Raw genomic sequence first — 112,573 nt, 5'->3', positions numbered from 1 at the left:
ATCTTCCAGCGCGGTGCCAGCCCCGGCAGGTCGTACCCGGTCAGCGCGACCCGAGCGCCGTCCGGGTGGCGCAGCACCAGGTGCGCGCCGACGACCTGGGGATTGTCCGGGCCGTAGTCGGCCGGTGGGAGTTGTCCCCGCCCGTGCTCGGTGCCGTCGTGGGCGTCGAGCAGCCGGGCCAGCCCGTCGTCCTGCACCAGCAGCACCCGCCCGGGCAGCGGCCTCAGCACGGCCGTGGAGGGCACCGGAACCGACCACCGGGTCGCGCCGGTGGCCGGGTCGACGCCGTGCACCGTGCCCTCGACCCGCCGCGCCGGCTCGGAGGCACTGCGAACCTCGCTCACCGCCACCATCGCGTCCCCGGCCGCGTACACCCGCCCGGGTCGTTGCCAGAGCGGCTGGCCGGTGCGCAGTGACCGCGCGCTGGTCACCCTCGCACCCCGGATCTGGTCGCGTTCGACGAGCAGCAGCAGGTCACCGGCGATCTCGGCGGACCACCCGGCGGCGGGCGGCACGGTGACCCGCCAACGCGCCGGGCGCTGCGGCGCGGCCACGTCGTAGGCGCTCAACGTCGGAGGGTTCGTGTCGGGGTCGACGACCAGCAGCAGCGGCCCCGCACCGAGCACCGTCGCCCGGGCGGGCACCGCCGGCCCGACCTGCGGCCTCAGGTGCACGGGTGGGGCCGCGCCGCCGAGCAGGGCGCACGCCGCCAGCAACAACGCCACCCGACCCCGGCGGGACACCTTCGGCGGCGGCCCACGGTCGTCCGGGGGCACGCCCCGGTCGTCGTCCAACTCGATCAGCACCGACATGGGCACATCCCACCCGTCCGCTCGCGCCGGTCGCTCAGCAGAGCAGATCGAGGTGCTGGTGGGCGTCCTCGGCGATCTCCTCGTGCCGCAGCCAGCGGCGCGCCCACAGCCGGGCGGCCAGTGCCGCCTGCTCGTCACCCCAGGCGGCGTGCTCGACGAGCAACGCGGTGCTCAGCGCGTACGCCAGGCGCAGCGCCAGACCACGGGCACCGGCGAGCACCGCCGGCGAGCCCGGGTCGACGGTCACCGAGGTGATGGTGTCGCCCAACTGCGCGGCGGTGGTGGCCAACGTGTCGGCCAGCACCGGCGACAACGGTCGGGCCAGGTCGACGGCGGCGGCGAGCCGGGTCAACAGCGGCGCCCCGGCGTCCTCCCGGGTCAGCGCACGCAGCACGTCCAGGGCCAGCACGTTCGTGGTGCCCTCCCAGATCGGCAACACCTGGGCGTCGCGCAGCAGGCGGGGCACGCCGGTGTCCTCCACGTAGCCGGCCCCACCGAAGCTCTCCACGTACTCGCTGGCGGAGCTGACCGCCAGCCGGCCGGTGGCCAGCTTCGCCAACGGTGCCACGATCCGCAGCTCCGCCGCAGCCACCGGGTCGGCGTCGACCTCGACCCGCCCGAGTAGCGCGAACGCGTGCCCGGCCAGGGCGAACGCACCGGCCGCGTCGACCGCGAGGGTGCCCAGGGTGGCCCGGTGCAGCGGCGAGGACACCAACGCGCCGCCCGCGACGTGCCGCACGTCGGCGTACGCCCGGGCGTAGGCGAGACCTCGTCGCATCCCGCCCGCCGCGGCGGCGGCGTTGTGCACCCGGGTCACCACCACCAGGGTCATCGCCCGGACCAGGCCGGGAACCGCCGGATCGCCCAGCGGTACGGCGTACGCGTCGTGCAGACCGATCTCGGCGGTGGGCAGCGCCCGCGTGCCGAGCTTGTCCTTGAGACGGTGCACGGTGACGCCCGGCGCGGGTGCCCCCGGGGCCATGCCGTCGGCCAGCGGGGAGTCGACCGCGTACCGGGGAACGAGGAACGGCGCGAGCACCCGACTGCCGCGCCCGGCACCCTCGGGTCGGGCCAGCGCCACCGCCATCGCCGCGTCGGCGGCCGAGCAGAACCACTTCTCCCCGGTCAGCCGCCAGGAACCATCCGCCGCGGGTCGGCCGACCGTGCTGGAACGGCCCAGGTCGGAGCCGCCCTGCGCCTCGGTCATCCACTGCCCGCTGGTGATCGCCACCGCCGGGTCGGTGGAAATCAGCCGGGGCAGCCACGCGTCCCGGATCCCGGTGTCCACCTCCGGCAGGCTGAGCAGCGCCGCAGCCCCGTCGGCCATCGCCACCGGGCAGGAGAACGTCGCCGACTCCGGCCCGTACAGGTGCAGCAGGGCGTGCTGCACCACCCGCGCGGTGGCACCCCAGGTGCCGCGCGCATCCGGCAGGTAGGGCAGCGCGACCACCGCGTGCCGGGCGGCGGCGGCCCTCTGCGCCTGCCAGCCGGCGGAGGTGTCGATCCGGTCGACCCGAGCGCCCCACGGGTCGTAGCGGACCAGCGTCGGCGGGTGCGCCTCCGCGTCGGCGTGCGCCGCGCGCAGCGGCCCGGCGACGTCGGCGGCCAGGTCGGCGAGGCGGCCCTTCGCGGCGGCGTGCCCGGCCGGGCCGAGGTGACGCTCCAGCCAGGAGCGCAGCAGGCCATCACCGGCGTACGGGTCGACGGGGGGTGGTACCGGCTGCACGAAGCGGCTCATCGATCGGCTCCTGGCACTGCTCGGGGGTGTGCGCCGACGGTAGACGATCCATGGCCGCCTCGAACAGGGTGAGTCCCCGGATCCGATTTTCCGCTTGTCGTACCCCGGTGCGACGGTGTTCTCTACGGTCGGTAGTCGTGGGTGCCGGCCAGTCGTGGAGCCGACCGGCCCGGCGCAGCCGCCCGATGCGCACCGGGTTGGCGTTCGCCGGGTTCGGTGTGGCGCTGTGCTGTGTCGGGGTGGGCGGCCTGGCCGCCTGGAATCTGCAGACCGTCCGGCAGGCCGCCGGCCCGATCCGGGAGACCGCCGACGGGTTCCTCAACGAGGTGACCCTCGGCGACAGCGACCGCGCGTACGAGCGGCTCTGCGAGGATGCCCGCAGCCGGTGGAGCGCGATCGGCTTCACCAGTTGGGTACGTACTCCGCCGATGGTCACCGACTACGAGATCACCGACGTGTCGGTCGCCACCCGCAGCGGCCGACCGCAGGGCACAGTGACGGTGAAGGTGACCCGCGCCGGTGGGCTCAGCGAGGAACGCCGCCTACCGGTGGTCCGCGAGGGCGGCGACTGGCGGGTCTGTGGTGACCCCTTCTGAGTCGCCGGCCGGTGCCCCGGCGCGTCCCGGGTTGCTGCGGGGGCGTCGGGGGGTGCAGCCGACCACCTCGACCGAACTCTTCTTCGACCTGGTCTTCATCTTCACCGTCACCCAGCTGTCGCACTACCTGATCGAACACCCGAACTGGCGTGGCGCCGGCCGTACCGCGCTGCTGCTGGCGCTGGTCTGGTTCGTCTGGGTCTACACCACCTGGCTGACCAACTGGCTGCACCCGGACCGGGGTCCGGTGCGGGCGATGTTGATCGGGGTGGCCCTGGGCAGCCTGTTGCTGTCGGCGGCGATCCCGCAGGCGTTCACCCGGACCGGCCTGCTCTTCGCGGTTGTCTACGTGACCGTGCAGGTGGGCCGGACGATGTTCGCGTTGTGGGCGGTGCAGGGCACCCCGTGGCTGGTCGACGGCTTTCAGAAGTCGCTGCCGTGGATACTCGGGACGTCGCTGCTCATGGTGGTCGGCGGCCTGGTCGACGGGGCCGCCCGGGAGGCGTTGTGGGCAACGGTGATCGTGCTCGAGGTGGTCGGCCTGCTGATCGGCTACCCGGTGCCCAGGCGGGGGCGTAGTCGTCCCGAGCGGTGGATGGTCGAGGGTGGGCATCTGGCCGAACGCTCCTCGGCGTTCGTCCTGATCGCGCTGGGCGAGTCGATCCTGGTCACCGGCACCACCTTCACGTCCCACGTCGACGTGGTGATGTCCGGGGCGTTCCTCATGGCGTTCGCCGGTTCGGTGGCGCTGTGGTGGGTGTACTTCGCCCGCACCGCCCCGGCCGCGACGCAGGTCATCGCCCAGGCCGGTGAGCGCACCGGCGCGTTGAGCCGAGTCGCGTTCAACTACCTGCACCCGGTGATCGTCGCCGGCGTCATCGTCACGTCGGCGGGCGACGAGCGGCTGCTGCGCGAGCCCGGCGCGCCCACCACCACGGTCACCGCGCTGTTCACCCTGGGCGGCCCGGCGCTGTTCCTCGCCGGGCACGCCGCCTACATGGCGGTACTGTGGCGGACCTTTCCGACCAGCCGGATCGCGGCGGTGCTGGTACTGCTGGCGTTGGTGCCGGTCTGCGTGGGGCTGAAGGCCCCCGCCGCGGCGTGCGCCGCGGCGGGCTTGGCGGTGACGGTCGCGGTGATCATGGCCGACCGCTCCCAGGCGCGGCGGGGTGTGCAATGACCCGCTCCGGGCCGGGCGACGGGCCGCTTCACCCGCAGTTGCTGCGACCGCGTCGCGGCGTGGAACGAACCACGTCCACCGAGCTGTTCTTCGACCTGGTCTACGTCTTCACGATCATCCAGCTTTCGCACTACCTCAGCGAGGACCTGAGCTGGCGCGGCGTCCGCCGGGCCGCCGTGCTGCTCGGCCTGGTCTGGCTGGTCTGGATCTACACCGTCTGGATGGGCAATTGGCTGCGTCCGGACCGGGCGCCGGTGCGGGCCACGCTGTTGGTGGTGACGCTGGGCAGCCTGCTGCTCGCCGCAGCGCTGCCCACCGCGTTCGGCGCGAACGGTCTGCTCTTCGCCGGGGCGTACGCGGCGGTGCAGATCGGGCGAACGATCTTCGCCATGTGGGCCATCCGGGGTCAGCGTTGGCTCGGTGAGAGCTTCGTCCAGTGCCTGGTCTGGATCACCGGGACGGGCACGCTGGCGGTGGTCGGCGGGCTGGTGGACGCCCCGGCCCGGGAGGTGATCTGGATCGCGGTGATCGTGGTCGACGCGGTGGGTCTGGCGACCGGCTTTCCGGTGCCGGGGCTGGGGCGAAGCACCCCGGAGCACTGGGAGGTCGAGGGTGGGCACCTGGCCGAACGGTGTCAGGCCTTCATCCTCATCGCCCTGGGTGAGTCGATCCTGATCACCGGGGGGACACTCACGCAGAGACTCGACCGGGTCACGATCGCCGCCTTCCTGCTCGCCTTCGCCGGTTCGGTGGCCCTGTGGTGGGTGTACTTCGACCGGGCGCACGCCGGAACAGCCGCGTTGGCCGCCGCGGGAGAGCGATCCGGCCGGCTCTCCCGGCTGCTGTTCAACTACCTGCACCCGGTGATGGTGGGCGGGATCGTCGTCACCGCCGTCGGTGACGAACGGCTACTCAGCCACCCCGGTCAACCGGTCGACTGGGCCACCGCGCTGGTGCTGCTGGGCGGTCCGGCGCTGTTCCTGGCCGGGCACGCCGCGTACCAGATGGCGCTCGGCCACGCCGGGGTGACCAGCCGGGCCGTGGCGACGCTGCTGCTGCTCGCGCTGACACCGGCGGCCGTCGCGCTGCGGGTGCCACTCGCGGTGGCTGCCTCGGCCGCGCTGCTGATCACCGGCGCGGTGATCGTGGCCGACTGGATAACGGGCCGGCACGTGGCTCAGTCGCGGGGGCCGAGGTCGCCGCTGCGGTAGTGCCGGCGGCACAGCACCTGGTAGCGCACCTCGGCGGTGTCCACGGTGTCGCCGATGACGACCTGCGCGCCCTCGCGGACGACCCGCCCGTCGACGACGCGGGCGTTGAGCAGCCCTTCCCGGCCGCACCAGCAGAGCACCTCGACCTGGATGCGGGCCACCTCGTCGGCCAACTCGAACAGACGTTGCGCGGCGGGGAACAGGCTGGACCGGAAGTCGGTGGCCAGCCCGAACGCGAACACGTCGACGTCGTAGCTGTCGACCAGCTCGGCCATCTGCTCGACGTGTTCGACGGTGTAGAAACACGCCTCGTCACAGATCAGGTAGTCCACGCGTACCCCGTCGGCCCACCGGCCGCGCACGAGCGCCCGCAGGTCCAGGTCGTCGGTGACCTCGATGGCCTCGTGGGCCAGCCCGATGCGGGTGGTGACCTGCGGGCCCAGCGACCGGTCGATGCGGGTGGTGACCAACCCCCGACGGCCCTGCCGGGCGTGGTTGTAGTTCATCTGCAGCGCCATCGTGGACTTGCCGCAGTCCATCGGCCCCCAGAAGAACTTCAACGCCGCCGCGTGCACCGGCCGCCCGTCCAGCCCACGCGCCGCCGCGCACCCGGCCGGCGCGTGCGGCTGGCCGGGGAACGGGTGGGCGAGGCAGGTCGGGGCGGCGGTGGCGGCGTCAGTCACGGTCGGGCAGCCTAGCCGATCGACCGCCCCTGATCTGCCGGGTGCGGGATGCGTGCTCAGAGCACCCGCGGGGGCGTGTTGCCTGCGGCGATGATGGCACGGCGCATCGGTACGGCGGCGAGGAGCAGGAAACCGACCACGAAGAAGATCAGCAGTGAGACCAGGCCCACCCGGTAGGAGGAGGTGAGCTGGAACACCAGGCCGAACGCGAGCGGGCCGAGCCAGCTGGTGCCCTTGTCGCTGATCTCGTAGAAGCCGTAGTACTCGCCTTCCTTCCCGGCGGGGATGAGCTGGCTGAACAGGGATCGGCTCAGCGCCTGACTGCCACCGAGGACCAGGCCGATGGCCGCGCCGAGGACCATGAACGGCACCGGCGCCTCGGCGGGCAGCCGGAACGCGGCGATGATCACACCGGTCCAGAGCACCAGGCTGAGCAGTACGGTCTTCCACGCGCCGATGCGTCTGGCCAGCGCGCCCAGGCTCAACGCGCCACCGAAGGCGAGGAACTGCACCAGCAGGATCGTGATGATCAGGGTGCTCTGTTCCAGGCGCAGCTCCTCGGTGCCGTACTGGCTGGCCAGGGTGATGACGGTCTGGATGCCGTCGTTGTAGACCAGGAAGGCGAGCAGGAAGTACAGCGTCAGCGGGTACGCCTTGATCTCGCGGATGGTGCGGCCGAGTTGGCGGAACCCGTCGGTGAGCACGTTGCCGCCACCGGCCAGTGCCACCGCCGGGGGGCGCTCGCGCAGCCAGCGCAGCGGGACCAGCGTGAACAGCGCCCACCAGACTCCGGCGGACACGATCGACCAGCGGGCCAGGTCCAGAGTGCGTTGCGGGTTGTCACCCTTGTCGAGCAGGGTGATCGCGACCAGGTTGAGCGCCAGCAGCAGACCGCCGCCGAGGTAGCCCAGCGCCCAGCCGCGGCTGGAGATGCCGTCGCGTTCGTCGGGACCGCCGAGCTGTGGCAGGAACGAGTTGTAGACCACGATCGCGGCGCCGAACGAGATGTTGGCGACCAGGAAGAGTGCCCCGCCGAGCAGGTAGCGGTCGCCGGTGACGAAGGCCATCGCGATGGTGGCGCCTGCACCGGTGAACGCGGCGCCACCGAGCAGCCGCTTCTTGTGCGCCGACCGGTCCGCGATCGCTCCGATGACCGGCAGCACGAACACGGTGAGGAACACCGACAGTGAGATCAGGTACGGGTAGTAGGACCCGGCGGCGACCTTGATGCCGAGCGGGTACACGAAGCCGTCGCAGGAGTCCGCGCCCAACTCGCAGCCGGCCGCCACCTCGGCGACGGTGGTCAGGAACGGGCCGAGGAAGACGGTGATGACCGTGGTCTGGAACGCGGAGTTGGCCCAGTCGTAGATGTACCAGCCCCGGCGCTCCCGGCGGGTGCTCGCGGGAGGCAGGGTGTCGCCCACCGTGGGGGTCACGGTCTCGGCCATCGGGGGTCCTCGGAATGGCTCAGGCGGCCCAGTGGCCGCGGCTGCGGTAGACGTCGCGCAGCACGCCGACGTGATCGGTCATGATGCCATCCACGCCACGATCCAGTAAGTCGTGCATCTGGGCGGGTTCGTCGATCGTCCAGACGTGCACCTGAAGGCCGATCCGGTGGCAGTAGTCGAGGAACCGACGGTCCACCACCGGCACCCGACCGTAGTGGGGCGGCACCTGCGCGGCGACCACCGACGGGGGGAGCCGCAGTGGGCGTCCGTGCAGGGAGGCGAGGCGTAGCCGGGCGACGCCGCGCATGCCGAGGCTGGTGGCGACCCGCCCCTCGGTGAGCGCGCGTAGCCGGGTCAGGCGGGCGTCGCTGAACGAGGCGAGCAGCACCCGGTCGGCGGCGCCGGCCCGGGTCACGGTCGCGACCGTCGGCTCGACGCCGCCGTCGGCCTTGACGTCGATGTTGAAGCGGACCCGCGGCCAGGCGGCGAGCACCTCGTCGAGTCGGGGTACGACGGCGGCGCCGCCGACGCGTACCGAGGCGAGGTCGGCCCAGCTCATCTCGGCGATGCGCCCCGGTTCACCGGTGACCCGGCGCAGCGTCGGGTCGTGGAAGATCACCGCGACGCCGTCCGTGGTGGCGTGCACGTCGGTCTCCACGTACCGGTAGCCGAGCCCGATGGCCCGGGCGAACGCCTCGGTGGTGTTCTCGTCGCCGTCGGCGGCACCGCCCCGGTGGGCGAACGCCAGCGGCGCGGGCGCGTCGAGGTAGCCGGGTCGGGTCAGCACGCGACGCAGTATGCCCGCCGCTGGTGGAGCGCGGGTGACCTACCGGCGAAGATCAGGCCCGGGATGCCGGGGACGCGGCACGGGTGGCCGCGGCGCTCTTCCCGGCGGCCGGCGGCCACACGCTCGTGCCCGGACCCGCTCACGACCACCGGACCCCGGACGCCTGTCTCACGGCCTTTGCTCTGCACCCGCCGAGGCGACAGTCACCGTCTGTAGCTGGTGCGCCCGTGGGTGCAGAGCAAAGGACGCGCGGGTGGGGGGTTGGCCGCCGGCGGCGCCTGGCTGAACTCGGCGCTGCAGGCCCCGCCGGCAATCTGGGCACAGGTGCGACCCGACGTCGCGGCCTCAGGCCGAACGGCGGCGGTGGGCGCGGCTGAGGTCGCTCGGGCGACCGGGGTCGACGTGCCGGGGCAGGTCGGGTTCGTCGGGGCGCAGCGGGGCGAGGGTGTCGGTGAGAGCGTCGATGATCCGGTCGGTGGCCCGGCGCGCCGCGCCGGGGCTCGCGGCGGTCGACTCGCCGAGGTCGACGGGGGCGCCGAAGTGCACCCGGACCACCGGGCGACGCCACAGTGAGCGGGCGACGCCGCGCAGCATTCCCCGGGGAGCCTGATAGGGGAGTACCTCGTGGGCGCCCCACTGGGCGACCGGGACGACCGGAGCGCCGCAGGCCAGGGCGAGGCGGGCGGCGCCGGTCTTACCGCGTTCGGGCCACATGCCGGGGTCCAGGCCGATGCGCCCCTCGGGGTAGATGAGGATCACCGAGCCGCGGGCGACAGCGGTGGCGGCGTCGTCGAGAGCCCGGTGGACGGCACCGGTGCCCCGGTCGACGCGGATGTGCCCGGCGTGGCGCATGGCGGCACCGAGCACCGGGGCACGGAACAGTCCGGCGGTCGCCATGATCCGGGGGGCGATGCCCCGGGTCTGGCAGGCGGCGGCCAGCACCACCGGGTCGAACGGGCTGATGTGGTTGGCGGCCAGCACCAGCGGCCCTCGGCGCAGGTGCGCGGGGACGTCGCCGGTGACCTCGAGGCGGGCCAGCAGGCCGACCAGGGCCCGGATCAGGAGCAGTGCGCCGCGCCAGATCAGCGGCGGCTGCCAGGTGGCGTACGTGGTGTCCATCAGCGCGACATCGTCGCACGCTTCGGCCCGGCCGTGCGGGCGGGTCGGCCGGATGCCCCGGGTGATCAGGGTCATTGGTCCCGGGCCGTTCCGGGCCGCCCGGCCCTGCCCATCTCTCTACGACAAGCAGTAGTATTTACTACGTCCCGTAGTACGGCTGGTTGGGGGTTTTCAGGTGGACGCGTTGGACGTTGCCCGCTGGCAGTTCGGTGTCACCACCGTCTACCACTTTCTCTTCGTGCCGCTGACCATCGGCCTGTCCGTGCTGGTGGCCATCCTGCAGACGATGTGGCACCGCACCGGCAACGAGCGCTACCTCAAACTCACCAAGTTCTACGGCAAGCTGTTCCTGATCAACTTTGCCATGGGTGTGGTCACCGGCATCGTGCAGGAGTTCCAGTTCGGCATGAACTGGAGCGACTACTCCCGCTTCGTCGGCGACATCTTCGGCGCGCCGCTGGCCATCGAGGCGCTTGTCGCGTTCTTCCTCGAATCCACCTTCATCGGCCTGTGGATCTTCGGCTGGGACCGGCTGCCCAAGCGGGCGCACCTGGCCAGCATCTGGGCCGCCGCGATCGGCACCAACCTGTCCGCGTACTTCATCCTCGCCGCGAACTCGTTCATGCAGAACCCGGTCGGCTACCGCATCAACCCCGACAGCGGACGCGCCGAGCTGACCGACTTCCCGGCCGTGCTGACCAACAAGGTCGCCCTGATCACGTTCCCGCACACCCTGGCCGGCTCGTTCCTGGTCGCCGGTTCGCTGATCGTCGCGGTCGGCCTGTGGCACGTGATCCGCAACCGCGACTCCGCCGACACCGGCGCGTACCGCTTCGCCACGAAGTTCGGCTCCTGGGTGGTCCTGGTCGCCTCCGCCGCCGTGCTGTTCACCGGCGACATCCAGGGCAAGATCATGACCGAGGTGCAGCCGATGAAGATGGCCGCCGCCGAGGGCCTCTACACCACCGAGAGCCCCGCCTCGTTCTCCGTGCTCACCATCGGCAGCCTCGACGGCAGCCGCGAGGTGTTCGCCCTCAAGATCCCGTACCTGCTGTCGTACCTGGGCACCGGCGACCCGAACGGCACCGTGCACGGCATCAACGACCTACAGGCCCAGTACGCCACCCAGTACGGCGCGGGCAGCTACACCCCGATCATCCCGGTCACCTACTGGAGCTTCCGCTTCATGATCGCCTTCGGGATGGCCGCCGGGGCCATCGCCCTGCTGGTGCTCTGGAGCCAGCGCAAGGGCCGTACACCGAGCAGCAGGTGGCTGCTGCGCGCCGGGCTGGCCATGCCGGTGCTGCCGCTGCTGGCCAACTCGTTCGGCTGGATCTTCACCGAGATGGGTCGCCAGCCGTGGATCGTCTTCGGCGAGATGCTCACCCGTAACGGGGTGTCGCGCAGCGTCTCGCTGGCCGAGGTGCTCACCTCGTTCACCGCGTTCACGCTGATCTACGCCACCCTCGCCGTCATCGAGGTCAAGTTGCTGCTGCGCTACGCCAAGGCCGGCGTACCCGACGTCAGCGAACAACCCCCCACCGACGACACCGACGACGCCGAGCGCCCGCTCGCCTTCGCCTACTGATCCCGGAGCCCATCGTGGAACTGACCACCATCTGGTTTCTCCTCGTCGCCGTGCTGTTCACCGGGTACTTCATCCTGGAGGGCTTCGACTTCGGCGTCGGCATGTTGCTGCCCGTCCTGGGCCGCGACGACCGGGAACGCCGCGTCCTGATCAACACCATCGGGCCGGTCTGGGACGGCAACGAGGTGTGGTTGATCACCGCCGGTGGCGCCATGTTCGCCGCGTTTCCCGAGTGGTACGCCACCCTCTTCTCCGGCTTCTACCTGCCGCTGCTGCTGATCCTGCTGGCCCTGATCGCCCGGGGCGTCGCGTTCGAGTACCGGCACAAGCGCCCCGAGGCGTCCTGGAAACGCCGGTGGGACACCGCGATCGTGGTCGGCTCGCTGCTGCCGGCGATCCTGTGGGGCGTCGCCTTCGCCAACATCCTGCGCGGTGTGCCGCTGGACGCCGACCACGAGTACGTCGGTGGCCTGGTCGACCTGCTGCACCCGTACGCCCTGCTGGGTGGCGCGACCACCCTCGCGCTGTTCCTCACCCACGGCGCGGTGTTCATCGCCCTGAAGACCACCGGTGACATCCGCGAGCGCGCGGGTGCCCTCGCGGTGCGCCTGGGCGTCGGCGCGGCGGTGCTCGCGGTCGGCTTCCTGAGCTGGACGTTGAGCATCCGTTCCAGCACGGCCGCCGTCGTGCTCGCCGTCGGCGCCGCCGTCGCCCTGCTCGGTGGCCTGGCCGCCGCCCGGGTACGCCGGGAGGGCTGGGCGTTCACCGGCACCGCCGTGGCGATCGGCCTGGCCGTGGCGACCCTGTTCGCGGCGCTGTTCCCGAACGTGCTGCCCTCCACCCTGGACGCGGCCGGCACGCTGACGGCCACCAACGCCGCGTCCACCCCGTACACGCTGAAGATCATGACCTGGGTGGCGGTGATCTTCACTCCGGTGGTGCTGGCCTACCAGGGCTGGACGTACTGGGTGTTCCGCAAGCGCATCGGCGTGGCCAACATCCCGCAACACTGACCGACAGGGTGCGCTCCCGGCCGGCTGGGAGGATCGTCGCCATGTGGAACCGGGATCTCGACGTGCTGGTACCGATGTGGCAGGGCGCGGACGACATCCGGGTGCGCGACGGAGCGGCCGCGCTGGGCGCCCTGACCGCGCCGGGGACGCGGCGGATCACCGTGCCGGTCGTGGCCGGCGGGTCGGAGCGGGAGAAGGGTGTCCGCCACCGGGCCGCCGTCGTCGACGCCTACCGCGCCCACCGGGACGTGCTCGCGCGGCACCACCCGAGGCGGCTGCTCACGTTGGGCGGAGACTGCGCGGTCGAGGTCGCGTCGGTGGCCCACCTCGCGGGGCACTACGCGCAACGGCTGTTCGTGCTCTGGATCGACGCACACGGCGACCTCAACACACCCGCGAGTTCGCCGAGTGGGATGGCACACGGCATGCCCCTGCGCCTGCTGCTCGACGGAGACGCGGACGCCGCGCTGCCGGCACCCGGTTGCCTGACGCCGGGCCAGGTCGCGCTGGTCGGGGTCCGAGATCTCGACCCGGCCGAGGTCGAGTACGTGCACCGGCACGACCTGACGGTGCTGGACACCGCCACGCTGGGCGCGCATCCGCCCCGGCTGGCCGAACTGCCCCCACCCGGCGCCGCGGTGTACGTGCACCTCGACCTGGACGTGCTGGACCCGTCCGCGTTGCCGGCCGTGGCCGTGCCCACCCCCGGCGGCCTGACACCCGCCGCGCTGACGCGATCGCTGACGGCGCTGCGCACACGACACCGGGTAGTCGGAGTGGGGATCACCGAGTACGTTCCGCAGGTCGAGCACGACCAGCAGGTGCTCGGCGAGGTGCTGGGCGCGCTCGGCCTGAGGGGCGACCTTCCCACCTGATGCCCGGCGGCATGCGGGCCGAAAATCGGCGGTCGGTTCCGACGCGTCTCGCTACGGTGTGCCGATGCCCGCCACCGTGCACGTACGCGAACTCACCGCTGACGACCTCGACGCCGCCTGGGAGTTGGGCCGGTTCGCGTTCGGCTCCGGCCCGGAGCGTCCCGCTCCCACCACCGTCGCGGTGCCCGGCATGACCCGCTACGGCGCGTTCGACGACGCCGGCCGACTCGTCGGCAAGGCCGTCGACCTGCACCACGACCAGTGGTGGTCGGGCCGGGCGGTGCCCGCTGCCGACGTGGCCGGTGTGGCGGTCGCCCCCGAGGCCCGTGGCCGGGGTGTGGCCCGCGCCATGCTCACCGCCCTGCTGCGCGGGGCCTACGAGCGCGGTGCGGCGGTCAGCGCCCTGTACCCGACCGTCGCCGCGCCGTACCGCGCCTGCGGGTGGGAGGCCGCCGGTGTGCTGCGCACCGTCGACCTGGCCACCGCCGTGCTGCCCCGGCACCGGCCCTCCCCGGACCTGACCGTGCGGGCCGGTACACCGGCCGACCTGCCCGCCGTCGCCGACCTCTACGAGCGCGTCGCCGGGCACCGCAACGGCATGTTGACCCGTCGGGGTGAGCTGTTCGACTTCTTCGCCGCCGACCAGGGCATGCCCGGCGACGGGCTCACCCTCGTCGAAGCCGACGGCGACCTGGTGGGCTACGCCACCTGGCAGCGGGGCCGCGGCTACGGCGCCGACTCGGTGCTCACCGTCGACGAGGCCCTGGCCGTCACGGCCGAGGCCGCCCGGGAACTCGTCGGTGTGCTCGGCAGTTGGGCCAGCGTCGCGCCGACGGTGCGGCTGTGCCCGCTCGACGGTGACGCCGTCAGCACCGTCCTGCCGCTGGAGTCGGCCCGCGACCACGAGCGGGACCTGTGGATGCACCGCCCGGTGGACGTGGCCCGGGCGGTCGCCGCGCGCGGTTGGCCCGCTCACGCCCGGGGCGTCGTCGACTTCAGCCTCACCGACCGGCTCGCCGAGTGGAACACCGGAACGTGGCGATTGGCCGTCTCCGACGGCGCCGCCGAGCTGACCCGCGTCGACGGCGAGGCGGATCTGCGGCTGGACGTACGCGGGTTCGCCCTGCTCTACGCTGGCGCCGCGCACGCCCGGTCGGTCGCGCAGGCCGGGCTGCTGCACCATCCGGCCGGTGTCGACCCGGTCACTCTCGACCTGCTGGGCGCGGGTGGCCCGGCGCAACTGCTCGACTACTTCTGACCGGCGGCGGGATGCCGACTGCCCGGTACGGTGTGCCGATGGAAATTCTGGCGCAGATCCGCTCCGGGGCAACCGTGGAGCGGCTGCTCTGCCACCCCCGCCTGCCGCTGGTGGCCGGTTGGGACGCCGACCGTCCGGCAATCCGGATCTGGGAGTACGGCGACGGGCAGGTGCGCGAGGTCGGGACCGTCGGCGCGGATTCTGCCGACTACGGCGACGACCGGTACCTGCGGACACCCTCCGCCGCCTGGCATCCGAATGAGCCGCTGCTGGTGGTGGCGGACGGTTTCGGGCTGGCCCGCTGGACACTCTCCGGCATTTCCGCGATCGACGGCGTTCCACCGATCGAATACAACCGGGACGTGGCGTTCAGTCCGGACGGCCGGACGCTCTGGTTGTCGCCCGCCGACGCGGAGGAGGGCGCGGAGTGTTCCATGACGCTCGACAACGTCTCCGGTGCGACTTCCATCGAAGCCCGTTGGGACACCGGAGTCGTGGCGCATCCGGCGGGTGGTCTCCTGGCCACCCTCCAAAGCGATCAAGGTGCCACGCTTGTGCTCTTCTCCCGAGATTCCGGGGCGGCGCTGCGGCCGCTGCGCCGAGCGCTGGTCCTCGACTGCGACGGCTACGAGACTCCGACCTTCAGCCCGGATGGGCGGCACTTCGCGGTACGAGGCAACGCCTACGACAACTCGTTGGAGGTGTTCGAATTCCCCTCGCTGCGCCGCGTCCTCGGCGTGACCCTCGGGCGGCCGTGTCCGGAGTACCCGTACCCGCAGGAGTGGCTGGACGAGATGTACTCCTGGTCCCGCCACAACGTGGTGTTCGGGCCGTTGCCCGGTGTCCTCTGGATCGGGACGCCCGAGGGTGTCGTTGTCGAGCTGAAGATTGACGGGGAGCAGTTGACCGAGCATGAGGTGCTGCCAGGGTCCGCGGTGACCGCGCTGACGGCCACCGCCACCGGTGAACTCCTCGTCGCGGGCCGCGACGGTGTGCTTGTGCTGCTGTCGGTGGGCAGTGCCGCCGCGAGCGAGGCGGCCACGGCCGCGGTGACCGAGTTCCTTGCCGGTACCTCCGAGGCCGCCGACCTGGACATGGACCACCTTGACCTCACCGACGGGACACGGACCTGGCAGGCGGGCGATCTGGAAACGGTCACCGAACACTCCACAGGCGACCCGTCCTGGCTGCGGATCCGGGCTGGCATGAACCGGCTCGGCTGAGCGGCTACGGCGAGCCGGCCGTCGGGCCGGGTACCGCGCCGGTCAGGTCGGTGTCGTCGCCAGTTCGGCGTTCGCGCGCTGGGTGATCAGGGTGAGCACCCGGGCGGCGGCGTTCGCGTCGTCGGCCGGGATGTCCCCGTACAGCCGGGCGGTGATGCCCGCGACGGCGTCGGCGATGGCGCGCTGGGTGGCGCGACCGGTGTCGGTGAGACGCAGATGCGGCTCGTCGAGCTGCGCGAGGTCGGCGTCGACGAGGGCGGCGATCACCTCGTGCACGGCCGACTCGTCGACCTTGAGGGTGGTGGTGATCCGGTGCGTGAGGTGTGCGCGTTCGACGGGGCCGTCGGCGAGGACGTTGAGCGTGAGCACCTGGCCGAAGCTGAGCCCGAGCGGGGCGACGGCGCGCTCCAGCAGGGCCCGGGTGGCGTAGTGGGCCTGGCCGATGACCTGACCGTTGAGGGTGGGAGCGGTGGACATGACGCCTCCTTCAAAACATTGGCCGCGCCAACGTTGGTTCTGCCAACGTAACACGGATCGTGGGTCGCGCCAACAATTCCTGTTAGGCTGCTGCCATGGAGTCCACCGCCCCACAGTCACCCGCCGGGCTCCGCACCACCCCGACCTGGCTGCTCAACCAGACCGCTGCCCACGCCGCCCGGCTCATCAGCGAGGGCTTCGCCGCGCACGATCTGCGCGGCTACCACTACCGGCTGCTCGCCGCGCTCACCGAGGACGGCCCCGCCAGCCAGGCCGACCTGGGCCGACGATGCGGCATCGACCGCAGCGACGTCGTCGCGGCCGTCAACGACCTGGCCGGTCGGGGACTCGTCGTACGCGCCCCCGACCCGGCCGACCGCCGCCGCAACGTCATCAGCCTCACCGACACCGGCGCCGACGAGGCCCGCCGGATGACCGACACCGTCGGCCGGGTCCAGGACGACCTGCTCGCCCCGCTGTCCACCGCCGAACGCGAGCAGCTGACCCGCCTGCTCACCCGGCTGCTGGACCACCACGCGCGGCGCTGAGCACCCTCAGCGCGCCTCGCGCAGCTCCGCCAGGCGGGCCTCGATCTCGGCCAACTCGGCGCGCAGCTTCTCGGCCTGCTGCTCCGCCTCGGCCCGCTCGGTGCCGAGGATCTGCTCCACCGCCTCCTGCACCCCGGGCACGTCGACCAGGGCCACCATCTTCAACGCCTCCGCCGGCTTCACCACGTACGGCTTGGCCAGGGCCTTGGTGCCCTGCTGCGCGGCGACGGTCCACTCACCGTCGGCGTACGCCAAGGTCACCGTGAGGCCCGCGGGGCCCTTCGGCTTGACGGCCTTGACCGCCCGCCGCGCCGGCGGCTTCTCCGTCTGCTCCACCTTCGGCTCCTCCTGTCGCTGCGCGGGCACCCGCGGCGTGTCCAACACGAACTCCGGCGCCACCACCGGCGACTCCGGCTCGGGCTCCGGCTTCGGCTCCACCACCCGACGAGTGACGCCCTTGGGCGCCACCGCCAGGTCGGCGGGGGAGAACGGCAACTCGTCGCGGCCGAAACGCACCACCACGAACTCGTCGGACACCTCCGGGTCGGTCAGCTCGATCACCTGACCGACCTGCCCGGCGATCTGCCCCGCCGACGCGGTGAACACCACCCGCGGTTTACGCCCCGCCGCCAACGCCTCCCGGATGCTCTGCACCTCGTCAGTGGACAAACCCTGGCCGGCATCCATCACAACCCTCTTCCGTACACCTGTTTGATTTCTGTCTTGATACCAGCCGGCTGCGACACCCGCCGCACAGGGCCCACGCCCACTCAGCCGCCCAACGCCCGCAGCGCCCGATCCGCGTGGTCGTTCATGCTGACCTCGCTGTGGATCACCTCGATGATCCGCCGATCGGCGCCGATCACGAAGGTCATCCGCTTCGTGCTCAACGGCCCCAACGGCACCCGCCGCTTCACCCCGAACTGCTGCGCCACCGTGCCGTCCGCATCGGACAACAACGGGTAGTCGAACCCGTGCAGCTTCGAGAACTCCGCCTGCTTCGCCACCGGGTCCCGGCTGATGCCCACCCGCGACGCGCCCAGCGCCGTGAACTCCGCCGCGAGGTCCCGGAAGTGGCAGCTCTCCGCGGTGCAGCCCCGCGTCATCGCACCCGGGTAGAAGAACAGCACCACCGGCCCGGTTGCCAGGAACTCCGACAGCCGCCGCGGCGTGCCCGTCTCATCGGGCAGCTCGAAATCCTGCACCACGTCCCCGACACCCACACCCGCCACCGCGCACCTCCGTTGTCCGATCGACCGAACGCGCGGTGAGCGTAAGCGATCACTCCCAGAGCGCCGCCACCTCGTCGGCCACCGCATCGGCGCGCCGCACCCGCCCGCCGCGCCGGGGTCCAGCACGTTACGACCGATCGCCGTCCGCGTCGCCGCGTCCGGCGTCACCACCACCCTCGACGACCGAACCGCGCCGGTCACGGTAGCGTCGGCGCGTCCTGATCCGACAGCCCTGGAGGCACCGTGGCACCGGTCACCGTCATCACCGGCGGCGGTCGCGGCATCGGCGCGGCCACCGCCCGCCGCCTCGCCTCCGCCGGTCACCACATCGCGCTGTGCTACCGCCGCGACGAGGCCGCCGCCGCCACCGTCCTGGCCGACCTGCACGCGACCGGCGCACAGGCCATCGCGGTACGCGCCGACACCACCGACCCCGACCAGGTCGCCGAACTGTTCGACGCCGCCGCCCGCCTCGGTCCGCTCACCGGCCTGGTCAACAACGCCGGCGTCACCAGCCCCATCGGGCCCTTCACCGAGCTGCGCGTCGAGGACCTGCGCCGGGTCGTCGACGTCAACCTCGTCGGTTACGTCCTCTGCGCCCAGCAGGCCGCTCGCCGGCTCACCGAGGGCGGCGCGATCGTCAACGTGTCCTCGGCCGCCGCGACCCTCGGCAGCCCGGGGGAGTACGTGCACTACGCCGCGGTGAAGGCCGCCACCGACACCCTCACCGTGGGCCTGGCCAAGGAACTCGCCCCGCAGGGCGTCCGGGTCAACGCCGTCGCCCCCGGCATCGTGCGCACCGACATCCACGCCGACTCCGGGGTGCCCGACCGCGCCGACTCCGCCGTCGGCCGCATCCCGCTGGGCCGCGCCGGCGAACCCGACGAGATCGCCGCCGCGATCGCCTGGCTGCTCGGCCCGGACGCCTCCTACGCCACCGGCACGGTCCTACGGGTGTCCGGTGGCCTGTGAGCCGGGGCGCGCAGCGCGCCCCGGCTCACCGCTCAGTGGGTGAACAGCTTCGCCGCCGTGATGACGGTCTGCGCCACCCCGTAGCCGAGCAGCACCGCCACCACCAACCAGGAGATCCACAACCGGGCCTGCTGCCCGTTACGGCTGTCGTCACTCATCGCGTCCCACTCCTCTGCGCCGTCGTGTCCTCGTCCACGTCCTGTGGTGCCGACGGCTCGTGGTAACGCTGCGGCACCGGCCGCACCAACAGGTTCGCCACGAAGCCCACCGCGAGGACCCCCACCATGGTGAACAGCGCCGGCCGGTACGCCGCCGCCGTCAACGTGCCCGGCTTGCCCTGCGCGTCGAGGAACCCGTTGACGATCAGCGGACCCGCGATCCCCGCCGCCGACCACGCGGTCAGCAACCGGCCGTGGATCGCACCGACCTGGAACGTGCCGAACAGGTCCCGCAGGTACGCCGGCACGGTCGCGAACCCACCGCCGTAGAACGACAGGATCACGCAGGCCAACAACACGAACACACCCGTCGCGGTCTGCCCCACGAGGGCCAGCAGCGCGTACAGCACCATGCCGACACCCAGGTACACCAGGTAGATCGGCTTACGGCCGATGACGTCCGACGTGGACGACCAGACGAACCGGCCCGCCATGTTGAACAGCGACAGCAGTCCCACGAACCCACCGGCCGCCGCGACGGTCACCGCCGAGGTGCCGTTGTCCCGGAAGAAGTCCTGGATCATCGGGCTGGCCTGCTCCAGGATGCCGATACCAGCGGTCACGTTGCAGAACAGCACCACCCACAGCAGCCAGAACGAGCGGGTCTTCAGCGCGTTGGCCGCCGACACGTTCGCCGTGGTGACAAGCGGTTTCGCCGCCACACTCGCGGGGTCGAAACCGGCCGGCCGCCAACCCTCGGCCGGCACCCGCACGTTCGCCACTCCGAACATCATGACCACGAAGTAGCCCAGGCCCAGCGTCACGAACAACCACACCAGGGCGCTACCCGACGCCGTCGAGCCCGCGTTGGCCGGGTCGTAGCCGGGGTCGTAGAACGACAGGAGCTGCCGGGACAGGGGAGAGGCGACCATCGCCCCACCACCGAACCCCATGATCGCCAAACCGGTGGCCAGCCCCGGCCGGTCCGGGAACCACTTGATCAAGGTGGAGACGGGGGAGATGTAGCCGATGCCCAGACCGATACCGCCGAGCAACCCGTAGCCCAGATACAGCAACCACAGTTGCTTCGTGGCGATGCCCAACGACCCCACCAGGAAACCCGCCGCCCAGAAGCAGGCCGAGACGAACATCGCCTTACGCGGCCCGTTCGCCTCCACCCAGGTCCCGGCGACCGCGGCGGACAACCCCAGCATCACGATCGCGATACTGAAGATCACCCCGATCGCGGTCTGACTGGTGTCGAAGTGGGCGATCAGCGAGTTCTTGTAGACGCTTGTCGCGTAGACCTGGCCGATGCAGAGGTGGATGGCCAACGCCGCCGGGGGAATGAGCCACCGGCTGTAGCCGGGCGGCGCGACAGTGTGCCGACGATCGAGTGCGGAAAGCATGCGCTGCTTCCTCTCCGGTGAGGACGAGACGTCCCCACAACGTGCCCCCCGCACACACAAGCGGCAAACCTCGGCAGCGCCGGGTGGTCGATACCGTGAGCTGAGCGGTCACTCAGCAACCCGGGCGGCGGCTACCGGGCGGCCGGCTGCGCCTGCCACACCCAGTTACGCCGCTCGTACAGCGGGCTCATACCCAACCGACGCATGTTGTCCAGCGACGGATTCGACGAACCCGGCGCGGGTCGGCCCGTCTCGGCGGCGACCCACCGGCAACCGGCCGCCCCGGCGGCGGCCACCCGGGCCGCCAACAGGCCCGACTGCGCGCCCCGACCCCGATGTGTCGGCAGGGTGGCACCCGTGTTGAGCGAGCCGACCTCGCCGTGCACGAACAGGTTCGCGGCCGCCACCATCTGCGCACCGTCCCACGCGGCGAACGGGCGGAAACCGGGATCACGCACGCTCGCGGCCAGCATCGGCCCCAGGTGTTCCTCGGGCATCCCGAAGCAGCGCAGCACCACCGACGCCCACTCGCGCACCGACTCGTCCGGGACCGGACCCACCCGCAGGTCGGTGCCACCCGGGTGCAGGGCGTCGATCTCACCGGCGAGCTTGACCCACACACCGCCCGCCGTGATGTTCTCCCGCACGCAGATCTCGTCCCAGTCCGCCGGCAACCGGTCCGGCGCGATCTGGATGACCGCACCCGGCGTGCCCTCGGCGCGGTAGAAGTCGCACACCTGGGCGATCAACTCGCCCGTCACCGGCTCGTCGACGCCGAACCCGAGCGCCTTGGACCAGTAGCCGGTCGGGTCGTGGCGCATCGACAGCACCACCCCGCCGCCCATCCTGGCGGTCCGAATCCCGAGCGCGTCCCGCACGTCGGCCGGCGCACCCGACTCGTACCGGAACATGAACTCGGCCTCGACCAGCTCGGCGAGCGCGCCTACCGTCTCAACAGGTGCCATTCGGCACAGCCTGCCAGGGTGCGACGCGCTCCGGCGCCGGCGACGCCGGCGCCGTGAGCAGCGCCACTACCGCAGGTCCGGGGCGTGCCAGCCGCCGGCGAGGGCCTCGGCGTCCGCCGGACCCCAACTGCCCTTGTCGTACGACCGCACCGGCGCCGGCAGGTCCAGGATCGGCTCGACGATGCGCCACTCCTGCTCGATCGTCTCCGCACGGGCAAACCGCAGGTGCTGCCCGTCCATCGCGTCGTCGAGCAACCGCTCGTACGCCTCCTGGCGACGACCGAAAACCGACCCGAAGTCGACGGACAGATCCACCGGACGGCTCGCCACCTCGGCGCCCGGGCTCTTCGCCTGGATCGACATCGTGATGCCATCACCGCGCCCGAGGCGGAACCGCAACAGGTTCGCGGCGGTCGCCGTGCCCCGCTCCGCCGGGATCAGCGAGCGCTGCGGCTGCTTGAACTCGACCACGACCTCCGTCGCCGTCCCCGGCAGAGACTTACCGGTACGCAGGTGGAACGGCACGCCCGCCCAACGGGGGGAGTCGACCGTCAACCGGGTCGCCACGAACGTCTCCGTGTTGGAATCGGCGGCGACGCCCGGCTCGTCGCGGTAGCCGGCGTACTGCCCCCGCACCGTGGACTCCGGCGACAACGGGGCGATCTGCCGCAACACCGCGGCCTCCGCCTCCCGGAACGCCTCCGTGTCCTCACTGGCGGGCGCCTCCATCGCGATCAACGCGACGACCTGCAGGATGTGGTTCTGCAGCACGTCCCGGGTGGCGCCCACCGTGTCGTAGAACCCGGCCCGACCCTGCGTGCCGAAACCCTCCGCGAGGGTCACCTGGACGTTGTCGATGTGCTCGTTGTTCCACAGCGGCTCGAACAACCGGTTGGCGAACCGGAAGGCGTAGAGACCCTCGACGGCCTCCTTGCCCAGATAATGGTCGATGCGGAACACCCGCTCGGGGTCGAACGCGGCGCGCAGGGTGCGATCCAGCTCACGGGACGACGCCAGGTCACGCCCGAACGGCTTCTCCACGATCACCCGGCCCCGGTCGGCCAGCCCGACCGCCGCGAGGCCCTCGACGACGGACCCGAACACCGCCGGAGGAATCGCCAGGTAGAAGACCGGCCGTTCGGCGTCGCCCAGGCGCTCGGCCAGCCGCTGGTACGTCGTCGGGTCGGCGTAGTCGCCGGAGATCATCGAAAGGTTGGCCGCCAGCCCGTCGAAGGTCTCGTCGTCGATCTGGTCGCTGGCCTCCAGCACCGACTTGCGGGCCATGGTGACGAGCTGCTGGTCGTCCCAGGGGGAGCGGGCCACGCCGATCACCGGGACGCCGAGGCGGTCGCGCCGGGTCAACTCGTACAGCGCCGGGAACAGCTTCTTCGAGACGAGGTCGCCGGTGACGCCGAACAGCACCACCGCGTCTGAGCGCATGTGCATGGCACTTCCATTCGATCATCTGATTCTGATCTTCCGAACGGAGAACGGCGCGACCCACCTCGGGAATTCCCTGGCAGGCGACGCACGTGAGGTCAGCGACAGCGACGGCGCTCACCGTGCGCAGGGGTGTATGGGCACCCCCGCGCTGCACCACCCGGTGCAGAATTCGACCATGCGCCTCACCTTCGACCGATCACCCGGAACCGGGCCGGAGGTCGTCTGCCTGCCCATGTTCAGCACGACCCGCGTCGCCACGGCCGCCGCCCTGGCACCCGCCCTCTCCGGCGCCGACCTGCGCGAGACGTACCTCGACCTGCCCGGGCACGGAGACACCCCGGCGAACTGCCCGGCCACGTCCCAGGCGGTGCTGGACAGCGTGTGCGCGTGGCTCGACCAGCACGTCGACGCGCCCGTCCTGCTGGCCGGCGTCTCCTACGGCGCGTACCTCGCCGCGGGGGTCGCCCGCCAACGACCGGACCTGACCCGCGGGCTGCTCCTCGTCTGCCCGGGCGTCACCATCGCGCCGAGCAGCCGCACCCTGCCCGAGCACCGCCCGCCGCCGGGACCCACCGGCTGGCTCGACGAGGCCCCCACCGACCTTCGCGCGCACCTCGACGCCGCCCTGGGCCACCGCACCCCGGCCGTCGTCGGCACGGTGCTCGCCGCCCTCGCCGCCGGTGGCCCCGGCGACGAGACCTTCCAACGGGCCCTTCGGACCGGCCCCGGATACGCGCTGCCCGACGAGGACGTCGACACCCCCTTCCACGGCCCGGTCAGCGTGCTCACCGGCCGGCAGGACGGCGTCGTCGGCTACACCGACCAGTTCCACGCCATGCGCCGCTACCCCCGTGGCACCTACACGAGCATCGACGAGGCCGGCCACTACCTGCCCTTCGAACAACCGGCCCTGCTGCGCGCGCAGACCCAGGACTGGCTGCGGCGAACCCGCGCCTGACCGACCGATCCGGCAGCACACCCTGACTTTTGTCATGAGCACCCTGTGCACCACACATCGAAGCTCATGACTAACTGCACTGTGGCGCGTCCCGTCCCGTCCACGAGACTCGATCCAGCGCGCCGGCACGACAGCCGGCCGGGTTCGAGACGGGAGGCAGGACAGTGGACGAGCGCTACGACAGCTACTGCGCCGCGGATCGACTGTTCTACGACTCGCTCGGCACCGCCGTCGCACAGCCCCTCTTCCCGGCCGCCGACCGGCCGGTGCCACCCGGATGGCGCCGCGAGCCGCTCGACGACTGGTTGATCTACGGCCCGGACGGCGGCTCGCTACCCCAGCAGGGCTGGAAGATCCACATCTCGGCCACGCTGACGAACGCCGACCGGATACTGGACACCGTCTGGGACTACTGCGTACCCCGTGGCCTGTCCTTCAAGTTCCTCCGCGGACCCCGCACCCTGCTGCTGCGCAACTCCAAGTACGCCGCCCGAGCCGCCAGCGGCAAGTTCGTCACGGTCTACCCACGCGACGACGCGGAGCTGGAGCTGACCTGCAAGGAACTCGACGAACTGCTGGCCGGAGAGCCCGGACCGTACGTCCTCAGCGACCTGCGCTACGGAACCGGGCCGGTCCACGTGCGCTACGGGGGCTTCGCCGCCCGCTACTGCCACTCCCCGGACGGCCAGGTGGTCCCGGCGATCGAGGACGACTCCGGCACCCTCGTGCCCGACCGCCGCGAACCCGTCTTCCACCTGCCGTCCTGGATCACCCTGCCCGACTTCCTCGGCCCACACCTGGCCGCCCGCAACGAGACCAACACCAACGAGGTGCCCTACCGCATCGAGCGGGTCATCCACTTCTCCAACGGCGGCGGACTGTACGTGGGCCGGGACCTGCGTACCGACACCCAGGTGGTACTCAAGGAGGCCCGACCGCACGCCGGCCTGGACGCCGATGGCACCGACGCGGTCGCCCGGCTGGCCCGCGAGGCCACGGCCCTGCGGCAACTCGCCGACCTACCGCAGGTCCCGCACGTGCACGACGAGTTCACCCTCGGCGAGCACCACTTCCTCGCGCTCGAATTCATCGAGGGTCGACCGCTGAACAAGGCCCTTGTCGACCGGTACCCACTGATCGACGCCGACGCGACGCACGACGACCGCGAGGCGTACACCCGCTGGGCCCGACACGTCTACGAACAGGTCGACTCCCTCATCACGGCGATCCACGAACGCGGCCTGGTCTACGGTGACCTGCACCTGTTCAACATCATGATCCGCCCCGACGACCAGGTCGCCCTGGTCGACTTCGAGGTCGCCGCCCCGATCGCCGGACACCGCCGACCCGGGCTGCGCAACCAGGGCTTCGCCGCACCACGCGACCGCACCGGACCGGCGGTCGACCGCTACGCCCTGGCCTGCCTGCGACTGGCGCTGTTCCTGCCACTGACCCAACTGGTCCGCCTCGCCCCCGCCAAAGTGGCACATCTCGCCGACATCATCGCCACGAACCTCCCGGTGCCCCGGTCCTTCCTCGACCCGGCCGTCCGAGAGATCACCGGGGAGGCCCCGCCCACCACCGGCCTCGACGCGCACCTCGGCCACTGGCCGACCCCCCGGAACCGGCTCACCACAGCGATCCTGGCCAGCGCCACCCCCGAACGCGACGACCGGCTCTATCCCGGTGACATCGAACAGTTCCGCACCGGCGGCCTCAACCTCGCCCACGGCGCCGCAGGCGTCCTGTACGCCCTGCACACCAGCGGCGCCGACCGCCAACCCGAACACGAACAGTGGCTGGTACGGCGAGCAACGGCACCCCCCTCCGGCACCCGCTGCGGCTTCTACGACGGGCTGCACGGCGTGGCCTACGCCCTGGAACACCTCGGCCGCCGACAGGACGCCCTCGACGTCCTCGACATCTGCCTGCGCCAACCCCTCGACGGCCTCGACCACAGCCTCGCCAGCGGACTGTCCGGAATCGCCCTCAACCTGGCCGAACTCGCCGCCCGCACCGGCGAGACGACACTCCGCGACGCCGCCTGGCAGGCCGCCGAACGCGTCATCGACCAACTCGACGACGACCCGGGCCCGGACATCAGCGGCGGACGCCACCCGTACGCCGGGCTGCTGCGCGGCCGCACCGGCGCCGCGCTGATGGCCCTGCGACTACACGAACTCACCAACGACGACACCCTGCTCCGACACGCCGCCACGGCCCTACGGCAGGACCTGCGCCGCTGCGTACTACGCCCGGACGGCGCACTGGAGGTCAACGAAGGCTGGCGGACCATGCCCTACCTGGCCAACGGCAGCGTCGGTATCGGACTGGTCATCGACCAGTACCTACGCCACCGCGCCGACGACCAGTTCACCGAGGCGAGCGCGGGAATCCGCCGCGCGACACGCTCACCGTTCTACGCCCAGTCCGGGCTCTTCGCCGGCCGCGCCGGCATCATCACCTACCTCGCCGCCTCCACCGACGACACCGACCGCCGCCAACTCACCGCGCAGCTGGACCGGCTGGCCTGGCACGCGCTGCCGTACTCCGACGGCACCGCCTTCCCCGGCGAGCAGCTGCTGCGCCTGTCCATGGACCTCGGCACCGGCACCGCCGGCGTGCTCTTCGCGCTGGCCTGCGCCCAGCACGACACGCCACCGACGCTGCCGTTCCTCACGCCCCTCCCGGGCACACAGACCCCCTCGCCACACGAGGGAGACCTACACCACCGACGAAACGAAGGGAGGTGACACGACATGGCGCTTCTCGACCTCCAGGGCCTGGAGATGGCTCCGGCCGACCGCACGGGTGGCGGTAGCCGGGCGAGCCTGCTGCTCTGCGGCGACAGCTCGCTCTCCGTCACGACCTGCAACTGATCCAACCGCACACGGGGCCCTGGGCGGGTAGACGTACCCGCCCAGGGCAACCGCGCACCACCGGGAGGGACCGATGTCGGCGTTCGCCACAGGCGACCGGTTGCTCCGGCGCACCTGCCTGGCCGGCGGCGGCTGGACCGCCACACTCGCGGCCGTCGCCCTGCTCGGCGCGACCGCCGAACTCCTGCTCCCCGCAGCCCTCGGCCACGCCGTCGACACCGCCCTCACCGGCGGCTCCGGCTGGTGGACAGCCCGCGCCTGCGCACTCGTGCTCGTCCTCATCTGCGTCGACACCCTCAGCGACCTCGCCACCGGACTCGGCGCGGCACGCGCCACCGCAGGGCTACGCCGCCACCTGCTGCGCCACCTCTTCGCCCTCGACGTCCGCGCCACCCGCCGCCACCCGGTGGGCGACCTCGTCAGCCGGCTGGTCAGCCAAGCCGCCGACGCCGGCCAGGCCGGCAACGCCCTCGTACTGGCGACGGTGGCGATCCTCCCACCACTGGGCAGCGTCGTCGCGCTCACCATCATCCACCCGGCCCTCGGGATCACCCTCCTCGCCGGTCTCGCCGTCCTCACCGTCCTCATGCGAGCCTTCGTCACCGACGCCTCAACCGCGACCGCCAGCTACCAACGGGAACTGGGCGCCATCGCCGGCCGGCTACTGGAATCACTCAACGGCGCCCGCACCATCGCCGCGGCCGCCACCACGCACCGCGAACAGGAACGTGTCCTCGCCACCCTGCCGACACTGAACCAGTACGGCCAACGCGGATGGACCCTGCTCGCCCAGGCAAGCACCCGCACCGCCGCCGTCGCGCCGCTGCTGAACCTCAGCGTCGTCGCCGTCGGCGGATACGCCCTGACCGCCGGCTGGCTCACGCCGGGACAACTGGTCGCCGCCATCCGCTACGCGGCCCTCGGCACCGGACTCGGCGGCGTACTCGCCACACTGAACCACCTGGTCCGCAGCCGCGCCGGCGCGCACCGCATCGCCGAAGTCCTCACCCAGCCCGCCGCACCGACCGGCACCCGACCCCTACCACCTGGCGGCGGCACGCTACGACTCCGCGCGGTCAGCGTGCACACCGACGACGGCCAACCCATCCTGGACCGAATCGACCTCGACGTACCCGCCGGCTGCACCGTCGCCGTCGTCGGCACGTCCGGCGCCGGCAAGTCGACCCTCGCCGCGGTCGCCGGACGACTACACGACCCCGACGCCGGCGACGTACGCCTCGACGGAGTGCCCCTGCGCCACCTCGACCCGGCGGCGCTACGCCGCGCCGTGGGCTACGCCTTCGACCAACCCGTACTGATCGGCGCAACCATCCACGACGCCATCGGGTTGGCGCTACCAACCGAGTCAGCGACACCACCAACCGCCCCGACCCCGGCGGTCCTCGCCGCCACCCGCGCCGCAGCCGTCGACGACGTCGTCGAACGACTCCCCGACGGCTACCACACCCCGCTGGCCCACACACCACTGTCCGGCGGCGAAACCCAACGACTCGGCCTGGCCCGCGCCTTCACCGCCGAACGACTACTCATCCTGGACGACGCCACCTCCAACCTGGACACCGCCACCGAACACCGCATCACCCAGGCGACGACCACACAGACCGACCACCGCACCCGACTCCTGATCACCCACCGGGCCTCGACCGCAGCAGCAGCCGACCTGGTCGCCTGGCTACACACCGGCAGGCTGCGCGGCCTCGCACCACACCACCAACTCTGGACCGACCCGGACTACCGGGCCGTCTTCCAACCGGCAGGCAGCGCGCCGTGACCCACCCCGGCGTACGCCAGGTGACCTGGCGAGCCGTACTGGCCCGCCGACGGGACCTGACCCACCTCGGCGGCTGGTCACTCGTCGAGTCGATACCCGCACTGCTCTCCGGCTACCTGGTCGCCCGCGCCGTGGACGACGGATTCCTGGCCGGGCATCCCGAAACCGGTCTGACCTGGCTCGGAGCCCTCGCCGTCGCCGTGCTGATCGGCGCGGCGGCCACCGGCCGGACATACCGGTGCCTCGGCGCCGTGGTCGAGCCGTTCCGCGACCACCTGGCCACCCGCATGGTCCAGGGGGCGCTCACCGACGCCACCCGAACCGGCGCACACCCGGACAACGCCGCCCTGGCCCGCCTCACCCACCAACTGGAGATCGTCCGCGACACCTTCGCCGGCCTGCTCATGGTCACCCGCGGCTTCCTCTTCTCCGCCGGCGCAGCCCTCCTCGGCCTCCTCGCCCTGGCACCCGTCATGGCAGCACTGGCCGCCGCACCACTGGCCGCCGGCCTGGCCGTGTTCCTCGCCGCACTACCAGCCATGATCGCGCACCAACGCGCCTACGTCCGCACCGGCGAACACCTCAGCCACTCGGCCGCCACCGCACTGACCGCGCACCGCGACGTGCTGGCCTGCGGCGCCCAGACACGCGTGACAACCGACGTCGAACATCAGGTGTCCGCCCAGGCCACCGCGGAACGCACCCTCGCCCGGATGGCCGCGATCCGCAGCCTCAGCCTCGGCATCGGCGGCTGGCTCCCACTGATCGTCCTCCTGATCGCCACACCGTGGCTGGTCGAGCAGGGCCTGACCGCCGGCGCGGTGCTCGGCGCGCTGATCTACATCTCCACCGGCCTGCAACCAGCCCTGCACACCCTGCTGCAAGGCATCGGCGGCGGAGGACTGCGCTACCTGGTCACCCTGGAGAACATCCTGCGCACCTACCCGGAACCCGACGCCCCCCGCCCGACCAGATCCCACCCCCAACCCCGGTCGGCCACCGACCCCACCCCAGCCGTCGAGATCCGTAACCTGACCTTCCGCTACGGCCCACACGCCCGACCCGTCCTGGAAAACCTCTCACTGACCCTGAACCACGGGGACCACCTCGCCGTGGTAGGCCCCAGCGGCGCCGGAAAATCCACCCTGGCCGCCCTGCTCGCCGGCCTGCTACCACCACAGACCGGCACAGTCCACCTGGCCGGCGACCCGGTCACCGGTACCGACCCCGCCGTCCTCGCCCGCAAGCGGGTACTCGTGCCGCAGGAGGCGTACGTCTTCACCGGCCCACTCGCCGACAACCTGCGCTACCTACGGCCCGACGCCGACGACCACACCCTGGAAACCGCCCTCGACGCGCTCGGCGCACGCCCCCTGGCGACCCGCCTCGGCGGCCTCGCCGCGCCGATCACGCCAGCCCTGCTCTCCAGCGGCGAGCGACAACTCATCGCAGCGGTCCGAGCCTGGCTCGCACCCGCCCCACTGGTCATCCTCGACGAAGCCACCTGCCACCTGGACCCGGCACTGGAGGCAACCGTCGAAGACGCCTTCACCCAGCGACCCGGCAGCCTCGTCGTCATCGCCCACCGGATCAGCTCCGCGATCCGCGCCCACCGACTGCTGGTCCTCGACGGCACCGAACCCGTCGCCGGCACCCACGAGCACCTGCTGGAACACTCCACGGCCTACCGGCTGCTCGTCAACCACTGGCAGGAGCACACCACGCCACCCCTGCCCACACCGACACCACCCGGCTGAACCGCCCACCCACACCGGTCAGATCCAGCCCGCCTCACGCGCCACCCGCACCGCCTCCACCCGGGTACGCGCACCAACCTTGCGCACGATCCGACCAAGATGATTGCGGACCGTCCCACTGGTCAACCCCAGCGACACCGCAACCTCCGACACCGGCGCCCCCTCCGCGGTCAACGCCAGCACCTGCGCCTCACGACCGGTCAACGGACCATGCGCGCGCAGCGCCGCGACGACAAGGTCCGCGTCGAGCACCGGCTCCCGTCGAGCGAGCCGGCGAATCCCCTCGACCACCTGCTGCGGAGCGACATCACTGCGCAGGAACCCGACCATCCGTGTCCCGCAGCGCATCGCGCGCAGCCGCCCCGCCCGGCGCGGATGAGCCAACACCAGCATCGGGCAGCGGCCAAGACGGCTGGCATCGACCGCCTCGACGAAATCCAGGTCAGCCACCACCACGTCGGGACGTTCGTCCCGCACGGCCTCGGGAACCGCGTCACCCCGGTCCACCTCCGCCACCACCCGGATGTCGTCCTCGGCGGCAAGGACAAACGACAGCGCGCCCAACACCAGGGCACTCTCCAACGCGAGCAGGGTACGGATCATCACGAACCTTTCCGTGCACCCCATGGCAATCACTCATCGTCAGCATTCAAACACGCATCCGGCGTACCCGCACGGCGGGGGAGCGGGCCCGGTCGAACCACCGGACCCACCCCGTCAACAGCTACAACCAACCGTCACGCCGTGCCCGCCACACCGCCTCCAACCGGTTACGCGCACCGGTCTTGGCGAGAATCGCCGACAGATGGTTACGCACCGTCCCATGCGCCAGATGCAGGCGGACGGCGATCTCCTTCGAAGGCAGACCCTCGGCGGCCAGCCGCAGCACGTCCAACTCCCGGGGCGTCAACGGACTCTCCGCGGGCCACAACACCGCCGCCGCCGCGCTCGGGTCGAGCGCCCGCTCCCCGGCGGCGACCGTCCGGATCGCCCGCACCAACTCCGGCAGCGAACCATCCTTGCCGACCAGACCCCGAGCACCGGCCGCCAACGCCGCCTCCACCAGCGTCGGACTCCACCGAGGGCTCATCGCCAACACAGCAACCTCCGGCGCCTCCACACCGATGCGGGTCACCACCTCCACCGGATCGGGCAGATCCGGCGTCAACGCGAGCACCACCACCTGCGGACGGCACCGCAGCACCACCTTCACCACATCGCCGACACCCTCGACATCGGCGACAACCCTCATGTCCTCCTCACCCGACAGCGCGGCGCTCAGCGCCCCGCGCAGCAAACCCATGTCCTCGGCGACAACAACGTGGATCACCACGTCTCTCCGATCTCAGGTGCGCGTCAGACGGCCACCCACCCCGGACAACCCACAGGGCACAGCGCAGCCGGCCACGCGCGACGGACGGACAGGCATCGACCCGAAGCGCCGTCACCTACCGACGGGCACGGGCACCAATCGGCCCAACGGTCGGCCTACCGAAGCAGACAAACCCCACGACCGATCCAGCCCACGTCACCCAGGGCGCGCATTCACCGACGAGAAACCGACCCCCACCACGAGAGGCGCCACATCGAAGACCTGTTCAGAGCACGTGGCCGACGGCCGGGCCGTCGGCAACACCGCTCCCGACCCAGGCGCCGACCTGTCGCTCGCGCCGGCGGCATCCTGGTCGGGCGGCGCGACCGGCCACACCGGAGTGCCCGCCGGGGCGGGCACCGAACCTGACCACCCGGCACCGCGCCCGACCGACACCACGCCGCTCACCGCCTCCACAGCGGACACCGACATCGGCGTGGCCGGCGGCACCACGGCGCGTACCGGGACGAACGTCGGATGCACCGGCATCATCCCCACCAGGGCCGGCACGACCCCACCCGGCGCGTCGGACACCGTGACCGGAGCCCACCCCGGCGTCAGCGGCACCGGCGCGGGCCGCCGCGGTGACGCCGGAACGACCACGTCGCCGAGACCGGCATCGACGACCCGGCCGAGCACGGCGACGACAGGCCCGACGGTCGCCCTGAGCACGACGCGGACGGCGTGCGACGACCGATCGACGACCATCCCCACCGTCGAGGACACGACGGGAAGCGCAGCCGACAGCAAATGCCGGACGGAACCCACGCCCACCGCAGTGTGGTCGGGGCTTCCAGCCGCGGGGGGCAATGCACCGGTCGACGGTGGTGCCGGGATGGTGGCCGGACGGTGACGGGTGCCAGCGGCCGTCTCCGATCGGGAACGCGGCAGGCGTTCTCGACGCTGCGCCACGTCCGGGTCGACGCCGCGCGCCACGTCCGGGTCGACCCGGGGGAGCGCCGCCGACCGGGACGAGCGCCCGACGCCCACCGACCCCGCCGACGGTGTCGGTGGGCGGACGCCGGCAGGGGAGACGACCTTGCTGATGCGGGTTGGCGCGTCGAGGCGAACGTCGCCGACGGTCACGACCTGCTGACGGCGGCGCTCGGGAGCCTCACCCTGCGCGAATCGGACGACGCGCTCGACCAGGACGCCGGCCTGCTGATGACGCTCGCCGCCGGCAGCGTCGCGACGCCCGTCGGCGGCGGCCGGCTCCTGCAACAGGAGGGCCACCACGAAGCCGGCCCCGACGGCAGCCAGGACCAGTGCCCACCGTCGGGCGAGCATGCGAACGCGGTTGGTTGCGAGCAGGACGATGTGCCTCGGCGCGGGCGTGGACGCGGTTCCACTGGCGGGACATCGCACGCGGACACGACCCCTTCGCATCGGATTGCTGACTCATCGTAGCGAGATGGACGCAGGAACGCATCCCGCGATCCTTCGATCACCGTCCGTCTCCGGTGGCCGGTTGGCCCACACGCTTGCTCCGCAACCACGCCGTCCGATCAGGCCCAATCCGACGTGGAGCGCGATTCGATAATGCACATTATGTAAAGTAACGCGATCTGGTGGTCCCCTCGACCGCGGTCATTCGCGTGTCAGTCCGGGCGGGAGCGCGTCCTCGTCCGGGCCGACGAGGCGGGCGTTGACCAGCGGATTGCGCCGCAGACGTGCGACCACAGCGGCGCTGCCACCGACGTCGGTCCAGGTGTCGTCCCACAGCGCGGAGACGAGCCAGGTGCGATCCGTCGGGAAGAACAGATCCGGCAGCGGACCGTCGCCGCGCATGTGACCGGTCCGCCAGGCCAGGGCCTGCTCGGGGCCGGCCTCGACCAGGACGTAGGGATAGTCCCAGTAGAGCGAGACCCTCGGCGCGTGTGGAAAGACGACGTCGTGAGCGCCGGTGTCGAGATAGCCCAGCCACCAGGGCTGGTCCGGGGTGCACGCGACCAACTCGTCCACCACGGCACGTTCGTGGGCGGCGAAACCGACGCCGTCGGGCGGATAGAAGGTGGCGTACGCGTCGAACACCGGCGGGATCGCGGCGGTGATCGAGAGGCCCGGTGTGGTCTGCCCGGCGAACCAGGCGACGTCGCCGGCGGTGCCGATCCGCCAACTGCGCCCGTCCTTGTCGACCTCTTTGAGTGGCGTCACGGTCGATGCGTCCGCGCCGGGCTGCCTGATGAGGCCCGGCGACGCGTAGCGAGCCCACCCGGGTCGTCCGGCGGCCCGCCACTGGTGCCCTTCGGGGCAGATCAGATCCGTCGGGCCGCCCGGCTCCCGGTAGACGGTGGCCGTGCCGGGCCGACCACAGCGCGGGCAGGTCGTGACGGGCGACGTCATGCCGCGCAGGATACGTGTTCCCGATCGACGCCAGCCGTTGTCACGCGAACCGGCCGACACGTCGAGGCTGGTGGACGCCGACGGTCCGTCGTGTTGACCGTTGTCGCGGACACCCGAGCGGCGGTGCGTGTCGGCCGGCATCTGGGCGCCTTGCGCCTGTAAAGGTGCCCCATGGATGGGGCACGCGAACGTCCGGTGCGGGATCGCCAGCTCGACACCTTCGACGCAGTGCGCGGGCGACAACCCAGGTGCGGTGCCGACGACAACCCAGCTGCGGTGCGGACGACACTTTCGGTGCGGTGCGGAAAGGCCACCGCTGGAGGACGTCGACAGCGTCGGGGCCAGAATCGTCGTCGGGTACGCCGATACGTTCAGGTGGTCAACGTCTGCCCCACATCCGGGGCAGGTCTACAGGTGCCCACGGGCAGGGTCGATGCCTCCCTCGTCAGGTGGGTCTGCTCCCCCTCGCCTGACGCCTGCCACCGGCGCCTTCCGGAAACCTGAAAATGCTGCATAATATCCCTTATGCATGACAAACAGGACGAATCGCTCGTGGTGTTGATCGAGGAGTTCCTGACCGCCCGGGCCACTCGCAAGCCCTCCCCCCACACCCTGGCGGCGTACCGGCGGGACCTGCTCGCGGTGGCGGCCCTGGTCGCCGAGGATGCCGCCACTCCCCTCCCCCTGGGCGCGCTGTCGATCACCGAGCTCTCCCCCAGGGTGATGCGGGCGGCCTTCGCCCGGTTCGCCGCGCCCCGGGCGCCCGCGTCGGTGCACCGGGCCTGGTCCACCTGGAACAGTTTCTTCACGTTCCTGGTGGCCGACGGGGTCGTGGCCGGTAACCCGATGCCGGCGGTCGGGCGACCTCGGGCGCTACTCCCCCAGCCGAAGCCGCTGCGGGGCGCGGACACCCCCGAGGTGCTGCTCGCGTCCGCCGCGCGCGACGAGGGTCGGCAGCGCGACCCGTGGCCGGAGCGGGACGTCGCGGTGTTGGCGGTGGCGCTCTGCGCGGGGCTGCGCCTGTCGGAGTTGCTGGCGTTGCGGGTCGGCTCGCTGGGTGGTCGGCCTGGTGAGCGGCGGATCGAGGTGCTCGGGAAGGGTGGCCGGCCCCGGGTGGTGCCGATCGAGGCGGATCTGGACCGGGTGCTCGTGGACTACCTGGACAGTCGGGCGCGGCGCTTCGGTTCGCGGTCGGTACGCCCCGACTCGGCGTTGCTGGTGGATCGGCGTGGTGAGCCGTTGCGTCGGGGTGGGCTGCAGTATCTCGTCGAGTCGTGTTTTCGGCGGGCGGGTATCGGTGACCGGGTGCCGCGGGGCGCGCGGTTGCACGCGTTGCGGCACACGTTCGCGACGCGGTTGGCCGAGGACGGGGCGAGCGCGGCGGAGATCATGCGGTTGTTGGGGCATGCGTCGTTGGCGTCGTCGCAGACGTACATCGAGGTGACGGCCGGGCAGCAGCGCGACGCGGTGCGCGCGAACCGGACCAACCGCGCGCTGGCGGCTCTGGTGCCGGTGAACCAGGAGTGAGCGCGGTCAGTGTGCTGGGTGGTCGCTGTCGTTGGCGGTGGTGGGCAGTGGGCCGAGGACCGCGTTGATGATGTGGATGCGCGTGTCGGTGGCCTGGTAGTCGGCGCAGACGGCGTCGGCGCGGTCGGCCAGACGGACGGTGGGGCCGTTGCGGGTGATGGTGACGGTGGTGCCGTCGACGGTGGTGGCGGTGCCGGTGTTCGCCAGTTCGCCGATTGCGTGCGTTCCCTCGATCAGGTGTGCCTTCAGCAGGGTGCGCACCTGGTCGGTGTGGCGGGCCATCAGGTCGTCCCAGTTGTCCTCGGAGAACTTGGCGGCGAAGGCGTCGTCGGAGGGGGCGAGGATGGTGACGCCGGTGCCGGCGGGCAGGTCGGTGAGGACTCCGCTGATGCGCAGGGCCGCTTCGAAGGTGGTGAGGGTGGGGATCCACCGCAGCGCCTGGTCGGCGGGTTGGCTGGCGAGGAAGGTGGGGTTTCCGGGGTCGGTGCCGGTCGGTAGGGCGGCGCAGAGCGGCCCGGTGACCTGGGGTGTGTCGGCCGGTGCTGCGGCGTCGGTGTGGGGTGTCGCGGGGCTGCTGGTGCAGGCGGCGAGCAGCAGTGTCGGCGCGAGGAGCCCGAGGGTACGCAGTCGGGGGCGTCGTGGTGGGGTGGCGGGTTGCGACACGGCGGCCTCCACGGTTTCGGGTTGGTGGGTGGGGATGTGCCGGCGGCGCGGGTCTCGAACCCGCGCCGCCGGCAGTTCGGTTCGGTCAGGTGGCCGTCACAGTGCCGCGCACTGGGTGGTGCGGGGGCCGTGCACGGTGTTGGCGACGCCCAGGTTGGTCGGGGCGGGGCTGTTGGCCGTGCAGTTGAGCGGGCCGCGGATGGTGTTGCCGGCCAGCAGGGGTACGTCGGTGCCGGTGGTGTTGCCGGTCAGGCTGACCGGGCCGGCGATGGTGACGTCGATGACGGAGACCGCGTTGGTGGTGTTCGCGATCTGGACCGGGCCGTTGATGGTGCTGTCGGCGAGGAGGATGCCGGCGGCGCCGGTGGCGGTGACCGGGCCGCTGATGGTCGTTCCGGTCGCGACGAGTGCCGCGCCGGCCCGGACGGTGACCGGGCCGTTGATGGTGGCGTCGGCGGCGCAGGTGAGGCCGGAGACGGTCAGTGGGCCGTTGCGTCGGCCGGTGAGGGTTGGGTAGACGCGTTCGCCGTCGGTCAGCTTCTCCACGCCCTTGGTGTCGAGCAGGAGCGGGATGAGGCCGCGTTCGGGTTGGTTGAGGGGGACGTAGTAGCCGTCCGCGGTCTTGATGACCTTCCAGCCGTGTGCGGCGATGCGCTGTGCGACGGTGGTGCCCACGCCGCCGGGTCCGTCGGTGCGGGTGCCGTTGTACTGCTCGTCGGTGAGTTTGTAGGCGCATGGGGCGTTGTCGAGGATGAGGTCGGCGTGGGGCGCGTCCAGCGGTGGCGGGTTGTCACCGGGGTGCGGGGCGGGGTGGGCCGGGATGGGTCGGGAGCCGCGGAAGACGAGGCGGCCGGTGTTGGCGGCCTGGATCTGGATGGACTGGGCGCGGGAGTTGAGGATGTCGCCGCGGTCGGCGCGGTGGTAGTCGAGGAACTGGTGGAAGGTCCACAGCGCGGAGTAGGTCTTGCGGCGCCGGTTGTTGGCGGTGTTGCCCTCGTCGGGTCGGGTCTGGCCGCCGGAGCTGCGCAGTTCCAGGAGGGAGTTGGTGACGTTCTTGAGGCCGAGGGTGTTGCGCAGGATGGTTTCCTCGCTGAGGCCGACGTTGCCGCCGCCTTCGCAGCCGTAGGGGCAGGCCCACCAGCCGGCTTCGGCGCCGTTGGCGTACATGTGGTCTTCGATCATGTCCTGGGACTGGTCGAAGATGGGTTGGGCGACGTTCTGGTGCCGTGGTGGCAGCATCGGCAGGTCTCCGGCGCGGGAGTTGCCGTACTCGTGGCCGTCGTAGCCGGCGACGGGTCGGTAGTCGCGGACCATTTTGATGTACGCGGCGGTCTCGGGCTGGCGGATGAGCGAGTAGTCGCGGTTGAGGTCCTGGCCGGTGGAGTTGCCGCGGGTGTTGTTGGCCCGGCCGTCGCCGTTGATGGTGGGGACGATCAGGACGGTGGTGTGGCTGAGCAGGTCGGTGATCCGGGGGTCGGTGCTGAAGGCGAGTTGCCGGGCCATGATGAGGCAGGCTTCGCGGTCGCCGGGTTCGTTGCCGTGCACGTTGCAGTTGATGGCCACGGGTGCGGTGGCGGCGACGGCTGCGGGGGTGGCGGCCGGGGTGGGGTGGCCGATGACCATCATGTTGATGGGTCGGTTCTGGACGGTGCGGCCGAGTTCGACGACGCGGACGCGGTCGCTGAGGGCGTCGATGGCGGCGGTGTAGGCGTACTCGTCGGTGTCGCTGGTGTATTGCGCGGCCTGGGTGGTTTCCCAGCCGGTGCGCAGTTGTTGGCCGGGGGTCGTGGGGTTGCCCCAGGGTGCGGTGGTGGTGGCGACGACCGGGTCGGAGTAGGGCTGTTCGGTGGTGCCGACGCGGGCGCGCACGCGCCATTGGAAGGTGTCGCCGGGGTTGAAGCCTGCGTCGGCGAAGGTGGGTGCCTGTTGGTTGATCTGGCGGTTGGGTCGCCAGACGCCGACGATGGTGGGTGCGCCGGTGGGGGTGCCGTTGGCGTCGACGGCGGTGCGTTCGATCTGGTAGTCGGTGGCGTCCTGGACGGGTTGCCAGGCGAGGGTGGCGTATCCGTCGGCTTGGCGGACGGTGAGGGTGGTGACCTGGTGGGGTTCCGCGGCGGCGCGTTGGGCGTTGGCGGGGGTGGGTGCGGTGGTGAGGGTGAGGGTGAGGGCGATGAGGGTTGACACGGCGATGAGGGTGGGTCGCTGACGTCTCATGTGGCCTCCGACGAGGTGATCGTGGCGCGTGTCGACCAACATGATCGTCGAGATCCGTCGATGCAATGATCTTGAGGGAATCTTGCGACTCGGTGGTGCGCTCCCCCGGCCTCGTCAGGCGGTGACGGTGGTGGGTTCGCCGGGGGTCAGCCAGCGGATGCTGTCGCGTACGGCGGGTGGCGCGTCGTGAAATGCCCGTTCGACGGCCTCGCGGGGTTCCTGGAAGTGCTGCCAGCCCTCGTAGTGCACGGGGATCGCGGTGTGGGGTCGGAGTGCGGCGCACAGTTGTGCGGCCTGGCGGGCGGTCATCGAGTAGCGCAGTGGTCCGGTGACGGGGAACCGTACGCCGCCTAGGTGCAGGAGCACGGTGCCGATCGGGATGCGGGTGGCGGCGGCGCGTACGCGGCGGGTGAGCACGGTGTCGCCGGTGATCCAGAGCGCGCCGTGTTGTTGCCCGGCCCAGCGCAGGGTGAAGCCGATGACGTCGCCGACGAGGGGGCGGCTCAGCGGTGGGCCGTGCCGGCAGGGGGTGGCGGTCACCTCGATCGTCGGGCGTTCGGGGTGTGTGAGTCGGGTGGTCTGCCCGGGGTGCAGGCCGTGGGTGCCGTTGCCGAGCCGGTGCGCGCCGGACGTGGTGGTGAGCACGGTGTCCACGCTGGTCAGCAGCGCGCGGCCGGTGTCGTCGAGGTTGTCGCCGTGGTGGTCGTGGCTGAGCAGGACCGCGTGGATCGGCCCGAGGTCCGTGGTGCGGACGGCCGGGCCGGTGACCTTACGCGACGAGGTGCCCCAGCCGAACGTGTAGCGCGCACCGGGTGGGTCGAACGTCGGGTCGGTGAGCAGCCGCCACCCGCCGACCTCGATGAGGGTGGTGGGGCCGCCGATGTGGGTGATCCGCAGCGGGGCGGTGTTCATCGTGCGTGGCGCAGGGCCCAGTCGAGGGCGACGTCGGCGATGCGCTGCCAGCCTTGCTGGGCGGGCAGCAGGTGGGCGTACCCCTCGAAGAGCTCGACCTCGGTGATGGTGTCGCCCTTGTAGTGCGCGGCGTTGGAGCGTTGCACGCTGGGCGGCATGATGTGGTCCTCCGAGCCGGAGATGAACAGCAGCGGCGCGCGTTGGTCGTTGTGGTAGTCGACGGCGATGTCCTGGGGGCCGGGTAGCAGGTTGGCCAGGACGCTGTCCCAGAGGATGCCGCCGGCGGCGGGGATGGCGTAGCGCTCGTACAGGGCGCGGGCGGTGGGTTCGTCGAAGGTGTTGGTGAACGCGTAGTTCCACTGGTCGAAGGTGAACCCGACGGCGCGGTGCCGGTTGGCCGGGTTCTTCAGCACCGGGAAGGTGGAGCGCAGTTGGGAGAAGGGGATGTTCCTGACGCCTTCGGTGGGTGCCGAGTTGAGGGCGACGGCGCTGGTGCCGTACCCGCGGTCGAGCAGCACCTGGGTGAACGCCCCGCCGGCGGAGTGGCCCATGATGATCGGCGGCTTGGGTAGCGCGGCGACCACCGCGGACAGGTGCGCGATGATCTGCGGCGCGGTCAGCGTCTCCAGGGGGCTGGGGTCGGCGTTGATCGCCTCGACCTCGCCTTCCAGCCCGGGGTAGGTGGGGGTGAGCACCTGGAAGCCCTTGGCCTGGTAGTGGGTGACCCAGTGTTCCCAACTGCGGGGGGTGACCCAGAACCCGTGGATGAGGACGATCGTGTCCGGCGTGTCGCTCATGTCAGCTCCGTGGATGTCGGGGGTGGCGATGGCGCAACGGCGGTGGTGTCGGTGAGCCCACCCTAGACATTCGTGAGTCGCGATGGTGGGGTTCCGCGACGATTGTCAGCTGAGATCGACCAGTAGGGGGCGGTGGTCGGAGATCGTGGACGGCGGCGCGGTGACGGCGCGTACCGGTGGGAGCTGGTCGAGGGCGTGCCGGTCGGCGAGGATGTGGTCGAGTTGGACGCGGGGTTGCCCGGCGGGGTAGGTGGGGCGGCGGCCCAGAGGGTGCCAGCCGGAGACGAGCCGGGCCGCGCCGGCGGGCAGGTTGAGGTCGCCGAGCAGGACGCGGGGGGCGGGTAGCTCGCGCAGGGCGCGGACGGTCTGGCGGAGTTGCCGGGCGTTCCAGCCGGGCACGAAGGACAGGTGGGTCGCGGCGACGGTGAGTGGGCCGTGTGGGGTGTCCAGGATCGCGGCGAGGACGACGCGGGGTTCGTCGTGCAGCAGGATCAGGCCGCCGCGGGGGCCGGGTACGTAGACCGGTGAGCGGACGGGGGCGGGTTTGAGTCGGGTGACGTGCCAGCTGCGGACGGGGTGTCGGCTGATGAGCCCGATGCCGTAACAGGGTTCGCCGTGCCCGTCGTCGTCGTGGCGCAGGGGGCGGAAGTGTTCGCCGGGGGTGCCGACGACGGCGGCGGCGAAGCGGTGGTGTGGTGCGTCCAGGGCGCGGGCGGCGATGGCGGTGAGGTCGAGGTTGCCGCTGCGGTGTTGGTCGCGGTCGACCTCCTGCAGGGCGAGCACGTCGGCGTCGAGGGCGCCGACGGCGGCGGCGAGTCGGTCGGAGTCGACGAGCCCGTCGGTGAGGGATCGTCCGTGCAGCAGGTTGAAGGTGGCCAGGCGCACTCCTGCACCTTACGTGTCCGTGGCATGGTTGCCGGGTGGTGAAGGTGTTGCTGTGTTCGATGGTGGTGTTCGTGGCGGTGGGCGCGTTGGGGGTGTGGTTGCGGCGTACGCGGGGCCGGTGACCGGTGAGTTCTCCCACTCGGCGGGCCGGTCGGGCGCGTCGGCTGGGCAGAATTGCCGCCCATGGACGCCGTGACGCTGAGTACTCTGCTGGCCGCAGCCGCGATGGCCGGGTGGGTCGACGCCGTGGTCGGTGGTGGTGGGTTGTTGTTGCTGCCGGCGTTGTTGGTGGCTGCCCCGGGGTTGCCGGTGGCTACCGCGTTGGGCACGAACAAGCTGGCTGCGATCTTCGGTACGGCCACGGCGGCGGCGACGTACGCCCGGAGGACGAAGGTCGACTGGCGGGTGGCGGGGCCGGCGGCCGGGTTGGCGGTGCTCAGCGCGGGTGTGGGTGCGGCGTTGGCCGGGGCGGTGCCGGCGTCGGCGTACCGGCCGGTCGTGCTGGTGGTGCTGGTGGCGGTGGCGGTGTTCGTGTTGCTGCGTCCCCGGATGGGGGTGGTGGCGGTGCCGGCGAAGCGGACCCCGGTGCGGGTGGGCGTGGTGGTCGCGATGGCCGGGGTGGGGATCGCCCTGTACGACGGGTTGATCGGTCCGGGGACCGGCACGTTCCTGGTGTTGGCGTTCACCGCGCTGGTGGGCGCGGACTTCGTGCACGGTTCGGCGATGGCGAAGGTCGTCAACGCGGGCACGAACCTGGGTGCGTTGGTGGTGTTCGGGGTGACCGGGCACGTGTGGTGGTTGCTGGGCGCGGGGATGGCGGTGTGCAACATCGCCGGTGCGGTGCTGGGGGCGCGGATGGCGTTGCGCCGTGGGTCGGGGTTCGTGCGGGTGGTCCTGCTGGTGGTGGTGGTGGCGTTGGTGGCCAAGCTCGGGTACGACCAGTGGTGGCCGCGCTGATGCCGGTGCGGGCCGAGCATGACCGTGCGGTCCTGGCGCGGTTGCTGGGGCGTGATCCGGTGCTGCACGCCTACCAGTTGGGTGACCTGGACGACTTCTTCTGGCCGTACACCTCGTGGTTTCGCCGGGGTGAGCAGGTCGCGCTGCTTTATCACGGGGTGGATCCACCGACGCTGCTGGCGTTCGCGGCGCCGGCGGACACCGCGGCGCTGGCGGCGTTGCTGGCCGACCTGGCGCCGGCGCTGCCCGCCCGGTTGTACGCCCACCTCTCCCCCGGGCTGTCCGATGTCCTGGCCGGGTCGTTCCGGTTGGATTCCGGTGGCGCGCACCACCGGATGGCGTTGACCGATCCGGCCCGGTTGTCGGCGGTGCGTCCGGAGGGTGTGGTGCTCGGGACGGCGGACCTACCGGGGCTACGCCGCCTGTACGCGCGGGCGTACCCGGGGAACTGGTTCGACCCGCGGATGGTGGACACCGGGCAGTACCTGGGCGTACGCGAGGGTGGTGAGCTGGTGGCGGTGGCCGGGGTGCATGTGTGGTCCCCGGTCTACCGGGTGGCGGCGTTGGGCAACGTCACGACCCATCCGCGGTGGCGTGGACGGGGGCTGGGCGCGGCGGTGGTGGCGGCGCTGTGTGTCCGGCTGCGCGAGACCGTGGAGCACGTCACGCTGAACGTGAAGGTGGACAACAGGCCGGCGGTGCGGCTCTACGAGCGGGTGGGGTTCACCCGGGTCGCCGAGTACGAGGAGTGGACGCTCACGGCCCGGTGACGCCTCGCGGCTCGTCTGGGGTGGTGCCGATCAGCTGCGGCGGCTCGGTGAGTCGAAGCGGCCGGCGCGGATCTCGCGCAGGGCCCGGCGGCGGATGTCTCCGCGCAGGGTGTCGACGTAGAGCGTGCCGCGCAGGTGGTCGGTTTCGTGTTGCAGGGCGCGGGCGAGGAAGCCGCTGCCGGAGATGGTCAGCGGTTCGCCGTTCTGGTCGACGCCGTGTGCGGTGGCGTGCAGGGCCCGCGCGGTCGGGAAGTACAGCCCGGGGATGGACAGGCAGCCCTCCTCGTCGTCCTGGAGTTCGTCGGACAGTTCGAGGGTGGGGTTGATCAGGTGGCCGCGGTGGCCGTCGGCGTCGTAGACGAACACCTGGGCGCTGACGCCGATCTGCGGTGCGGCGACGCCGGCGCGGCCGGGTTCGCCGAGCAGGGTGTCCATCAGGTCGGTGACGAGGGCCCGCAGTTCGGCGTCGAAGGTGGTGACCGGCTCGCACTCGGTGCGCAGGACGGGATCGCCGATGATCCGGATGGGCCGCATGGTCATGACCGGCAGCTTATCGCCGGTGGCGGCGGGTTCGGCGCCCGGCCAGGGTGGCGCGGATCGGGGCGGTCTTCGCGGCGGCTTCGGCGACCTCGGCGGCGGGGTCGCTGTCCCAGGTGATGCCGCCGCCGGCCCAGGTGTGCAGGTGCTGGCCGTCGGCGGCGGCGGTGCGGATGGTCAGGCCGAGGTCGACACGGCCGGGGGCGACCCAGCCCAGCGCGCCCATGCTGGCGCCCCGGCCGACCGGTTCGAGGGCGCTGATCTGGGTGAGGGCGGCGAGTTTCGGGGCGCCGGTGACGGACCCGCCGGGGCAGGTGGCGCGCAGCAGGTCGGCGAGACCGAGGCCGTCGGCGGCGGCGGCCCGCACGGTCGACTCGGCCTGCCACAGGTCGCACCAGCGGCGGACGGTGAACAGGTCGTCGACGGTGACGCTGCCGGTGCGGGCGATGCGGGCGAGGTCGTTGCGTTCCAGGTCGACGATCATGACGTGTTCGGCGCGTTCCTTCGCGCTCGCGAGGAGTTCGGCGCGGCCGGCGGCGGTGGCCGGGCGGGTGCCCTTGATGGGTCGGGTGATGAGGTGCCCGTCGGTGACCTCGATGAGGGTTTCCGGGGAGGCGCAGCCGATGGCCCAGCCGTCGCCGGTGAGTACGCCGCCGTAGCGGGCGCCGGGCAGCGCGCCGAGGCGGCGCAGGGCGGGTAGCGGGTCGCCGGTGTAGCGGGCGGCGGCGTGTCCGACGAGGTTGGTCTGGTAGACGTCGCCGCGGCCGATGGCGGCGCGCACGCTCGTGACGGCGTCGGCGTGCTGGCGGCGGGTCCAGCTCTCGGTCCACTCGCTGAGCCACCACGCCGACGCGGGCGGGCCGGGTGGGCTGGCCGGGCTCGGGTGGTGGTCGTAGACGACGACGGTGAGGTCGGGCAGCGTCGGCGCGGGCTCGGGCGCCGTGGTGGGCGCGCCGGCCAGGTGCGCCCCGGCGGCGGCGGACAGGTAGAGCGCCGCCCCGCAGACCCCGGCAGCGTCATGGTGGGCGGTGGCGGGTCGGCTCAGGTCGTGCAGTGGCAGGCCGTGCGCGGCGAGGAACTCCTCGGCGAGGGCGGCGGGGTCGCCTCCGTCGCGCAGGTGCCACTGCAGGCGGGCGCGTTCGGTGAGCGCGCCGCGGCACGCGGCCGGTGCCGCCGGCACATCGACCAACGCGGCCGCGCCGCTGCCCGCGGCCAAGGCAATCGGGCCGCTGCCCGCGGCCAAGACGATTGGGCCGCTGCCCGCGGCACCTACCTGTGGGAGCGTTTCCACGCCGTACGGTCCGACCTTCCTCATCCGTTCAGTGGATTTCCGGTGCGACAGACGGGCACCTGCTCGATGCTGGACACTTTCGCTTGGTACTGTGCGTCACTGGTCATGTGAACCATGACACAGTGCCCCCACAGTCCGGAGAACCCGATGTGCCAGCACCAACCGACCTGCCCCTCCGCTGAAGCCACCGACCGGGAAGCCGCGCGAGTCCTCGCCTGCTTCCGTGAGCAGGGCTGGAGCCTGCTCTGCAATGGTGTCATCGTCTTCGAGGACACTGGCGAGCTCCTCCCCGACGGCAGCAGCATCGCACCGCACCGCGGCCCCGCCCGCCACGCTCTCGTCGCCTAATCGACCACTCAGCGTCACCGACTAGCCGCCGCCGACCCAGGCCAGTCCCCCGGTAAGGGACGCCACGCCCAGGTCGCAGCGGCTGCCGGGGCGGCCCACACCGCCCGCCCCGGCACGCCCGTCGCCAGTCTCCAACGCCTGCGGCATTGTCAGTCCTCGAACGCCTCCGGCGACGGGCACGAGCAGACCAGGTTCCGGTCGCCGTACGCGCCGTCGATGCGCCGCACCGGCGGCCAGTACTTACCGGCCCGGTCCACCCCGGCGGGGTACGCGCCCACCGACCGCGGGTACGGGTGCGGCCACTCGTCACCGCTGACCATCGCCGCGGTGTGCGGCGCGTTCGCCAGAGGGTTGTCCCCCGCCGGCCACTGCCCCGCCCCGACCTGCTCGATCTCCGCGCGGATCGCGATCATCGCGTCGCAGAACCGGTCCAGCTCGGCCAGGTCCTCGCTCTCGGTGGGCTCCACCATCAGCGTCCCGGCCACCGGGAACGACATCGTCGGCGCATGGAAGCCGTAGTCGATCAGCCGCTTCGCCACGTCGTCCACCGTCACGCCGGTCGCCTTCGTCAACGGCCGCAGGTCGAGGATGCACTCGTGCGCCACCAGGCCCTTGTTGCCGGCGTACAGCACCGGGAAGTGCCCCCGCAGGCGCGCCGCCACGTAGTTCGCCGCGAGGACCGCCACGCCGGTCGCCCGGGTCAGCCCCTCGGCGCCCATCATCCGCAGGTACGCCCACGGGATCGGCAGGATTCCCGCCGACCCGTACTTCGCCGCCGAGATCGCCGGCGTCGCGTCCGCGTGCGCGCCCAGCGGGTCGCCGGGCAGGAACGGCGCCAGGTGCGCGCGCACCGCCACCGGGCCCACACCGGGGCCACCGCCACCGTGCGGGATGCAGAACGTCTTGTGCAGGTTCAGGTGCGACACGTCCGCGCCGAACTTGCCCGGCTTGGCGAACCCGACGAGGGCGTTGAGGTTCGCCCCGTCGACGTACACCTGACCGCCGGCGTCGTGGACCTTCGCGCACAGCGACGCGATGCCCGTCTCGTACACGCCGTGCGTCGACGGGTACGTCACCATGATCGCGGCGAGCGCGTCCCGGTGCTTGTCGATCTTCGCGTCCAGGTCGACGAGGTCGACGTTGCCGTCCTCGTCGCAGGCCACCACGACGACCCGCATGCCGGCCATCACCGCCGACGCCGCGTTCGTGCCGTGCGCCGACGACGGGATCAGGCACACGTCGCGGTGCGTCTCGCCCCGCGACGCGTGGTAGGAGCGGATCGCCAGCAACCCGGCCAGCTCACCCTGCGAACCCGCGTTGGGTTGCACGCTGACCGCGTCGTAGCCGGTCACCTCGGCCAGCCACGACTCCAACTGGCCGATCATCTCCCGGTACCCGACGGTCTGGGAGTCCGGCGCGAACGGGTGGATGTGCGCGAACTCCGCCCAGCTGACCGGCTCCATCTCGGTGGTCGCGTTCAGCTTCATCGTGCACGACCCGAGCGGGATCATGCCCCGGTCCAGGGCGTAGTCGAAGTCCGAGAGCCGCCGCAGGTAGCGCAGCATCGCCGTCTCCGAGTGGTGGCTGCGGAACACCGGGTGGGTGAGGAAGTCACTGGCGCGGGCCAGGTCGACCGGCAGGGCCGCGTCCACGGCCCCGTCGAACGCGGGTACCCCGAACGCCGCCCACACCTGCGTCAGGTGCGCGACGGTGGTCGTCTCGTCGCAGGACACGCCCACCCGGTCGGCGTCGACCAGCCGCAGGTTCACGCCCCGCTCGGCGGCCGCCGCGACGACCTGCGCCGCCCGGCCCGGCACCCTCGCGGTGACGGTGTCGAAGAACGCGACGTCCGCGACGTCGACGCCACCAGCGCGCAGCCCGGCCGCGAGCCGCGCCGCCATGTCATGGGTACGGGCCGCGATGTCCCGCAGCCCGTCCGGGCCGTGGTAGACGGCGTACATGCCGGCCATCACCGCGAGCAGAACCTGCGCGGTGCAGATGTTGCTGGTCGCCTTCTCCCGCCGGATGTGCTGCTCCCGGGTCTGCAACGCCAACCGGTAGGCCGGGTTGCCGTCCGCGTCGCGCGACACCCCGACCAGACGCCCGGGCAGCATCCGCTCCAGGCCCGAGCGCACCGCCAGGTAACCGGCGTGCGGCCCACCGAATCCCATGGGTACGCCGAAACGCTGGGTGGTGCCGGCGGCGATGTCCGCCCCGATCTCCCCCGGCGCCCGCAGCAGCGTCAACGCCAGCAGGTCCGCCGCGACGATGACGAGGGCCCCGACGGTGTGCGCGGCCTCGACGAGCGTCGCGTGGTCGCGCACCGCCCCGGACGCCCCCGGGTACTGCAGGTGCAGGCCGAAGAACTCCGCCGGCAACTCGTCACGCTCGACGTCGAGGACCCGCACGTCGATGCCGAGCGGCTCGGCCCGGCTGGTGATAACCGCGATGGTCTGCGGCAACGCGTCGGCGTCGACGACGTACACGGCGCTCTTGCTCTTGGACGCCCGGCGGGCCAGGGTCATCGCCTCCGCCGCCGCGGTGCCCTCGTCGAGCATCGAGGCGTTCGCGGTGGTCAGGCCGGTCAGGTCGGTGACCATGGTCTGGAAGTTCAGCAGCGCCTCCAGGCGGCCCTGGCTGATCTCCGGCTGGTACGGCGTGTACGCCGTGTACCAGGCCGGGTCCTCCAGCACGTTACGGCGGATCACCGCCGGGGTGTGCGTGCCGTGGTACCCCAACCCGATCATGGAGACGGCGACGGTGTTGCGGGCCGCGATCGCCCGCAGCTCGGCGATCGTCTCGGCCTCGGTGGCCGGGTCCGGCAGGTCGAGGGTGCCGTGCCAGCGGATCACCTCGGGGATCGCGGCGTCCATCAGCTCGTCGATCGAGTCGTGCCCGACGACGTCCAACATCCGACGCTCGTCGTCGGGGCCGGGACCGATGTGACGGGTGGCGAACTGCTCTACGGTCATAGGGGGCACTCCCGGGGCGAGGTCGACGTGTCGGCCTCCCCCTCTGTCACACCCACGAGCGGCGCTCCACAGTGCCTGCCCACGAGGTCCTTTTGCCTGAGAGGTTCCGGGGAGGATTTGCCCCTTCGGCGCCGCCCCGCGTGCTGTCGGGCGGTCTCTCCCACGTGGGTGTTACCGGCACCGACAACGCTACCAGCGCCGGTGTTTCCGCCAGATGTCCTACCCCCGGCCCGCGCCCACCCCGCCGCCGGTCACCCCGCCGCCGGTCACACCCCGACCGTCGCCGCGCTGCCGCTGACCCGCGCGGCCAACTCCGGCAACACCGCGCCCAACGGCGCGTCGACGCACACCCTGGCGTGCCCGTCACCACGAGTCGGCCCCTGGTTCACGATCGCCACCGGGATGCCCTGTTTCGCCGCCCGAATCACGAAACGTCGCCCGGACATCACCGTCAACGACGACCCCAGTACCAGCAACGCACGGGCCCCCTCGACGGCCGCGAAGCACCGCGCCACCCGCTGCGGCGGCACCGTCTCGCCGAAGAACACCACGTCCGGCTTCAACATGCCGGTGCCGCAGATCCCGCAGTCCACCGTCCGGAACGCCGCCACCTGCTCGTCGGGGAGATCCACATCACCGTCCGGGTTCACCGCGGCGACCTGGGCCACGAAGTCCGGGTTCGCCTCGCGCAACCGCCGGTCCAGCTCCTCCCGGGAGGTCAGGTTGCCGCAGTCCAGGCAGGTCACCTCGTCCAGGCGACCATGCAACTCGATCACCGACGTGCTGCCGGCCGCACCGTGCAGACCGTCGACGTTCTGGGTGATCACCGCGTCGACCAGACCGGCCCGCTGCAACCCGGCGACCGCCCGGTGCCCGGCGTTCGGCGCCGCACCGGCGATCAACCGCCACCCCAGGTGGCTGCGCGCCCAGTAACGCCGCCGGGCCAGGGGATCCCGGGTGAACGCCTGGAAGGTCATCGGCGTGTGCCGCCGTGCCACCCCACTCGGACCCCGGTAGTCCGGGATGCCCGACTCGGTGGACAGGCCCGCACCGCTGAGCACCACCACCCCACCCCCGGCCACCAGCGAGGTCAACACGTCGAGGCTCTCCATCACGCCTCCATGCTGCCTCAACCCACGACCCGCCGCCGAACCCCCGCACCGGCCGGGGCTCGACGGCGGGACGACACCGCCCCGTCTACACCGCGACGACGTCGGCGACGACGCAGGCGATGTTGTCCGGTGCCCCCTCCGCCCGCGCCAGCTCCACCAACGCCCGCACCGTGTCCCCCGGATCGGTCGGCGCGGCCAACGCCGACCGCACCGCCGCCCGGTCGACGACCGCGGACAACCCGTCCGAGCAGAGCAGGTACCGGTCACCCGGTCGGGCGGTACGCAGCGCCAGGTCCACCTCGACCTGTGCCCCCGCGCCGAGGGCACGCACCAGCAACGCGCGCTGCGGATGCGCGGCGGCCTCGTCACGGTCGAGCCGGCCCTGATCCACCTGCGCCCACACCCAGGTGTGATCCTGGGTGAGCAGCGACAACTCACCATCGCGCAGCAGGTACGCCCGGGAGTCACCGACATGCGCGAGGGCCAGTTGGGAACCGCTGCGCAACAACGCGGTCAGCGTGGTGCCCGGCTGGTAGTCGTCGGTCGCCAACCCGCGCACACTCCGGTCAGCGTCGGCGACCCCAGCGGCGAGCATCGTCAACAGGTCCACGGCCGCAGCGTCCACGAGCGCCAACGGGGTGAGAGCGTCGATGGCGGCGGCACTGGCGGCAGCACCACCGGGCCCCCGGATGCCATCGGCGACGGCCAGCAACCGGTCGCTGGCGTACGCGGCGTCCTCGTTGCTGTCGCGCACCAACCCGGTGTCACAACGGGCGGCGGAGCGGACAGCGACAGCGGAACTCGGGTCAGACATGGTGGCGCCCCCTTCAGACAGGTGGTCCACGAGGATGGTCGCGAGCCGGGCGCGCGCCGCCGTGTCAGCGGTGACCCGCCGCCAGTACGCGGTGATCGCGTCAGCCGCCGCCGCGGGATCCAACCCACACACGACGCGAATCGTCGCCAACGGCATGCCGATGCCCCGAAGCTGGGCCACCAACCGGGCCGACGGCAACTGGGCCGGATCGTAGAGCCGATACCCGGACTCCGCGTCGACAGCGGCCGGCGGCACAAGCCCCACCTGGTCGTACAGGCGCAGCGCCTTCGGCGTCAGACCCACCGCCTGCGCGAACACCCCGATGGTCATGAGCCCCACGTCGACACCCTCCTCGTACCGGCCACGGCGACCGGCACACCCCAGGTTGAGGGTTACCCGAAGGTCAAGGTCAAGCCCACCCGGACCGGACGGTGCCGTCGGCTCGCCCGCTGCGGCGGCGCCCACACCGCCGGTAGGTTGGGCGCATGCGTGTCGTCATCGCCGGAGGCCACGGCAAGATCGCCCTGCTGCTGCACCGTCGCCTCGCCGAGCGCGGCGACACCCCGGTCGGGCTGATCCGCAACCCCGCCCAGGCCGAGACGGTACGCGCCGCCGGCGCCACACCCGTCCTCTGCGACCTGGAACACACCCCGGTCGCCGACCTGGCCGCGCACCTCGCCGACGCCGACGCGGTGATCTTCGCCGCGGGTGCCGGCCCCGGCAGTGGCGCCGCCCGCAAGGACACCGTCGACCGGGCCGCCGCCGCGCTCCTCGCCGACGCCGCGACCACCGCCGGTGTCCGCCGCTACCTGCTCGTCTCCTCGATGGGCGTGGACGACCCACCGGCCGCCGGCACCGACGACGTGTGGGCGGCCTACCTGCGCGCCAAACGCGCCGCCGAGGACGACCTGCGCGACCGCGACCTGGACTGGACGGTGCTGCGACCCGGACGCCTCACCGACGACCAGCCCACCGCCACCGTCACCCTCACCCGGCACGCCGGACGCGGCGCCATCAGCCGCGCCGACGTCGCCCACGTCCTCACCGCGCTCCTCGACGAACCACGCACCACCGGCGCGACCCTGGAACTCGTCGCCGGGCCCACCCCGATCGCCGACGCCGTCCGCGCCACCATCACCACCTGACCGGTCCCGCCGACGTGCCCCGGCGCGGTCAGCGCTGCTGGTGCCGGGGCAACGCCGACTGGCCCGCCGCCGCACCAGCAGCGAACGGCGCCCCCGGCGTCTCCGCCGCGATCCGGTCCATCGTGCGCGCCAGATGCTCACTGCCATCGTCGAGATGCCGCGCCGCCGCCTGCATGTGCGACACCATCATCTCGCCGAAGATCCGCAACGCCTCCCGGGTGGCCACCGTGTCGTCGAAGCTCGGCCCCGCCGCGCTGCGGTACTCCGTCACCGCCCGCTCCGCCTCCTGCTTCGCCTCCTGCGCCGCCGCCTGCATGTAGCTCTCGTACTGCACCCGGGCGTACTCGGCGACCCGCCGCGCGTAGTCGTGCGCCTGCGCGATGATCTGCTCCGCCTCACGCTGCGCCGCGGACAGCAGATTCACCTCCCGCGCCGCCGGGACCTTCGCCGCCGCCCCCGTACTCGGGATCACCCCGTGCCGGTGCAACTCCACCCGGTCGGTCAGCCGCTCGTTCTCCGCCCGCAACGTCGCGATCTGCGTCGCCAACAGGTCCAACTCGTCGGCCACCTGCACCCGGAACCGGTCCACGTCAGCGTTGTCGTAACCACGCCGGGCAAACGACGCGGACCCGAACTCCCACCGCCGCACCCGATCGGCGGTCATCCGCACCTGCACACCGCCGGAAATCTGCATCCCGTCATACCGACTGATCGGGGTCGCGCTCACCGGTACCCGCCTCCGTCCGCGACTACGGGACCCGCAAGCTCACTGCGCGCGCTCACCTGAGCCCACCTCCCGAAGTGTCACCGGCGCTCGTCTCCTGCACCGCCGTCCGCCAGGCCGCGCCGTACCACTGCGAACCCAGGCCCTCGTGATGCACCTGACCCGGGTGGAAACCCGCCTGGACCAACGTCTGCACCGCGTGCGAAACCATCTCGTCCGACCCGCACACGAACACGTGCCGGGAACGCCAGTCACCATCGGCCAACGCCCGGTCCACCGCGTGCACGAACTCCCCCGGCCGGTGCACGTCGGGACCCACCACGTACGTCACCGTCAACCACGGATGCGACGACGCCAACTTGTCGATCGCCTCGCTGTCGTAGAGCTCACTACGGGAACGAGCCCCCACATAGAGATCCACCCGCCGACGGGAACCCTCCGCCGCCACCTGCTCCACCAACGCCTTCACCGGCGCCCAGCCCGTCCCCGCCACCAACAACAGCAGGTCACTCGAGCCCGCCGACCACAGCGCCAGCCGCTCCCCCACCGGCGCCGCAAGGTGGATCCGATCACCCACCGCCGACCCGTACACCAACCGCGACGACACCGCACCACCCGGCGCGGCCCGCACGTGCAACTCCAACGTGCCGTCCGCGCGGGGCGCGTTCGCCGGCGAGTAGTACCGCCACGAACGCACCGACGGATGCGACACCCCCACCGACTGACCGGGGGCGAACGGCAACAGATACTGCGGACGCACCGTCAACACCGCCACGTCGAACGCCCGCCGCTCGTGCGCCACGATCTCCGCCACCCACCACGGCGGGTTCACCGACTCGGCAGCCTGCGCGGCCTCCGTCATCACCTGCGCGACCAACCCGTACGCGGCGGTCCAGTCCGCCGCCAACTCCTCGGTCCACTGCTCCGCCAGGAAATGCTGCAACGTCGCCACCAGCGCCTCACCGACCGCCGGGTAATGCTCCGCACGGACCGCGAACTTACGGTGATCGGCACCGAGATCCTGCAGGAAACCCACCAGGTGCTCCACCTGGTCCACGTTGGACACAATGTGACCCAGCGCGGTCACCAGGCGGTCCCGCTGCCCGGCCATGTTCGTCGGGAACATCTGCCGCGTCTCAGGATGAGCCAAGAACAACGTCGAGTAGAAGTAGAGCGGCACCTGGTCACCGTGAGCGGCAACCAGCGACCAGCTCTGCTTGAGTCGGGCCGCGTCCACGCTCAGGCGCCCGACCGGTCTCCGCGGGCCACCACCTGGTCCTGCACCTGCCCCAACACCGTCTGCACAACAGCCAGAATGTCCGCCGGAACACCCAACTCGGTCAGCGTCGCCGTCAGGTGCTCGCCCACCTTCGCGTAGTGCTCCACCGGAATGTTCAACGGTTGGTGCGCCTCGGCCAACCCACGACCGGCGTACTCGTCGGGACCACCCAACACCGTGGTCAACATCAACGTCAGATGCCGCCGCTGCCCGGCCATGTCCACATCGGAGAAGTAGCCGGCCAACTCGGGGTCCACGAGCACCTTGTCGTAGAACAGCTCAACCGCAGCCTTGACCGAACTGGCACCGCCGATGCGGTCGTAGTGCGAAGCGGGAGCCGTCTCTTCCGTAACCGTCACGGTCGTTCCTTCCGGGGGGTGAAGGGTCCAGAACCGTCAGGGACCATAGCGTGTCAAACGCCTCTGGTCAGCGTCCCCCTATCGGGTTCCCGACAATGCGCTGCCACGCTGCGTCACCACTACCGACAGGTAAATCCACAATCGGCCACCGCGACGACACCCAGCGTATCCACAATGGACCGCACAGACCCACCGGCCCCCACCACCGTCACCGAGGGTCGCGAGAAAACCAAGCGGAAAAAGACCGGGAAATGGGAACGCTCAGCCAGCCCGCCGCCGCGCCCGCCGCGCCGCCAACTCGTCACCGACCGGATCCGAATCAGACGCCACCGCCGGCTCCACCGGGCCACTCGTCGCCGGCTCCGCCGGCAGATGCGACAACGACCCCTGGATCTCCTTGAACGCCCCGCCGATCGCGATCCCGAAAACGCCCTGACCGCCCTGCAACAGGTCGACCACCTCCTCCGGAGACCGGCACTCATACACCGTCGTCCCATCGGAGATCAGCGTGATCCCAGCCAGATCCTCCACACCACGCGACCGCAACGCCTCGATCGCCTTACGGATGTTCTGCAGGGACACCCCCGCGTCCAACAACCGCTTCACGACCTTCAACACCACCAGGTCCCGGAACGAATACAACCGCTGCGTCCCCGAACCCGAGGCGTCACGCACGCTCGGCACCACAAGCGTCGTCCGCGCCCAGTAATCCAACTGCCGGTAACTGATGCCCACCGCGTGGCAGGCCGTCACACCCCGGTAGCCAACCGAACCCTCACCCTCAGCCGCCCCATACGGCGACGAGGCACCAGGCTCGTCAAACTGTCCACCCGGATCGGAATCCCGCGGCTCGTGCATCCGGACAACCTCCCCGTCAGTGCGGCGACGCGTCGTTTCCGGGACGCGCACCCCTCGACACGGCAACCCTATAGCCACCCTCAGGGGTTACCACGGAGGAACCGACGCGACACGCCGCGCAGCCACCGAGAAGATCACCAACCGCACCGGGGCATCACCGACCGTGACACCCGGGACGCAGAACCCAGGCCCGACTCAGCCCGCGAAATCCTCCGGACGCACCTGCTCCAGGAACTCGCGGAACTTCTCCACCTCGTCCTCCTGCTCATCAGGGATAACGATCCCCGCCTCGCTGAGGACCTGCTCCGAACAACGAATCGGCGCACCGACACGCAACGCCAACGCGATCGAATCGCTCGGCCGCGCCGACACCCGCACCCCATCACCGATCAACAGATCCGCGTAGAACACGTTCTCCTTGAGCTCAGTGATCTCCACCGCCTGCAAGGGCGCCTTCAACGCCGCCAACACATCCCGCAGAAGATCATGAGTCAACGGCCGGGCCGGCTTGACCCCCTGCTGCTCGTAAGCGATAGCCGTCGCCTCGACCGCACCGATCCAGATCGGCAGATAGCGGTCCCCCTCGACCTCCCTGAGCAGGACGATCGGCTGGTTGCTAGGCAACTCCACCCGAACTCCGACCACGCTCAGCTCGCGCACCGCCGCCTCCGTGTCGTTGTCACCTACGCCGCACCGCGCCCTTCCCTGCACGGTACACGGACCGCGACACGGCCGTCCCATGCGCTACAGCACCACGCCCGCGCCAGAAAGGGGTTACCCCGGCAAGCCTACGGCACGCTTCCCGGGAGAGATCTTTCCGCTCAGCCACCACCCACCGGACACCATCAACGACCCAACGTCGACCGCAAACCCACGCGCACCAACGCCGCGTGCAACTGCTCCGACAACGCCACCAACTCCCGCGCCGTCTCCGCAGCCCGCGCCCGCGCCGCCGGATCACTCTGCCGCGCCAACGGCGCCACCAACTGCGCGAACAAACCAACCTCACGGTCCGCCGCCGTCCGATAACCCCGCAGATGCCGAGGCTCCAACCCGTACGACGCCAAACCCGCCACCGCCGACGCGATGATCAACGCATCCGCGTCATACCACCCCGGCGGATCCGACACCAGCACACCGAGCCGCTCCAACTCCACCAACGTCGACTCGTCGATCCCACTGCGCGCCACCAGATCCGCCCGGCCGAGCCGCACCTGCGACGACTCGGCCGGCTCCGACTCACGACCCGGCACCGCACCATCAGGACCAACAGCCACCAACGCAGGCCGCGACCTCTCCGGCTGCTCACCGGACGAATCCCACTGCGCCAACTGCTCACGGATCACCCGCAACGGCAGATACCGGTCCCGCTGCGCGGTCAACACGAACCGCAACCGCGCCACATCGTCCCAGCTGTACTTCCGGTAACCCGCCGCCGTCCGCTGCGGCTCGACCAGCCCTTCGGCCTCAAGAAACCGCAGCTTCGAAATCGTGGTGTCCGGGAAATCCACCCGCAACTGCCCGAGCACCTCACCGATGCTCATCAGCGGCTGAGACCGGGCCGCACCGGGTGACGTGGAGGCCGCAGGCTCGTTCACCCCCGGCCGGCCTCCTCCTCCGGGCGCGGACCGGCGATGAACACCACCCGGAACTTACCGATCTGAACCTCATCACCATTGCTCAACGTGGCCGCCTCGACGCGCTCACGATTCACGTACGTGCCATTCAGGCTGCCCACGTCCCGCACCGTGAACGTGCCACCGTCCCGGTGGAACTCCGCGTGCCGACGCGACACCGTCACGTCATCGAGGAAGATGTCACTGTCCGGATGCCGGCCACTGGTCGTCACATCGTGGTCCAACAAGAACCGGGCACCCGCATTCGGACCTCGACGAACCACCAGCAGCGCCATACCCGGCGGCAACGAACCGGACATCCGGCTCGGCACCACATCGGTGTCCGGCCCTTCCAGCACTTCGTCGAGCGAACCGAGATTGAGCGTCGAAGTGACGTCGAGTGGGGGGAACTCGTCGTCTGGCCGCGTCATGGGACCACCTCACGGATCTGTTCGGTCGGCGTCGGGTAATGGCGGGTCTGGCCGCCGGGCACTTGAACACCCGGCGGCTGGCTCCCCGTGCCCGGGAAGGCAATTCCGCAACGCTCAACTATTTGGGTTCTCGGTCGACTGGGCGAGCCTAGCCAGCGCCGAAATGCAGGGCAACCGGACGCGCGCAGACAGCCCACGCACCGGAACAAGCTCACTCAGCCTTCGGTGATCTTCTGATACGCGCCCGCCGTCAGCAACCCATCCGTCGCCGTCGGATCATTCGGCGTGATCTCCACCAACCAACCCTCACCGTACGGATCAGTGTTGATCAGCTCAGGCGTGTCACCCAACGCCTCATTGCGGGCCGCAACCGTGCCCGCGACCGGCGCGTAGATCTCCGACACGCTCTTGGTCGACTCGATCTCACCCAACGAGTCACCGGCCGCGACCACCGCACCCGCCTCGGGCAACTGCACGTACACGATGTCACCCAGCGCGTCCTGCGCGAAGTGCGTGATGCCGACCCGGATCACACCCGTGCCGTCACCCGCCACCCACTCATGCTCGGCGGTGTATCGCAGATCCTCAGGAATCACCAGACGCGTCCTTCATCCATCGGTGCCCCGGACCACCCGGGTCCGGCGCGGCCGCGCCGGTCAGGAGACCGGACGGGCGTGTTCCAACTTGATCGGCACGTGCAGCGCCGAAACCTCGGCAACCTCACGCTCCCCAAACGTCACGTTACCGCCGACACCCCGGACCGACGCCACCACCCCACCAGGAATGTTCAACGCCGTACGCATCGTCGCCGGATCACCGATCACCGTGATCGTGTACGGCCCCGTCAACCGACGCCCCTCCACGACCAACGACCCGTTGTCCCCATCGAGGAAATACGTCGACGCGATGATCCGCACGGTCGCCCGGTCACCACCGGAGATCTGCATCGCCTCCGCCCCCGCACCCCGCAACTCCTGCACCGCGTCCAACACCCGGTTCGCCGTGATCGGCTTGGCACCGGAATCGAACTGCACCGTCAGGCCCGGACCCACCGCCGGCAACGTACCCGCCAGGATCCCCAACTCGTCCGCCCGCCGCGTCGCCTCGTCCAACGCCGCCTGACGACCCTGCTCACCCGACTGCAACTGCCGCTGGCTGTCCTCCAGAGCACGGATGTCCTGCTGAAGACGGTTCTCCCGCGCATCCAGATCCGACAGGATCCGGACCAGGTCCTCCTGCCGCGTCGCCGCCAACGTCGGGTCCTTCGACGTCGTCTTCAACTGCACGACCAACGTGAAACCCAGCAACACCAACAACGCCACGATCATCACCCCGGCCGTACTCAACCGGGACCGCCCAGCCACCACCGGCGCCGACTCCCCGACCGGCTCGGCCAACCCGTCCGGGCTCGCCACCGGCTCCCCCGACCGCGACACCGCGCTCAGATCCACCGTCGCGCCGTCGTCGACCGGCTCCACCGCAGGCTCGTCACCCGACTCCGGCTCCGAAGGCTCTCCCTGCGGCGCCAACGGGCTCAACTCGTCCGGGTCCGGCGCATCCGGCCGCGGATCAGGCTCACCCGCCGGCCCACCCGGCCGCGCCGGACCCGCCGGCTGCGGCCACCCCGTCCCCGTGTCGGTCTGCTCGTCACTCATCGCAACCCAACCTATGCCCGGAACAGGTGCCGGCGGATCGCCGCCACGTTGCCGAAGATACGCACACCCAACACAACGACCACACCGGTGGACAACTGCCCGCCCACCCCCAACTGGTCGCCCAGATACACGATCAGACCGGCGACCAGCACATTCGAGATGAACGACACCACGAACTGCTTGTCGTCGAAGATGCGGTCCAACCTCGCCCGCACACCACCGAACACCGCGTCCAACGCGGCCACCACAGCGATCGGCAGGTACGGCTGCAACGCCGCCGGCACCGCGGGATCAAGCACCACACCGAGCACCACACCGGCGAGCAACGCCAGCACCGCGATCATCGGCCACCTCCGGAGGGGCTAACTGTCGTCGTCGGACCGGACGACCCGGGACTGCCGGACCGGACACCCGACGCGGAAGGGCTCGGACTGACCGACGGCTTGGCGTAGCGTAGCTGCGGCTCCGCAGCCGCCGGCAGGGTGAGGTCGTCCGACTCCCGCACACCGAACGACAACCCGGTCTGCTGCGCGACCTCCCGCATCAACGCCGCGTTCCGACTGTTCTCGAACTTGCGCCGCATCGAACCCGGACCGATCGCCGACACCTCGTACGGCCCGGTCACCGGCCGGAAATCCACCAGCATGGCCTCACCCGCCGACCGGATCGTCGACGTCGACGTCAACCGCTGCCCGTTGATCGCGATCGCCTCCGCGCCGGCACTCCACAACGCGTTGGCCACCCCCTGCAGATCGCTGTACAGCACCCGCGGCGGACCAGCGCCAGCACCGGTCACCGCGTCCGCGTTGTCCGGTGCGTCCGCCAACCGCACCACCACACCGTCACCGCGCACCCGCCCCAGCCCCGTACTCGCCTCCAGGTTGCGCAGCCGGGCGGCTGCCGACCCACTCAACGCCGCGTCCCGCTGCCGACTGACCTCCTCGCGCAGCTGGTCCGCCCGCGTGGACAGCCGGTCGGTCTGACCCTCCCGCTCCTTGATCTGCGCCACCAGACCGGAACGGGCCTGGCTGCGCCCCGGCTCGTCCGCCATCGTCTGCCGGTACGCGACCGCGAACAGGAAACCGAGCATCACCACCACGACCAGGCTGACCGTCCGCGACGACCGCGCCCGCCAGCCCCGCACCGGCCCGGACTCCGCCGAGCGCCGACGGGCAGCCGCCGCGTCCGCATACCCCGGATCCAACGGGTTGCGGAACAGTTCGGTGAGGAAGTCCGGCGCGTACACCCGGTCCTGGCCGGGCTTCCCGAGCCGCGGCGCGCTCACGCCGCCCCTCCCGGGCCACGGGCAGTGCGCACCAACCGCGCCGCCTGTACGACGTACATCGCGCCGGCCACCCAGTAGAGCACCAGCCCCCACCAGGCCAGTCCCCAGCCGATCGCTGCCGTCGCCGTCGCCGCGGCGCTCCACTCGGTCGCCAACAGCAACACCGGGAAGGCCGCGAGCAGCAGGAACGTGGCGGTCTTGCCCACGTAGTGCACCGGCGGCGGACCGTACCCGTAGCGACGCAGCACCGCCAGCGACGCGAGCAGGAGCAGCTCGCGGGCCAGCAGCGCCGCGGTGAACTGCCACGGCACCACCTCGCGCGCGGTGAAGGCGACCAGGGTGGCGAGGATGTAGAGCCGGTCAGCGAGGGGGTCGAGCAGCTCGCCGAGTCGGCTCACCTGGCGCAGGCGGCGGGCTATCCAACCGTCGACCCAGTCGGTGGTGCCGCCGATGGCGAGCACGACGATCGCCGCCACGTCGGCCCGGGTGACCAGGAAGAGGTAGAGGAAGAGCGGCACGCCCAGCAGCCGCCCGAAGCTGATCAGGTTGGGCAGGGTGAGCACCTGGTTGCCGGGGGTCTGGTCACCGGTGTCCGGCGGTTGCTCTGCCCGAGCCGGCCGACGCGACACCGATCCTCCTCCACGGCACGCGGCCCCAGCCGCCGTCGGGCGTGGCTGAGGGGCGTACGCGCTGTCGGGCCGGCCACCGCCGGCGCCCCCTGCGGCCCCGGGCGGGGCCCTCCCCTGACACGGCCCGCGATCTCGATGATCGCGGGCCGGTAAGTGCGCTGTCACTATATCGGGCTTCCACCGAGCTCCCGGGTGCCGCCGCGTGGCATCTGGTGCGGCTTGGCCGCACTGTGGCGTGGATCACCACGCGTAGAGCATCCTAGGATACTGGTGGAAGCTGGGCCACGGTCATGCCGTCCGCGCCGCAGGATCGGTCTGCTGCCCGGGCCCCGGCTGCGTCGCCGCCCGGGCGAACCCGACCAGTGCCAGCAACAGATCGTGCTGCATGCGCGTCGGCATCCGATCCAACACCGCCTGCACCGCACGCTGTCGTCGCTCGGCCAACTCCCCCAACAGGGTCAACGCGGCCGGGGTCGGCACCAGCCGCACCTCGCGTCGGTCCCGTGGATCGGCCACCCGGCGCAACAGCCCGGTCGCCTCCAACCGGTCGCAGAGACGGCTCGCCGACGACGGCACCACGTCCAGCAGCTCCGCCAACCCGTTGACGTTGGTCTCCTGCCGGCCACTGATCAGCGTCAGCACCCGCAACTGGGTGGGCGGCACCTGGTGGCGCGACGCGGCCGAATCGAGAACGGCGATCAGTGCCTCGGCAGCCGTGTCGATCGCCACGGCGAGATCCGCAGGTCGCTCCACCCGATGTCCCCTGCCGTCGTCGCGCTGCTGGCCGCCCGGCGAAGCGGCGGCCCTCACCCGCTGCCCCGCTCACGCGGACCGTGCCAGTCCAGACAGACCACGACCGCGTCGTCGCGCAAATCGGACTCCGCGTGGTAGGCGTGCAGCTCGCGCATCACCGTACCAACCGCCTCGGCCGCTGGCTGCAACCGCGTGGCGCGCAGGGAACGCGCCATCACGCGCTGCCCGTACGGTTCCTGACCCGGAGGCTCGGCGGCCCACACCCCGTCGCTGACCACGAACAGGCGATCACCCGGTTCGAGGCGCAACCCCTGCAACTCGTAGCGGGTCTCCGCGAACATCCCCAACGGCAGCTGCTGATCCAGCTTGATCTGCTCCACCACGGACCCCCGCATCCGCAGCAGGTGCGGGGAACCGGCGTCGACCGCCCGCACCTGACCGGTGTGAGTGTCCACCTCCAGCAACAGGGTGGCCACGTACCGCTGGCCCCGGTGTTGGTAGAAGACCGTGTCCGAGGCCAACTCGGCCTGCTCCACCAGGCCGCCGCCGGAACGACGCGCGTTGCGCATCGCGTTGACCGTGACCGAGGTCAGCATCGACGCGGCCAGACCGCTGCCCTCGCCGTTGAGCACCGTGAGCGTGAGCCGGTCCGCGTCGAGGGACCAGTCGAAGTGGTCGCCACCCACGGTGTACGCCGGCTCGAGCTGACCAGCCAGGTCGAACGCCTGGTGCGCCACGCTGCGACCGGGCAGCAGGTCCCACTGCATCTCGGCGGCCATCGTGAGTCGCTCGCGGCGGCGCGCCCGCCGGTAACGGTCGGTCTCCCGGTCGGCCGCGCGCATCGCCACCGCCAGGGCGCCGGCGACGTCCGTCGCGCGGCCGGTCACCGTCGGACCGGGTACGTCGGGAAGCTCGATCAGCAGCACGCCCAGCCGCTCCCCCCACACCGTCAACGGCAGGTACAGCCGGCACGGGCCCTCGCCGTCGCGCACCGGCTGCTGGCTGCTGAAACAGCGCTGTGCCACGGAGTGACAGGCCAGGAAACCCGCCGCCGGCAGGTCCGGATCCAGCAGCGGCCACAGCCCGCTGATCCGGTAGTCGGCGACGAACACGTCGGTGCGCAGCGCACCCATCGCCGACCGGATCACCCGGTCCGCCGCCTCCGCCAGTTGGTCGGGCGGGGCGTCGCGCAGCGCACGCGACACCACGTCCGGCACGTCCACCATGGTCGTCCTCTCGAGAAGCTTGCTACAGGGCAAGCATCATACGGACGCCCCCGGACGCCGAGTCCGCGCGGTCAGTCGCCACCCCGGGTCGCGAGCACGCCGTGGAACGCGTCGGGCACCTGCGCCGGTGGACCCTGCGGCCGCCAATCCGTGACGGGGACGATCCCGTCCGCCGTCGGAGCCCAGCGACCCAGCAGTGGCGCGAACGCCGCCGGTGGACGCATCCGGAACTGCGGCCCCATCATCGCCAGGGCCTGCGGGTGACCCGCCAGCTCCTCGGTGTCGAAGTCCACGGCGAGCAGGCTGCCCGGTGCCGCAGCGGCGTACAACTCGTCGAGCGTGTGGGTCAGCGTGTCGTCGTCGAGGAACGCGGCGAGCCCGAGGAAGACCACCCCGACCGGCCGTCGCCCCCAACCCGGCACGAAGCGGTGCAACTGCGCCGGGTCGATCGTGCCGATGTCGGTCGCGTCACCGAAGCCGTAGCCGGCCCGGTCGCTGCCGGCGAGGATGCTCTGCCCCAGCCGGATGGTGACCGGGTCGACGTCGGTGTAGAGCACCGTCGCGTCGGTGGCGACCTCGTGCACGTTGCCGCACGTGGGCACACCGGCGCCGAACACCAGGAAACCGTCCACACCCTGCTCGGCCATCGCCCGCACCACCCGGCCCAGGAACCCCCGCAGCTCCCGGAACACCGGCGCGCACGGCCCGTACGCCTGCTCGAACGCGCTCGCGGCGGCCACGTCGACCGGGAAGTGGTGCTCCCCACCGAGCCAAAAATCGATCATCCGCGCGGTGCTCGGCTGGTCCGGTTCACCCATCGACGACGCCCCCTCCCCGGCCGGTCGTCGCCAGCGTACCGACCGGGACGCGCTCCGCGGTATCGCGACGCGGAGGCGCCCGGGCCCGCGATACTGACCGCGGGCGGGAGGTGGGCGGTGAACTCGGCGAACAACGCTGCGGTGGTGGTCGGCGTCGACGGCTCGGAACCGGCGCTGCGCGCCGTACGCCTCGCCGCCACCGAGGCCGCGCGGCGGCATCGACCGCTGCGGGTCGTCCACGGGTTCATCTGGCCGCTGCTGCACGTGCCGATCTCCCCCGCCCCGGGCGCGCCGCCCGGTGCTGGGCTACGCCACGGGGCCGAGGAACTGGTCAAGGCGGCGGTGGCCGAGGCCGCGGCGACCGCGCCCGGCCTGTCGATCTCCGGCGAGATCATCGACGGCGAGGCAGCCGCGGTGCTGGTGGGCGAATCCACCACCGCCGCGCTCATCGTGCTCGGCGACCGCGGACTGGGCGGCTTCTCCGCGCTGGTGGTCGGCTCGGTCGCGGTGCAGGTCGCCGCGTACGCCGACTGCCCGGTGCTGGTGGCCCGCGGGCAGCACCGACCCGACGAGCCGGTGCTGGCCGCGGTGGACGGCTCGGAGGCCTCCCGCGAGGCGGCCGACTTCGCCGCCGAGACCGCCGTGTCCCGCGGTGTGCCGCTGGTGGCGGTACACGCCTACCGGCACCCCGGCAGCAATGCTCCCGGCGACATGCAACCCCTGGTGTACGACGAGGCGAAACTGCACGGCGAGCAGGAGCGGATGATCGCCGGGTGGCTGACCGGGCTGACCGAGCACCACCCGGCGTTGCGACTCACCTGCCGGGCGGTACGCGGGAGAGCGGGCAGCGTGCTCGCCGACGCGTCCCGCTCGGCCCAACTGGTGGTGGTGGGTGGGCAGGGGCGCGGCGAGGTGACCGGGTTGCTGCTGGGGTCGGTGAGCCAGTCGCTGTTGCACCACGCGCAGTGCCCGGTCGCCGTGGTCCGCGCGCCCCGGTAGCGCGGGGTTGGCCCTCCGGCTGGCGGGTAGACGTCCGCGGTACGCCCAGAACCGCCGACGAAGGAGGCAGCAGATGCCAGGACCACGGCCGGGCAGTAACGCGTACGACAAGCAGCGGGCGCGATTGCGCAACGCGATCGACGACTCCGGACGCCGGGTGCCCGACGGCAAGGCCAACCAGGTCGCGAACCGGATCCTGCAGGAGGATCGCGGCCAGCGAGGCGTGGTGCGGGGCGACCGGACGTACGGCCCCAAGAGTGAGCGCGAACCGGGCGACCCGAAGTGAGGAGGGTCGACGTGGCCGACGGCGCCATCGCGGGCGCCGTCGGGAGCACCGCGTTGAACGTGGTGAGCTACCTCGACATGGCGCTTCGGGGACGACCGGAGAGCGACGTCCCCCAGGAGACCGTCGACAAGCTGGCCGGGATCGCCCACCTGGATCTGGGGTCCGGGGACCGGAGGGCCAACCGCCGCTCCGGCCTCGGCCCCCTGATCGGCTATGGGCTCGGCATCGCCGCGGGCGTCGCGTTCGCGCTCTACGCCGGTGATCGGCGTCAACCGCTGCCGGTGGCCACCGGCCTGCTCGGCGCCGGTGTGATGACCATGACCGACGGGTCGATCACCGCCCTGGGGATCAGCGACCCGCGGACCTGGCGGCGTTCCGACTGGATCTCCGACATCATTCCGCACCTCGCGTACGGACTGACGGCCGCCGCCACCTGGAACAGGTTGCGGCGGCCGTCAGGTCACAGTCGCTGATCAGCGGGTGTCGCTGTCGTCCTCGGCCACCGGTTCACCGGCCGGGCCGTACGGCGACACCTGCCCCTTGGGCACCGGTCGCCCGGCGTCGCCGCGCGACGTGCCACGGTTGGCCGGGTGCCCGCCCGGGGCGGGGCCCTTGTTGTCCTGGCTGGTCGCGCCCAGCGCGTTGCGGCGGAGCTCCGGCTGCTGCGGGTTCGTCACGGGGTGTCTCCCTCCGGTATGGCAGGCGGCATCGACCGCCTCCACCGTCGGCATACCCGCCCGCCCCGGCGGCATTCCGGCCCCGGCCGCCGACACGGGGCCTAGCAGCTCACGGACCGGGTACCCGGCCGGTGTGGGCAACGACCGAACGGTGGTGCGGGTCCTGCTGGACCGGCGCGGCCGCACGTACGCGGAGGAGGCCGGGATCCGGCTCTCCGACCGACCCGGGCCGCTGTACCAGCTGCTGGTGCTGACCACCCTGCTGAGCACCCGGATCCGGGCGTGCGTGGCGGTGGACGCCGCGCGGGAGCTGTTCGCGGCCGGCTACCGCACGCCCCAGGCGATGGAGGCGGCCAGTTGGCAGGAGCGCGTCGACGCGCTGGGCCGGGGCCACTACCGCCGCTACGACGAGCGGACGGCCACCATGCTCGGCACCGGTGCCCGGCTGTGCCTGGACCGCTGGCACGGTGACCTGCGACGGCTGCACCGCGAGGCCAAGGGTGACCCGGTCGGGCTGCGCCGGCGACTCACCGAGTTCCCCGGAATCGGCCCCACCGGCGCGGACATCTTCCTGCGTGAGGCCCAGGCGGTCTGGTCGGACGTGCGCCCGTACGTCGACCGTCGGGCCCTGGCCGGAGCGAAGCGGCTGGGTCTGCCGGGTTCCCCGGACCGGCTGGCCGGTCTCGTCGACGAACCGGACTTCGGGCGTCTCGCCTCGGCGCTGGTACGGGTGGCGCTCGGCGAGGAGTCGGCGGGCGAGGTCGCCCGCGTCGCCGCCCGCTGAGGGCTCACTTCACCGTCTTGTCTCCAGGCCGGGTCAGGTGCCACACCAGCAGGGCGGCGAGCAGTGCCAGGACGACCACCCCGCCGGAGATGCCACGGCCCTCCTCGGGGCTGCGGCCGGCGCTACCGAAGTAGATCACCGCGAGGCCGGCCAGCACCGTGACGAACGTACGCAACCCTCGGTCCTTCACGTCTCGCACGCTAAACGGACCCCATGGCATTCAGGCCGTATTCGGGGGCTTTGTCCCCTGACCGGGTGACGGACAGCGGTCGCTGACGCGGAGCCCCGAACCGGCGCTCGGCAGCGCCCACCGCTCGGCCCCGCCGCACGACCAGCCCAACTGCCGGAGCTGACCGCCCGTCGCGCACCCCTAAGGTCACTCCATCGCGGCGCGGCCAGCTCCATCCGTTTGGGACCGCGCCCCCGCTCAGTCGACCTCCAGGTCGTCCAGCGAGATGGAGTGGGTCATCAGCCACCGGGCCAACGCCGACATCCCGAACAGCCACAGCGGCACCGACTCGGTGGGCCCGTTGGTGGCGTAGATGGCGAAGCGCAGGTCCGGCGCGCGGTACGCCTCGATCCGCCACTGGTGCTGACGGTCCCGCCAGACCGCGGAAGGGTCCATGGCGTCACCGTAGGCGACCATCGCCGACCGGGGAGCCGGATAGCCGGGCAACCGGCGGCTCGGCCCGGCACCGGCGGTGGTCTCCACAGCTCCCGGTACGTCCGGGTGCGCGCTCAGGTGACGACGATCCGGGCGTCGTCGGGCAGTCGTCGGGTCGCGCCTCGACGGTCCAGCAGTTCCAGGAGGGGCACCGCCACCCGGCGGGTGGTGTCCAACGCCTGCCGGGCCGCGGAGAGCGTGAACGGCTGTGGCAGCCCCGCCAACACCCGGACCGCGCCATCGAGCGCGTCGGGCAGCAGCACCACGTTGTCGGCCAGCCGCAGCAGGGCACCGGCCCGCACCGCCGCGCCGATCTCCCGGGGGCCCAGACCCAGGTCGACGAGGCGATCCGCCTCGGGGGCCCGGAACGGACGGTCGCCGTACTCGGCGCGGACCCGCTGCACGGCCCGGGCCACCGGCTCGGGCAGCGCGTCGACGCCCGCCGCCCCGACCCGCCCGGCGTGGATTCGCAGCGGCGGCCGGACCAGCGCCTCGACCAGCACCCGGTCGGGCAGGGCGAGGCGCTGACGCAGCGCGTCCACCGGCATCCCGGGCTCCAACGGGTGCTCCCGGGTGTAGCGGGCGACCTCCTCGGTCACCTGCTCGCCGAGCCGCTGCCAGTGCGCCGGGTCGGCCAACCAGTCACCGGCCACCGGCGCGGCGTGCACCGGCACACCCATCCGGATCAACGCGCCAGCCCGGACCAGCCGGCGTCGGCGCAGTTCCCCGGCCAGGTCGGGACGACCGTCCAGCTCGGCGAGGGCCTGCGCGCGGGCGGCGGCGGCGCCCCGGCGGGCCAGCGGCGGCGGCGCCACGTCCAGCACCCGCACCCCGCCGCTGACGTGGTGCCGGCCCGGATCGCGCAGCAGCGCCCGGTCACCCACCAGCAACGGCAACGGGCGGGCCAACCGCAGCCGTACGGTGTCCGGGCCGAGCGGGCGGACCCGTACCGGCACCGCCGCCGACCCGACGTGCAGGGTGAGGGTGGCCGGCAGGTCGGCCGCCGGATCGCCGGTCAGCCGCACGTCGACGAGGTCGGTGCGGTGGAACCGGCCCGGGGTGAGCAGCGCGTCGCCGCGGCCGAGCCGGTCGCGGGGCGTACCGCGCAGGTTGACCGCCACCCGAGCCACCGCCGTCACCTCCGGTCGGGCCTGCCCCAGGGTGTGCAGGCCGCGTACCCGGACCGGTTCGTCGGCTCCGGCCAGCTCCAACTCGTCGCCCACGCGCAAGCGTCCGCCGCCGAGAGTGCCGGTGACCACGGTGCCGCTGCCTCGCACGGTGAAGCTGCGGTCGACCCAGAGGCGCACCGGGTCGTCCACCACCGGCGCGGGCACCCGGGCGGCGAGCCGGTCCAGCGCGGTCCGCAGCTCCGGCAGGCCCGCGCCGGTCAGGCCACTGACCGCGACCGCCGGCACCGCGCCGAGACTGGTCGCGGCGATCTCAGCCTGGGCGTGCGCCGTCGCCGGCCCCGGGTCGGCCAGGTCCGCGCGGGTCACCGTCAGCAGGCCGTACGCGACACCGAGCGCGTCGAGCGCGGCCAGGTGCTCGGCGGACTGCGGCTTCCACCCCTCGTCGGCGGCCACCACGATCAGCGCCGCCGGCACCGGGCCGACACCGGCGAGCATGTTCGGCACGAACCGCTCGTGCCCGGGGACGTCGACGAAGGCCACCGTGCCGCCGGACGGCAGCGTCGTCCAGGCGAAGCCCAGGTCGATGGTCATCCCCCGGCGGCGTTCCTCGGCCCACCGGTCGGGTTCCATCCCGGTCAACGCCCGGACCAGTGTCGACTTGCCGTGGTCGACGTGCCCGGCGGTGGCGACGACGAACACCTTCAGTCGTCCCCGGGTACGCGCAGCACGGCCGCCCGGACCGCCTCGTCGGCCTCGGCCGGCACGCACCGCAGGTCGAGCAGGAGCCGACCCCGGACCACCCGACCGAGCACCGGCTGCTCACCGGTGCGCAGCGGCCCCGCGTACCGTTCGGGCAGGCTCAGCGCCCACGAGTCCAGTTCCACCCCCGGTGCTCCGCCGCCACCGACCACCGCGACGGCCGGCACCACCTCCGCCTTGCGGCCGTCCGCGCCGAGTCGGTCGCGGAGCCGCTCCACCCGGCTGCGCAGCGCACCGGGGTCGGCGTGCAGGGCCGCCCGGGTCGGTGTGTCCGGCTGGTGCAGGGTCGCGGCCAGCGCGGCCAGGGTGAGCTTGTCCACCCGCAACGCCCGGGCCAGCGGGTGGCGGCGCAGCCGGTCGACCAGGTCGACGTCACCGAGCAGCAGACCCGCCTGCGGGCCGCCGAGCAGCTTGTCGCCGCTGGCCGTGACCAGCGCGGCGCCGGCACGCAGGGTGCCGGCGGCGTCGGGTTCGGCGGGCAGCAGCGGATCCGCAGTGAGCAGACCGGAGCCGATGTCGGCGACCACCGGCACGCCGAGGGTGGCCAGTTGTCGCACCGGGGTCGCCGAGGTGAAGCCGGTGACCTGGAAGTTCGACGGGTGCACCTTGAGTACGAAGCCGGTCTGCGGGCCGAGCGCGGCGGCGTAGTCGGCGAGGGTGGTGCGGTTGGTGGTGCCCACCTCGCGCAGCCGCGCGCCGGTGCTCTCCAGCAGGTCGGGCAGGCGGAAACCGTCGCCGATCTCGACCAGCTCACCCCGGCTGACGACGATCTCCCGGCCGGCGGCCAACGCGGTGGCGGCCAGCACCAGCGCGGCGGCGCCGTTGTTGACCACGTGCACGGCGCCGGCGTCGGGCACGGCGGCGGCCAGCGCGTCGAGGGCGTCCCGGCCGCGACGGGCCCGTCGGCCGGTGCCCAGGTCCAGTTCCACGTCGGTGTGCCCGGCGGCGGCGACCACCGCGGCGACCGCGGCGGAGGACAGCGGCGCCCGGCCCAGGTTGGTGTGCAGCACGACGCCTGTCGCGTTGAGCACGACGCGGGGGCCGGCCGTGGGCAGCGCGGCGACCGCGGCGTCGCGTACCTCGTCGGGGTGCAACTCGCCACGGCGGACCCGCTCCTGGGCCTGGGCGACGACCGCCTTGACCCGGTCCCGACCGAGCGTCGCGCTGGCGGCGGCGAGCCGAGGATCGGCGAGCAGCGTGTCGGTGCGCGGCACCCGCCGTCGCGGGTCCGTCGGCCCGTCGCCCATCGCGTCATCTCCTGCAGTGGTTTGGCGGAGACGGACGGGAATCGAACCCGCCTGGCCCGGGTCCCGGACCACACCGGTTTTGAAGACCGGGAGGGGCACCAGCCGCCTGAACGCCTCCACCGGACATTCGATCACAGCGCGGGCACGACCGCCCGGTCAGGTGGAAGTTCCGCCAGTGGTCCGCCGGGCTTCCACCCGCTCGCGCTGCGGCACCACCGTGTACCGGGGGTCACGGGCCGAGGCGACGCCGCCGTAGAAGATGCCGAACCGGGTCGCCACCGAAGCGGCCAGCAACGCCACGCCGGAGAGCGCGCCCACCGTCCGGCTGCGGCGGCCGAGCAGCGCCCCGGCGACCCCGGCGGCGGTCAGCAGCCGGCCGGCGCGCAACAGCAGACCGGGCCGGCCCAGCCGGTAGGGCTCGCTGAGCAGACCGAGGCGGGTCTCCACCCGGTGCGCGCCGTACAGCTCCAGGGCCGCGCCGGCCACCGCCATCCGCCGGGCCGGCCCGGCCTGGGCCGGCGGCGCGGCGAGCAGACCCACGGCGGCGCCGCTGGCCAGCGCGCTGCCCGCGAAGATGACCGGCAACTCGGGGTACGCCTCATGCCACGACGGCACCGCCGTGTCGGCCAGCAGCACCCCGGTGTACGTGGCCAGCGCGGGCGCGGCGCCGGCGGCGAGCAGCCCAGCGGTGTGCCCTACCGACGGCAACGCCCGACCGGCCAGCCCGAGCAGACCGTGGCGCGGCAGCACACCGGCGGCCTCGGCGATCGCGGCGACGCCGGCGGCCGGTCCGTACGCGGTGAGGATCCAGGTGCCCATCGACATCGGCGAGGTCGGCTTGGCCACGCGCAGCATGTGGTGGAACCGGGCCGGCCGCCCGAGATCCTTGACCAGGAAGACGGCGCTGGCGCTGACGGCGGCCAGCGCGGTGACCCGACCGGCGCGCCGCAGCGCCGGCCGCCCGGTGAGCTGACCACCGGCCGCGAGCAGCGACGAGCCGGCCGCCAACCCGCCGGTGAACAGGTACGCGGCGATGTCCCACTTCCAGACTGGCCCCTTGAGGATCGGCCGACCGTAGTACGACGTGAACTCGGCCTCCGGGACCCGCAACTCCTCGCCGCCGCGACCGCCGCGTCGGCGGCCCGCCCGTCGACCGGTGTGTGCGGTGCTCCGCTGCGGCGGCGGCGAGGTGACCTGCTGGCGGCGGTCGTGGTGTGGGGGGCGGTCGTCGGCCAGCCGGTCACGGAAACGGCGGAACAGGTCGCCCACCTCGGGGCGCTGCGGACTCACGAGGAACCTCCGACGAACGCGGCGACGGTGGCCGCCGCCATGGCGAGGGCCGCGAGACCTGCACGTTTCCACATGGCCGGCAGATCGCGGGTGGTCACGATCGGGTCCGGTGGCAGCCCGTACACCTCCGGCTCGTCCAGCAGCAGGAAGAACGCACCATCACCACCGACACCGTCGTTCGGGTCGTGCCCGTACAACCGCGCCTCGGGGACCCCCCGCTCGTGCAGTGTCTCGACCCGGGCGGCGGCGCGTTCGCGCAGCTCGTCGAGCGGCCCGTACTGGATCGACTCGGTCGGACACGCCTGCGCACACGCCGGCGTCATCCCCGCACCCAACCGGTCGTAACACAGCGTGCACTTCCACGCCCGACCATCATCCTTACGTTGATCGATGACGCCGTACGGACACGCCGAGATGCAGTAACCGCACCCGTTGCAGATGTCCTCCTGCACCACCACCGTCCCGAACTCCGTCCGGAACAACGAACCGGTCGGACACACATCCAGGCAGGCCGCGTGGGTGCAGTGCTTGCACACGTCCGACATCATCAACCACCGGAAATCGGTCCGCTCCTCGACGCCGGTGCCCCGACCCGGCGGCTGCGCACCCGGCATCCCCAGGAACTGCGGTCCCGCGCCCGTGTCGACCGACCGCTGCGGGCCGGCGTCCATCGGCTCGCCGAGCACGTCCGCCGACGGCGGGTGCTGCCCAGCCGGGCGGGGCTGCTCGATGAAGGCGACGTGTCGCCACGAGTTCGCGGTCAACGCACCGGTGTTGTCGTACGACATGCCGAGCAGATCGAGGCCGCTCTCCGGCACACCGTTCCACTCCTTGCAGGCCACCTCGCACGCCTTGCACCCGATGCAGACACTCGTGTCGGTGAAGAACCCCATCCGCGGCGGCGCCGACGACCAACCGGCGTCCGGCGCCGGGTCCAGCGGGCCGTACAGGCTGTTCGGGTCAGGAAGCACCGCGCTGCTCCCCCTCGCTGTCGATGGTGACCGCCGGAGCATTATGGCCCGGGGTGATCCCGGCACGCCGCTGGTAGTCGGCGACCAGGTCCAGCAACGCCGGGCCGGTCGGACGACGGCCGGGCCGCACGTCGCAGGTGCCGACCTTGCTCTCCTGGATCAGGACGTTCGGATCCAGGCTGATGCCGAACAGGTCGTTGGCCGAGTCGCCGGTCACCAGACCCTCGAAACCGAAGTGGTACGGCAACCACACCTGGTGGATGACCCGGTCGTCCACCCGCAACGGGGTGAGCCGATCGGTCACCAACACCTTCGCCTCGATCACCGCACGACCGCTGACCAGGTGCGCCCAACCCAGGTGCGTCAGGCCCGCCTCGGTGGCCAGGGCCGGCGACACCTCGACGAACATCTCCGGCTGCAACTCCGCCAGCGGCGACACCGTCCGACTCATCCCGCCGGCCGTGTGGTGCTCGGTGAGCCGGCTGACCGTGAACACGTACGGGAACACCTGATCGTGCTCCTGCGGCGGGCTCGGGTTCACCGAGTTCACCGGATGCGCGTACATCTTGCGGGTCGGGTTGGCCTGCTGTCCGTAGAGCGGGTTACGCACCGGCGACTCCACCGGCTCGTAGTGCGTGGGCAGCGGGCCGTCCAGGACACCGCTCGGCGCGTACAGCCAGCCCTTTCCGTCACCCTGCATGACGAACGGGTCGTCACCGGCGATGCCCTCCGGCCCGGACGCACCGGGTGGCGGCCGGTACGACGGCGGCTTGGTCTTCTCGAAGTCCGGCACGTCGTAACCGGTCCACTCGCCCTTCTCCGCGTCCCACCACACGTAGCGTTTGCGCTCACTCCACGGGTTGCCGTCCGGGTCCGCCGACGCGCGGTTGTACAGGATGCGGCGGTTCGCCGGCCACGCCCAACCCCACTCGGCGGCCACCCAGTCCTGCTCGTGTCGGGACTTGCGCCGGGCCGCCTGGTTGACGCCGTCCGCGTACACCCCGCTGTAGATCCAGCAACCGATCGCGGTGGAGCCGTCCGCGCGCGCCTCCGCGAAGGTGGACAGTGGACGGCCGGTCGTCACGTCGTACCCGTTGATCTCGCGCAGCACCGCCTCGGCGCTCGGCTCCGCGTGCGGACCGTGAGTGGGGTAGTCCCAGGTGAGGTCGAGCAGCGCCCGGTCACGCGGCAGCGGCGAGCCGGCCAGCTTCTCCCGCAGCCTGCGGCCGAGGTGGTAGAAGAACCACAGCTCGGAGCGCGCGTCGCCCGGCGGTTCGACGGCCTTCTCCCGCCACTGCAACAACCGCTGCGTCTGGGTGAAGGTCCCCTCCTTCTCCACGTGCGAGGCGGCCGGCAGGAAGAACACCTCCGTGCGGCACTCCTCCGGCACGATCTCGCCGGTGGTCACCTCGGGGCCGTTCTGCCAGAACGTGGCACTCTCGATCATGAACAGGTCCCGGACGACCAACCAGTCCAGGTTGGCCATCCCGAGCCGCTGGGCGCGACCATGGGCCGAGCCGACCGCCGGGTTCTGCCCGAGCAGGAAGTACCCCTTGATCTTCCCGTCGATCATGTTGAGCACCTGCTGGTACGTGCCGTGGTCCCCGGTCAGCCGGGGTAGGTAGCCGTAGCAGAAGTCGTTCTCCGGCGTCGCCGCGTCACCCCAGTACGCCTTGAGCAGGCTGGCGGCGAACGACCGCGCGTTGCCCCAGAACCCCTTCTGCCCCGGGTGCCGGATGCTGTCCACCCACTCGTCGAAGGTCGGGTGGTCGGCGTGGTGCGGCATCGGCAGGTAACCCGGCAACAGGTTGAACAGGGTCGGGATGTCAGTCGATCCCTGGATGCTCGCGTGCCCCCGCAACGCCATCACCCCACCGCCGGGGCGGCCCACGTTGCCCAGCAACAGCTGGATGATCGCGCCCGTGCGGATGTACTGCACACCCACACTGTGCTGGGTCCAACCCACCGAATAGATCAGCATCCCGGTGCGCTCCCGGCCGGAGTTCGCCGTCCACGCCTGGGCCAGTTCGAGGAACTGCTCCTGCGGGATGCCGCAGACCCGCTCCACCATCTCCGGTGTGTAGCGGGCGAAGTGCCGCTTCAGGATCTGGTAGACGCAGCGCGGGTGCTGCAACGTCTCGTCCCGCCGGGTCTGCCCGCCCACCTGCGCGCCGTGCGACTCGTGCGTCAGGCCGGAGGCGCTGTCCCGCTCCTGGGCGGTGTGCCCACTGCCGGACGAATCCTCGTGCCCCTCGTACTGCCAGCTGTCCTGCACGTACGTGCCGGTCGCCGGGTCGAAGCCGGAGAAGAAGCCGTCGCCGTCCTCGGTGTCGCTGAACTGCTCACTGACGATCGTGGCGGCGTTCGTGTACGAGAGCACGTACTCCCGGAAGTCCAACTCGTTGTCCAGGATGTACCGCACCACCCCACCGAGCAGCGCGATGTCGGTGCCCGCCCGGATCGGCAGGTACGTGTCCGCGACCGCACTGGTCCGAGTGAAGCGTGGGTCGACGTGGAACACCTTCGCGCCCCGCCGCTTGGCCTCCATCACCCACTGGAAACCCACCGGGTGCGCCTCGGCCATGTTCGAACCCTGGATGACGATGACGTCAGCGTTGGCGATGTCCTGCTGGAAATCCGTCGCACCGCCACGACCGAAGCTGGCCCCCAGACCGGGGACGGTGGCGGAGTGTCAAATACGCGCCTGGTTCTCGATCTGGAGCGCCCCCATCGCGGTGAACAACTTCTTGATGAGGTAGTTCTCCTCGTTGTCCAGCGTCGCCCCACCCAGACTGGAGAAACCCAGCGTCCGGTTGAGCGGCCGGCCCTGCGTGTCGACGTCCTCCCAGGTCTGCTCACGCGCCGCGAGCATCCGGTCGGCAATCATGTCGAGCGCGGTGTCGAGCTCCAGATCCTCCCACTGCGTCGAGTACGGCCGGCGGTAGCGGACCTTCGTCTGCCGCAACGGACTCGTCACCAGACTCTTGCTGGCCGAGCCCTTCGGGCAGAGCCGACCCCGCGAGATCGGACTGTCCGGATCACCTTCGATCTGACTGACCTGCCCGTCCTTGACGAACACCCGCTGCCCGCAACCCACCGCGCAGTACGGACAGACCGAACGGGCCACACTGTCGGCGTCCTCGGTGCGGGCGGTCAACCCTGCCGAACGGTCGGACTGCGCCGCGGCGCCCCGACCCAGCGGATCGGTGCCGGTGAGCTGCCGGTAGACCGGCCAACCCTCGATGAAGGTCCGCAGCCCCATCCCCCCGACACCCCCTCCCACGCGAGCGACCACATGAACATAGGCCAGTTGAGACATGTTCGCGAGTCGGGCCCTGGGGTGTGCCGGGGGTGCGTCGAGACAGCGCCGCCCCCGGCCGGTGGGCCGGGGGCGGCGCTGGTGTCGGTGTGCAGGTCGCCTCTCGGCGAGTGGCACGACGCGGCTCCAGCCGAACGGTATTCCGCGAGGGCAATATAGGTGAGGCCCGGGGACACTGAGTCACACCGACACCCTCCACAACCAGCCCGACCCCGACCTTGTTCCCGGACCAGCCTCGCCGCGCACCGCTGCGCCACAGAACCTCGAATCGCGAGATCTTGGACAGTTTCCGTTACGCGAGAACGGAAACTGTCCAAGATCTGGGTGTGGACATGCCGCTGGCCGGCACCCCGTGTGGGGTGCCGGCCAGCGGTCGGTCGTTCGGTGGGTCAGCTGTTCCAGTGCTGGCCGACCAGGTCGGCAGCCTGCTGCTCCCACTGGGCGTACGCGTCCGGGTAGGCGGAGACCTGCACGGTCTGCGCGGCCTCGGTCAACGGCATGTCCTGCCACCCGTCAACCTGGCGAAGGCCCTTGAGGAACGCGGTCGTGGAGTACTCCGGGTCGGTGATCTGCTCCGGCGTGCCCCAACCCGAGCTCGGGCGCTGCTGGAACAAACCCAGCGAGTCATGATCGTTGGCATCGCCGAGGTGGCCCAGGTTCTCCAGCTTCGACTCCTGCAGACTCGTCGCGATCGAGATCACCGCGGCCCGCTCCGGCAGACCGGCCTTCTTCGTCGCGGCGATGATCGCCTTCACATTCGCCGTCTGCTCGTCGTTCAAGGTGATGTGCGACTGCTCGCCCTGCGGCTTCGCCGCCGACTGCACGGCCACCGCAACAGGCTTGGCGTCGACCGGGTTGGCGTGGGCGGCGATCGGGCCGGCGAACACACCACCGGCGAACGCGAGACCAGCAACAGACAACACACTCTTACGCATGATCGTGTTCATGGGGGAAGCTCCTTCGGGGGTAAGAACACCCGCCTGAGTGCCGCGGATGAGAGCACCTCGTCCGGCGCTACAAAAGGGGGAAAGTCTGAGGGGGTGACGCCCTGTCGGGCGTCGGGGTCGGCGACCTGCGAGCCGGGCTCGTGGCGCCGGGTCCATCTGTAACGACCGGGGGGCCGGGGTCATTCCGGGGGCGGCCCATCCATCGGCACCCTCATCGAGGCGGTGCCTGCGGTCGTTCGTGGGTGATGTAACGACCAGGTGCGGGCTGGCATTCCAACCTGCGCGACCAGCCCTCGGGTCGGGGCCGCGAGTCGGTGGTGCTGCGATCGTCAGGATGTGTAACGACCCCGACCCGGCCATGATTCCGGCCCACGGGTGCACCCCGTCACCGCCCACAAACCCCCACCAAGCGACGAACCACCCAGACGGCCCGGCTCGCGCAACCTCAAACCACCGCGGCCAGGGTTGATCCACTCGCCTTCACGGAAGTCGGGGCATCCGGGACGGCGGGACACCCCGACTTCATGAAACCCGAGTCGATCACAAATGAGCCGGCCGCACTGAACCGCGCAAACCGGACACAAATTGCGGCGGGCAGAGCCATGCCGGCGCGCCTGGTGCAGCGCTCTGGGCTCGACCTGAGCGACACCGGCTCTGGTGGGCGTTACCCTGACACCATGCAGGCCGTCTCCCCCACCGCGACCGGCGTGGCCTTCCTGGCCCGGCCGGGTCGTCCTGCCGTGGTGGCGAGAACGCTCGCCGAGCTGGCCGGCCCCACTCGCGGGGTGGTCGAGTTGCCGGTGCGGTTGATGTGGAACACCGAACGCACCTTCGACCTCGGAGACCCCGACCAACTGCTCTGGATGTACGAGAACGTGCTCCGCGAGACCACCCGCGCCGAAGACCTGCGTGTCCTCATCAACGGGCGCAAACTTCGCCGGGTGTGGCGACTGCTCAACCTGCCCCGGGGCGTACGCCAGGCATGGGAGAGCCGCCACCGCGGCCTGCGCGCGGCGTGACCGAGCCTCATCTGCACGACTTCTACCGGGAGGTCGCCCGGGTGGCGCTCACCGCCGCCGGGCCGTACCGGTTCGTGTTGGGGGGCGGGGTGGCCTGGGCGGCGCACGGGTTGGTCGCCCGTCCGACGGAGGACGTCGACCTCTTCGCGGACGTGGAGGGTGCCGCAGCGGCAGCGTCCACCGGTGTACAGGTGGCCCTGGAACGGGCCGGGTTCCTCGTCAGCGACGCCGACCCCGACGGTGATCTCGCCGAGCTGTTCGACGGGTACGACCAGGACATGAAGGACTTCGTGGTGAGCCGCGACGGCCGGCAGATCCGGCTCAGCCTCGCCCGGTTGGACCGCCAGCAGAGCCCGGTGGTGATGGACCTCGGCCCGGTGATGGACGTACGCGACCTGGTGGCCAACAAGATCGCGGCCCTGGTCAACCGGCGGGAGGTCCGCGACTTCATCGACGTGGCGGCGGCGCTGGAGCACTACGACGTGACCGAGCTGTTGGTGCTGGCACGGCAGGTCGATCCCGCGCTGGATCCCGACGACGTGCGCGCCGCCGGCCGTTACCTGGACCGGCTGTCCGACCTGCGCTTCGGTCGTTACGGTCTGAGCGCCGCCGACGTCGACCAGGTCCGGCAGCGCTTCGCCGCCTGGCCGCGCTGAACGCCGACGCCCCGCAACGCTGAACGCCGCCCTCCCTCGCGTCGACCTGTGGAAACCGCAGCAACCGTCGGGGCTGACGTGGCGGGAGTGACAGCTGGTGGTTATGGTGCGCGAGGCGCCCACGAAGCGCGTCGACCCCCATGGAAAGGCACGTCATGACCTCTCCCTCCGGCCCGTCGCGTCGTCAGGTGCTCGTCGCCGCCGCGGCGGCGGCGACCGCCCCGCTGATCGCCGCCGCGCCCGCGCAGGCGGCCGGCCCGGCCCGGTCACGCACCTGGGACCTCACCCTCCTGGGCACGTCGGACACCCACGGCAACGTCTACAACTGGGACTACTACCGCGACGCCGAGTACGACGACAGCAAGCAGAACGACATCGGTGTCGCGAAACTGGCGACCCTGATCAACCAGATCCGTCGGGAGCGGCGCGGCAAGGCGACGCTGGTGCTCGACGCCGGCGACACCATCCAGGGCACGCCCCTCGCGACGTACTACGCCAAGCAGGAACCGATCACCGCCACCGGGGAGAAGCACCCGATGGCCCGGGCGATGAACGTCATCGACTACGACGCGGTGACGCTGGGCAACCACGAGTTCAACTACGGGCTGCCGCTGCTGGACCTGTGGATCCGCCAACTCGGCTTCCCGGCGCTCGCCGCGAACGCCGTCAACGCGAAGACCGGCAAGCCGGCCTTCCTGCCGTACGTCATCAAGAAGGTCTCCCTCGGCTTCGCCGCGCCGACCCTGCGGGTCGGCATCCTGGGGTTGACCAACCCCGGTGTGGCCATCTGGGACAAGGGCAACGTCGAGGGCAAGCTGCGCTTCGACGACATGATCGCGACCGCCGCGAAGTGGGTGCCGGTCATGCGGGCCCGCGGCGCGGACCTCGTCCTGATCTCCGCCCACGGCGGTGACAGCGGCACCTCCAGCTACGGCCCGGAGCTGCCGAACGAGAACCCGGTGGCGTTGATCGCCCAGCAGGTGCCGGGGATCGACGCGATCCTCTTCGGTCACGCGCACAACGAGGTGGTCGAGCGGTTCGTCACCAACGAGCGGACCGGCGCCCAGGTGCTGCTGTCGGAGCCGTCCAAGTGGGGCCAGCGGCTCACCCGGATGGACTTCACCCTCACCCGCGAGCGTGGCCGGTGGGCGATCACCAAGAAGGCCGCCACCATGTTGAACACCAACACGGTGGTCGAGGACCCGAAGGTACTCGCGGCCGTGCGGGCCCAGCACCAGAAGACCGTGGCGTACGTCAACCAGGTGGTCGCCCGGTCCACCGTGGAGTTGTCGGCGGCCGAGTCGCGGTACAAGGACACGCCGATCCTGGACTTCATCAACCACGTGCAGACCGAGGTGGTCGGCGCGGCGCTGGCCGGCACGACGTACGCGGACCTGCCGGTGCTGTCGATCGCGGCGCCGTTCAGCCGTACCGCGGTGTTCCCCGCCGGTGACGTCAAGATCCGCGACGTGGCCGGCCTGTACGTGTACGACAACACCCTCGAAGCGGTCGTGCTCAGCGGCGCCGAGGTGCGCGCGTACCTGGAGTACTCGGCGAAGTACTTCCGGACCCTCGCGCCGGGCACCCCGGTCGACCCGGAGCAGCTCAGCGACCCGGCGGTGCCGGACTACAACTACGACGTCTTCTCCGGCGTCGACTACGACATCGACATCTCCAAGCCGGTCGGGCAGCGCATCACCCGGCTGGTGCTGACCGGCACCGACACGCCGGTGGCCGACGGCGCGCAGTTCGTGGTGGCGGTGAACAACTACCGGCGCAGCGGCGGCGGCAACTTCCCCGGCATCGTGAAGACGCAGGTCTACAACGCGCAGCAGGAGATCCGTCAGCTGCTCATCGACTGGGCGCAGGCCAGGGGGACGATCGACCCGGCCGACTTCTTCCAGCCGAACTGGCGACTGGTACGCGAGGGCGTGCCGGTCTTCTGACCACAGCGCGTCGCGGGCCCCAGGTCGCTCTCCGTGTCCCGGAGCCGCTCCAGCGCGCGCATCGCGGACGGGCCGTGGGTGGCGACACCCGCGGCCCGTTGCGCATTTGTCAGCCGGCGTGGCGCAGGTTCCAGTGGACCGGGTCGTCCAACACCTCGGGCCGATCGCTTCGTGACTCGGACTCGGTCAGCTCGATCCGCTCGTCGGGACGAACGGCGAGCGGCAACTCCCCGAACCGTGCGTGGCGCAGGAACGCGTACTCGTCATCGGTGAACGGCTGCTCGGCCATCGGCACCTCCCACTCCCTCGCCATTGTCCAGCGCCTGGGCCACCGGCCACCAGTGCCTGGTCACACCGCGTAGGGCATCCTAGGATCCTGGGTGAATAGAAGGGGCCCGGTGCGGGCCTGGTAGCCGATCCAGCACCCCGAGGGCCGCCCGGATGGGTCGACGCCGCAGCATCTCGTCGAAGCTCGCCCGCCCCTGGCAGAACTGCACGAACATCCGCCAGCCCGGCGGAGTCGCCAACAGGGCGTGGAACACGTCCGGGCGGCGGGTGAACACGTCCAGCAGTCGGAACCCCGCCCGCATCTCCGGCACCAGCCGCGCGGCCACCGCCCGTTCGTACCCGGCCAGATCACCGCCGGCGACGGCCGCACCGGCCAGTTCACCGGAGCGCAGCGCGAAGCTGATGCCCTCCCGGCTCCACGGTTCCAACAACCCCGCCGCGTCCCCCACGACCAGAACCCGGCCGTCGCGCAACGGCGAATCCTCCGCACGGCAACGGGTCAGGTGACCGGAATCGTGCTCCGCCGGCAACCCGGTCAACCTCAGCCGGTCCACGAACCGCCGCAGGTAGTCGCGGGTCCCCTCCCCCGCTCCCCGACCGGCGATCACACCGACCGTCAACCGGTCACCCTTCGGGAAGACCCAGGCGTACGAGCCCGGCATGTCGCCCCAGTCCAGCAGCAACCGCCCCCGCCACCGCTCCTGCTCAGCCGGGGGCACCGGAATCTCCAACTCCAGACCCAGGTCCACCTGCCGGTACCGGACCCCGACGTGCCGTGCGGTCACCCCCGACGAACCATCGGCGCCGATCACCGTGCGGGCCGCGATCGTCGTACCGTCGGCGAGCCGCAGGCGTACCCCCTCGGGGTCCTGCTCGATCGCGCGGACCGCGACCCGCTCACGCATCTGCGCGCCGGCGGCGACCGCAGCCTCGCGCAGCCGGTCGTCGAACTCCTCGCGACGCACCATCGTCACGACCGGACTGTCGTTGCGGCGGGTGAACTCCCGGCGGCCGTCGCGGGTGAACGTGACACGGTCCACCCTGTCGTGCGCGGGCACCTCGATCCGATCCGCGACGGCCGCGAGGGAGGTGCCGATCAGGCCACCGCCGCAGGTCTTGTACCGCGGGTGCGCGGCCCGCTCGACAACAAGGGTGGAGACACCGGCGCGGGCAGCGGCGTGTGCCGCGGAGAGCCCGGCGGGGCCGGCGCCGACGACGACGAGGTCCCAAACGATCACGAAGGCAGCCTAGGGCACCGGCCGCCGGACCCGCCCGTCGCGGCGACCGCCCGATCGGGTGTGCATCTTCGGTCAGCGAGGGGGTAACCGGCGCACGGCAGCCGCCACGCGATGGCGGACGAATGGAGGAGGAAACATGCAGCAGGTGCAACTGTCGGAGGCCGAGCAACGGGTGTACCAGGCGGTCACCACCCTGGAGGCACGCGGGCAGGTGCCGTATACGGACCTGATCGCCGAGGAGTCCGGATTGACCGAGGAGCAGGTCGGCAGTCCCCTGCACCTGCTCACCGAGAAAGGCCTGCTGCACCGCGAGGACTCGCCGATGGCGGGCCTCGACTTCGGCCCCCGGTTCTGCGCCCGCCAGATGGCGTGACCCGCAGGACCTCACGTGACGATTCGCCCCCCGCTGACCCGGGTAGCGGTCAGGAATGCGTGCTCGACGGTCAACGGGGGGCTCGATGAATGCGGCGCAGCCGGTGACGGCGGCCGAGAACCGGCGACGCTGGCAGGCCGTCGGCGTCGGGTTGGTCGCCGCGTTCATGACGCTGCTCGACGTGAGCATCGTCAACGTCGCGGTGCCATCCATCGATCGGGCTCTGCACGCCTCGCCGAGCGACCTGCAGTGGGTCCTCTCCGGGTACGCGCTCACGTTCGGCCTGGCGCTGGTCCCCGCCGGCCGCTTCGGCGACGCCCGAGGCCGGCGCAACGCGTTCGTCCTGGGTATCGCCCTGTTCACCGTGACCAGCGCACTCGCCGGCCTCGCCAGCTCCCCGACCTGGCTGGTCGTCACCCGACTCCTTCAGGGGGCCGCCGCCGGCATCGTCAACCCGCAGGTCATCGGGCTCATCCAGCAACTGTTCCGCGGCTCGGAACGGGCGCGGCCCTTCGGGCTGCTCGGCGCGACCATCGGCATCTCCACCGCGGTCGGACCGTTGCTCGGCGGGCTGCTCATCGCCATCGGCGGTGAGGAACACGGGTGGCGCTGGGTCTTCTTCGTCAACGTGCCGGTCGGCATCGTCGCGGTGATCCTCGGCTGGCGTCTGCTGCCCGGCCGCCCCGCCGGTCAGCCCGGCTGGCGTCAACTCGACCCCGTCGGTGTCCTGCTGCTCGGTGTGGGCGTGGTCCTGGTCCTGCTCCCGCTCGTGCAGGAACAGCAGTGGCAGACCCCCTGGAAGTGGGCGCTCATCCCGCTCGGCCTGGCGGTGCTGGTCGTCTTCGGACTGTGGGAGCGGCGGTACGCACACCACCACCAACCCCTGTTCGACCTTCGACTGTTCAACCTCCAGTCGTACACACTGGGCTCACTGCTGGCGCTGGTCTACTTTGGCGGCTTCACCGCGATCTTCTTCATCTTCACCCTGTTCCTGCAGATGGGGCTCGGCTACAGCGCACTCGTCGCCGGCCTGGCCATCACCCCGTTCGCCCTGGGCTCGGCGGCCGCCGCCGTACTCGGTGGCCGCATCGTCAACCGCGTCGGCCGACCGCTGGTCGCGATCGGGCTGCTCACCGTGGTGATCGGGCTGGTCGCGACGGTGGTCGCGCTGCACCTCGCGCCCGACGCCCCGGCTCCCTGGGTCGCCGCCGGCCCACTGCTCGTCGCGGGCCTCGGCAGCGGCCTGGTGATCGCCCCCAACCAGACGATCACCCTCTCCGAAGTGCCGGTAGCGCAGGCGGGTAGCGGCGCGGGCATGCTCCAGACCGGTCAACGGATCGGCGCCGCAGCCGGCATCGCCGCCGTCGGCTCGATGTTCTTCTCGTCCCTCGCCGACAGCCATGGTGACTGGACCGGGGCCTTCGAACGGTCCCTGCTGCTGGCAGCCGGCATCATCGGGCTCGCGCTGATCTGCGCGCTGATCGACATCGTCCGCAGCCACAACCACCACGACAACTGACCGGGGTACGCCGCTGGCCGGCACCCCGTGGTGGGGTGCCGGCCAGCGGTCGGGTCGTTCGGTGGGTCAGCTGTTCCAGTACTGGCCGACCAGGTCGGTGGCCTGCTGCTCCCACTGCGCGTAGGCGTCCGGGTAGGCGGAGACCTGCACGGTCTGCGCGGCCTCGGTCAGGGGCATGTCCTGCCACCCGTCGACCTGCTTGAGGCCCTTGAGGAACGCGGTCGTGGAGTACTCGGGGTCGGTGATCTGCTCCGGCGTGCCCCAACCCGAGCTCGGGCGCTGCTGGAACAGGCCCAGCGAGTCGTGGTCGTTCATATCGCCGAGGTGGCCGAGGTTCTCCAGCTTGGACTCCTGCAGGCTCGTCGCGATCGAGATCACCGCGGCGCGCTCCGGGAGGCCGGCCTTCTTCGTGGCGGCGATGATCGCCTTGACGTTGGCGGTCTGCTCGTCGTTGAGGGTGATGTGCGACTGCTCGCCCTGCGGCTTCGACGCCGCCGACTGCACCGCCACCGCGACCGGGTTGGCGTCGACCGGGTTGGCGTGGGCGGCGATCGGACCGGCGAACACACCACCGGCGAACGCGAGACCAGCAACAGACAACACACTCTTACGCATGATCGTATTCATGGGGGAAGCTCCTTCGGGGGTAAGAACACCCGCCTGAATGCCGCGGATGAGAGCACCTCGTCCGGCGCTGCAGTAACAGGGGAAAAGTCTGAGGATCGGCGACCTACAAACCGGGGGGCTTGCGGCACCGGGGGTCGGCGGCCTACGAGCGGGGGCTCGGGGCGCCGGGTCCATGTGTAACGACCCGCGGGGCGGGGTCATTCCGGGTCGGCCCAATCCCGTGCCACCCGGTGGAGCGGGGTACCGGCCGGGCCGGGGTCCAGGTGTAACGACCCGCGAGGCGGGGCCATTCCCGGGCTTGTCCGTCCCGTGGCACCCGGTGGAGCGGGGTGTGCGGGTCGGGCCGGGTCCAGGTGTAACGACCCGGGGCCGGGGGTGATTCCCGGGGCGGACCATCGAGCCGACAGGCCGTGGTCCTGCCATCGTCAGGGTGTGTAACGACCCCGACCCGGCCATGATTCCGCCCGACAAGTGCCGCCGACCACACCCCCAAAGCGCCCAGACCGAACAAACCGCACGGGTCAACCTGACCTGAAGACACCAAAGTCACCCACGCCCGTAGACACAGCCCGCGCCTGGCGCATGATCCACTCGACTTCGTTGATGTCGGGGTGTCCGGAACGGTTTGATACCGCGACTTCACGGAAACCGAGTCGATCAAGACGTGCGGGACAGCCCAGCGCCCCCGTACACCGATCGGGCCGCGACCCCACCAGACCCGGACATCCGGACCCGGCCCAGCACAAGGCTGGCGCCCGTCGGAACACTCCGACGGGCGCCAGCTTCAGTGCGATCCGGGCATTGCCCGGTGGTGCGGGTTAGTGCGCGGCACCGCCGAGGCGCTGACGGCGACGCCAGGCCAGGGTCAGCAGCAACATGACCGCGCCGGCACCGACCAGGCCACCGCCGAGCTTCATGGGCGTACCCATGCTGTCACCCGTGACCGGCAGCGGCTGCTTCTTGTGCAGCACCCGCAGCTCGGTCGAGGCGGTACGGCCGGACTCCCGGCCGGTCGCGGTGAAGGTCAGCAGACCCGTGACCGACGGCTTGTAGCTCTTGGTGAAACGCCCCTGGGCGTCGGTGAACGCCGTGAAGTTCAGCGGCGCGCTCGCCTGGTAGGCCACCGGGGCCATGGCCACGGTGCTGCCGTCGCTGCGGCGAGCCGGAGCCTGACCACCAGCCGGAGCGGCCAGCGGGGTGACCGTCACCACGATGTCGACGGTCTCGTTCGGGCCGAAGTTGGTGCCGGTCAGGATCACTGTCTCGCCGAGGAAGATCGTCGGCCGGTTGACGGTCAGTGATGCCACGGTCGGCGGGTACGGCGGCGGTTGGGGCGGGTCGGTGGTCGCGCTGGGCGCCGGCTGCGGCTGTGCCGCCCCCGCTGCCGTCGGCACGGCCACCACGGCCAGGCCGACCGTGAGCGCCATGATGATGCGGGATAGCCGCATGATTGGTTCCCTCCTACTGGTCACAGCTTGGTGCGGAATGAACTTGGGTGGTCCAGGGGCTGGCGGTGGGGGTCAGCCACAGCTCGGCTTGCCCGACACCGGTCTTGGCCGTCAGCACGGTGACCTCCAACGCCTTCTCGGCGCCGGGAGCGACGTCGACGCTGGCGGTCGCCACCTGACGGCGACGTTCGGTGCCGCTACCAACGGCCGTCTCGGCCCCGTCGATCCGGGCCTCGAGCACCGCTCCACCAGCAGGGCTGAAGATCGACACCAACGTGCGGACGGTGTACGGATCACCAGCCATACCGAGACCGAGGACGGACTTGGTGAGTCCGGACTTCGGCGCCGTCGAGCGCAGGGTCACGCGCAGTCGGAGCTCGCGACGACCGTCGGGGCGGCATTCGCCGACCGTCAAGTTCGCCGTCTGTCGTAGGTAGTAGCCGAGCTTCGCGCCGCTGCCGTCGTTGAGGAACACGCCGACCGTCGGCACGGTGTCCTGTTCCGGAAGCGTCCCGGCCATCCGGCTGTCGCCGAACGTCCGCTGTTCCTCAGGTCGGGCACTCCAGAACAATATCCGTCGTTCGGTGATAGCACGGTCAAATGCGGACAACAACACCCTAGGGTTGACATTCTTCTTGAAGAAGGCGTCGAAGACGGCAGCCGCCGACGCCGCGAAGAACTCGTCCTGCTCCTTGACGTCGAGCTGCCGGTAACTGTCGTTGAGTAGCGTCTGCACGACCTTCTCGCTGGCCAGCGGGACACCGCCGGGCACCAGCACCGGGCCGGTCGCCTTGAGCAGATAGGACAGCACCACCGGGTCGACGGCGAGCACGCCGTCGACGGTGGTGCCCGTCTTGCGACGGAACATCTCGCGGTACAGCGTCGCGGCGGTCGGGAAGTGCGGGGACAGATTGACGTCGGCCGGGTAGGTGCCGGGCAGGTCGGTCCAGAGCGCGCGGGTCTCGGCGGGCACCTTCAGTGGCGGGGTGAAGAGGCCGAGCGAGGACGAACTGCCCTGCTTGCCCATCTTCACCGCGCCGTTCGCCGCCTCGATCATCGCGTACGCGCCGAACATGCCGCCGGTGGCGCGCAACTCGGCGAGGTTCTGCGAGACCAGCAGGTACCGCCGCGGGCCGTTCGCGCCGAGCAGTGGCGGCAGCAGGCGGGCACCCTGGTCGGCGGCCGTGGTGAGGCTGGCCAGGCGGTCGATCTCACCGCGCAGGTCGACAAGCGCCTGCCGGACCTGGCTGACCAGGCTGTCGGCCGGCACCGCCGCGAGGTCTCGGCGCGTACCCTGCACCGACTCGTTGACCCGGGTCAGTTCGGTGGAGACGCCGCTGAGCCGAGCCAGGTCCAGTCGACCGCCGGTCGGCACCAGGCTGGTCAGGTCCATCCGGAGCAGGGTCGGGAACGCCTGCCGCGCCAACTCGTCGATGGCGGTAGCGATCTGTTGAACGGCATCGAGGTCGTCGCCCACCATCGGCGTGTGCCGACCGAGTTGCCAGCTAGGGTCGCTGGTCGCCGCGCGGGCCGCGCGGGACTGCTCCTGTAGGGCGACAAGGGTCCGTTGAGCGCGGTCGGTGTCCCCGCCGACCACCTGGGCGCTCAGCTCCCGGGCCAGGCCGGCGGCGTTGAGCAGGTGAGCGCGCGCCTGCCAGCCGCGAAAGCCGACCCAACCGCCGGCCGCCAGCAGCAGCGAGCCGACCACGAGGGCGCTGAGGAGGGCTCGTCGCAGTCGGGCACGCCGACGGCGCCGGGACCGGCTCCGCCGCCGGGTCGGCTGTTCGCTTTCCGTCACACCACACTCCCATTCGGGGAATCGGACAGATGGTCGATTCCCTGACGTTCTTAGCATGCGTCTGGGAACTTCGTACCGTTATCACAATGATTGCCGCTTAAGCGAGGCTTCCTCGCGCCTCACCGACCGGCGCCGTGGCCCGCCCCGCCGCCTCGTGCAGCAGCCGCTCGATCCGGTCCACCCCGGCGGGCAGCGACATCTCCCTCAGGTACACCGACCGCCCGCGGCGACCCATCTCGGTCCGGGTGGGCGGAGGGATGGTGGCAGCCAGCCAGAACCGGTCGGCCAGCGCCGCCCAGTCCTCCGGCGGGCAGGAGAGCCCGGCCCTGGCCCGTTCGACCAGTTCGGCCGTGTCCCCGCCGGCCGAAGCGACCACCGGGGAGGCGCAGGAGAGCGCAGCCTGGAGCTTGCCCGGTACCGTGCCGCGCAGCTCCGGAAGGTCACGCAGCATGACCAGTTGGTAGTCGGCGGCGGCGTACAGCTCGGGCATGTCGACAGGCGACCGTCGCTCCACGAAGCGGACGTTGTCCGCACCCAGCTCGGCGGCGAGCCCCCGCACCCGCCGCTCGTCCGCGCCGGAACCGACGAGGACCAGGTCCATCGTCCGGTCCAGCGCCGCCGCCGCCCGGACCGCGGTCTCCAGTCCCTGCCGCGCGCCGATGGTCCCGGCGTGCATCACCACGCACCGACCGTCCCGGCGGACCAACTGGCGGGCCGCCGCGCCGGGCGTCACCGGGTGGAAGATCCGCTCGTCGGTCCAGTTCAGCACCTCTCGGACCCGGGTCGGGTCGGCCCCCGCGGCAACCACCAGATCCCGCATCGACGGCGCGGCCACCGCGATCCGCGCCGCGGCCCGATAGATCCGGGTCATCGCGCTGCCCATCCGCGCCGCCCAGCGGTCCTCGGCCGTCTCGTCGGCGCCGTCGCGGGTCCAGACATCCTGCACGTGCAGCACCGCCGGCACCTGCCCGAGCAGCCGGAGCACCCCGGCGGCGGCGAACGTCGTCGCCGGCAGTTGGAAGACGTAGAGCGCGTCCACGTCGCCGAGGTACCGCCGGGCGACCCACGTCGCGCTGCCGGCGAAGGAGAGGTAGCTGGCCATTCGGGCCTTGGTGGACGCGGCCCGTCCCGGGTAGCGCGGCACCCGTCGAACGGTCAGCCGTTCGCTGTGCGTCTCGTGGTGCCAACGCTGCCGCCAACCGGGATAGACGTGCCCGCCCGGGTAGTCCGGAAATCCGGTGAGCACCCGAACCTCGTGCCCCCGCGCGGCCAACTCCTCCGCGAGGCTCCCGGGGATGAACGCCGGTTCAGGCGGAAAGTGGTACGACAGGATGCCGATCCTCACTGGCACGCCCCCGTCCGGCACGGATTGGCGTCGCCCGGCGCGGCACCACGACCGGCGGACGTCGCGCGCGCGTACGATGCCGACAACCCCTCTCCGCGCGACCACCGGCGTCGACGCACCGCCCTCACGGTGTGGACACCCGTGTGCGCACCGATGAGAGGGGCTCCGATGGCTGATCGCGTGTTGTTCGTCTGCCACGCCAACCTGTGCCGGTCGCCGATGGCCGAGTTCCTGGCCCGCCGACTGCTGGCCGGCCGGCCCGTCACGGTGGCCAGTGCCGGCACCGACGCGATCGACGGGCTGGGAATGCACCCGTACGCGATGGAGATCGTGACCGACAGCGACACGGACCCGAAGGCGTTCCGCACCCGGGCGTTGCGGCCCGAGTACCTGACCGACGCGACGCTCGTGCTGACCGCGACCCGACGCCAGCGCTCGGTCTGCACCGCGCTGGCACCGGCGGCGCTGCACCGGACGTTCACGGTGCGCCAGTTCGGCCGGCTGGCCGCGGCGGCCGAACCGCCGGCCGGGTCGGCCGACGACTCGTTGCAGGCGGCGATCGCCGCCGCCGCCCTGGCCCGGGGACGGCTACAACCCGCCGCCCCGGACGCGGACGACCTCCACGACCCGATCGGCGGCACCGCCGCCGACTTCCGACGCTGCGCCGAGGAGATCGAACGGTCGCTGCGACCCCTCGCCGCGCTCATCGGGGCAGCCGGGTGAGTTCCTGGGTGTGATCAGTGACGCCGTTGACCCCGCCGGTGGTCGCGACGTGCCGACCGGACGCGGTCCGTTCGGCCGGCACCGACGCCGTGGGCGCCGAGGTGACCACCCGGTAGGCCTCGTACTGGTACGCCTCGGCCTTGGCCACCTTCGCCATGTTCAACACGCACCCGAGCAGTCGAACCGAGACCGAGTGCAGTGAGCGGGCCGCAGCGGCGACCTGGGTTCGCGAGGTACGGCCCTGCTGGGTCACCAGCAGCGCACCGTCCGCCTGCACGGCCACGACCACGCCGTCGGTCACCGCGAGCAGCGGTGCGGTGTCGATGATCACGATGTCCGCCGACTCCCGCAGCGCGAGCAGCAGGTCCGACATCGCCTTGGAGCCGAGCAACTCGCTCGGGTTCGGCGGGGCGGAACCACTGGGCAGCACCAGCAGGGACTTGTCCCCCCAGCGCTGCACGACGTCGCCGACCTGCACGTCGCCGACCAGCACGTCGGTGAGGCCGACACCCGCGTCCAGGCCCAGGTAGTCGTCGACCTTCGGGCGGCGCAGGTCCGCGTCGACCAGCAGCACCCGCCAACCCGCCTCGGCCAGCGCGATGGCCAGGTTGCAGGAGAGCGTGGTCTTTCCCTCACCCTGCAGGGCGCTGGTCACGGCGATGACCCGAGCCGGCTCGTGGACGTCCACGAAACGCAGGTTGGTACGCAACTTGCGCACCGCCTCGGCCCGGGCGGAGGTCGCGGCGTCGCCCACGATCAGCGGTGCGCTGCGGGCGTTGCCCTCGAACGGAATCTCGCCGAGCAGGGGGCTGCCGGTGGCCCGTTGCAGACCGGCGGCGTCGCGCAGCCGCACGTCGGCGACTCCGCGCAGGATCGCCAGGCCGATACCGAGGATCAGACCGATAACGCCACCGAGGGTGAGGTTCCGGACGGGCTGCGGCGAGACGGGGTTGGCGCTCACCCGTGGGCCACTGACCACCTCGATCTTGACCGGCGCCTTACCCTCGGGCGTCGTCTCGACCTTCTGTACGAGTTCGACGAACTTCGCGGCCAGGGTTTCCGTCACCCGCAACGCGCGGGTCTGGTCGGTGTCGGTGACCGACGCCTGGAGCATGACGGTGCCGGTCTCGGTGGAGGTCTTCACCCGCCGCTGCACCTCGTCGGCGGTGAGACCGACCGGGGTCTCGGCCACCACGCTCTGTGCCAGTCGGTCGCTGGTGAGCAGGTCCGCGTACGACTTGACTCGCTGTTGGAGGAAGAGCCCACCCTGGTAGGCCTCGCTGACGCCGGTGTTGGGGGTGGTGACGAAGAACGTCACCGAGGCGACGTACCGGGGTTGGGCACGCACGGTCAGGAAAGCCGATACGCCGAGGGCGACCATGACCGTGACCAGTGCGACCCACCAGTGCCTACGCACGTGACGCAAATGGCGGAGCAGATCCATCAGGAGCGCCTCCGTGCCGGTCCGGTTACGCCAAAGAACTTCACGAAAACCCCCAAGGTCGTCTCTAAACTCGTGAAACCATTAAAGCGGCTCATGCGGCTTATGTCCGGAGTTATGCATTTTCTGTAGTGCGACATGCATCCGGATGACCAACCCGACAACGGTCCATTCGGCAGCGGCGACAACGAGGAAAAAGTCGAAAGCCGGCCAGGTGACGTCCGATCGGCCCAGCGGTCGCCACCGAAGGCGACGCCGGACAGCGATTGGTGACCGGGAAGATCTCGGCGCTGACCTACGTGACGGTCGTCCTGGGCGCGGACGGGCAGGGACTACGCGGCCGGGCCTCTCCGACCCCCACCGACGTCGCCTTCGCGCTCGCCGGACTCGCGGTGGTCAGCACACATCGCGGCGGACCGCCGGGGGCGGAGCGGAAGCAGGTCGACGCCGACGGCGCGCCCGACGTCTACCGATTCACCACCGGGCGTTGAACGGGCCGCACGGCCCAGCACCCCTGCCGTACGGCGATCCGGTCAGTGTCGACGGTCAGCGGGCGGCAGGTCCTCGGTCTCCTCGACCACCGCCTCGGCCGCCGGAGCGGTGAGGTCGTCGCCCGGCACCGCCACCTCCTCGACACGATCCTGCTCGTCGGGCTTCCCGCCGGGCGGCGGCTCGGGAGCGGTGGCAGCGCCGGAGTAGCCGTACTCGTTCGGTTCGTCGTGCCGGCTCATCTGGTCATCCTCCCGTTTTTCCCGTTTCGCGTCCTAGCGCCAACGGTAGGTGGCAATCGTCGTCGGCGCAGGGGGCCGGGGATTGTCGCCCGGACCACGGTGCCGGAGCGCTCAGAGCCGCTCCGAGCAGTTGACGCAGGGCGATGATCGCCACCGCGCCAGCCAGACCGTTCCAACCCGGATCGCCGGCCAGCCGCAGCAGACCGGCCGCCGTCAGCAGGTCCAACAACAGTCGGACGCCGGTTCGCAACGCCCCGGTGCTGACCACGGTGACCACACCGACCAGCAGGGCCAGCGCGGTGACCACCGTGACCAAGGTGCCCATCACCGGGGACGCTCCCCCTCGGCCACCTGACGCTGTTCCTGACGAATCTCCCGACCCAGGAAGTAGTTCAACGCCGTCCGGATCGTCGCGATCGCGGCCAGTTGGCCGATCTGCTCGAACGACGGGGACACCGCGGTCCGCAGCACGTCCGCCGCCAACTGGAATTCCAACCCGAGAGTCAGGAACCGGCCCAGCGAGAGCCGGATCGGCGTGAAAAGGGCGGCGGTGCGGTGTCGCAGCCCTTCGACCACGAACCGCACCGCCGCCCAGACCGCGCCAACGAAGATCACCAGCGCGCCGGCCACCTCCACCACGGCCACCAACACCTGGTCGCCGTGTCGTAACAGCTCGGCCGGCTCCACCCCGGGCCGTTACCCGCCCTCGGGGCAGCTAGTCGGCACTCAGGTCAGCTCGTTCACCGCCTCCAGGATCAGCCACAGACCGGAGATGGCGAACAGGATCGCGGCACCGTACTTGATGGTCTTCTCCGGCAGCCGACGACCGAGCATCCGGCCGACCAGAATGGCCAACGCGTCCGCCGCCACCATGCCGAGGGTGGAGCCGAGCCAGGTGCCGAACCAGCCGTACTTGGTGGCGAGCGTGATCGTGGCGAGCATCGTCTTGTCACCCAGCTCGGCCAGGAAGAACGCCACCGACACCGCCACCAGCGCGGTCTTGTTCGTCTTCTCCGCCTTGCGCTTCTCCTCCTCGGTGAGCTTGTCCCCGCGCAGGGTCCACGCACCGAAGCCGAGGAACGCCACACCGGCCACCAGGGAGATCCACTCGGTCGGCAACACCGCCCCGAGGCCCGCGCCGATGGCGACCGACGCCAGGTGCACCACCGCCGTGGCGACCGTGATACCGATCAGCACCGGGATCGGCTTGAACCGCGTGGCGAAGGTCAACGCCATCAACTGGGACTTGTCTCCCAGTTCCGCGACGAAGATGACGCCGAAGCTGACGACCAGCGCGGCGAAAAATCCCTCCATGACGTCCTTCCCGCTCATGCCGGGAGGAGGTACAGGGGCGCCCTCGACCCGGCTGCAACAGCCTGAGTCGAAGGTCTCGCCCGCCCCGGAGACCGGGGCCGCGTGGCCGGATGCGGAACGCACCAGTATGTCGACCACGACATTGGGGGCTACTCCCCTTCGCGCGCTCAGCCTATCCGATCACCGGCGGCCCGGTTCGAGGCGGGTGAACAGGCTCACCCGGCCCGCGCCAACGTGACCCCGAAGAGCCTTCCCGGGTCCGTCCAGAACTCCGCGGTGGCGAAGCCGGCCGCGGCCAGCTCCGCGGCGATCCCCTCCGGGTGGAACTTCGCCGAGACCTCGGTACGCAGATCCTCACCCGCCGCGAAGTCGACGGTCATGCCCAACACCCGCACCCGCATCGGCCGGGTCGCCCGCAACCGCATCTCGATCCACTCGTGCTCCGGATCCCAGAGGGCGACATGGTCGAACGCCCCCGGGTCGAAGTCGGCCCCCAACTCGCGGTTGATCACCTGGAGCACGTTGCGGTTGAACTCGGCGGTGACCCCGGCCGCGTCGTCGTAGGCGGGCACGATCACCGACGGGTCCTTCACCAGGTCCGTGCCGAGCAGCAGCCAGTCGCCAACCTCCAGCGCCGCCCGCATCGCCGTCAGGAACTCGGCCCGCTCGGCGGGCAGCAAATTGCCGATGGTGCCGCCGAGGAACACCACCAACCGTCGGCCGCCGGTGGGCAGCCGGTCCAGTTGCCGGGTGAAGTCCCCCACGATGCCCCGTACCCGCAGGCTCGGATAGTCGGCGGCGATCTGGGCGGTGGACCCTTGCAGGGCGCTGACCGACACGTCGAGCGGGACGAACGTTCCCAGCCCACCCCGGCGGGTGAACGCGTCCAACAACAGACGGGTCTTCTCCGACGACCCGGAACCCAACTCGATCAACGTCTTGGCCCCGGTCAACGCCGCGATGTCCGGAGCCCGCTCGGCCAGCACCGCCCGCTCCGCCCGGGTGGGGTAGTACTCGGGAAGTCGGGTGATCTCCTCGAACAACTCGCTGCCCCGGGCGTCGTAGAACCACTTCGGCGGCAGCCACTTCCGCCCGGCGCTCAGCCCGGCCCGAACGTCGTCGCGCAGACCACGCTCCAGGTCGCGCTCTTCGAGGTAGACCTCCAGCGGTTCCGCCGTCATCAACTCGCCTCTCTACTCGATCAACAGTTGGGTGCCCGCCCGGTGCCGCTCACCGGGTCGGAAGTGGACGTACCCGCACCTCGTCAGCGGTGGCGAGGACCAGGTGCCCCTCCGGTGCCGCCCGCCACCCGGGATCGTCGTCGTGTGGCTCCGAGGCGAGCAGCACCGAACCGGGCGCCGCGCGTACCGACAACGCGTGCCCGGCCACGCTCGCCACCGCCCGACGCCCGTCGGTGAGCAGCAGGTTCAGCCGCGACCCCGGGGCGGCCCCGGCGACGTCGACCACCGTCCGCCCGACCGCGTCCGCCGGGTCGTCCCCGGCGCGCAGCCGATGCCGCACCAGCGCCCACAGCAACGCCGAGTCGGTGGCGGCGTCCAGGGTGAGCAGGTCACGAACCGGCAGACCGGCGGCGAGCGGCACCACGGCGTCGGGCCAGCCACGGACCACACCGTTGTGGCTGAACAGCCACCGGCCCTCGGCGAACGGCGCGGCGGCGCCGTCGAGCACCGCCATCCCGACCGTCGCCGACCGCACCGCCGCGAGCACCGCGCCGGTGCGGGTCACCGCCGCGAGCTGGGCGATGGTCGGGTCGCTCCAGATCGGCTGCGCCCGTCGATAACGCACCGGCTCACCCTCGCCCGGGTACCAGCCGACGCCGAACCCGTCGGCGTTGATGGTGCCGCCCCCACGCATGTCCCGGGGTGCCCAGGACTGCCGCACCAACGAGTGCGGCGGGTCGAACAGCACCTCGGCCAGGGTGACCGGCGGCCCCAGGTAGACCAGGTGACGACACATCAGCGCGCCCTGCCCGCCGGCCCGCCGATCACCGGTACGACTCCTCCGGTCGAGCGTCGCGGGCACATCGGAAACCGCTGAAGATCTGCCTGCGGATCGGATAGTCCCAGTTGCGGAAGGTGCCCCGGCAGGCGGAACGGTCGGTGCCGAACGAGCCACCACGCAACACCCGGTAGTCGTCGCCGAAGAAGACCTCCGAGTATTCGCGGTAGGGAAACGCGGTGAAGCCCGGATGCCCGCCGAACGCGCTCGACGTCCACTCCCAGACGTCACCGATGAGCTGGTGCACACCCAACGGCGACACACCTCCCGGGTACGCGCCCACCGGAGCCGGCCACAGATGCCGCTGATCCAGGTTGGCGTGCGCCTCGGTCGGGTCCTCGTCGCCCCAGGGATAACGGCGCGACCGCCCGGTCGACGGATCCCACCGCGCCGCCTTCTCCCATTCCGCCTCGGTCGGCAGCCGCTTACCGGCCCACGCCGCGTACGCCTGCGCCTCGTAGAAGCACACGTGCACCACCGGCTCGTCCCCGCGCACCCGATCCCACCGGCCGAAACGCCGGTACGACCAGTCGTCGCCGTCACGACGCCAGTGCATCGGCGCCGCCAGACCCTCCCGAAGCCGATGCGCCCAACCCGCCGGGCTCCACCACCGCTGATCGTCGTAGCCGCCGTCGGCGATGAAGGCCGCGTACTGGCCGTTGGTGACCGGGGCCGCGTCGATGACGTACGCCGGGAGGTCGACACGATGCGCGGGACGTTCGTTGTCCAGCGCCCACGGGTCGGTGTCGGTGCCCATCGTGAACTCCCCCGCCGGCACCAGCACCTCCCCGCCGACCCGGACCGACGGCTCGGGCGGCGACGGGGCGCTCAGCACCGCCGGCCCCGCGCGCAGTTGATGGGTGGCGAGCATCGTCTCGTCGTGCTGCTGCTCGTGCTGCACGATCATGCCGAAGGCGAACCCGTCGGCGACCAGCGGCCGCTCGCCGAAGGCCACCGTGTCGAGCAGGTCGTGCACCTTGTCCCGCACCGTGCCCAGGTAGGCGCGCGCCTCGGCGGGCGGCAGCAGAGGCAGCGCCGGGCGGTCCCGGCGCGGCTGCTTGAACGCGTCGTACAACTCGTCGATGTCACACCGCACCGGCTCACGCCCACCGACGTCCCGGACCAGCCACAGCTCCTCCTGGTTGCCCACGTGGGCAAGGTCCCAGACCAGCGGCGACATCAGAGGTGAATGCTGGCGCATCAACTCACCGTCGTCGACCACCTCGGTCAACAACGAGGTACGGGAACGCGCCCGGGCCAGCTCCCCCGCGATCCGGTCACGCAACTGCTCACTGCTCACACTCACCGAACCTCCAGCCGTTCGTGACTGCGGGGCTCGCAACCCCGGCTCACTCCTCGCACTCACCACACCACCAGCCGTTCGTGACTGCGGGGCCCGCAACCCCGGCTCACTCCTCGCACTCACCGGTTTCCTTTCTTGGTGGCGGCGGCCAGCCGCCGTCGTACCCCCCGCTCGATCTCGTCGTGGGTGTCGGCCGGCAGGTCCAATCGAGGCAGGACGGTCAGGGCCAGGTCGAGCAGGGCCGCCGCGGCCGCGGCCAACGCGGGGTCGGCCAGGCCGCTGCGGGCCGCAGCCGACCAGCGGTGCGCCACCGGGGCGGCGATCGAGAACGCCCCCCGCACCGTGCCCGGATCGTGGAAGAGGGCGCTCAGCACCGCCAGCGGCAGCCGCCAGTCCCGGTCGGGCTGGGCGTCCAGGTAGCGCAGCTCCAGGTAGCCGCGCGGCCGCACCGGCGGAAAGAGCGTGCTGACGTGATAGTCGAGGTCGTCGGTGGTGGGCGGTTGCGGCAACGCACCGTCGAGCCAGTCGGCGAAGGTCACACCGGGCGGCACGGTCCAGTCCGAGCCGTGCCGACGCCGGCAGAGCAGCGGCGCGGCGAGCACGTACCGGATCCAGGTGGCCCTCGGGTCCTCGGGGGCGGGGCCGGGCGTCCAGACGGGTTGGGTGCGGGCCGGGTCGATGGCCAGCCAGGCGGCCATCCGGGCGGAGGCCCAACCGGTGCGACGCCCGGAGTGTCGGGTCGCGGAGGCGAACGCCGCGAGCAGCGGCGGACCGACGGCGTGGGCTGCGGCCCACCGGTCGGCGACCTGCTCCGGCTCGCCGGCGTCGAGACAGACCTGCAGGCCGGCGGTGCTGTACATCATCACGCGGCCGGCCGGACCACGCCTGTCGAAGGCGGCGCGCATCGCGCGGTAACGGGGAGTTTCCACCACCGGGCGCGGCCGTCGGTGTGGGTCGATGCCGCTGCGGCCGAGGATCAGCCCGGCGGCAGCGAGCAGGCCGGTGACCTGGGCAATGTCAGCCTCGGTGGCCTGGATCAACGCGGCGGTCGAGGTTCGGGGCGGAGCGGAGATCTCCAACTGGCCACCCGGCTCCAGGGTCACCACGCCGCCGTCTCGCAGCGGCTCGGCCGGGCTGGTGGGATCCAACGTGACGGGGCTGTGCCGCCCCAGCGCCGCCCTCAGCCGCCCCTTGTCGACGGGACGGACGGGATCGGCCACGTCATGCACGGTCCATTCCAGTTCGACGCCGGTGTGGGTCGGTGGGCCGGTCTTGAAGCAGATCCGGGCAAGATGCCGGCCTGCGGCTGCGGACTCACGCAGGATGGCGCTGCGTTCCAGCTCGGGCGACGTCACCAACGGTCGGGCCCCCTCTCTCCAGGTGCCAGCTCAGCGGACACCGTGCCACGGTAGACCCACCCACCGACACCCTCGGAGGGCGTGCACGGCGCCACCAACCTCTGTCCGACAGACGAATTTCCCATGGCGGACGGAACTAACCACCCGGTCGCCGACCGCTCACTGCGGGGTGGGGCGGCCCGACGGGGGGTGCGGCTCGGTGGTCCGCGCCGGTGCGGTGGACTTCGCCTCGGGCCCCAGCCGGCGGCAGTACTCCTCGACCTGGTCGACACCGCCAGAGGCGGTCACCAGCCGCTCGAAGGCCGGCGTCCGCAGCGCCTTCTCCCGCTGGTCGGGCTGCTTGGCCAGCCAGGAACGGCACAGGCCGTGCAACGAGCTGGCGGGCGGGCTGTAGGTCGGTGGCGCTCCGGCGGCTGACGGTGGGCGAGGCGACGGGGTGCCGCGCGGCGGCGTTTCCGGGGACGACGACCGGGTGGGCTCGCCGGACCGGGGCGAACCCTGGTCCGGCGTCGACGACGGGCGCGAAGACTCCGGTGCGACAGGTGCCGATATCCAGTCCTGTCGGACCGCGGCGAAGGCGGCGCCCGCCGTGGCGGTGACCGCGACCGCGCCGATCCAGGCCGCCGCGCCGGTGGTCAGGCGTCGACGGCGCGCCCGGCGTGGCACCGACGGCGACGGCTCGGCGCGGGCTGCCCGGAACGCGGCCAGCGCGGCCTCCTCGCCAGCCAGCTCTCCGGGCCGGACCGGGCCGGCGGCCGCCGCGAGCAACCGGGCCACCGGCTCGGCCCGGTCGGGCCCCGCTTCGGTGTACGCGGAGGCACGGGCCTGACCCGGCACAGTGTCTTCCTCGCGGTGGGCGGAGTCGAGCAGCCGTTCGGTGTCGGCGTGGTCGGCCCGCCGGAACGGGTTCATCGGAAGTCCCCTCACGTCAGCCGTCCGCCGGCTCAGCGTGTGACGCCCGCAGGGCCGGGCTGTTGCCCGTACGGGGCGGCGGCACCCCGTCGACCCCGGCTGCCAGTCCGACCGACTCCTCGCGCTCCAGCAGGGCCGCGAGCCGTCGCAGGCCTCGGTGTGCGGCGGTCCGGACGGCACCGGCGCGACGGCCCAGCACCCGGCCGGCGGATCCCGCGTCGAGCCCGACCACGGCCCGCAACAGCACCGCTTCGGCCTCACGGGGCGGCAGGGTGGCGATCAGCGCCAGGGCCGTCTCGGTGCCGATCGTCTCGCTGGCTCCCTCGGCGGTGTCCGCGTCGCTGGCGAGATGGACGAGCGCCTGCACCGGGACGGGAAGAGCGGGGCGTCGACGCAGTCGGCGCAGGTGGTCCATCGCCCGGTTACGGGCGATGGTGACGACCCAGGCGCGAAACTCGCCACCGGTGAAGGTGGGCAGATCGCGGGAGATCTGTAGCCAGGACTCCGAGGCGACGTCCTCGGCGTCCGCGCCGACGAGGGCGGTCAGGTACCGCAGGAGTCCCGGCTGGAGGCTGCGGTAGAGGAAGCGGAAGGCGTCCTCGTCCCCACCCTGTGCTGCGCTGACCGCCTCCGACAGGTCGCCGGTCATCCGCGACCCGCGGCCTGTCCGGGGCGTGCCGGCGCGATCCGCCACACCGGGGCGGACCACCGGGTACGAGACGCCCACCGGACCAGCTGCCGCACCCGTACCGCCCCCCGCCGATCTGATCGCGCCCCGACCCAGATGGTCCGGGCCGGATGTCCGGGCCACCGCGAGGGTGGTCGGCGGCGCGCGCCGAGGTCGCCGGGGACCCGAGCCGGGCTAACGCTAGGAGGGGACCGACGAGGCGGCAAGCCGGCACCGCGTCACGGAAGAGTGACAATTATCAACCCTGCCGGACGGCGTGTCGGCGTAACAGTCCGTGACCTGAGGCAGCAGTCCGTGCTCGGTGGCGGTGCCCGGAGAACCGTCGAGCGTCCGTACGCCGAAAGATGTCAGCTTTCGTCACACCACGTCGTCGCCGCGTCACAGGAACGTGGTGTCCACACAGGTCAGGGCGGTGACCGGTCGAGTGTCACCCGCGCGGGCGACCGGCCGCGGTACGCCGTACAGCGCCGCTCTGGGTACGGTAATGCGGTGTTGTCATCGGAGGTCGTGCTCAGCGGTCGGTACCGCTTGGACGAACGTGTCGCCACCGGCGGTATGGGCGACGTCTGGCGTGCCTCCGATCTGATCCTCGGCCGGCAGGTCGCGGTCAAGGTCCTGCTGCCGGCGCTGGTCTCCGACCCTGGCTTCATCGCCAGGTTCCGGGCCGAGGCCCGGATCATGGCGGCGCTGCGGCACCCGGGCATCGTGCAGGTCTTCGACTGCGGCGCCGACGACCTGCCCGACGACGGCGGTCGAGCGGACTACCTCGTGATGGAGTTCGTCGCCGGCGAGCCGCTGTCCAAGCGGATCGAGACGGCCGGCCGGCTCGACGTGGCCGAGACGATGTCGATCGTGGCCCAGGCTGCCGCCGCGCTGAACGCGGCGCACCGTGGCGGCATCGTGCACCGGGACGTCAAGCCCAGCAACCTGCTGGTGCAGGAGGACGGCACCGTCGTCCTGGTGGACTTCGGTGTGGCCCGTTCCACCGACATCACCAGCATCACCAGCACCAACGCGGTGCCCGGCACCGCCCTCTACATGGCCCCCGAGCAGGCGGCCGGCCGACCGGTGAGTGGTGCCACCGACATCTACGCGCTGGGCGCGGTCACCTACTGCTGCCTGACCGGCAGCCCGCCGTTCACCGGCGACAACCCGCTCCAGGTCGCCGTGCGCCACCTGGACGACGAACCGCCCGAGCTGCCACACGACATCCCGGAGGCGGTCCGCGCCCTGGTGTCCCGGGCCCTGGCGAAGGACCCGCAGGACAGGTTCAGCAGCGGCGCGGCGATGGCCGAGGCCGCCCGGACCGCGGTCACCGGCGGCGAGCCTCCGACGGCGATGGCCGCGCCGGTCCCGCTGCGCGACGCCGGCCCGGGCACCCGCACCGACGTGCCGGCCGGCGCGGCGGTGGCGAGCGCGGGGCAGGCCGGGCGTCAACGGCGGCGGGGTCCGCTGGTCGGCGCGGCGGCGGCCATGCTGGTCGCGCTGGTCGGGCTCGGTGCCGCACTGGGCGCGGCGCGCAATGCCGGCGAGGATCCGGCGGTCAACCTGCCCACCACCTCGCCGACGGTGGCGCCGAGCGGGCCGCAGGAGCTGCCGGCGGCGAACGAGCAGGTCGTCACCGGTGACCCGGGCCGACCCGATCGGCCGCATGTCCCCGGCAACTCCCCGTCCGCCTCGATCTCCGTGACGCCGAGCACGCAGCCCAGCCAGACGCCCAGTTCGCCGGCACCGACCGGGACGCCGACCGGGACCACCCCGCCGACGGGCGCCCCGACCGGCGAGCCGAGCACCCCGCCGACGTCGGCCACGCCCACGGCGACGGAGAGCACGCCGACCAATCCGGACGGCGCGGGCGGCGGGTAAGCCGATCCGTCGGCGCGGTCCCACCAGCACCGAAATCCCCAAAACGGACTTACGTCACTGAAGACGCCTCTAGGCTCTCTGCAGGCCATTTCCACCAACTGCCGCAGGAGCCTGGGTGAGCGCTGAAAAGCTGGTCGTGATCGGTCAGGGGTACGTCGGGCTGCCGCTGGCCCTGCGCGCCGTCGAGGCGGGGCTGGACGTGGTCGGCCTCGACGTCGACGCCGACCGGGTGAAGCGTCTCGCCTCCGGCGAGTCGTTCATCGAGGACATCCCGACCGACCGGCTGGGCCGGGCGTTGAGCAGCGGGCGGTACAACCCCAGCACGGAGTACTCCGACGCCGAGGGCTTCGACATCTGCGTCATCACCGTGCCGACTCCGCTGCGCGACGGCACCCCCGATCTGAGCTTCGTCGAGCAGGCCGGTATCGGCATCGGCCCGTACGTCCGACCGGGTTGCACGGTGGTCCTGGAGTCGACCACGTACCCCGGCACGACCGAGGAGCTGCTGCGCCCGCTGTTGGAGTCCGCCAGCGGACTGAGCAGTCCCGGCGACTTCCACCTCGGCTACAGCCCGGAACGGATCGACCCGGGCAACCCGACCTGGAAGCTGGAGAACACCCCGAAGGTGGTCTCCGGGGTGGACTCGGCGTCGCTGGCCCGGGTGGACGAGTTCTACAAGCGGCTCGTGCAACGCACCGTCCCGGTGGACTCCACCCGAGTCGCCGAGTTGACCAAGCTGATCGAGAACACGTTCCGCCAGGTCAACATCGCGTTGATCAACGAGCTGACGATGCTCTCGCACCACCTCGACATCGACGTCTGGCAGGCGATCGACGCGGCCGAGACCAAGCCGTTCGGCTTCCTGCCGTTCCGGCCCGGCCCCGGAGTCGGCGGGCACTGCCTGCCGATCGACCCGTGTTACCTGTCGTGGCAGGTCAAGCGCCGCCTCGGCCGGCAGTTCCGGTTCATCGAGCTGGCCAACGACATCAACCACGAGATGCCCGAGCACGTCGCGCAGCGGGTCATGGCGGGACTGAACCGGAAGGGCCGGTCCGTCAGCGGTGCCCGGCTGTTGCTGCTCGGACTGGCGTACAAGAAGAACACCGGCGACATGCGGGACTCCCCGGCGGTCGACGTGGCCCGCCGGTTGCAGGCGCTCGGCGCCGAGGTCCACGCGGTGGAGCCGTACGCCGAGTCGCACCAGATCCCGGCCGGAGTCACCGTGGTCGGGCTCTCCGAGCGGGAGGTGAGCGCCGCCGACGGGGTGGTGGTGGTCACCGACCACGACAGCTTCGACTACGACCTCGTGGTCCGGCACGCCCGCTACGTCTTCGACACCCGCAACCGGTGCGTCGGCCCGCTGGTCGAGCGCCTGTAGACCCGGCACCGCTGGCCGGTCCCGCCGCCGGATGGTTGGCGGGGCCGGCCGGCGGATGTCCGTCCGGGGCGGTTTCGGTCACTGGTCGGCGAGCGCCTCGACGACCGGACGGGACAACGCCCGACGGGCCGGCAGCACCGACGCGAGCAGAGCGGCCACCACCGCGACGGCGAGGGTCAGACCGAGCTGACCGAGCGGCAGCACCACGTGGAAGTCCCCGCCGAGGCGGGCCAGCAGGGCCATCGCGGAGGCGCTGACGCCGGTGCCCAGTCCGACCCCGAGCACCGCGCCGACAAGCGCCATCAGGACCGCCTCGACGGCGAGCACGGCCCGCATGCGTCCTCGGGTGAGCCCGACCGCCCGCAGCACGGCGTTCTCCCTGGTCCGCTCGACCACCGACAGGCTCAGCGTGTTCGCCACGCCGACCAGGGCGATCACCACCGCCAGGCCGAGCAGCGCGGTGACGAAGACGAGCAGCATGTCGACGGTGCCGGTCAGCATCTTCTTGTACGCGCCCTGGTCCATCAGGTTCACCGTCGGGTAGCGACCCAGCACCGTCTCGATCACCTCCCGGGCCCGCTCGGCGCTCACCCCGGCGGCGGGGTCGATCTCGGCCAGGACACCGCGCTGAGCGGGGAAGAGCGTGGCGAAGTCCACGTCGGCCATGTCGATGACATGCCCGGTGGGCGCGCCGTCGCCGGACGTGTCGTCGGTGACCACGGCGGCCACCCGGAACTGCCGGCCCTGGACGGTCACCGGTGAGCCGACCTGCCAGCCGCGTGCCCGCGCCAACTCCCGGTGCACCAGCACCTGGCCCGGCCCGACCCGACCGGCGTCGCCGGCGAGCACGGTGCCCAGCGTCCGGCCGACCAACGCCGGGTGGGCCGCGCGGATCTCCACGTCGGCGACGACAGTGCTGCGCTGCTCGTGCACCACCCCCAGCTCGGGCCGGGCGGCAAGCTCACCGGCGAGCGCGGCCGGCAGGTCCTGACCGATACCGCTGACCACGAAGTCGGTTCCGATCTGGGCGTCCACGCTGCGTTCGATGCCGTCCTTGGTGCTCTTGGCGCCGACCATGAACGCCGACACCAGGCCGATCCCGATCACCAGGGCGGTGGCGGTCGCGGCGACCCGCCGCGGGTTGCGGATCGTATTGGCCACCGCCAGCTCACCGGTCGCCCCGAGCACGCGACGTGCCGGCCAACCGAACACCCGCGCCAGGGCCGGGACGAGCACCGGCCCGAACAGCACGATCCCGAAGAAGGCCAGCACCCCGCCGAGGGCCACCAGCAGCACTTGACCGGCGCTGGCGGCACCGGTCAGCGCCGCGACACCGACGGCCAGCACCACCGCGCCGAAGGTCAGCCGAACCCGGCCAGCCGCGCGAGCGGGCTGCACCGCGGCGTCGGTGAGCGCGGCCACCGGGGCGACCCGGGTCCCCCGCCAGGCCGGAAGCAGCGCGGCGCACACGGTCAGCCCGGTGCCCAGGAGCAGGCCGGTGAGGACGGTCGAGCCGGTCACGGTCAGGCCACCGGCGACCGGCACGTCCAGTCGGGACATCAACATCCGCATCCCGCCGGCGAGGGCCACCCCGAGCAGCACCCCGCACGCGGAGGCGACCAGCCCCAGCACCGCCGACTCCAGCACGGCAGCCCGGAAGACCTGACCTCGCGTGGCGCCGATCAAACGCAGCAGGGCGGTCCGCCGGGTGCGCTGCGCCAACACGATCGCGAACGTGTTGGCGATGACGAAACCGGCCACCACCACGGCGACACCGACGAAGATCAACAGCAGCATCCGGAACTGCTCCACGTTGCGGACCGCGTCCTCGACGGCCTCGTCCAGGATCTGCTGACGGCTCTTCACGGTGGCCTCGACGCCGACCACGGCACGCAGCCGGTCGGTCAGCGCCGAGACGGAGGCACCCGGTCGGGCCGCCACCAGGATCCGGCCGTAACCACGTTCGCCGGTGAGTGCCAGCGCGTCCGGTCCGACCATGCCGACGAACGGGCCGCCGACATCGCGGGCGGTGCCCGCCACGTCGACGGTGCCGACCAGGTTGTACGGGCGGGCCGGCCCGCCGGAGCCTCCGACGCGCACCGCGGCGCCGAGCGTCAAGCCCTCAGCGGCGACCGTCGGCGCGTCCAGCACCACCTCTCCGGCGCGGTCGGGCAACCGCCCCGCGACCACGTCGTACGAGCGCAGGGCGTCCTCGGTGGGGATGGCGGCGAGCATGGTGAAGCCGAGCACCGGTCGACCGTCGACGCCGACGACCCCGGCCGTGTTGGTCAGCTCACCCGCCGCGGCGGCCACCCCGTCGACCGCACGCACCTCCTCAACCAGGGTCGGGGGCAACACCTCCCGGCCGGCCGAGTAGACACCCAGGTCGGTGTGGCGGTCGAACGTGCCGGCCCGCTCGTACGTGCCGGCGCGCATCCCGTCGACGAAGATCATGGTGCCGGCGACGAACGCGACACCGAGGACGACGGCCAACGCGGAGAGCAGCATGCGCAGCGCCTCGGCACGCAGCGAGCGCAGGGTCAGGCGGATCAAGCGGGGCTCCCGGTGCAGGTGGCGGATCGGACCCTTCCGACGCTATGGCCGACGCCCGTCCGTCCATCTCCACCTGCGCGCTCGACCTGTCTGCGCCCCGGGTCGCGGCGCGTCCGCCGGTCGCTACGACCCAGGTCGTACGCGGCGTCATCCGCCGGGTGTGACCAACCCGCTCTCGTACGCCAGGACCACCGCCTGCACCCGGTCGCGGAGCTGGAGCTTCGCCAGGATCCGCCCGACGTGTGTCTTCACCGTCGCCTCGGCCACGTGCACCCGGTTGGCGATCTCCGCGTTGGACAGCCCCTGGGCGACCAGCAGCAGCACCTCCCGCTCCCGTTCGGTGAGCTGCGCGAGCCGAGGGTCGGCGGTCGGTGCGGTGCCGAGCTGCCCGGCGAAACGGTCCAGCAGCCGCCGGGTGATCGACGGGGCGACCACGGAGTCGCCCTGGGCCACCACCCGGATCGCTGCCAGCAGGTCCTCCGGTGGGACGTTCTTGAGCAGGAACCCACTGGCGCCGGCCTGCAGGGCCGCGAACGCGTCGGCCTCGGTGTCGAAGGTGGTCAGGACCAGCACCCGGGGCGGGCCCGCCGGCCGATCGGCGCAGAGCCGCCGGGTCGCCTCCACCCCGTCCATGGTCGGCATCCGGATGTCCATCACGACGACGTCGGCCTCGGTGCGGGCGAGCACCCGCAGGGCGTCGGCGCCGTCGATCGCCTCCCCGACCACCTCCAGGTCGGGCTGGGAGTCCAGCACCATCCGGAACCCGGCGCGAACCAGCGCCTGGTCGTCCACGATCACCACCCGGATCGTCATGCCGCGATCACCTCCGTTGCCGGCTCAGACGGTAGCGGTAGCCGGACCTCGACCTGCCAGCCCCCGACCGGCCGAGGGCCGGCGGTGAGGCTGCCGTCGTACACCGTCACCCGCTCCCGCATGCCGAGCAGACCGTGACCGCCCGACGGCGCCGGGCTGACCGGTGGGCGGCCCTGACCGTTGTCGAGGACCCGGACCACGACGGCCTCGTCGCCGTAGATCAGCCCGACCTCGACGGTGGCGCCGACGCCGGCGTGCTTGAGCGCGTTGGTCAGCGCCTCCTGCACCACCCGGTAGACGGTCAGCTCCAACCCGGGAGGGAGCGCCGGCGGTGCCCCGGTGACGGTGCTGCGGATTCGCAGCCCGGCGTCGCCGAACCGGGCCAGCAGGTCGGGCAGCTCGGCCAGGGCCAGGCGGCGGTGCTCCGGGTCGGCGGCCACGACGAGCCCGTCCGCGCCGCCCGGTCCGGCGTCGCGCAGGACGCCGACCAGCCGACGCATCTCCTCCAGGGCCTGCCGGCCGGTGTCCGCGACCACCTTCACGGCGGTACGCGCCTGGGCGGGGTCACGGTCGAGCATGAACCGGGCGCCGTCCGCCTGGACGATCATCACCGCCATGCTGTGGGCGACCACGTCGTGCAGCTCCCGCGCGATCCGGGTGCGTTCCTCGGCGACCGCAGCCCGGGACTCGGCCTCCCGTTCGCGTTCCAGGGTGGTGGCCCGTTCCTCCAGGCTGAGCACGTAGAGCCGGCGGGTCCGCACGTTCAGCGCGACCAACCACACCGCGCCGGTGACCAGGGCGTACCACAGCGCGGTGACCCACCACTGGATGACGTTGGGGGTCTGTGCGGCGGCCAGCAGCACGCCCACGGCGGCGACCGCGCCGGCCACGACGCCGTCACGGAGCCGCTCGCCGTACTTCACCACGCTGTAGAGCGCGATCAGGACGGCGACGTCGTAGACCAGAGGGCCCCACTCGGCGACCACCTGGACCAGGGCGAGCGCCGCGACCACCACGGTCACCGCGCTCGGGTGGGTACGGCGGAACAGCAGCGCCACCGCCATCCCCACGCCGACCAGGGTCACCGCCCATCCGCCCGGCTGGTTCACCGCCGAGGCCACGGAGACGAGCACCACCAGGGCGGCGACGGCCACGTCGAAGGCGACGCCGCGAAGTGGGCGACCGAACAGGGTGCGTCTCACGGTCACCCAGGGTACGTGCCGGGACGCTCTCGGCCGTCGCGCCCCGCAACCGGGCTCAGGAGCCGAGGATCTCGCGCATGCGGTCGATCTCGACGGTCTGCTCGGTGGCGACGGCGTTGGCTAACTCGTTGAGCGTCAGGTCGGAGCCGACCGTGAGCAGGTTGGTGGCCATCTCGATGGCGCCCTCGTGATGCTCGGTCATCAAACGGTGGGGCTGGTCACCAGCGCGTGGGGTTGCCGGGCAGCTGACCAGGGGCTGTGCCAACGTGACCAGACGTGACCCTCGCAGCCCCGCCCGAGCCGACGACACGCTGGAGGCCCCACCCGCTGGACCTGGTGGCGGCCGTCCTCGCCGTGGTCGGCGCGGCCTGCGCGCTGAGCGGGCTGCTCCCCCGCGTGGAGACCACCCAGACCCTGCACCGGGTCCTGCCGCTGCTGCTGTTCCTCGGCACCGTGATCGTGCTGGCCGAGCTGACCGCCGTGGCCGGTGTCTTCGACGTGCTGGCCAGTCGACTGGCCAGGGCCTCCCGGGGCAGTTGGGCGGCGTTGTTCCTGCTCTGCGGCGGTCTCGCCACGCTCACCACCCTCGTGCTCAACCTCGACACCACCGCGGTGCTGCTCACCCCGGTGCTGCTCGCGCTGGCCCGGAACCTGCGGATCCCCGCCGCCCCGCTCGCCGTCACCACGGTCTGGTTGGCGAACACCGCGAGCCTGCTGTTGCCGGTGTCGAACCTGACGAACCTGCTGGCGGCCGACCGGGTCGGGCTGGCACCCCTGGCGTACGCGGCCCGGATGGCGTTGCCGCAGCTCGCCGCCGTGGCGGTCACCATGGCCCTGCTCTGGTTCGGGTGGTGGCGGCGGGACCGGCCCGCCGGTGGGCGCTTCGTCCCGCCGGCCCGTCACGTGCCCGCCGATCCGGTGCTGCACCGCACGGCGCTGGCCGGTTGCCTGCTCTTCGTCGCCGGCATCCTCGCCGGAGTGGAGATCGAGATCGCCTCCACCGTCGCGCTCGCGCTGGTGCTGGTCGGGTTCCTCGTCCGCTCCCCCGCCACGCTGCGCCCGGGGCTGGTCCCGGTGCGCCTGCTGTTCTTCGTCACCGGCCTGTTCCTGGTGGTGCAGACCCTCGGCCGGCACGGTCTGGACGATCTGGTCGGCACCCTGCTCGGCGCGGACGGTGGCGCGCTGGGCGCCCTGCGCGCCGGTGGCACCGGAGCGCTGCTCGCCAACGCGGTGAACAACCTGCCGGCCTACCTGGCCGGCGAATCGGTGCTGCTCAGCGGTGACGACACCCGCCTGCTGGCCCTGCTGATCGGCACCAACGTCGGCCCGCTGGCCGCACCCTGGGCGTCGCTGGCCACCCTGCTCTGGTTCGAGCGATGCCGGGCGGCCGCGGTGGCGGTGCCGGTGACCCGGTTCGTGCTGACCAGCACGCTGCTCGCGGTCACCGGCACGCTCGCCGCGGTCGGCGCGCTGCTGCTGGTGCGCTGAACGCCGGCCGCCCGAGACCGCCGGGTGGCGTCACCTGTCGGCCCGCACGGGCGGCGGTTCTTCAGTGGCGGGCCGGGCGCGGGCCCACCAGTCGACGGACCATCGGCGCGGCGTTCCACTTGGCCGCACCGACCAGGTCACGGGCGTGCTCCAGGACGGTGTAGTCGGGCCGGCTCAGCCCGTCGGCGATGGCCCGGTCGAGGTCGTTGCCGCAGCGACTGAGGACAGTGTCGAAGTCTCGGCGGACCGGCTCCTGCAGGTCGTAGCCGAACGAACGGTGCAGCCGGGCGAAGAGCGGCTTGTACAGCCGGACCCGCTCGTGCAGCCCCGACGAGTACGACATCGGGTGCTTCGGGCGGCGCAGGATGTAGTCGGGCAGCACGTCCGCGAACGCCCGCCGGACGATCCACTTCTCCTGTCCGTGGCGCAGTTTCAGGTCCATCGGCAGCCGCATCGCCAGCTCCACCACGCTGAGGTCGAGGAACGGCACCCGGGCCTCCACCCCGTGCGCCATGGCGGTCCGGTCGACCCGTTGCAACTCGGTACGGCACAGGTTGCGGATCCGGTGCAGGAACAGCCTTCGCGCCGCGGCCGGGCCGACCTGGTGGTACATCGGGTACCCGCCGAACAGCTCGTCGGAGCCGTCACCGGTCAGCACCACCTTGATGCCCAGGTCGCGAAGCCGCCGGAAGATCGGCACCGAGACGACCGCGTTGATGATGTCGCCGTACTCGGTCAGCTCGGACATCCGGATCGCCTCGCGGACGTCGGCGAGCCGGATGTCGCGCGGGCGCAGCTCGACCACCACGTGCGGCACGTCGAGGTCGGCGGCGAGCCGCCGGGCGTACGCCACGTCGGGGCTGTCCGCCACGCCGACCGTCACCGCGACGCAGTCCGGGTGGATGTCGCGCACCTGCCGCAGGGTCAACGAGCTGTCCAGGCCACCGGAGAGCACCACCCCGACGGTCAGGTCGGTCTCCACCCGCATCCGGATCGCGTCGCTCAATGCCGCACGGACGAGCAGGGCGGCCTCGTCCGGGTCGTCGATGACCGGCAGGCCCGCGCCGATGGTGAGCAGGTCGACGTGCGGCTTCAGTCGCACGTGTCCGTCCGCCTCCGCCCAGCCGTGGTGCCCGGGCGGCACCTCGGCAATCGGGGCGCCGTGCCCGACGAGCGCCTTGACCTCGGAGGCGAGGTACAGGCAGCCGGGACGGCGGGACCAGTACAGCGGCTTGACCCCGACCGGGTCGCGGGCCAGGTAGGCCCGGCCGGTGGCCCGCTCGACGATCGCGAAGGCGTACTCGCCGCGGAGCCGGGTCACCGCCGCCTCGCCCCACTGTTGGAACGCGGCGAGCAGCACCTCGGTGTCGCCGTCGGTGCGGAAGGCCTGGCCGAGGCGGGTCAACTGCGCCCGCAGCTCCCGGTAGTTGAAGATCTCGCCGTTGAAGCAGAGCAGCCAGCGTTCGTCGGCCGAGGTCCACGGCTGCACCGCCCGGTCCCGGTCGACGATTCGTAGCCGGCGGGTGCCGGCGAGCAGACCGTTCTCGGACCGGGTCTCGGTGACCTCACCGCGGGGGGCCAGGACGGCGAGCATCCGCCGGAACGTCGCCGGGTCGGCGTCGGGGCCGATGCTCAACGCGATGCCGCACACCGGGTCAGACCCCCATCTCGGCCTCGTAGGCCCGGCGTAGGCGACGCCGGGCGGTGGGCGCGAGACACAGGTGCCACGCCTGCCCCTCGTCGATCACGTTCAACTCTCCGGCCTTCTGGCGGTCGAGCAGCAGCTCCGCCAGGGTGTCCCGCGCCCCGAAACGCTCGAACCAGGCCAGCTCGACGTCGACGGAGTAGCCGAGGCAGTGCCCACTGGGCAGCATCGCGGCGTAGCCGAGGCGGCGCAGCCGGTACTGGTGTTCGGAACTGCGGACGAGACTGGTGACCCACAGCGGTGGGGTGGCCGGCGGCGCGGCGGCGGCGAACTCCCGCCCGATGTCGTTGAGGAGCGCCACCACCTCTCGCCGGGCCCGGCGGAACAGCAGCCCCGCCGTACGCGGGGTGAGGTCCGGCCGGAGCCGACGGCGCAGCCCGCGCGCGGCCCGGCCGATCATGGTGGCGGGCTGCTCCTGGTAGCGGAAGCGCAGCAGGTCCCGGCGGCGCAGCCACTCCAGGTCGACCAGCTCGGCGCTGCCGTTGACCTGGTCGTCGGTGACGAACGTCGGAGCGTCCTGCCACCACAGCACGTCGATGCGCGAGAGCAGGTAGATCCGTACCAGTGCGGTCAGGTCACGCGCCGAGGTGCGCTCGTTCGGCTGGTAGCGGGCCATTTCCAGCAGCAGCGTCTCGCGAGCGCCGATCAGGCCCTGCGGGGTGGCGTCGAGAACCGTGGCGAGCGCCGGCTCCCGCAGCCGCTCGTCGATGAGCACCTGTCGGGCCCGGGTGCTCGGCGCGTCGGCCAGGGCGCCCACCTCGACCAGCAGTTCGGCCACGGCGGCCCGGTAGGCGGTCAGGTCGGGCTCGGCGGCAGAGAGGCGGCGGGGGGCCGTGCCGGAGGGCCGGCGGCGAGCCGGAGCGGTCTGCGGCGGAGGCGAACCGGGCTGCTGTCCCGGGCTACGACTGGGCACTCGCATGACGGGTCCCTCTCTCCGGTCACGACACTGGGTGTTCGCCCTGAAACACACCGTAATCATCGGGACCGGAACCCGACCGAACAATCCTCCTATCTCCCCCCGAACGGAGCGAGGACGAGCACTCGGGGTGATCCTTGGGTTGGCGCTTTGGAGCTGATGTCGCCAACGAATCAACGCCGCCGGCTCCCTTTCCCGGGGCGGCCCGCCCTGGGGAGACCCCGCCCGAGCGCGAGCCCGGAGCCCGGAGCAAGCGGCCCCGTGATGTCACAAACGATTCAGCTCCAAAGGCACCGACCAACACACCGCCCACCACCCGCCGGGCCGTCTCGCGCGAGCCCGAGCACGGTCCCACCGACGGGCCGCAGAGCATGAGCCAAGCTCAGCCCGCCACCCCCGCCGAGCGCCCGGCCGCGACCGTCAGTCGCCGCCCGTCGGCACCAGGTCCTGCACCTCGGCGTACGTCGGCAGTTCCGCCGGCGCGGTGAGTACGCCGGCGCGGATCGCGTCGGCGGCGGTGACCGCGGCGCCCAGCGCGGCCCGGAACAGCAGGGAGCCGGTACTGACCCGGGCCACCCCGGCCCTGCCCAGTTCGGTCAGTCCCGGTCCGCCCGGTTGGTACAGCGCGTTCACCGGCGCGTCGAGTCGCTCGGTGAACACGCGCAGCGTCGCCTCGTCGAGGAGGCCGGGCACGAAGATTCCGTCCGCGCCGGCTGCCCGGTAGGCGCGGGCCCGGGCGAGGGCCTGCGGCAGCGGGTCGGTCATCCCGAGCCACCACGTGTCGGTGCGCGCGTTGACGAACAGGTCCGGCACCGCAGCCTTCACCGCCGCGATCTTGTCGGTGACGCTCTCGGCCTCGGCGAGGGTGCCGTCCGGGCGCCCGTCCTCCAGGTTGATCCCGACCACGCCGAGACCGGCCAACTCCGCCACGTACCCGGCGACCTCCGTCGGGTCGTCGCTGAACCCGGCCTCCACGTCGACGCTGAGCAGCACAGGTAGTCGGGCCAGCCGGCGGGCCAGCGCCAGGGTCTCCCCGGCGGTGGCCGCCGCGCCGTCGGGAAGGCCGGCGGTCGCGGCCACCCCGAGGCTGGTGGTGCCGATCGCCGGATGGCCGCGCGCGGCGAGCGCCGCCGCCGAGGCGTGGTCCCAGGCGTTGGGCAGCAGCAGGGGGCGGCCGGTGTGGTGCAGAGCGTGGAACGCGGCACGGCGCTCGATCATCGAACGCTCACCTCCAGGTTGGTCGGAACGCGCAGGGTCGGGTGCGGTTCGTGGTGCAGCGGGGTCGGGGTGCGGCGGCAGCGTTCGCGCAGCACGTCGAGGACCCCGGTGGCCAGCGCCAGGGCGTGCCGGTCGCCGGGGCAGCCGCGCTCGCCCGTCCCGAAGGTCAACAGGCCAGCACCGGGCCGACCTGGCTGGAACGTCGCGGGCTCGGAGAACGCCTGCGGGTCACGGTTGGCCGCGTCGAAGCGCAGCAGCACCGGGCTGCCGGCCGGCAGATCGCGCCCGCCCAGCCGTACCTCGTCGACGGTGACCCGTCGGGTGGCCCGGACCGGCGGGTCGAGGCGCAGCACCTCGGCCAGCAGGTCGGCGGTCTCCGCCGAGACCGGCGTTCGCCGGACGGCCGGGGGCAGCAGGTGGTGGGCGGCGGCGCCGATCAGGCCGGCGGTCGCGTCGCACGCCTGGACGAGCAGACCAACCAGGTTCGCCCGTACCTCCGGCGGGCCCTCCGGTGCGAGTGCCAGCAGCGTCGACACCGCCCGGTCGGCCCGCGCCGTCAGGACCGGGTCCACCCCCGGGTGGTACGCCGCGGCGACGACGACGACCGCCGTCCCGGCGGCTGCCGGATCAGCGAACCCGAGGCGATCGGCCAACGCCCGCAGCGGCACCGGCCGGGCCAGTTCCCGCATCACGTCGACGCGGTCACCGGCGCGGTCGAGCACGGCCACGGTCAGCCGCGCCGCGTCGTGTCGCAGGTCGGCCGGGTCCAGCGGGGTCAGCGCCGTCACCACGATCGCTCGCCGCTGGGCGTGGTGTCGCGGCGGACTGAACCGGCTGACCGTGCCGCGCAGCCAGGCGAGGGTGCCGGGCGGTCCCGCGTCGACGGCCGGCACCTGGAAGGCCGGGTGGATCAGCGCCGCTCGCACGTCGGCGTGCCGGGTCACCGTCCAACCGCGCTCCGGTTCGAACGAGGGCGGCGCACACGTCGGTGCCCCTGGGGCGGGCGCGATGACGGGCCAGGTGTCGGTCACCGCCCGACCGTAAAACCCAAACCCTTCGCCCCACGCCGAACAATGCCCCACCCCACCCCACCCTTACATCGGGAGGGAGACTGCGAGATCGCGGAGCAGAGTCAGCTCGCCCCGTCGATCATGAAGTTGTGGTGGGTGACAAAGCGCGCGTAAAGCGCCGAATCAGGCACC

The 112,573-nt window shown here is 71.7% G+C and carries 110 protein-coding genes, 1 tRNA gene and 1 riboswitch (1 of these 112 cut by a window edge); of the genes, 34 read left to right on the top strand and 77 right to left on the bottom strand.

What is annotated here, in order from left to right; genetic code table 11:
• Positions 1 to 812 carry the 5' portion of a PQQ-binding-like beta-propeller repeat protein gene (locus tag ABGB10_RS11775; RefSeq protein WP_347660903.1) on the bottom strand. The gene continues 352 nt to the left of window position 1, outside the view, so only the first 812 of its 1,164 coding nucleotides appear in the window; it begins with the start codon at positions 810 to 812; its stop codon lies beyond the left edge, outside the window.
• Positions 813 to 846: 34 nt separating this feature from the next.
• Positions 847 to 2,550, bottom strand: coding sequence for an acyl-CoA dehydrogenase family protein (locus ABGB10_RS11770; RefSeq protein ID WP_347660902.1), 1,704 nt, complete (start codon positions 2,548 to 2,550; stop codon positions 847 to 849).
• Between the two features lie 185 nt (positions 2,551 to 2,735).
• Between ABGB10_RS11770 and ABGB10_RS11765 the strand changes: the two genes are divergently transcribed.
• From ABGB10_RS11765 to ABGB10_RS11755, 3 genes are read left to right on the top strand one after another with little or no spacing between them, the layout of a single operon-like run.
• A complete protein-coding gene (locus ABGB10_RS11765) occupies positions 2,736 to 3,146 on the top strand; it encodes a hypothetical protein (RefSeq protein WP_347661164.1) in 411 nt (136 codons plus the stop codon).
• The gene (locus ABGB10_RS11760) at positions 3,133 to 4,326 is read left to right on the top strand and encodes a low temperature requirement protein A (protein ID WP_347660901.1); all 1,194 of its coding nucleotides are present in this window, start codon (positions 3,133 to 3,135) and stop codon (positions 4,324 to 4,326) included. The genes ABGB10_RS11765 and ABGB10_RS11760 overlap by 14 nt, the downstream gene beginning before the upstream one ends.
• 59 nt (positions 4,327 to 4,385) lie before the next feature.
• The gene (locus tag ABGB10_RS11755; protein ID WP_347660900.1) at positions 4,386 to 5,537 is read left to right on the top strand and encodes a low temperature requirement protein A; all 1,152 of its coding nucleotides are present in this window, start codon (positions 4,386 to 4,388) and stop codon (positions 5,535 to 5,537) included.
• Here the strand turns inward: ABGB10_RS11755 and ABGB10_RS11750 are convergent.
• From ABGB10_RS11750 to ABGB10_RS11735, 4 genes are all read right to left on the bottom strand, one after another.
• The gene (locus ABGB10_RS11750) at positions 5,504 to 6,127 is read right to left on the bottom strand and encodes a thymidine kinase (RefSeq protein WP_231924683.1); all 624 of its coding nucleotides are present in this window, start codon (positions 6,125 to 6,127) and stop codon (positions 5,504 to 5,506) included. The two genes, ABGB10_RS11755 and ABGB10_RS11750, sit on opposite strands and share 34 nt — an antisense overlap.
• 149 nt (positions 6,128 to 6,276) lie before the next feature.
• Positions 6,277 to 7,668, bottom strand: a complete 1,392-nt coding sequence (locus ABGB10_RS11745) for an MFS transporter (protein ID WP_347660899.1) — start codon at positions 7,666 to 7,668, stop codon at positions 6,277 to 6,279.
• A gap of 19 nt (positions 7,669 to 7,687) precedes the next feature.
• A complete protein-coding gene (locus ABGB10_RS11740; protein WP_347660898.1) occupies positions 7,688 to 8,455 on the bottom strand; it encodes a glycerophosphodiester phosphodiesterase in 768 nt (255 codons plus the stop codon).
• A gap of 345 nt (positions 8,456 to 8,800) precedes the next feature.
• On the bottom strand, positions 8,801 to 9,574 hold the full coding sequence (locus tag ABGB10_RS11735; RefSeq protein ID WP_347661163.1) for a lysophospholipid acyltransferase family protein: 774 nt from the start codon (positions 9,572 to 9,574) through the stop codon (positions 8,801 to 8,803).
• Between the two features lie 175 nt (positions 9,575 to 9,749).
• On the opposite strand from ABGB10_RS11735, the gene ABGB10_RS11730 reads away from it, so the two are divergent.
• The 5 genes from ABGB10_RS11730 (at position 9,750) to ABGB10_RS11710 (ending at position 15,531) form a co-directional block, all read left to right on the top strand.
• A complete protein-coding gene (locus ABGB10_RS11730; protein WP_347660897.1) occupies positions 9,750 to 11,162 on the top strand; it encodes a cytochrome ubiquinol oxidase subunit I in 1,413 nt (470 codons plus the stop codon).
• 14 nt (positions 11,163 to 11,176) lie between these two features.
• A complete protein-coding gene (cydB, locus tag ABGB10_RS11725) occupies positions 11,177 to 12,175 on the top strand; it encodes a cytochrome d ubiquinol oxidase subunit II (protein ID WP_347660896.1) in 999 nt (332 codons plus the stop codon).
• Between the two features lie 41 nt (positions 12,176 to 12,216).
• A complete protein-coding gene (locus ABGB10_RS11720; RefSeq protein WP_347660895.1) occupies positions 12,217 to 13,050 on the top strand; it encodes an arginase family protein in 834 nt (277 codons plus the stop codon).
• Between the two features lie 64 nt (positions 13,051 to 13,114).
• Entirely contained in the window at positions 13,115 to 14,308 is a 1,194-nt protein-coding gene (locus ABGB10_RS11715; RefSeq protein WP_347660894.1) for a GNAT family N-acetyltransferase, read from the top strand.
• 38 nt (positions 14,309 to 14,346) lie between these two features.
• Positions 14,347 to 15,531, top strand: coding sequence for a hypothetical protein (locus ABGB10_RS11710; RefSeq protein ID WP_347660893.1), 1,185 nt, complete (start codon positions 14,347 to 14,349; stop codon positions 15,529 to 15,531).
• Positions 15,532 to 15,573: 42 nt separating this feature from the next.
• Here ABGB10_RS11710 and ABGB10_RS11705 read toward each other — a convergent pair whose 3' ends face one another.
• Positions 15,574 to 16,008 (bottom strand): hypothetical protein, encoded by a 435-nt coding sequence (locus tag ABGB10_RS11705; protein WP_347660892.1) that lies wholly within the window; start codon positions 16,006 to 16,008, stop codon positions 15,574 to 15,576.
• A gap of 95 nt (positions 16,009 to 16,103) precedes the next feature.
• On the opposite strand from ABGB10_RS11705, the gene ABGB10_RS11700 reads away from it, so the two are divergent.
• The gene (locus ABGB10_RS11700) at positions 16,104 to 16,556 is read left to right on the top strand and encodes a MarR family transcriptional regulator (RefSeq protein WP_347660891.1); all 453 of its coding nucleotides are present in this window, start codon (positions 16,104 to 16,106) and stop codon (positions 16,554 to 16,556) included.
• A 6-nt stretch (positions 16,557 to 16,562) separates the two neighbouring features.
• On the opposite strand, the gene ABGB10_RS11695 is transcribed toward ABGB10_RS11700, so the two are convergent.
• Positions 16,563 to 17,243 carry a hypothetical protein gene (locus ABGB10_RS11695; protein WP_347660890.1) on the bottom strand — a complete coding sequence of 227 codons (681 nt, stop codon included), beginning with the start codon at positions 17,241 to 17,243 and terminating at the stop codon, positions 16,563 to 16,565.
• An 83-nt stretch (positions 17,244 to 17,326) separates the two neighbouring features.
• Entirely contained in the window at positions 17,327 to 17,788 is a 462-nt protein-coding gene (locus ABGB10_RS11690; protein ID WP_347660889.1) for a peroxiredoxin, read from the bottom strand.
• A 243-nt stretch (positions 17,789 to 18,031) separates the two neighbouring features.
• On the opposite strand from ABGB10_RS11690, the gene ABGB10_RS11685 reads away from it, so the two are divergent.
• Positions 18,032 to 18,760, top strand: coding sequence for an SDR family oxidoreductase (locus ABGB10_RS11685; RefSeq protein WP_347660888.1), 729 nt, complete (start codon positions 18,032 to 18,034; stop codon positions 18,758 to 18,760).
• A gap of 32 nt (positions 18,761 to 18,792) precedes the next feature.
• Here ABGB10_RS11685 and ABGB10_RS11680 read toward each other — a convergent pair whose 3' ends face one another.
• From ABGB10_RS11680 to zwf, 4 genes are all read right to left on the bottom strand, one after another.
• Positions 18,793 to 18,918, bottom strand: a complete 126-nt coding sequence (locus ABGB10_RS11680; RefSeq protein ID WP_269678893.1) for a hypothetical protein — start codon at positions 18,916 to 18,918, stop codon at positions 18,793 to 18,795.
• Positions 18,915 to 20,327: an OFA family MFS transporter gene (locus ABGB10_RS11675; protein ID WP_347660887.1), complete on the bottom strand. Its 1,413-nt coding sequence runs from the start codon at positions 20,325 to 20,327 to the stop codon at positions 18,915 to 18,917. Before ABGB10_RS11675 ends, ABGB10_RS11680 begins: the two co-directional genes overlap by 4 nt.
• A 131-nt stretch (positions 20,328 to 20,458) precedes the next feature.
• On the bottom strand, positions 20,459 to 21,292 hold the full coding sequence (locus ABGB10_RS11670; protein WP_347660886.1) for a hypothetical protein: 834 nt from the start codon (positions 21,290 to 21,292) through the stop codon (positions 20,459 to 20,461).
• 66 nt (positions 21,293 to 21,358) lie between these two features.
• Positions 21,359 to 22,738 carry a glucose-6-phosphate dehydrogenase gene (zwf, locus tag ABGB10_RS11665; protein WP_347660885.1) on the bottom strand — a complete coding sequence of 460 codons (1,380 nt, stop codon included), beginning with the start codon at positions 22,736 to 22,738 and terminating at the stop codon, positions 21,359 to 21,361.
• Between the two features lie 172 nt (positions 22,739 to 22,910).
• On the opposite strand from zwf, the gene ABGB10_RS11660 reads away from it, so the two are divergent.
• The 5 genes from ABGB10_RS11660 (at position 22,911) to ABGB10_RS11640 (ending at position 30,121) form a co-directional block, all read left to right on the top strand.
• Positions 22,911 to 23,693, top strand: coding sequence for an alpha/beta hydrolase (locus tag ABGB10_RS11660; RefSeq protein WP_347660884.1), 783 nt, complete (start codon positions 22,911 to 22,913; stop codon positions 23,691 to 23,693).
• A gap of 164 nt (positions 23,694 to 23,857) precedes the next feature.
• Positions 23,858 to 26,446 carry a class III lanthionine synthetase LanKC gene (gene lanKC / locus ABGB10_RS11655; protein ID WP_347660883.1) on the top strand — a complete coding sequence of 863 codons (2,589 nt, stop codon included), beginning with the start codon at positions 23,858 to 23,860 and terminating at the stop codon, positions 26,444 to 26,446.
• A 6-nt stretch (positions 26,447 to 26,452) separates the two neighbouring features.
• Positions 26,453 to 26,572, top strand: a complete 120-nt coding sequence (locus ABGB10_RS11650) for a SapB/AmfS family lanthipeptide (RefSeq protein WP_013734295.1) — start codon at positions 26,453 to 26,455, stop codon at positions 26,570 to 26,572.
• A 73-nt stretch (positions 26,573 to 26,645) separates the two neighbouring features.
• Positions 26,646 to 28,364, top strand: coding sequence for an ABC transporter ATP-binding protein (locus ABGB10_RS11645; RefSeq protein WP_347660882.1), 1,719 nt, complete (start codon positions 26,646 to 26,648; stop codon positions 28,362 to 28,364).
• Positions 28,361 to 30,121, top strand: coding sequence for an ABC transporter ATP-binding protein (locus ABGB10_RS11640; RefSeq protein WP_347660881.1), 1,761 nt, complete (start codon positions 28,361 to 28,363; stop codon positions 30,119 to 30,121). The genes ABGB10_RS11645 and ABGB10_RS11640 overlap by 4 nt, the downstream gene beginning before the upstream one ends.
• Positions 30,122 to 30,139: 18 nt before the next feature.
• Here ABGB10_RS11640 and ABGB10_RS11635 read toward each other — a convergent pair whose 3' ends face one another.
• The 4 genes from ABGB10_RS11635 to ABGB10_RS11620 all read right to left on the bottom strand — a co-directional run bounded on the left by ABGB10_RS11635 (position 30,140) and on the right by ABGB10_RS11620 (position 33,836).
• Entirely contained in the window at positions 30,140 to 30,724 is a 585-nt protein-coding gene (locus ABGB10_RS11635) for a response regulator transcription factor (protein ID WP_347660880.1), read from the bottom strand.
• Between the two features lie 121 nt (positions 30,725 to 30,845).
• Complete coding sequence (locus tag ABGB10_RS11630) at positions 30,846 to 31,451, bottom strand: response regulator transcription factor (RefSeq protein WP_347660879.1); 606 nt, start codon at positions 31,449 to 31,451, stop codon at positions 30,846 to 30,848.
• 198 nt (positions 31,452 to 31,649) lie between these two features.
• Positions 31,650 to 32,780 (bottom strand): hypothetical protein, encoded by a 1,131-nt coding sequence (locus ABGB10_RS11625; RefSeq protein ID WP_347660878.1) that lies wholly within the window; start codon positions 32,778 to 32,780, stop codon positions 31,650 to 31,652.
• Positions 32,781 to 33,080: 300 nt separating this feature from the next.
• Positions 33,081 to 33,836 carry a hypothetical protein gene (locus ABGB10_RS11620; protein WP_347660877.1) on the bottom strand — a complete coding sequence of 252 codons (756 nt, stop codon included), beginning with the start codon at positions 33,834 to 33,836 and terminating at the stop codon, positions 33,081 to 33,083.
• A gap of 525 nt (positions 33,837 to 34,361) precedes the next feature.
• Here ABGB10_RS11620 and ABGB10_RS11615 point away from each other — a divergent pair.
• Positions 34,362 to 35,363 carry a tyrosine-type recombinase/integrase gene (locus tag ABGB10_RS11615; RefSeq protein ID WP_347660876.1) on the top strand — a complete coding sequence of 334 codons (1,002 nt, stop codon included), beginning with the start codon at positions 34,362 to 34,364 and terminating at the stop codon, positions 35,361 to 35,363.
• A gap of 6 nt (positions 35,364 to 35,369) precedes the next feature.
• Here the strand turns inward: ABGB10_RS11615 and ABGB10_RS11610 are convergent, their stop codons facing one another.
• From ABGB10_RS11610 to ABGB10_RS11590, 5 genes are all read right to left on the bottom strand, one after another.
• A complete protein-coding gene (locus ABGB10_RS11610) occupies positions 35,370 to 36,026 on the bottom strand; it encodes a fasciclin domain-containing protein (protein ID WP_347660875.1) in 657 nt (218 codons plus the stop codon).
• A 96-nt stretch (positions 36,027 to 36,122) separates the two neighbouring features.
• Positions 36,123 to 38,210, bottom strand: coding sequence for a M14 family zinc carboxypeptidase (locus tag ABGB10_RS11605; RefSeq protein WP_347660874.1), 2,088 nt, complete (start codon positions 38,208 to 38,210; stop codon positions 36,123 to 36,125).
• 144 nt (positions 38,211 to 38,354) lie between these two features.
• Positions 38,355 to 39,152, bottom strand: coding sequence for an MBL fold metallo-hydrolase (locus ABGB10_RS11600; protein ID WP_347660873.1), 798 nt, complete (start codon positions 39,150 to 39,152; stop codon positions 38,355 to 38,357).
• Positions 39,149 to 39,949, bottom strand: a complete 801-nt coding sequence (locus ABGB10_RS11595) for an alpha/beta hydrolase (protein ID WP_347660872.1) — start codon at positions 39,947 to 39,949, stop codon at positions 39,149 to 39,151. The genes ABGB10_RS11600 and ABGB10_RS11595 overlap by 4 nt, the downstream gene beginning before the upstream one ends.
• 105 nt (positions 39,950 to 40,054) lie before the next feature.
• Positions 40,055 to 40,834 carry an endonuclease/exonuclease/phosphatase family protein gene (locus tag ABGB10_RS11590; protein ID WP_347660871.1) on the bottom strand — a complete coding sequence of 260 codons (780 nt, stop codon included), beginning with the start codon at positions 40,832 to 40,834 and terminating at the stop codon, positions 40,055 to 40,057.
• Positions 40,835 to 41,017: 183 nt separating this feature from the next.
• Between ABGB10_RS11590 and ABGB10_RS11585 the strand changes: the two genes are divergently transcribed.
• The gene (locus ABGB10_RS11585; protein ID WP_347660870.1) at positions 41,018 to 41,791 is read left to right on the top strand and encodes a TSUP family transporter; all 774 of its coding nucleotides are present in this window, start codon (positions 41,018 to 41,020) and stop codon (positions 41,789 to 41,791) included.
• The gene (locus tag ABGB10_RS11580) at positions 41,779 to 42,561 is read left to right on the top strand and encodes a GNAT family N-acetyltransferase (RefSeq protein ID WP_347660869.1); all 783 of its coding nucleotides are present in this window, start codon (positions 41,779 to 41,781) and stop codon (positions 42,559 to 42,561) included. Before ABGB10_RS11585 ends, ABGB10_RS11580 begins: the two co-directional genes overlap by 13 nt.
• Positions 42,562 to 42,591: 30 nt before the next feature.
• Here ABGB10_RS11580 and def read toward each other — a convergent pair whose 3' ends face one another.
• Both def and ABGB10_RS11570 read right to left on the bottom strand, forming a co-directional pair.
• Positions 42,592 to 43,101 carry a peptide deformylase gene (gene def, locus ABGB10_RS11575; RefSeq protein ID WP_347660868.1) on the bottom strand — a complete coding sequence of 170 codons (510 nt, stop codon included), beginning with the start codon at positions 43,099 to 43,101 and terminating at the stop codon, positions 42,592 to 42,594.
• 10 nt (positions 43,102 to 43,111) lie between these two features.
• Entirely contained in the window at positions 43,112 to 44,413 is a 1,302-nt protein-coding gene (locus ABGB10_RS11570; protein ID WP_347660867.1) for a chorismate-binding protein, read from the bottom strand.
• Between the two features lie 123 nt (positions 44,414 to 44,536).
• On the opposite strand from ABGB10_RS11570, the gene ABGB10_RS11565 reads away from it, so the two are divergent.
• Complete coding sequence (locus tag ABGB10_RS11565; protein WP_007460326.1) at positions 44,537 to 44,737, top strand: DUF5999 family protein; 201 nt, start codon at positions 44,537 to 44,539, stop codon at positions 44,735 to 44,737.
• Positions 44,738 to 44,886: 149 nt separating this feature from the next.
• On the opposite strand, the gene gcvP is transcribed toward ABGB10_RS11565, so the two are convergent.
• The 3 genes from gcvP to ABGB10_RS11550 all read right to left on the bottom strand — a co-directional run bounded on the left by gcvP (position 44,887) and on the right by ABGB10_RS11550 (position 49,974).
• Positions 44,887 to 47,709 (bottom strand): aminomethyl-transferring glycine dehydrogenase, encoded by a 2,823-nt coding sequence (gene gcvP / locus ABGB10_RS11560; RefSeq protein WP_347660866.1) that lies wholly within the window; start codon positions 47,707 to 47,709, stop codon positions 44,887 to 44,889.
• 74 nt (positions 47,710 to 47,783) lie between these two features.
• A riboswitch (glycine riboswitch) is annotated at positions 47,784 to 47,882 on the bottom strand.
• A gap of 93 nt (positions 47,883 to 47,975) precedes the next feature.
• A complete protein-coding gene (locus tag ABGB10_RS11555; protein ID WP_347660865.1) occupies positions 47,976 to 48,821 on the bottom strand; it encodes an NAD-dependent protein deacetylase in 846 nt (281 codons plus the stop codon).
• An 85-nt stretch (positions 48,822 to 48,906) separates the two neighbouring features.
• Positions 48,907 to 49,974, bottom strand: coding sequence for a MerR family transcriptional regulator (locus ABGB10_RS11550; protein WP_347660864.1), 1,068 nt, complete (start codon positions 49,972 to 49,974; stop codon positions 48,907 to 48,909).
• A gap of 146 nt (positions 49,975 to 50,120) precedes the next feature.
• Between ABGB10_RS11550 and ABGB10_RS11545 the strand changes: the two genes are divergently transcribed.
• A complete protein-coding gene (locus ABGB10_RS11545; protein WP_347660863.1) occupies positions 50,121 to 50,780 on the top strand; it encodes an NAD(P)H-binding protein in 660 nt (219 codons plus the stop codon).
• Between the two features lie 28 nt (positions 50,781 to 50,808).
• Here ABGB10_RS11545 and ABGB10_RS11540 read toward each other — a convergent pair whose 3' ends face one another.
• The 15 genes from ABGB10_RS11540 to ABGB10_RS11470 form a co-directional block, all read right to left on the bottom strand.
• Positions 50,809 to 51,507: a cell division protein DivIVA gene (locus ABGB10_RS11540; protein WP_347660862.1), complete on the bottom strand. Its 699-nt coding sequence runs from the start codon at positions 51,505 to 51,507 to the stop codon at positions 50,809 to 50,811.
• Positions 51,508 to 51,559: 52 nt separating this feature from the next.
• Positions 51,560 to 52,741: a globin domain-containing protein gene (locus ABGB10_RS11535; RefSeq protein ID WP_347660861.1), complete on the bottom strand. Its 1,182-nt coding sequence runs from the start codon at positions 52,739 to 52,741 to the stop codon at positions 51,560 to 51,562.
• 2 nt (positions 52,742 to 52,743) lie between these two features.
• Positions 52,744 to 53,142 carry a group 1 truncated hemoglobin gene (locus ABGB10_RS11530; RefSeq protein WP_347660860.1) on the bottom strand — a complete coding sequence of 133 codons (399 nt, stop codon included), beginning with the start codon at positions 53,140 to 53,142 and terminating at the stop codon, positions 52,744 to 52,746.
• Between the two features lie 261 nt (positions 53,143 to 53,403).
• Positions 53,404 to 54,000 carry a MerR family transcriptional regulator gene (locus tag ABGB10_RS11525; protein ID WP_347660859.1) on the bottom strand — a complete coding sequence of 199 codons (597 nt, stop codon included), beginning with the start codon at positions 53,998 to 54,000 and terminating at the stop codon, positions 53,404 to 53,406.
• A gap of 195 nt (positions 54,001 to 54,195) precedes the next feature.
• Positions 54,196 to 54,660 (bottom strand): bifunctional nuclease family protein, encoded by a 465-nt coding sequence (locus ABGB10_RS11520; protein WP_088951760.1) that lies wholly within the window; start codon positions 54,658 to 54,660, stop codon positions 54,196 to 54,198.
• A gap of 185 nt (positions 54,661 to 54,845) precedes the next feature.
• Positions 54,846 to 55,544 carry a MerR family transcriptional regulator gene (locus tag ABGB10_RS11515; RefSeq protein WP_347661162.1) on the bottom strand — a complete coding sequence of 233 codons (699 nt, stop codon included), beginning with the start codon at positions 55,542 to 55,544 and terminating at the stop codon, positions 54,846 to 54,848.
• A gap of 50 nt (positions 55,545 to 55,594) precedes the next feature.
• Positions 55,595 to 56,047, bottom strand: coding sequence for an FHA domain-containing protein (locus ABGB10_RS11510; RefSeq protein ID WP_007071101.1), 453 nt, complete (start codon positions 56,045 to 56,047; stop codon positions 55,595 to 55,597).
• Positions 56,048 to 56,262: 215 nt separating this feature from the next.
• Positions 56,263 to 56,643 carry a glycine cleavage system protein GcvH gene (gcvH, locus tag ABGB10_RS11505; protein WP_278139561.1) on the bottom strand — a complete coding sequence of 127 codons (381 nt, stop codon included), beginning with the start codon at positions 56,641 to 56,643 and terminating at the stop codon, positions 56,263 to 56,265.
• A gap of 60 nt (positions 56,644 to 56,703) precedes the next feature.
• Entirely contained in the window at positions 56,704 to 57,702 is a 999-nt protein-coding gene (locus ABGB10_RS11500) for a DUF881 domain-containing protein (protein ID WP_347660858.1), read from the bottom strand.
• Positions 57,703 to 57,713: 11 nt separating this feature from the next.
• Positions 57,714 to 58,046, bottom strand: coding sequence for a small basic family protein (locus tag ABGB10_RS11495; RefSeq protein ID WP_088989548.1), 333 nt, complete (start codon positions 58,044 to 58,046; stop codon positions 57,714 to 57,716).
• Positions 58,043 to 58,987 carry a DUF881 domain-containing protein gene (locus ABGB10_RS11490; protein WP_347660857.1) on the bottom strand — a complete coding sequence of 315 codons (945 nt, stop codon included), beginning with the start codon at positions 58,985 to 58,987 and terminating at the stop codon, positions 58,043 to 58,045. Before ABGB10_RS11490 ends, ABGB10_RS11495 begins: the two co-directional genes overlap by 4 nt.
• A complete protein-coding gene (locus ABGB10_RS11485) occupies positions 58,984 to 59,616 on the bottom strand; it encodes a CDP-alcohol phosphatidyltransferase family protein (RefSeq protein ID WP_347660856.1) in 633 nt (210 codons plus the stop codon). Before ABGB10_RS11485 ends, ABGB10_RS11490 begins: the two co-directional genes overlap by 4 nt.
• Positions 59,617 to 59,904: 288 nt before the next feature.
• Positions 59,905 to 60,369, bottom strand: a complete 465-nt coding sequence (locus ABGB10_RS11480) for a MarR family transcriptional regulator (protein WP_347660855.1) — start codon at positions 60,367 to 60,369, stop codon at positions 59,905 to 59,907.
• A gap of 53 nt (positions 60,370 to 60,422) precedes the next feature.
• Complete coding sequence (locus ABGB10_RS11475; RefSeq protein ID WP_347660854.1) at positions 60,423 to 61,595, bottom strand: PP2C family protein-serine/threonine phosphatase; 1,173 nt, start codon at positions 61,593 to 61,595, stop codon at positions 60,423 to 60,425.
• Between the two features lie 71 nt (positions 61,596 to 61,666).
• Positions 61,667 to 62,413: an SAM-dependent methyltransferase gene (locus ABGB10_RS11470; protein ID WP_347660853.1), complete on the bottom strand. Its 747-nt coding sequence runs from the start codon at positions 62,411 to 62,413 to the stop codon at positions 61,667 to 61,669.
• Between the two features lie 117 nt (positions 62,414 to 62,530).
• Between ABGB10_RS11470 and ABGB10_RS11465 the strand changes: the two genes are divergently transcribed.
• The 3 genes from ABGB10_RS11465 (at position 62,531) to ABGB10_RS11455 (ending at position 64,171) form a co-directional block, all read left to right on the top strand.
• Complete coding sequence (locus ABGB10_RS11465) at positions 62,531 to 63,412, top strand: universal stress protein (RefSeq protein WP_347660852.1); 882 nt, start codon at positions 62,531 to 62,533, stop codon at positions 63,410 to 63,412.
• 73 nt (positions 63,413 to 63,485) lie between these two features.
• Entirely contained in the window at positions 63,486 to 63,698 is a 213-nt protein-coding gene (locus tag ABGB10_RS11460) for a phosphatidylethanolamine-binding protein (protein WP_088989541.1), read from the top strand.
• Positions 63,695 to 64,171 (top strand): hypothetical protein, encoded by a 477-nt coding sequence (locus ABGB10_RS11455; protein WP_347660851.1) that lies wholly within the window; start codon positions 63,695 to 63,697, stop codon positions 64,169 to 64,171. Before ABGB10_RS11460 ends, ABGB10_RS11455 begins: the two co-directional genes overlap by 4 nt.
• On the opposite strand, the gene ABGB10_RS11450 is transcribed toward ABGB10_RS11455, so the two are convergent.
• Positions 64,172 to 64,375 carry a hypothetical protein gene (locus ABGB10_RS11450; RefSeq protein WP_347660850.1) on the bottom strand — a complete coding sequence of 68 codons (204 nt, stop codon included), beginning with the start codon at positions 64,373 to 64,375 and terminating at the stop codon, positions 64,172 to 64,174.
• Between the two features lie 133 nt (positions 64,376 to 64,508).
• Here ABGB10_RS11450 and ABGB10_RS11445 point away from each other — a divergent pair, with 133 nt between their 5' ends.
• Positions 64,509 to 65,159 (top strand): hypothetical protein, encoded by a 651-nt coding sequence (locus ABGB10_RS11445; protein WP_347660849.1) that lies wholly within the window; start codon positions 64,509 to 64,511, stop codon positions 65,157 to 65,159.
• Between the two features lie 4 nt (positions 65,160 to 65,163).
• Here the strand turns inward: ABGB10_RS11445 and ABGB10_RS11440 are convergent, their stop codons facing one another.
• The 9 genes from ABGB10_RS11440 to ABGB10_RS11400 all read right to left on the bottom strand — a co-directional run bounded on the left by ABGB10_RS11440 (position 65,164) and on the right by ABGB10_RS11400 (position 75,486).
• Entirely contained in the window at positions 65,164 to 65,349 is a 186-nt protein-coding gene (locus ABGB10_RS11440; RefSeq protein ID WP_036410487.1) for a hypothetical protein, read from the bottom strand.
• A 237-nt stretch (positions 65,350 to 65,586) separates the two neighbouring features.
• A complete protein-coding gene (locus ABGB10_RS11435; protein WP_088989536.1) occupies positions 65,587 to 65,784 on the bottom strand; it encodes a hypothetical protein in 198 nt (65 codons plus the stop codon).
• Between the two features lie 113 nt (positions 65,785 to 65,897).
• A complete protein-coding gene (selB, locus tag ABGB10_RS11430) occupies positions 65,898 to 67,652 on the bottom strand; it encodes a selenocysteine-specific translation elongation factor (protein WP_347660848.1) in 1,755 nt (584 codons plus the stop codon).
• A gap of 2 nt (positions 67,653 to 67,654) precedes the next feature.
• A complete protein-coding gene (selA, locus tag ABGB10_RS11425) occupies positions 67,655 to 68,959 on the bottom strand; it encodes an L-seryl-tRNA(Sec) selenium transferase (RefSeq protein ID WP_347660847.1) in 1,305 nt (434 codons plus the stop codon).
• Positions 68,960 to 68,981: 22 nt separating this feature from the next.
• Positions 68,982 to 69,077: transfer RNA gene (locus ABGB10_RS11420), tRNA-Sec, on the bottom strand.
• Between the two features lie 38 nt (positions 69,078 to 69,115).
• Positions 69,116 to 70,249 carry an NrfD/PsrC family molybdoenzyme membrane anchor subunit gene (gene nrfD, locus ABGB10_RS11415; protein ID WP_347660846.1) on the bottom strand — a complete coding sequence of 378 codons (1,134 nt, stop codon included), beginning with the start codon at positions 70,247 to 70,249 and terminating at the stop codon, positions 69,116 to 69,118.
• Positions 70,246 to 71,262 carry a 4Fe-4S dicluster domain-containing protein gene (locus tag ABGB10_RS11410; protein WP_347660845.1) on the bottom strand — a complete coding sequence of 339 codons (1,017 nt, stop codon included), beginning with the start codon at positions 71,260 to 71,262 and terminating at the stop codon, positions 70,246 to 70,248. Before ABGB10_RS11410 ends, nrfD begins: the two co-directional genes overlap by 4 nt.
• Positions 71,210 to 74,482: a formate dehydrogenase gene (fdh, locus tag ABGB10_RS11405; protein WP_347660844.1), complete on the bottom strand. Its 3,273-nt coding sequence runs from the start codon at positions 74,480 to 74,482 to the stop codon at positions 71,210 to 71,212. Before fdh ends, ABGB10_RS11410 begins: the two co-directional genes overlap by 53 nt.
• Before the next feature lie 446 nt (positions 74,483 to 74,928).
• A complete protein-coding gene (locus tag ABGB10_RS11400) occupies positions 74,929 to 75,486 on the bottom strand; it encodes a hypothetical protein (RefSeq protein ID WP_347660843.1) in 558 nt (185 codons plus the stop codon).
• A gap of 677 nt (positions 75,487 to 76,163) precedes the next feature.
• Here ABGB10_RS11400 and ABGB10_RS11395 point away from each other — a divergent pair.
• The 3 genes from ABGB10_RS11395 to ABGB10_RS11385 all read left to right on the top strand — a co-directional run bounded on the left by ABGB10_RS11395 (position 76,164) and on the right by ABGB10_RS11385 (position 79,107).
• Positions 76,164 to 76,505 (top strand): hypothetical protein, encoded by a 342-nt coding sequence (locus ABGB10_RS11395; RefSeq protein ID WP_347660842.1) that lies wholly within the window; start codon positions 76,164 to 76,166, stop codon positions 76,503 to 76,505.
• The gene (locus ABGB10_RS11390; RefSeq protein ID WP_347660841.1) at positions 76,502 to 77,161 is read left to right on the top strand and encodes a nucleotidyl transferase AbiEii/AbiGii toxin family protein; all 660 of its coding nucleotides are present in this window, start codon (positions 76,502 to 76,504) and stop codon (positions 77,159 to 77,161) included. The genes ABGB10_RS11395 and ABGB10_RS11390 overlap by 4 nt, the downstream gene beginning before the upstream one ends.
• 155 nt (positions 77,162 to 77,316) lie before the next feature.
• Positions 77,317 to 79,107: a 5'-nucleotidase C-terminal domain-containing protein gene (locus ABGB10_RS11385; RefSeq protein WP_347660840.1), complete on the top strand. Its 1,791-nt coding sequence runs from the start codon at positions 77,317 to 77,319 to the stop codon at positions 79,105 to 79,107.
• Positions 79,108 to 79,216: 109 nt separating this feature from the next.
• Here ABGB10_RS11385 and ABGB10_RS11380 read toward each other — a convergent pair whose 3' ends face one another.
• Both ABGB10_RS11380 and ABGB10_RS11375 read right to left on the bottom strand, forming a co-directional pair.
• Complete coding sequence (locus ABGB10_RS11380; RefSeq protein ID WP_347660839.1) at positions 79,217 to 79,420, bottom strand: hypothetical protein; 204 nt, start codon at positions 79,418 to 79,420, stop codon at positions 79,217 to 79,219.
• 55 nt (positions 79,421 to 79,475) lie between these two features.
• Positions 79,476 to 80,633 (bottom strand): geranylgeranyl reductase family protein, encoded by a 1,158-nt coding sequence (locus tag ABGB10_RS11375; protein WP_347660838.1) that lies wholly within the window; start codon positions 80,631 to 80,633, stop codon positions 79,476 to 79,478.
• Positions 80,634 to 80,769: 136 nt separating this feature from the next.
• On the opposite strand from ABGB10_RS11375, the gene ABGB10_RS11370 reads away from it, so the two are divergent.
• The gene (locus ABGB10_RS11370; protein WP_347660837.1) at positions 80,770 to 81,006 is read left to right on the top strand and encodes a hypothetical protein; all 237 of its coding nucleotides are present in this window, start codon (positions 80,770 to 80,772) and stop codon (positions 81,004 to 81,006) included.
• 85 nt (positions 81,007 to 81,091) lie between these two features.
• A complete protein-coding gene (locus ABGB10_RS11365; protein ID WP_347660836.1) occupies positions 81,092 to 82,525 on the top strand; it encodes an MFS transporter in 1,434 nt (477 codons plus the stop codon).
• A gap of 66 nt (positions 82,526 to 82,591) precedes the next feature.
• Here the strand turns inward: ABGB10_RS11365 and ABGB10_RS11360 are convergent, their stop codons facing one another.
• From ABGB10_RS11360 to ABGB10_RS11345, 4 genes are all read right to left on the bottom strand, one after another.
• Positions 82,592 to 83,152, bottom strand: a complete 561-nt coding sequence (locus ABGB10_RS11360) for a hypothetical protein (protein WP_347660835.1) — start codon at positions 83,150 to 83,152, stop codon at positions 82,592 to 82,594.
• A gap of 818 nt (positions 83,153 to 83,970) precedes the next feature.
• A complete protein-coding gene (locus ABGB10_RS11355) occupies positions 83,971 to 84,600 on the bottom strand; it encodes a hypothetical protein (protein WP_347660834.1) in 630 nt (209 codons plus the stop codon).
• A 13-nt stretch (positions 84,601 to 84,613) separates the two neighbouring features.
• A complete protein-coding gene (locus tag ABGB10_RS11350; protein ID WP_347660833.1) occupies positions 84,614 to 86,398 on the bottom strand; it encodes a DUF4012 domain-containing protein in 1,785 nt (594 codons plus the stop codon).
• 97 nt (positions 86,399 to 86,495) lie between these two features.
• A complete protein-coding gene (locus ABGB10_RS11345) occupies positions 86,496 to 87,743 on the bottom strand; it encodes a glycosyltransferase family 4 protein (protein WP_347661161.1) in 1,248 nt (415 codons plus the stop codon).
• 168 nt (positions 87,744 to 87,911) lie between these two features.
• Between ABGB10_RS11345 and ABGB10_RS11340 the strand changes: the two genes are divergently transcribed.
• Complete coding sequence (locus tag ABGB10_RS11340; RefSeq protein ID WP_347660832.1) at positions 87,912 to 88,466, top strand: low molecular weight phosphatase family protein; 555 nt, start codon at positions 87,912 to 87,914, stop codon at positions 88,464 to 88,466.
• Here ABGB10_RS11340 and ABGB10_RS11335 read toward each other — a convergent pair.
• A complete protein-coding gene (locus tag ABGB10_RS11335; RefSeq protein ID WP_347660831.1) occupies positions 88,447 to 89,910 on the bottom strand; it encodes a polysaccharide biosynthesis tyrosine autokinase in 1,464 nt (487 codons plus the stop codon). The genes ABGB10_RS11340 and ABGB10_RS11335 overlap by 20 nt on opposite strands.
• 266 nt (positions 89,911 to 90,176) lie before the next feature.
• Here ABGB10_RS11335 and ABGB10_RS11330 point away from each other — a divergent pair, with 266 nt between their 5' ends.
• The gene (locus ABGB10_RS11330; RefSeq protein ID WP_347660830.1) at positions 90,177 to 90,398 is read left to right on the top strand and encodes a hypothetical protein; all 222 of its coding nucleotides are present in this window, start codon (positions 90,177 to 90,179) and stop codon (positions 90,396 to 90,398) included.
• A gap of 42 nt (positions 90,399 to 90,440) precedes the next feature.
• Here ABGB10_RS11330 and ABGB10_RS11325 read toward each other — a convergent pair whose 3' ends face one another.
• The 10 genes from ABGB10_RS11325 to ABGB10_RS11280 all read right to left on the bottom strand — a co-directional run bounded on the left by ABGB10_RS11325 (position 90,441) and on the right by ABGB10_RS11280 (position 98,193).
• Entirely contained in the window at positions 90,441 to 90,638 is a 198-nt protein-coding gene (locus ABGB10_RS11325) for a hypothetical protein (protein ID WP_347660829.1), read from the bottom strand.
• 4 nt (positions 90,639 to 90,642) lie between these two features.
• Positions 90,643 to 90,963, bottom strand: a complete 321-nt coding sequence (locus ABGB10_RS11320) for a hypothetical protein (protein WP_347660828.1) — start codon at positions 90,961 to 90,963, stop codon at positions 90,643 to 90,645.
• Entirely contained in the window at positions 90,963 to 91,325 is a 363-nt protein-coding gene (locus ABGB10_RS11315) for a DUF1622 domain-containing protein (RefSeq protein WP_347660827.1), read from the bottom strand. The genes ABGB10_RS11320 and ABGB10_RS11315 overlap by 1 nt, the downstream gene beginning before the upstream one ends.
• A 39-nt stretch (positions 91,326 to 91,364) precedes the next feature.
• Positions 91,365 to 91,952, bottom strand: coding sequence for a TMEM165/GDT1 family protein (locus tag ABGB10_RS11310; RefSeq protein ID WP_347661160.1), 588 nt, complete (start codon positions 91,950 to 91,952; stop codon positions 91,365 to 91,367).
• 215 nt (positions 91,953 to 92,167) lie between these two features.
• Positions 92,168 to 93,133 (bottom strand): L-histidine N(alpha)-methyltransferase, encoded by a 966-nt coding sequence (gene egtD / locus ABGB10_RS11305; protein WP_347660826.1) that lies wholly within the window; start codon positions 93,131 to 93,133, stop codon positions 92,168 to 92,170.
• A 49-nt stretch (positions 93,134 to 93,182) separates the two neighbouring features.
• Positions 93,183 to 93,929, bottom strand: coding sequence for an ergothioneine biosynthesis protein EgtC (egtC, locus tag ABGB10_RS11300; RefSeq protein ID WP_347661159.1), 747 nt, complete (start codon positions 93,927 to 93,929; stop codon positions 93,183 to 93,185).
• Positions 93,930 to 93,957: 28 nt separating this feature from the next.
• Complete coding sequence (egtB, locus tag ABGB10_RS11295; RefSeq protein WP_347660825.1) at positions 93,958 to 95,277, bottom strand: ergothioneine biosynthesis protein EgtB; 1,320 nt, start codon at positions 95,275 to 95,277, stop codon at positions 93,958 to 93,960.
• A 116-nt stretch (positions 95,278 to 95,393) separates the two neighbouring features.
• Entirely contained in the window at positions 95,394 to 96,632 is a 1,239-nt protein-coding gene (egtA, locus tag ABGB10_RS11290) for an ergothioneine biosynthesis glutamate--cysteine ligase EgtA (RefSeq protein ID WP_347660824.1), read from the bottom strand.
• A gap of 159 nt (positions 96,633 to 96,791) precedes the next feature.
• Positions 96,792 to 97,544, bottom strand: coding sequence for a hypothetical protein (locus tag ABGB10_RS11285; protein ID WP_347660823.1), 753 nt, complete (start codon positions 97,542 to 97,544; stop codon positions 96,792 to 96,794).
• A gap of 16 nt (positions 97,545 to 97,560) precedes the next feature.
• Positions 97,561 to 98,193: an RNA polymerase sigma factor gene (locus ABGB10_RS11280; protein WP_347660822.1), complete on the bottom strand. Its 633-nt coding sequence runs from the start codon at positions 98,191 to 98,193 to the stop codon at positions 97,561 to 97,563.
• A 528-nt stretch (positions 98,194 to 98,721) separates the two neighbouring features.
• Between ABGB10_RS11280 and ABGB10_RS11275 the strand changes: the two genes are divergently transcribed.
• On the top strand, positions 98,722 to 100,098 hold the full coding sequence (locus ABGB10_RS11275; RefSeq protein ID WP_347660821.1) for a serine/threonine-protein kinase: 1,377 nt from the start codon (positions 98,722 to 98,724) through the stop codon (positions 100,096 to 100,098).
• A gap of 115 nt (positions 100,099 to 100,213) precedes the next feature.
• Positions 100,214 to 101,476, top strand: coding sequence for a nucleotide sugar dehydrogenase (locus tag ABGB10_RS11270; RefSeq protein WP_347660820.1), 1,263 nt, complete (start codon positions 100,214 to 100,216; stop codon positions 101,474 to 101,476).
• Between the two features lie 78 nt (positions 101,477 to 101,554).
• Here ABGB10_RS11270 and ABGB10_RS11265 read toward each other — a convergent pair whose 3' ends face one another.
• The 4 genes from ABGB10_RS11265 to ABGB10_RS11250 all read right to left on the bottom strand — a co-directional run bounded on the left by ABGB10_RS11265 (position 101,555) and on the right by ABGB10_RS11250 (position 106,246).
• Positions 101,555 to 104,029, bottom strand: coding sequence for an FtsX-like permease family protein (locus tag ABGB10_RS11265; RefSeq protein WP_347660819.1), 2,475 nt, complete (start codon positions 104,027 to 104,029; stop codon positions 101,555 to 101,557).
• Positions 104,030 to 104,176: 147 nt separating this feature from the next.
• Entirely contained in the window at positions 104,177 to 104,842 is a 666-nt protein-coding gene (locus ABGB10_RS11260; RefSeq protein ID WP_347660818.1) for a response regulator transcription factor, read from the bottom strand.
• Positions 104,839 to 106,050, bottom strand: coding sequence for a sensor histidine kinase (locus tag ABGB10_RS11255; RefSeq protein WP_347660817.1), 1,212 nt, complete (start codon positions 106,048 to 106,050; stop codon positions 104,839 to 104,841). The genes ABGB10_RS11260 and ABGB10_RS11255 overlap by 4 nt, the downstream gene beginning before the upstream one ends.
• A gap of 49 nt (positions 106,051 to 106,099) precedes the next feature.
• Positions 106,100 to 106,246, bottom strand: coding sequence for a DUF305 domain-containing protein (locus ABGB10_RS11250; protein ID WP_347660816.1), 147 nt, complete (start codon positions 106,244 to 106,246; stop codon positions 106,100 to 106,102).
• Positions 106,247 to 106,320: 74 nt separating this feature from the next.
• Between ABGB10_RS11250 and ABGB10_RS11245 the strand changes: the two genes are divergently transcribed.
• Positions 106,321 to 107,532 (top strand): SLC13 family permease, encoded by a 1,212-nt coding sequence (locus tag ABGB10_RS11245; RefSeq protein WP_347660815.1) that lies wholly within the window; start codon positions 106,321 to 106,323, stop codon positions 107,530 to 107,532.
• A gap of 61 nt (positions 107,533 to 107,593) precedes the next feature.
• Here the strand turns inward: ABGB10_RS11245 and ABGB10_RS11240 are convergent, their stop codons facing one another.
• From ABGB10_RS11240 to ABGB10_RS11225, 4 genes are all read right to left on the bottom strand, one after another.
• Positions 107,594 to 109,183, bottom strand: a complete 1,590-nt coding sequence (locus tag ABGB10_RS11240; RefSeq protein WP_347660814.1) for an asparagine synthase-related protein — start codon at positions 109,181 to 109,183, stop codon at positions 107,594 to 107,596.
• A gap of 4 nt (positions 109,184 to 109,187) precedes the next feature.
• Positions 109,188 to 110,156, bottom strand: a complete 969-nt coding sequence (locus tag ABGB10_RS11235; RefSeq protein WP_347660813.1) for a DUF5715 family protein — start codon at positions 110,154 to 110,156, stop codon at positions 109,188 to 109,190.
• Between the two features lie 417 nt (positions 110,157 to 110,573).
• The gene (locus tag ABGB10_RS11230; RefSeq protein ID WP_347660812.1) at positions 110,574 to 111,371 is read right to left on the bottom strand and encodes an isocitrate lyase/phosphoenolpyruvate mutase family protein; all 798 of its coding nucleotides are present in this window, start codon (positions 111,369 to 111,371) and stop codon (positions 110,574 to 110,576) included.
• The gene (locus ABGB10_RS11225; RefSeq protein WP_347660811.1) at positions 111,368 to 112,402 is read right to left on the bottom strand and encodes a cytochrome P450; all 1,035 of its coding nucleotides are present in this window, start codon (positions 112,400 to 112,402) and stop codon (positions 111,368 to 111,370) included. The genes ABGB10_RS11230 and ABGB10_RS11225 overlap by 4 nt, the downstream gene beginning before the upstream one ends.
• Positions 112,403 to 112,573 lie beyond the last annotated feature (171 nt).

Source organism: Micromonospora sp. B9E7 (genome assembly GCF_039871815.1).
Lineage (GTDB): Bacteria > Actinomycetota > Actinomycetes > Mycobacteriales > Micromonosporaceae > Micromonospora.
Note: the sequence above shows the minus strand (reverse complement) of the source record. Positions and strands in the feature narration are given on the sequence as shown.

Excerpts from the sequence above, each read along its gene's own strand:
- ABGB10_RS11770 (WP_347660902.1), bottom strand. The coding sequence starts at position 2,550 with ATGAGCCGCTTCGTGCAGCCGGTACCACCCCCCGTCGACCCGTACGCC.
- ABGB10_RS11765 (WP_347661164.1), top strand. The coding sequence starts at position 2,736 with ATGCGCACCGGGTTGGCGTTCGCCGGGTTCGGTGTGGCGCTGTGCTGT.
- ABGB10_RS11745 (WP_347660899.1), bottom strand. The coding sequence starts at position 7,668 with ATGGCCGAGACCGTGACCCCCACGGTGGGCGACACCCTGCCTCCCGCG.
- ABGB10_RS11735 (WP_347661163.1), bottom strand. The coding sequence starts at position 9,574 with ATGGACACCACGTACGCCACCTGGCAGCCGCCGCTGATCTGGCGCGGC.
- ABGB10_RS11720 (WP_347660895.1), top strand. The coding sequence starts at position 12,217 with ATGTGGAACCGGGATCTCGACGTGCTGGTACCGATGTGGCAGGGCGCG.
- ABGB10_RS11715 (WP_347660894.1), top strand. The coding sequence starts at position 13,115 with ATGCCCGCCACCGTGCACGTACGCGAACTCACCGCTGACGACCTCGAC.
- ABGB10_RS11710 (WP_347660893.1), top strand. The coding sequence starts at position 14,347 with ATGGAAATTCTGGCGCAGATCCGCTCCGGGGCAACCGTGGAGCGGCTG.
- ABGB10_RS11705 (WP_347660892.1), bottom strand. The coding sequence starts at position 16,008 with ATGTCCACCGCTCCCACCCTCAACGGTCAGGTCATCGGCCAGGCCCAC.
- ABGB10_RS11700 (WP_347660891.1), top strand. The coding sequence starts at position 16,104 with ATGGAGTCCACCGCCCCACAGTCACCCGCCGGGCTCCGCACCACCCCG.
- ABGB10_RS11695 (WP_347660890.1), bottom strand. The coding sequence starts at position 17,243 with ATGGATGCCGGCCAGGGTTTGTCCACTGACGAGGTGCAGAGCATCCGG.
- ABGB10_RS11680 (WP_269678893.1), bottom strand. The coding sequence starts at position 18,918 with ATGAGTGACGACAGCCGTAACGGGCAGCAGGCCCGGTTGTGGATCTCC.
- ABGB10_RS11675 (WP_347660887.1), bottom strand. The coding sequence starts at position 20,327 with ATGCTTTCCGCACTCGATCGTCGGCACACTGTCGCGCCGCCCGGCTAC.
- ABGB10_RS11670 (WP_347660886.1), bottom strand. The coding sequence starts at position 21,292 with ATGGCACCTGTTGAGACGGTAGGCGCGCTCGCCGAGCTGGTCGAGGCC.
- zwf (WP_347660885.1), bottom strand. The coding sequence starts at position 22,738 with ATGCACATGCGCTCAGACGCGGTGGTGCTGTTCGGCGTCACCGGCGAC.
- ABGB10_RS11660 (WP_347660884.1), top strand. The coding sequence starts at position 22,911 with ATGCGCCTCACCTTCGACCGATCACCCGGAACCGGGCCGGAGGTCGTC.
- ABGB10_RS11650 (WP_013734295.1), top strand. The coding sequence starts at position 26,453 with ATGGCGCTTCTCGACCTCCAGGGCCTGGAGATGGCTCCGGCCGACCGC.
- ABGB10_RS11645 (WP_347660882.1), top strand. The coding sequence starts at position 26,646 with ATGTCGGCGTTCGCCACAGGCGACCGGTTGCTCCGGCGCACCTGCCTG.
- ABGB10_RS11635 (WP_347660880.1), bottom strand. The coding sequence starts at position 30,724 with ATGATCCGTACCCTGCTCGCGTTGGAGAGTGCCCTGGTGTTGGGCGCG.
- ABGB10_RS11625 (WP_347660878.1), bottom strand. The coding sequence starts at position 32,780 with ATGCTCGCCCGACGGTGGGCACTGGTCCTGGCTGCCGTCGGGGCCGGC.
- ABGB10_RS11620 (WP_347660877.1), bottom strand. The coding sequence starts at position 33,836 with ATGACGTCGCCCGTCACGACCTGCCCGCGCTGTGGTCGGCCCGGCACG.
- ABGB10_RS11615 (WP_347660876.1), top strand. The coding sequence starts at position 34,362 with ATGCATGACAAACAGGACGAATCGCTCGTGGTGTTGATCGAGGAGTTC.
- ABGB10_RS11600 (WP_347660873.1), bottom strand. The coding sequence starts at position 39,152 with ATGAACACCGCCCCGCTGCGGATCACCCACATCGGCGGCCCCACCACC.
- ABGB10_RS11595 (WP_347660872.1), bottom strand. The coding sequence starts at position 39,949 with ATGAGCGACACGCCGGACACGATCGTCCTCATCCACGGGTTCTGGGTC.
- ABGB10_RS11585 (WP_347660870.1), top strand. The coding sequence starts at position 41,018 with ATGGACGCCGTGACGCTGAGTACTCTGCTGGCCGCAGCCGCGATGGCC.
- def (WP_347660868.1), bottom strand. The coding sequence starts at position 43,101 with ATGACCATGCGGCCCATCCGGATCATCGGCGATCCCGTCCTGCGCACC.
- ABGB10_RS11570 (WP_347660867.1), bottom strand. The coding sequence starts at position 44,413 with ATGAGGAAGGTCGGACCGTACGGCGTGGAAACGCTCCCACAGGTAGGT.
- ABGB10_RS11565 (WP_007460326.1), top strand. The coding sequence starts at position 44,537 with ATGTGCCAGCACCAACCGACCTGCCCCTCCGCTGAAGCCACCGACCGG.
- gcvP (WP_347660866.1), bottom strand. The coding sequence starts at position 47,709 with ATGACCGTAGAGCAGTTCGCCACCCGTCACATCGGTCCCGGCCCCGAC.
- ABGB10_RS11555 (WP_347660865.1), bottom strand. The coding sequence starts at position 48,821 with ATGGAGAGCCTCGACGTGTTGACCTCGCTGGTGGCCGGGGGTGGGGTG.
- ABGB10_RS11545 (WP_347660863.1), top strand. The coding sequence starts at position 50,121 with ATGCGTGTCGTCATCGCCGGAGGCCACGGCAAGATCGCCCTGCTGCTG.
- ABGB10_RS11525 (WP_347660859.1), bottom strand. The coding sequence starts at position 54,000 with ATGCACGAGCCGCGGGATTCCGATCCGGGTGGACAGTTTGACGAGCCT.
- ABGB10_RS11515 (WP_347661162.1), bottom strand. The coding sequence starts at position 55,544 with ATGAGCATCGGTGAGGTGCTCGGGCAGTTGCGGGTGGATTTCCCGGAC.
- ABGB10_RS11510 (WP_007071101.1), bottom strand. The coding sequence starts at position 56,047 with ATGACGCGGCCAGACGACGAGTTCCCCCCACTCGACGTCACTTCGACG.
- ABGB10_RS11500 (WP_347660858.1), bottom strand. The coding sequence starts at position 57,702 with ATGAGTGACGAGCAGACCGACACGGGGACGGGGTGGCCGCAGCCGGCG.
- ABGB10_RS11495 (WP_088989548.1), bottom strand. The coding sequence starts at position 58,046 with ATGATCGCGGTGCTGGCGTTGCTCGCCGGTGTGGTGCTCGGTGTGGTG.
- ABGB10_RS11475 (WP_347660854.1), bottom strand. The coding sequence starts at position 61,595 with ATGGTGGACGTGCCGGACGTGGTGTCGCGTGCGCTGCGCGACGCCCCG.
- ABGB10_RS11470 (WP_347660853.1), bottom strand. The coding sequence starts at position 62,413 with ATGGGTGAACCGGACCAGCCGAGCACCGCGCGGATGATCGATTTTTGG.
- ABGB10_RS11460 (WP_088989541.1), top strand. The coding sequence starts at position 63,486 with ATGCCAGGACCACGGCCGGGCAGTAACGCGTACGACAAGCAGCGGGCG.
- ABGB10_RS11435 (WP_088989536.1), bottom strand. The coding sequence starts at position 65,784 with ATGGACCCTTCCGCGGTCTGGCGGGACCGTCAGCACCAGTGGCGGATC.
- selA (WP_347660847.1), bottom strand. The coding sequence starts at position 68,959 with ATGGGCGACGGGCCGACGGACCCGCGACGGCGGGTGCCGCGCACCGAC.
- ABGB10_RS11410 (WP_347660845.1), bottom strand. The coding sequence starts at position 71,262 with ATGCTCCGGCGGTCACCATCGACAGCGAGGGGGAGCAGCGCGGTGCTT.
- ABGB10_RS11400 (WP_347660843.1), bottom strand. The coding sequence starts at position 75,486 with ATGAACACGATCATGCGTAAGAGTGTGTTGTCTGTTGCTGGTCTCGCG.
- ABGB10_RS11395 (WP_347660842.1), top strand. The coding sequence starts at position 76,164 with ATGCAGGCCGTCTCCCCCACCGCGACCGGCGTGGCCTTCCTGGCCCGG.
- ABGB10_RS11385 (WP_347660840.1), top strand. The coding sequence starts at position 77,317 with ATGACCTCTCCCTCCGGCCCGTCGCGTCGTCAGGTGCTCGTCGCCGCC.
- ABGB10_RS11380 (WP_347660839.1), bottom strand. The coding sequence starts at position 79,420 with ATGGCGAGGGAGTGGGAGGTGCCGATGGCCGAGCAGCCGTTCACCGAT.
- ABGB10_RS11370 (WP_347660837.1), top strand. The coding sequence starts at position 80,770 with ATGCAGCAGGTGCAACTGTCGGAGGCCGAGCAACGGGTGTACCAGGCG.
- ABGB10_RS11365 (WP_347660836.1), top strand. The coding sequence starts at position 81,092 with ATGAATGCGGCGCAGCCGGTGACGGCGGCCGAGAACCGGCGACGCTGG.
- ABGB10_RS11360 (WP_347660835.1), bottom strand. The coding sequence starts at position 83,152 with ATGAATACGATCATGCGTAAGAGTGTGTTGTCTGTTGCTGGTCTCGCG.
- ABGB10_RS11355 (WP_347660834.1), bottom strand. The coding sequence starts at position 84,600 with ATGCGGCTATCCCGCATCATCATGGCGCTCACGGTCGGCCTGGCCGTG.
- ABGB10_RS11340 (WP_347660832.1), top strand. The coding sequence starts at position 87,912 with ATGGCTGATCGCGTGTTGTTCGTCTGCCACGCCAACCTGTGCCGGTCG.
- ABGB10_RS11335 (WP_347660831.1), bottom strand. The coding sequence starts at position 89,910 with ATGGATCTGCTCCGCCATTTGCGTCACGTGCGTAGGCACTGGTGGGTC.
- ABGB10_RS11325 (WP_347660829.1), bottom strand. The coding sequence starts at position 90,638 with ATGAGCCGGCACGACGAACCGAACGAGTACGGCTACTCCGGCGCTGCC.
- ABGB10_RS11320 (WP_347660828.1), bottom strand. The coding sequence starts at position 90,963 with ATGGGCACCTTGGTCACGGTGGTCACCGCGCTGGCCCTGCTGGTCGGT.
- ABGB10_RS11310 (WP_347661160.1), bottom strand. The coding sequence starts at position 91,952 with ATGGAGGGATTTTTCGCCGCGCTGGTCGTCAGCTTCGGCGTCATCTTC.
- egtD (WP_347660826.1), bottom strand. The coding sequence starts at position 93,133 with ATGACGGCGGAACCGCTGGAGGTCTACCTCGAAGAGCGCGACCTGGAG.
- egtC (WP_347661159.1), bottom strand. The coding sequence starts at position 93,929 with ATGTGTCGTCACCTGGTCTACCTGGGGCCGCCGGTCACCCTGGCCGAG.
- ABGB10_RS11285 (WP_347660823.1), bottom strand. The coding sequence starts at position 97,544 with ATGAACCCGTTCCGGCGGGCCGACCACGCCGACACCGAACGGCTGCTC.
- ABGB10_RS11280 (WP_347660822.1), bottom strand. The coding sequence starts at position 98,193 with ATGACCGGCGACCTGTCGGAGGCGGTCAGCGCAGCACAGGGTGGGGAC.
- ABGB10_RS11260 (WP_347660818.1), bottom strand. The coding sequence starts at position 104,842 with ATGACGATCCGGGTGGTGATCGTGGACGACCAGGCGCTGGTTCGCGCC.
- ABGB10_RS11250 (WP_347660816.1), bottom strand. The coding sequence starts at position 106,246 with ATGACCGAGCATCACGAGGGCGCCATCGAGATGGCCACCAACCTGCTC.
- ABGB10_RS11235 (WP_347660813.1), bottom strand. The coding sequence starts at position 110,156 with ATGCGAGTGCCCAGTCGTAGCCCGGGACAGCAGCCCGGTTCGCCTCCG.
- ABGB10_RS11230 (WP_347660812.1), bottom strand. The coding sequence starts at position 111,371 with ATGATCGAGCGCCGTGCCGCGTTCCACGCTCTGCACCACACCGGCCGC.